Raw genomic sequence first — 115,343 nt, 5'->3', positions numbered from 1 at the left:
CCGGCACCAAGCAATCCAACGTCCCATCGTTCGCGCGCACCACCGCTTCCGAGAATCCTTTGCGATCCTCGATCTGGACGCCCCAGTCGTCGAGCGTTTCAAAGTCGTCCTGGGTGAGCAAGTCACCAACTCGAAAGTTCCCCACACCATAGCCAAGCACAACAGGCGATGGACCGCTCGCTGAAACGGCGTCCGATGACACAGTCGGGCTCGCCGATTCAGCACCCGCGACGAAATGATCGCTGCCAAAGAGTACGGCGACGACGAGGAACAGACGTGATGCAAACATAGGACGCTGCATGAAGAAGGGGTTTGAACCAGGCTTGGGATTTCGAAGGGGAAGCAAACGCTGCATGCCGTTCATTCCGTTGCCGTCGTTTCAACAGGGGACGCTGAGTCGCTGCACTGAACCCAGACATCTCGATGATACTTGTTGTCTTCCGCCGCCACTTGCGATTTCAGCACGCGAGACAAACGCTTCCAGTTCCCGCTCGTGTTTGAGGCGTTTTCGGCAGGACGTTCGGCCATGGCGTAACCCACCAAACGTTTCCATTTGCTGTGGTTGCGATCGAGAAAATAACCACGAACGCTGGCGAAATAATCTCGCTGTGGGTGCTGGCTCGGTAGATCCAGATCCAGCGATTGATTTTCGACAAAGAAATAGGGATCGGTAGTTAGAACATTTTGACCGGTTTCGGCGTGTTCGATTTCAAACACTGGCAGCGATCCGGGGACCGGTTTTGCAAACAACTGCATCGACACACCGTCTCGAACAACCGTCGTCATGGGGCACTGGTCCGCGTCAAAGTCCAGCAACCCATAGTCGACGTGGTCGACCAGTGATTGAGCACGCTGCATGGTTTGTGCTTTCTCGCCGACCACGAGATAACTGCGAAACCAAATGGTGGACCCAGGAACGATGCGAAGCTTCGGAATGATCTCGCAGACGTCGTAGTTGCGGAAACTGTTTTCCGGTCGAGTGGCCCAGTCTTTCCATTCCGTTTTATAGAGCGGTTCGTTCGCTCGCCAATCGCGATACAACGAGTGTTTGAATTGACAATACGTTTCGCCATTGGCTTTGCGTTCCAATTCGCGTTCCAGATGTTTGTCGCGGCCGTATACCAACGCCAGGCTCGGGCTGTCGTCCGCATCGGATTGACATGACAGATTCCAACCCGCAGTTTCGCGAACGTTGACCGTTCCGTGTTCGCTCAAGAAACCTTCTCGCTCAAGCAATTCACCTTCGGGAGAAGCGACGTACCGAAGCGGCAGACTGCTGATCCGAGTGCCGCCCCATGGTGCGTTGAGGTGATCAAAAACGACGTCCTCTCGTTGACTGAAATTGTGCACCACCCAAGTCATCTCGATCACGCCATCACCCGCGTCGCGAATTTGCGTGTAGTAGAGCAGCGGCGATCGATGCACGCTTCGGATCTGTGGAACCAAACCCCAGTTCAACATTCGAATGGCACGAGCGTCTTCGTCGATCTCGTATGCCAACAGCGGACAATACAACGACTTGAGCTCAGACGAGTTGGGAATGTACGCGCCCGAATTGTGAACAAAGAAGGTGTCACTCAGACCAAGTTCCGACAGTTGGTTTTTGACCGCCTCGACTTGCGATGAATCTTGCTCCGATTGGCGCCGGTTTGCCCGTAGCGTTTTGATGCCGTTGTACTGAGTGCACACGGCAACAAACTGCCAAACTTCATCGTTCCAAGGCGACAACTTGCCACCTGGCTTTCTCCAAGACGGAGGCAAACTTTCACCAAACGAGCCCCGCAACGAATAGATCTGCCCGCCTTTTCCCATCCGCAACTGAAACGAATCGGCGGGCGATTGCTGATGCTGCATCTCGACTTGAAAAACAGCCGCTTCATCAATCCGGTCGTCCCAAACACTTGGGCTGGGCGAATACTCGGTCTGGAAGTGTGTTTCGCCGTTGATCGAATTGACGCCAACGGTGGGAGCAGGAAACACGTCAAACCTCGGTTCAGTGGAGCGAACCGTTTGGGTTGTCCATCGCAAGTTTCGAAATTGTGGTGGCTCGCCTTTCCACCGCCGGCCGACGATTCGTGAGTGCGCCGACTCGCCCCGTCCGCTGCTGAGTCGCTCGGCGTCACTGAGTTTCAATTGCCGGATGCCGTCCCAATGAGCGAGCGACTCGCCGGCGGCATTCTCAAAATCATCAGGTGACAACGTGATCGTTTGCCAAGTCTCACCTCCTACAAGCTCGACCGCTGCTGCATGCCCATCGATCATGACCACCAACGAATTCGCTTGGTCCGATTGAACCTCCAAGACCAGCTTCGCCTCGGCGGGAGCCTTGTACTGATCAGCACTGAACTTGTTCGTCGTTCGAGCCCACTGTTCTGGCCGATAGGTGAACCATCCATGCTCCCAATCGCCCGCGAAATCTTCGATGAGTGTCGTTTGTTGCTTGGTCGCTTTGACACCCTCGGTAACCAACTGTTCCGCGTCAACCATCTGTACCACCGAAGACAGATTCACCTCGTCGGTGCGATAGGTTCGGTAGTAGTAGCCAACACCTTCCACCGATTCAGGCAGTCGGTAAGTCACGTTGGCGTAGACCCACAACGGTTTGCTCACACTGGAGATCGGCATCTTCGCGGTCCAGGCATCACCACTCTGATCGGCGGACGCATGGTGCCAAAATCGATGCACGACGTCGTCTCGATCGGCTGGCGTTTCGCCGGGCTTTCCATTTTGGGTGTAGTACACGTCGACCGACTCAATCGGCATGGACGCATCCACCTGAACCTCGGCCTTCGGAACGCCATCGGCACCGTCCCAATCCATCGTCAACTGCGGGGACTTCGGAAATTGAAAGGCGTTCTTCAGATGCTGATCGAACCAAAGCAACGTCGCCGCCTCATACGCGGGCGTGTCTTGGTGGTTGTGGTGAGGCGAGCAAGTCACCCGCCATTCGTTGCTTTGAATCTCACTGATCGAACTGGGCAGATCACCGATTCGTCCATGAAAATCATTCGCGGGACTGAGGAACATGATCGGGCATTGGATTTCTCGCAGACTCACGTCATCGCCCAGCGTCTTTCGAAACAGCTCGCTGTCGTTGTAACGATCGCTGATTCCACCGCACGACGGCGCGGCCGCTTTGACACGCGAATCCACCGCCGCCAGGACGGTCAATTTGCCGCCCATGGAATGACCGTAGACGCCCAGTCGTTCCGAGTCGACTTCCGGTTGGGATTCCAAAAACGTCAATGCTCTTCGAGCCGCCATCGCGCACAAGAACCAGCCGCTGTTTCGTGGCGATTCAACAGCGTCCAACGTCCACTCCGCTGGTTTCGCACTTGGGAACTGATTGCCACGATTTCGTGATGGAGCGTGATAGCCATCGACGACACCCCAATCCGTGGTCAGTCTGTACGCGGGATCGTCCGTTTTCTGATCCCAAAAGAGTTTCACTTCGTCAGGTGAAACCCGGTGTCCCGGTGCTGAGATCCGACCGGCCCAAGCGATTGAGATGGTTGCATAACCTCGCTTCGCATTGGCAACGCAGGCCTTGTGGTCCGCGTATTGACCACCGCCGTGGATTTGAACCAAACCCGGAAGGTTTGTGGCACCTTTGGGAGCCCCATAAACCGCCGCTAGCTTTGCTTCGTGTCCTTTGAAAACACCAATCCGAAAGCGAACGATTTTCAGGTCCACACCGTCCTCTTCCCATTCTTTCACAACCTCCACGTTCAGTGGCTCGCGTCGAGGATCAAAGCCCCGCCACATCTCCGTGAAATTCTCGGGAGCACGCCCTTCGACAACCGCCGGCAGCGTTTCTTTCGGTTGTGCCGAAGCAGGGGCAGCCCCGCACAAGACAACCATGAGAGCCAACAGCACACAACAGATTGGCACACATCGATGACGAGACCAGGACTTCATAGGATTGATGTTTGACGGGTAGAAATTTGGGGACGGAGAACAATGTTGGATCGAAAAACGTTGCTGGCGAACTATTTCGCAATCGCTCTCTTCGAATATTTCTCCGATGAATCCTTGCCGAGCCTCATGGTCGGGTAACTGACCAGGTAATCATTCTCATCAATCAGATTGAAAACGTAGTGAGTCGCACCTTCGGGCAATTCCACCTGCACACGGTCACCATCGATTTTCGCAGGCGTCCGATACCATTCCTCGTATCGTTCACCGCCGTTGTCCGTGTAGATCAGATTGGCTTTCACGACCTTCGCCCCGTGCGTTTGGAACTTCGCCCACACAATGTTTCCATCCCGTCCGTGATCCGACACCTCACAGACTTGGTCTTGACGCGGCAAGCGGCGCGAACAATTCGGGTTCAGGAATGGTGGGCTGGCGGCCGTTTCATCCAAACGCTTTTGCAGTTCCTCGTTCATGGCCGCTGCTTTCTCAGGCATTTCAGCCGCCAAGTTTTTTGCCTCCTCAATGTCCACGCGTTGGTTCCGCTCGTCATAGAGGCGGTACAACTCCAGCGGGTTGCTTCCGTCTTGCAACACATCGGACCAATTTCGAATCAGCTTGTAGCCGCCCACGCGAAGGGTGGACTGCATCGATGAGTGCGGGAAATGCCAGAACATTGAATCACGAGGCTTCCCGTCGCGATCAACGATCATGGTAGCGTCTTTCGGATCGGAAGCGAGCAACGATGACAGGTCCGCTCCATCGAGATGTTGCTGAGCCGGTTTGGATGTTCCGGTCCAGGACAAAATGGTGGGATAGAAATCCAAGCCGTTGACCATGGCGTTCGATTCCGTTCCCGGTGCGATCCCTGGGCCGCGAATGATCAATGGGACACGAACACCGCCTTCCTTGGCGTTGATTTTGCCTTTGTCGAGCGGGTAGTTGTCGGTGATGATCTCGCCCGGATGCTGCTCCATCCCACCATTGTCCGACGTGAAGATCACATACGTGTTCTCGCTCAGTCGGTGTCCCGGCCAGCGTGGGTCTTCCGTTGTCTCGAGGTAACGCAACACCTTGCCAACGTAGTGATCCAGCATCTCAACCATCGCACCGTAGAACGGATTGCGTTGTCCTTCGAGTTCCCATTTGTCTGGATCGCTCGGGAACGGAACATTCATCTTTTCGCAGTACTTCCTCAGCAACCTTTCCGATCGAGAGTGAATGGGAGCGTGCACCAGATACGTCGCGTGATACAGAAAGAATGGCTGCGACTTGGATTTGTCCATGAACTCCACCGCATTCGTAACGTTTTGGTGAAAAGGAAATCCATCCTCATCGAGTTGGTAAGGATCGTCGTCCGCTTCGCTTGCGAATCCTGACAAGCGGTCGGGACGCATTCGACGAGTCACACCACGCTCGGCAAGACTGAAATCAAACCCTTGATCCACAGGCTGCGGGAATGCAAAGTGCTCAATCGCGACGTGCCATTTTCCCGCGTGCCCGGTGCGGTACCCGTTTTCGCGAAGAGCCTCTGCGATCGTAATTTCCCTCAGCTTCATTCGGCCGCTGTACCAGGGCGATATCAGGGGCGAGTTTTTGGCGTGCGGCGACGGCGGCGCACCTCCAACCACATGCGTTTTCTGAGTCCGCGCGGGATGTTTGCCTGACAGAATCGCAGCCCTCGATGGGGCGCACGTTGGCGCCGGCGAATACGCTTGCCGGAACAAAACACCCTGCTGGCTCAGTCGATCGATGTTGGGTGTCTCATAAGGACACGGTTCATCGATGTCGTAGCAGCCGACATCTTGCCACCCCAAGTCATCCGCCAAAAGCAACACCACGTTCGGCTTCTCTGGCCGATCTTGCGAGAACGCCGGAGCAGCGAAACCAGCCGCACAGAGAAAGGTGCACGTGACCAATGCCAGAGTCGTCAGCAAGCGAGACATGAGACTTCACCGCAGATTTGAAGGAGGGGAGATGAAGGGAATACCTTATCTGATCTGAGCGACCGCATACGGTGATTCAAAGGCTCATGAACTCGACGGTCCAATGCGACGCAGCAAAAACGTTTTGCGACACCAATGTCCAGCTCACCAACCGCAATTCGCCGCAGTGGACTAGCCGACGACCATGCAGGCTGGAAAGCGGACCCATCCGCGATCTCGCCAACCGACTCATTTGGTGCAGCGACACGCTCCCGGAAAGGCAGGGTATCTTGTGGCTGCTTCACCAAAATGGAGCCTCGGCTCTAGTGCGTCAAATATCCGATGAACGATACCGCCACTGCAACGAATGATTCATGCCAACTGACAAATCACTAGGCGACGGCGTGTACTTCGATCGCGACGCTTACCCCGGCATTGTGCGTCGGTCGGTTGCAATGATGATCGATGCAGTGCTTCTGTCGTTGATTGGATTGGCCAATTGGCTTTTGCTCTTGCTCGTGTTTTATGCATTGGAGTTCACGACAACCCCAGACACACTGCACCTCGTCATGTTTCTGACCATCATTTGGTTTTACATGACGGTTGTGAAACGATCTCGATTTGGCACTGTGGGGTACTGGCTTTGCGGAATTCGGATCATCGATTTACGCGGCAACCGACCGTCGCTGACGAGGATGACCTTCCGGCTGGTGATGTGGACTTTTGGTCCGTTCAATTTCATCGTTGACTTGATCTGGCTGGGTGCCGACTCCGAACAGCAAACCTTGCGTGACTGCTATTGCGGTACATACGTCGTGCGATCCACCGCGCAACCGCAGGGCACCGCCGCGTTGCACCTGACCCGCTACTTCGCGACCGGACTCGCGCCGTCCTACCCACGCGTTGTCCGTCCCAGGAAGTTTGCATGATGTCTCTCTCAATCCGAGACCTGACCATTGAAGACGGTTCTGAGGCCGTCAAGTTGAACGAAGCGGTCGTCGCACTCACCAGTCCAATGGATGCCGTACGATACGCAACGCTCTGCTTCCACACTTCAACAGGGATCATTCCCGTCGGCACTCGACAGTTGGACAGTGGAAAAACCGTTTCCATGCAAATACGGTCGCTCGTTGAGTAACGTTTCCCAACCGAATGACCTCAGAACGCCCGACCGCCTTCGCACTCGAGAGACCGATATGCCCACCCTTCGTTTCCTTCTCGCGTTCCTCTTGACTTGCGTTTCGTGGAATCTCCTTGCAGACGTCCGACCACTCGCGGCACAGGCCCCCACCTCAATTTCGCCTGATGCTTTGAAATCCCAAATGGATCAAGCATGGGCTGTCACCTGGGACAGATTCTTCCAGGACGACGTGCAGACATTTGCTGACTACCTCAGCAGTTATGAACCCGGACAAGAACTGGCTCACTTGCCCACCGCCGAAGAAGTCCAGCGTCAGTACCCCAATCCATGCGGCTACAGCACCGGAATGGAAGACGGCATGATCCTGGGCGGTGCCATGCTCAGCATCCTTGCGGACCGATACGAGGTGACCAACCAAGAGACACTTCGTGAAAAAGCGAAGCAAGTGTTCCGCGGATTGCATCGCTGCGCCACCGTGCACGGCGTCCCCGGATTCCTTGCCCGGAATGTCTGTGGCGAAGATCGCAAAAGCATTTACATCAATTCGTCTCGAGATCAATACACGCACGGAGTGCACGGACTTTGGAAGTACTATCGAAGTCCGCTTTCAAACGAAACGACTCGATCCGAGATTCGCAAAGTCCTTGCGGCGGTCGCGGATCGCATGATCGAATTCGTGACGCCGGAAAACGACTTCGACTTCTGTCGCGCCGATGGAAAACGCTGTCCGCTGGGCATCTGCCGCATGTGGAATGTGCAGGCTCACGAAGCCGCTCGCTTGCCCATGATCTACGCCGCCGCATGGGATGTCACTCAAGACGAAAAGTATCGTCAGCTGTGGAGGCACTACGTCGCCGACGCGGTGAAGCAATCCGCCAATCCCGACAAGAACACACCTGCGTATGCGATTTTGCAGATGCAGTGTTCTCTTGAATTGCTGAATGAATTGGAGACCGATCCAGAGCTAAAAACAAGCATCCAATCCGTGATGCGTCATCTGGCAAGCATCGCAGAGGAGCGTTCGGCACACGTCGCGGTCCGGCTCTCGCACAAGACTTCCGAAGAGATGCAAATGCTCGGTCCCGATTGGCGTCAAGCGGAACATTGGATCAACCAAAACGAATACGCCAATCCACAATGGGGAAAGTACCGCGAAGTATGGCACCTAACCCGAGAAGCGGGCGAAGCAGCCTTGGTCCCGCTGATGGTCGACGCTCCGTCGCTGGACAAGGAACAAAAGCAACGACTGCAAGATTTGATTCAGAACTTCGACTACTCGCAAAATTCCAGCTGCGGCATTATCTATCACCAAGCCGCCTACTGGAAATCGCGTCTGACTGACAATCTCTGAATCAACGACCTTCGTCGGATGCCGGCCGCATCACACGCTATCACCAAATCGCCCAACCCCGTTGCTCGTTTCGCATTCGTCCGGTTATCCCGGGCTACCAAACAAGATCAGTTGTCGCGAAGGCTGGAAAACAGCTTCGAATCCGGCGACTCTGGCAGCGAGGCTTTCCAGTCGGTCAATTGTTTTGACAGCTTCGTGACGGCATCCGGTTGCGACTCTTTCAGGTCGGTCGACTCGAACGGGTCGGACACGATGTCATACAACTCGACGTAGCTTGAATCTTGGTTCGCCAAAAGCTTCCATCGTTCATTCACCACGCAGTACGAGGCCCAGTGATGAGGACGAGATTTCTGGGCCGGCCAGCGAGCACTGTACTTCCAAAACAAAGGCTTGGTGCGTCCCGTTGTTGGTTGCCCCTTCAATGCCGATACCTGGCTGATGCCGTCGGCCTGATACGCCGAGGGCAATTCGACGCCGGCGATGTCACAAAACGTCGGCAACAGATCCACCGCGCTGATCATCGCTGAATCGTCGGTCTTGCCCGCCGCAACTTTGCCCGGCCAACGCACGATGAACGGAACATTGATGCCACCTTCAAACAGCGACGCTTTGTACCCTTTGCGTCCTGCAGTGATTCCCTTCGATGCACCGATGCCAAAGCCCGCTCCCGTCGCGGTGTCGTAACTCAATTCCAACTTGGCATTGGCTGATCCGCGAGCCGGCCCGTTGTCGGAACTGAAGATGACCAACGTCTTGTTTGTCAATTCCAACCGATCCAAAGCGTCCAAGACTTCGCCAATGCGATCATCCGCGTGCGACAACACCGCAGCATAAATCTCATCGGCTTCACTCAGTCCACTGTCACGAAAACGCCAACGATACTTTGGAATCACATGAAATGGCGTGTGGGGTTCATGGACCCACAAGTTCACAAAGAACGGATCGCCTTTGGAATGAGCCTCTTCGATGAATCGGATCGTTTCATTGGCATCCTCGTGGACGGGCATCTGCTCGCCCGAACAATTGAATGCTCCATATCGATCGTATCCATACGCCGCGGGCGTGGGCGAATCCGGGATCATGTCGTTGGACAAGTGCCACTTGCCAAAGTGAGCCGTTTTGTAGCCGCCCGATTGCAACAATCGAGGCAACGTGACGGCGCTGGGATCCAACCAATCCGGCATGTTGCGTTTCGCGTTGCTGGGCACCCAAGCAAAGTGGCCGTCGATGTTGTGCCGAGCCGGAAAGTGCCCGGTCATCACGGCCGTTCGACTGGGCGAACAAACACCACTGGCAACCGTGAATCGTTCAAAGTCCGTCCCCTCACGTGCCAACCGATCAATGTTTGGGGTTCGCACATAGGGATGACCATGACAAGACAAATCTCCCCACCCCCAGTCATCAGCGAAGATGAAAAGGATATTGGGCTTTTTGCCGACCGACGATGCGACCGTGTCTTCTGCGGCGGCACAGCGAGATTCCGTCGCACCAGCCAAAACGAACAGGATCACCACTGTCGTCAGGCACACGTAACGAACGCACTGCAAAGGGAAGCTCTTTATGAAGTCCTCTGTGAAATCCTTTGGATTCGCCATTCGTATTCACTCAATCGATTGGTTTGGAATTGGTGTTTCGTTTAGCGATGAATGAGTTGTTTTGCGTACCAAGATCATTCGCCTGCCAGCACAATTTTTGATCCATCGTTTCGACGTCTAATTCGACTCGGCCTCACCCAACTCTTCGCGAGCACCTTTGCCTTTTTTCTGTTGCTCCGTCCGGTACTCGCCGGGCGACTGGCCAGTCTCACGTTTGAATACCGCGCCGAGACTCTCCTTGTGACTGTAGCCGGCCAGAGGAGCGATTTGTTCCAACGTCATGTCGGTTTCAGTCAACAACTGACGCACCCGTTCCAACTGAGTCATCGTGATTTGGTGATGCGGTGTGTGCCCCAGCACGTCACGAAAGCGTCGCTCGAGTTGTCGACGTGACAGTGAAGTGAACTCCACCACGTCACCGACGTTGATTCCGTTGCAAGCGTTCTGGCGAATGAAGCGACACACTCGAGCCAGCTCAGCGTCTTCGACCGCGACGACCTTGGTCGACAATCGCTCCGTCACCGAAATCGGCGGAATACGTTCGACTTCTTTGTCTGGCACCCAACCGTTGAGCATTTGCTGCAAAATCTCGGCGGCTCGGTATCCCGCCAATTCCGCATTTGGTCGCACGCTCGAAAGCGATGGATCACAAATCGAGCAGATCGTGTCGTCATCATCGACTCCGATCACACCCACATCATCGGGCACAGCGATGTTTGCAAACCGACAAGCGTTGAGAACTTGTTGTCCGCGAATGTCGTTGCAGACAAACAATCCGGTTGGCCGTTCCAACGTCGACAACCATTCAACCAGAGCCTCTTGCTCGACCACGCCGGCTCGCTCGAGTTCTCTCAACGTGATTCCAGGAGCACCCGGCGATTGATGCTCGGTGAATGGACAACCTGCCTTCTCGACCAATTTGCGAAACGCGATCAACCTGGCGTCAGAATAGGTCGCGAATCGAAAGCCGCAAAACGCAAAGCGTCGAAAGCCTCGCTCCCAAAGGTGCTCGAACGCCATCTCGGCGACTTGTTCGTTGTCCGCTTCGACTTGGGGCACGCCTGGAAACTTTCGGTTGCCACGAACATCCACGATCGGGACACGCAACCTTCTAAGTGGATCGATGCTGTGGTGATCCAGTCGTGCGATCACGCCGTCGACGCGTGTTCGAGAGATCCAATCGGGCACCACCGAATCGATCGTCATCTCTTCATGCAGCAACGACCAATCGCCCTTCGTCCTCGCATAAAGCGCGATGCCCCGTAGAAGCTCGCGACCATAGGCCCGAGAGACCTCCACCAGCAAAGCAATTCGGGGTCGATTGATATGAGTCACTGGCGTGATTTCTCCAAGGCCGAACACATTGTCGCAAAACGACAACCGCCTGACGCAAATCATTACCAACATGACAAGCGAGACAGAATCTATAGGCATTGCCTATCCTAACAGAACACATTGACGCCGCAATTCGCGAGTCACAGGTGAAGTCACATTTATGAGACGCTTTCAACCGAATGTCGCAAGAGCTTTGACTGGCCCGGTCGCAATCTCCACCGGCCTGGTTGAGCCGTAGGTGAACATGCATTCCAAGCTCGGTAACAAAATCGGAGGGCGGGTTGGCAAAGGATCTGCCGCTGGGTCAGAGTGAAAAGAGACCGACTCAAACCACTCACTTCCAGGACGATCCTCGTGCCTTCACTTCGACGCTCACCAAAATATCGCTTCACTTGCTTTCCACATGGCGTGCCCATCCTGGTCGCGGCGTACTTGCTGTTGACCGGTATGCCGCTCGCATCGGCGGCCGAAGGCCAATGGCCCAAGTTTCAAAACGGCGGACGATCATCGATCGACATCGCTTTACCGACGGAGTGGTCACCCGAGCAAAACATCGCTTGGACAGCGGACATCGAAGGGTACGGCCAATCGACTCCGATCGTCGCTCACGACCAAATTGTCGTGACATCAACCAGTGGCGAGAACAAAGACGAATACCACGTGTCGTCCTTCGCAATTGATACCGGCAAGCTGAATTGGAAAGTCGACGTCGCCAACCCATCGCCGTTCAAGAACTCTCCCATGGTCAGCCGCGCTGCGCCCAGCGCAGTCGCAACCGACACTGGCTTTGTCGCGTTTTTTGAAGGTGGTGTGTTGCTGGCGATCACACCTTCGGGCGAAACACAGTGGAAACGTGACTTGGTCGCCGAGTTCGGTCCCATCACCGCTCGACATGGTTTATCCGCATCCTTGGAAGCGGACTCGGCGCACGTCTTTGTGTGGGTTGAACGCGAAGAAGCTCCCTATGTTTTGGCCGTCAATCCAACGACCGGCGAAGACGTCTGGAAAGTCGATGGATTGGGTGCGACATCGTGGGCGTCACCGCGATTGGTACCTGTCGAAGATGGACAACAACTTGTGTGCAGCGCCAGTGGCAAGCTGGTTGGTTTGGATCCATCCACGGGCGAACGTCTTTGGGAATTCACTGAGCTTTCCAACAACACATCCAACACGCCAACGATCGTCAGCCAAGGACGCTTCCTGATCGGAGCATCCGACGGCCGTGGTGAAACAAACGCCGGCGCGTCGGCGGCTAGCAACGGATTGATCGAAATCAGCCGAGGCGACGCTGGCAAGTTCCAAGCGAAATTTGTATGGCAGGCCAAAAAGGCAACCTGCACATTCGGAAGCCCTGTCGTTGCAGGTGACACCGCCGCAATCGTCAATCGAACCGGAGTCCTCTATCGATTGGATTTGGAAACCGGCGAACAAGTCTCCGCGAAACGGACCGATGCGGGCGGCCTCTGGGCGACTCCATTGGTCGCCGGCGGCAACCTGTACCTGTTTGGATACAAGGGAACGACCAGCGTGATCTCACTCGCCGATGGCAAAGTAATCTCCGAAAACCGGTGCTGGCCCGAAGGCGGCGACGGAGAAAAAACGCCCGGTTTTGGCGGTGGAAACGTACTTTATGCCGGTGCACCAGCCGGCGATCGCTTGCTGATTCGTCGTGGCGACAAACTGTACGCAATCGGCGCGAAGTAGCGTCTTCTGCGGCATTGCAATCTGAAGATTCTTTTTCGCAAGCGATGTTGACGCAAATCGACGATCCGCTACCATGCTGAGAACCAGTCGCAATAAGCATCTGGTTTTCGATAGCCAGCGAGCAACGCTCGGCGGTTGTAAGTCGCATGTCGCACCCCGACATTCGCGATCCAATCGCCTTGATGCCAGCCAGCCATGACCTGTTTGCCTCGAACTTTTTGAGGCACGTAATCCGTCATCAAGGTTGGCCCCATGGCAAAAATCAATCAAGAAACTCTCGATCTCGCTTGGCACGCTCACGCAAGCAGCGATGCCGATCGAGTCATCCAGCTTCTCGCTGCTGACGACATTCTTTCGCAGTCGTACGAAGACATCGAACCTGCGGTATTGCTCGGGTTGGCACTGCATGATCGCGGTCGCGCCGTTGAAGCCGCAGACGCAATTGAAAAGGCCAGCTTGCTTGGTCCGATCCCGGACGAAGCCCGAATCACGTTGGCATCGTGCTACGCACAACTGCGTCGAATCGACTTGGCCCGCGAATTGTATTTGGAACTCGCTCTCAGCCGCCGTTTGGATGCGGATTTAATGCTGAAGGTCGCCGGCGGTTTATCGGCGATCGATTCACCTCAGCTCGCAATGAAGGTTTGCGAGTGGATCACGGAGCGGGACGACTCGGTCGCTCAAGCTTACTACGACATGGGTGTTTACTCAGCCCATTGCGGTCACGCGTTGTACATCAGCGAAGCTCTGACTCGACGAGCACTGGCACTGGATACCGGCAACGTCCACTACCGAGTCGGGCTGGTTTCATTGCTGATCCAACTGCAACGCGACGGCGAAGCCCTCCAAGTCGCACTCTCCTTCGAGGTGGATCAAATCCGAACAGCAACATGCTTTAGTTGTCTGCAACGAATCGCCGACTTATTAACCCGCCACAACCACACCGATTTAGCGATCGCCTGTCATGAACGATCCAACGCTTTGCGGGCTAAACGTGCCGCCAAGCCGATCCACTCTGCCAAACCAACGCTGTAAATCCAACATGAATGAATCACTCTCCATCGCTCACCTCGAATTTGAGGCAGGGCGTTTCGCTCACGCGATTCAGTTTGCTCAATACTCCTTGGCCCAAGATCCAGACGACGCCGACGCCCTGACATTGCTGGGAATGGCCAGTCTCTGTTTCTGCGAATTTGACGAAGGCATCGATGCACTCGAACGCGCCGCCCTGATTCAACCACTTTCGCGAGCCATCCAAATTGAACTGGCGATCGCGTACGGATCAGTTGGCCGACAAAATTTGTCCAAAGAATTGTTGATGTCGGTGGCAACGTCGGGCAAGGTTTCCAGTGCGGAACTTTTGCGGATCGCGGCCGGACTGGAAGCGATCGACGAACCTCGCTTGGCAATGGAGGCTTGCCGGCAGGCAGGCATTTTGAATCCAGAGCAACCCGAAGTTCACTACCAGATGGGTTACTACGCGCAGCAGTGCGGGCATCCATCGGAGATCTGCGAGTCGTTGATCCGGCACGCAATCGCACTCGATCCTCGCAACGTCCACTTTCGAATCGGATTGGCGTCGTTGCTGATCCGACTCGAACGCAAACCCGACGCGATCAAGGTTCTCACCCCGGTTATCCCGGACCGCCTGGAAGAGGTGCACTGCCAATGCTGTCTCAAACGCATCGCGAACCTATTCTTCGACTGCGACGACGTACAACGAGCTCGCCTTTATGCATCAAGATTGAAGACGCTGACCAAACAGTCCTTCACTGCGCAACAAAGCAACGTTGCCTGAGGCCATTCCCCGCAGTTTGACCAAACAACTCAAACAACAAACAACAAACTGAGCAAGCCAGCTAAACCAGGCAACCAATGCTCAGTGATCGTTATCGACGCTGTCTGCCGGAAGCTCGCAGTCGGTTGCTGGTAGACATCTGAGCCCTCCGAAATAAATCGTTCGATCAAAACGATTTATCGCACCGGTCCCACTTGTTGCGAACGCGAGTTTGTGGATAACGTGTCTACGTTTTGCACATCTCCCCACGGATCGGATCCTCTCGTGAGATACGCGTTTTGGCTCACTGTCGCATTGATCGCGACCTGGCTGGTCTGGTCAGGACATTTTGACAACCCATTCCTTCTTGGACTCGGTGCGTTGTCGGTGCTGGTCAGCCTCTACGTCTCATTGCGAATGAAAATCGTCGACGAGGAAGGTGCCCCGGCTCAACTCGGCATCCGCCCGTTCGTGTTCTATGCACCTTGGTTGGCCAAGGAGATCGTTGAAAGCAACTTGGCCGTTGCCAAGATCATCTTGTCTCGCAAGATGAAGCTGAAACGGAACATGATCACGATCCGGTCGCATCAAAAGTGCGAACTTGGACGAGTCATCCTGGCCAATTCCATCACGCTGACCCCCGGCACCGTGTCGGTTCAGATGGAAGGCGAAAAAATCTTGATCCACGGTTTGAATTTGGAAGAAACCGAGGAAGACATGTCCGGTGAGATGGACGAACGCATCTGCCGGTTGGAGAAATCCAAGTGATGTTTCCCTGTTGCATGATGCCACTGATGTTCGCCGCCAGCGAAGCGGCCGGTCACGTCGCCCAAACGGCGTCGGGGCGTGGGCACGCAAGCTCCGCCGACCTGCACAACATGCTGAATTATTCCGCTCACGCATTCAACTTGAGTGCAACGCATCACGTGATGATGGCCACTTCGGCGGCCGTCTTGGTCACGATGACACTGGCCTTGATTCGCGCGATGGCCGGACCAACTGTGTTCGACCGCGTGCTCGCACTCAACATGTTCGGCACCAAAACGGTGCTGTTCATTTGCGTGGTCAGTTTCGTGACCGCACGGACTGATTTTCTTGATCTCGCATTGCTCTACAGCCTGATGAACTTCATCGGCATGGTCGCTTTGTTGCGATTCACTCAGTATCGCAGCTTCGGTGAGGAACCCGCCTGATGAGAGGTGACTCATGATCGCACTAGAAATCGCAAGCTGGTTCTTCTTGATCGCAGGATCGTTCTTTTCCATTGTGGGTGGAATCGGAATCATCCGGTTGCCCGAGTTCTTCTCGCGCATGCACGGTGGCGGCATCACCGACACGATGGGTGCTGGTTTGATTTTGATCGGGCTGCTGTGTTTGGCGGGTCCCACGTTGGTCGCGGCAAAGCTGATTGCAATTCTGTTTTTCCTGACCATCACCAGCCCCAGTTCATGCCACGCGTTGGCTCACTCGGCGTTGATTCACGGTGTCAAACCAGAACTCGACGTCAAACCAAAACCGAACACCATGACGAACCCGCCATACGGCCCGCGTGACGGAGACGCCTCATGAATTGGGTCGTCTTTGCCATTTTGGCGTTGCTGGCACTCACCGCCGTGACAGTCGCGAGATTGCGACAGTTGTGGGCCGCGGTGATGTTCACCGGCATTTACAGTTTTCTGAGTGCATCTTGGATGATGATCCTGGATGCACCCGATGTTGCGTTCACGGAAGCCGCGGTTGGCGCGGGCATTTCGACCGTGCTGATGCTCAGCACATTGGCACTGACCGGTGAACAAGAGCAACCAACCAAACGATCACCAATTGTGCCGCTGCTTGTCGTTTTGGTCACCGGCGGTGCATTGATCTACGGAACGCTGGACATGCCGCACTACGGCGACCCCAACGCGGTCGTCCACCTGCATCCGGATCCTTCGTTTGTCGAGCGATCGCTCGAAGACATGCATGGATTGCCCAACGTGGTCACTGCATTGCTGGCGTCCTACCGGGGTTACGACACACTTGGTGAAACGACGGTTGTGTTGACCGCCGGCATCGCCGTGTTGTTGATCCTCAGACGGGATGAAATGGAACGTCCGGCAATCGCAAGTCGAGCCAAACGACGTCGACGGAAGGCAAACGCATGATCAAGTTCCCAATCATTCGCGTGATCACCAAGCTGCTGATCCCGTACATCTTGCTGTTCGCGTTTTATGTTCAGTTCCACGGTGACTACGGCCCGGGTGGTGGTTTTCAGGCAGGAGTGATCTTTGCATCGGCACTGATCCTGTACGGTCTGGTCTTCGGGCTCGATGCGATCAAACGTGTCGCTCCACCCATCGTGATCGAAAAGCTGATGGCGGTCGGCGTCCTGGTTTACGCCGGCACCGGCTTCGCCACGATGATGCTGGGCGGAAACTTTTTGGACTACGACGTCCTAGAACACTCCTTCAACCACAAATACTTGCCGGGTGGACAACACCTGGGGATCTTCCTCGTGGAAGTCGGCGTGGGAATCACGGTGACCTCGGTGATGACGATGATCTTTTACGCCTTCGCCAGCCGGAGTCGATTCGTATGAACAGTCCAGCCTTGGAACAAGCCGCGGGGCTCTACAACTACTGGATCGTGATCGTCTTGATGATGACCGGTTTCTACATCGTGCTGGCACGAAGGAACCTCATCAAAGCTGTGATCGGCCTGAACATCTTTCAAACGTCCGTGTTCTTGCTCTACGTCACGATGGGCAAAGTTCGCGGCGGAACCGCACCGATCATTCCTCCCGAAGTCGCCGCGGCTCAGGCCAAGGTGATGCACGATGCCGGACACGGCGAGCACTCAACCCACGCTCTCGGAACTGTATCCGAAGAGATTGTTGGATCGCACGCCGCTCACGCTGATTTGCCTGGTGCCGACATCATTTACTCCAACCCATTGCCCAGCGTCTTGATGCTGACGGCAATCGTGGTCGGCATCGCCACCACCGCATTGGCGCTCGCGTTGGTCGTTCGCATTCGAGAAGACTACGGAACGATCGAGGAAGACCGAATCTTGGAAATCGATCGAGCCGACGGCTTCCCAGATGACGACGACGAGGACCAATGGATTGATACAGACACTCATTCACTGGCCGGGAGTTCCCCCGACACCCCCACCGATTCGGAGTCAGTGAATTGACGGAACATCTTCCAATTCTTTTGATCGTGTTGCCGTTGGTCGCGGCTCCACTGTGCGTGATCGTGCATCAGCGAACTGCTGCGTACACGCTTGCGTTGGTGGTCTCCTGGATCACGTTTGCCATTTCGATCGCGTTGGTCGCGCAAGTCAGCCAAACCGGAGTCATTCGGTACAACCTGGGTGGCTGGGCTCCGCCGTACGGCATCGAATACCTGGTCGATTCGTTGTCATCCTTTGTGATGATGTTCGTGTCGGGAATCGGTGCGATCGTTCTGGTCTACGCACCCAAATCCGTTGACGACGAAATCGCTCGGTCGAAGCACTATCTGTTCTACGCGACGTATTTGTTGTGTCTGACCGGATTGATGGGCATGTGCGTGACGGGTGACCTTTTCAATGTCTTCGTGTTCCTTGAAATCTCGTCGCTATCGTCTTACGCACTGATCAGTCTCGGCCAAACACGCAGGGCACCATTGGCCGCGTTCCAGTACCTGATCATTGGCAGCATCGGTGCCACATTCATTCTGATTGGTATCGGACTGCTGTATCAGATGACCGGCACGCTCAACATGGCCGACATCGCCGCTCGAGTGCCCCACGAAAACGGGCCTCGCACCGTTCTGGTCGCGTTCGGTTTTTTGGTCATCGGATTGTGTGTGAAGATGGCGGTGTTCCCGCTGCACACTTGGCTGCCCAACGCATACACATACGCCCCGTCGGTGGTGACTTGCTTCATCGCGGCGACGGCAACGAAGGTTTCGGTGTACGCGTTCATTCGAGTGATCTTCGGAATCATCACGCCGGGATTCGCTTTCGACTACCTGCCACTGGATACTGAGCTGACCATTCTGGCGTTGGTCGGCATCTTTGTCGCTTCGACCGCGGCAATCTATCAAGCCAACGTGAAACGATTGCTGGCCTATTCCAGCGTCGCTCAGATCGGATACATGATTTTAGGAATCAGCATGTCGACGCCAGGTGGACTGACCGCCGGCATCGTGCACATGTTCAATCACGCGTTGATCAAAGGCGGCTTGTTCATGATCGTCGGTTGTTTCGCGTTGCGATTGGGCAGCGTCAAACTAGACGACTGGAAAGGCGCCGGAAAAACGATGCCTTGGACCTCGCTCGGTTGGGCGATCGGTGGGCTGGCTTTGATCGGTGTTCCCGTGACGGCGGGCTTCATCAGCAAATGGTTGCTGCTCACCGCGGCAATGGAAAAGGGAATGTGGCCGGTCGCCGTGCTGATGCTGCTGAGTTCCTTGCTGGCGGTTGTTTACGTCTGGCGAGTGGTCGAAACGCTGTACTTCAGTGAACCGACCGCCAAGGTACTGCAGGCCAAGGAGGCTCCGCTGGGCATGTTGATCCCAACCTACGTCGTCTTAGCAGGAACATTCGTGTTTGGTGTTTGGACCACTTACTCCGCCGATTTGGCCGCCGCCGCGGCTGCGGGATTGTTGGGAGCCACGCCATGACCGATTCAATGCAAATTTGGCTCTCGTTGCTGCTACCGTTGATTGCCTACGTGCTGCTAACACTGACCGGCAAATCTCCGAACGTTCGCGAAGGATGCACGCTCACCGTCGCCACCATTCTCTTCTTGCTGACCTGCCGAATGGCCAGCGGCGTGTTCGCCGGTGAGCGTCCGGAATGGATGTGGGGTGAGTGGTTGCCGGGATTCCAAATCGCGTTCAAAGTCGAACCGCTGGGCATGCTTTTCGCGCTCGTTGCCTCGGGACTTTGGATCCTGACGACGATCTACGCGGTTGGCTACATGCGGGGTCACAACGAAGATCATCAAACACGATTCTTTGGATGCTTTGCCTTCGCCATTTTCGCGGCCATCGCTGCGGCGTATGCGAAAAACTTGTTCACATTGTTTGTGGCCTACGAGGTCATGACGATCTCGACCTATCCACTGGTCACGCACCACGGCAATGAAGAGGCTCGCAACGGCGGACGTGTTTACCTCGGGATCTTGCTATCCACCTCGATCGCGTTTTTCATGCTCGCGATCGCCTGGACTTACTCACTGGCCGGCACCTTGGAATTCACGCTCGGCGGTATCCTTGCCGAACCCGTCGCCGATGAAAAAATCTCCACCGTCGGGCTGGGCCTTTTGCTGGCTTTGTTCGCATTCGGAATCGGCAAAGCCGCGCTGATGCCTTTCCATCGCTGGCTGCCAGCCGCGATGGTCGCACCAACACCCGTTAGTGCTTTGTTGCACGCGGTCGCGGTGGTCAAGGTGGGTGTTTTCTCGGTGCTGAAAGTGGTGGTCTACATCTTCGGCTTGGACTTGCTTACTGATTCGGGCGTAAACCTATGGCTGGCCTACGTTGCCGGGTTCTCGTTGGTGGTCGCGTCCTTGGTCGCGATGACAAAAGACAATTTGAAGGCACGACTGGCATATTCAACGATTGGCCAACTGGCATACATCACGCTGGGTGCCGCGCTCGCGACGCCGAACAGCATCATCGGCGGCGGCATGCACATCGCGATGCATGCGGTTGGTAAGATCACGTTGTTCTTCTGTGCCGGTGCGATCTATGTCGGTGCTCACAAGAAAAACATCAGTGACATGCGTGGGCTTGGCCGTCAAATGCCGTTCACGTTTGGCGCTTTTCTATTGGCCTCGGTCAGCATCATCGGCTTGCCGCCTGGCGGAGGTGCCTGGAGCAAATGGTTCTTGGCCGTTGGCACGGTCGAGACCCACCAATACTTGCTCACCGCGGCATTGATGGTCAGTTCGCTGCTCAACATCGCGTACTTGGTACCCATCCCCATGTTGGCTTTCATGGGAAAACCGAAAACGGATGAGTCACACGGTGCGGGCGCACATGGGCACGAAGCTGACGAGCATGACCCGCATCCTCACGGACCGACCGACGGGATTCACGAAGCCCCCATGATGTGCGTGGTTCCGCTGTGCATCACCGCGATTGGCAGTGTCGCATTGTTCTTCGCCGCCGACTGGATTTACGAAGCCCTGTTGCCGATCACGCAGACGCCAAACTCATGAGCCACACACCTCCTTCCGATCCCAGTTGGTTCGAACGACCACAAAACATCCGACGCATGATCATTGGTTTGGTCGTCGTCTGCGTGCTGCTCGTTCTTGCAGACTTGTTCTATGAGAACCCTCACCCACACTTTGGCAAAGTCGAGACATTCTTCGGCTTTCAGGCGTGGTTCGGCTTCATCGCCTTTGTTGCGGTTGTGTTCCTGGGCACATTGCTGCGTCCGCTGATCAAAAAGCCTGAGGGTTACTACGACCCTGAACCCGAAAACGAATTCCCGCGTCTGGACCGCCCCGAAGACAACACCTCAGGAGAACAAGCATGAATCTGTTGTCTGCTTTGCCTCCCGGATGGCCGATGATTGTCGGTGGCGTCTTCCTTTGGCTGTTGCCCAAACGAGCTCAGGCCGGCGGTGCACTTAGTCTCGCCATTCTCAGTGGTTTGCTGTTCTGGTTCACTCCCGTTTTAGGCGATGGAGAAACCGCGAAGACATTTTCGATGTTGGGTGCTGAACTCCAGCCCATTCGAGTTGACTCACTCAGCCGTCCGTTTGGATTGGTATTCCACATCGCTGCAATCGTCTCCGCGATTTATGCTTTGCACGTGCGAGACACCCGGCAACACATCGCTGGGATGGTCTACGCCGGTGCGGCCATCGGTGCGTGCTGCGCCGGAGACCTGATGACGCTGTTTGTGTTCTGGGAACTCACCGCGATTAGCAGTGTGTTTTTGGTTTGGGCATCGGATACACCCGCGGCGTATCGAGCCGGGATGCGGTACCTGATCGTCCAAGTCGGCTCAGGGGTGTTGCTGCTCACTGGAGCGATCATTCAGTACGTCGAAACGGGCTCGCTGAAATTCGACCTGTTCGTCAGTGAAGGACAAACCCTCTTTGGTAGTGATGCGATTTCGCCCGCTGCTTGGTGCGTCTTGTTCGCCTTCGCAATCAAGTGTGCCTTCCCGCTGCTTCACAACTGGCTGCAGGATTCCTATCCCAAAGCGACCGTGACCGGAACCGTCTTCCTCAGTGCGTTCACGACGAAGCTTGCCGTGTATTCGCTGGCCCGTGGGTTTGCCGGGTTTGATCCTTTGATCACCGTCGGCTGCGTCATGACATTGTTCCCGATCATTTTTGCCGTGATCGAAAACGACCTTCGACGAGTCCTCGCATATTCGCTGAACAACCAACTTGGGTTCATGGTCGTCGGTGTTGGCATCGGAACCGAACTGGCTATCAACGGAACCGTGGCCCACGCTTTCTGTCACATCATTTACAAATCGCTGTTGTTCATGTCAGTGGGCGCGGTGCTGTTCCGCGTTGGCACGGCGAAAGCGACTGAACTGGGCGGACTCCACAAGTCGATGCCATGGACCACCGCGTTTTGCATGATCGGTGCGGGCGCAATCTCCGGCTTTCCGCTGCTCAGCGGTTTTGTCAGCAAATCCATGATCATCTCTGCCGCCGGCGAAGAACACATGTTCGGCGTTTGGATCGTGTTGTTGATCGCCTCGGCCGGTGTGATGGAACACTCAGGAATAAAGATTCCGTTTTTCGCGTTCTTTGCCCATGACAGTGGCAAACGCGTCAAGGAAGCCCCGTGGAACATGTTGTTGGCGATGAGCATCGCGGCCTTCTCGTGTATCGCTTTGGGAATCGCCTATCCGTTGCTATACCGACTGCTTCCGTTTGACGTGGACTACCGTCCATACACCATCACCCACGTTGTCACTCAGCTTCAATTGCTGATGTTCGCGGCTCTCGCCTTCGTCGCGTTGATGAAGTCGGGCCTGTATCCCGCGGAACAACGAGCTGTGAACCTGGACACCGACTGGGTCTACCGACGCTTGATCCCCAAAGCCACACGTGGTGGTCAGGTTGCAATCGAATTGGTTGACCAAACGTTCCGTCATGACTTTATGCTGACGCTGCGAAGCGGCCTTCGGATGGTGCAGCGTTCGTTCAACGTCAATGGCTGGATCGGTCGAACTTGGTCCACCAGCACGATGGCTTTCTGGGCGGCCACACTGCTAGCGATCAGTTTGGTGCTTTACTACACCTAGTGCCGATCCAGTGCCGCACTGATGGAAATCTTGCTGCCAACCTGCATCGTGAACCTTGCGGATTCTTAGAATTCCCGCGTTTGCGAAACCCTGTGGCTGCAAAATGACTGACGCAATCGTTCTACAATGGGGTGGTCCCGCAGACACCATCCCGTTCCAAAAACGATTCTCAATCGATGCTTTCGCAAACACTCCGCTCGGCCGCCCAACTCTTCCGATGCTTTCCATCGCCGCGGCAATTCGGTTGCCTGCTATTGCTGATATTAATCAGCGGGCTGTTTAGCGGCTCAACCGAAGCCGGCATCAGCGGCGAAAACATCATTGTTGTCGTCAACGCGAATTCGCAAGATTCGCTGACCCTGGCGAACCACTATGTCCAGCTGCGTGAAATCCCACCGGGCAACATCGTTATGTTGCAGGACGTCCCCGATGGACTGCGAGTCTCGCTGAACGATTTTCGCGAAAAGATTCTGAGGCCGATTCTGAATGAGCTTAATCGTCGAGAGCTCGCCGCGCACACGCAGGTGATTGCGTATTCAGCCGGATTCCCCACCGCCGTCGACATTCGCGAACACACCAAGCGGCTGACCGACGAAAACCAAAAGAAGTACCAGCGTCCGGTCGCCTCGATCAACTCGATGACGTTTTTCTATCGCTGGGTGCTCGCCGATTCACCGGACTACCTAGGTTGGGGCAGCAACTTCTACGCTCGCGGCCAATTCGAGCGTCACTTCGCGAATCCTTTTGCGGGTGAGACAGGCGAAACATTCAAGGCAGCGAAAACCGCCACCGGCGAAGCAACTACCGCGGACGATTGGACGAAGGCTGCCGAGCTATGGTCGACCATCGCCGACGAATTCCCGACGTTGCACCCGCTGAATATTCGCGCCGCCGAAGCGTTTGCCAATGCCGGCGACATGGACGCCGCACTCGAACGTTTTACACTGGCAACCGCGTCGGGCTGGGCCAATCGTCGTTACGTCGAAGAATCAGCGTCCCTGCAAAAGCTGGACTCAACGGAGGGCTTCGCCGCCGTCGTGGAACAATTGCAAGACGTTCCGATGAAGAACCAAGGACCGGTGCCGTTCTCGGCGAGCGTGGGCTGGACAAGCACCGGGCATCTGATTCCCAGTAACAAAGGCGGCATGCCATACATGTTGTCGTGTGTCTTGGGCGTCGTGCACGAACGTGGCAGCACTCTTCAACAAGCCATCGATGTCTTGAAGCGGGCTCGCAAGGCTGACCGAACCAACCCTGATGGAACGGTCGCGTTTGCCAAGACATCCGACGTACGGGTCACGACTCGCGAACCGTTGTACGCTGACGGCTTGGCCTGGTTGATGTCACGCGATCGCGACGTTGAAATATTCTCTTCAAAATTGCCAACGTCGAACAAGCGATACATTGGATTGATGTTGGGAGCGGCCAGCTTCGATGCCAAGAATCGATCGTGGTCGATGAATCCGGGAGCCATCGCCGAAAACCTCACCAGTCTGGGCGCGGCTTTTGAAACCAACTCGCAAACCAAACTGACCGAGTTGTTGCATGCCGGCGCAGCAATCAGCAGCGGTGCTGTCGCGGAACCATACTCATTGATTCCGAAGTTCCCGACGCCGATGATGCACGCCTACTACGCGGAAGGCGTCTCGGCGATCGAAGCGTTCTATCTGACAACCACTTCGCCCTACCAATTGCTGATCGTCGGCGATCCGGCCTGCCAGCCCTTCGCGAAAGCACCGATTGACTTTGTTCGAATGGAAATTGGCGAACCGATGGACGACAACGTCCCAATCAATTTCTTTTGGCAAGCTCTTCCAGGCAATAAGAACACATCCCCAACCGCAGCGATTGAACTGTATCTGCAAGACAAACGAATCGCAGTTTCGCGTCCCGCCAAAAAGATTGAAGTCAAGCTACCGAGCACTTTGGAAGGAGCTCTTCGCTGCCGAGCGGTGCTGATCGGACGCCACACCACTCAGCCACGCATCGCTATCACCGACACCTTGGTTTTGGGCAATCCCAATGCGCTACCAACCATCGACGTTGAATCGACCGACAATGAAACACTGCAGATCAAACTGGCTTGCCCTGACGCGGAGCGAATCGAATTGAAGCACCTTGGTCGCGTCGTAGCCGAAACCAGTGGCACATCGGGAAGCGTTTCTTTGACGCCTGACAAAATTGGTCGCGGCCCGATTCAGCTCGAGGTCATCGGGCACATTGGCGAGCAAGGAATCCCGGGCAAAGTTCAGCTTATCGATTTTTAGCGGTTGCACGTTGATCTCTTGCTCTTCGACTCACTGGGCGAGTCACCGCGATACTGCCTGTCGCGGCGGCTGACTGGAAAGGGCTCGCTGGACTTCGATTACCCGAATAGCTTGTTCAGCACTCATCTCCATCAAGCGGTCGCGACCATTTTCATCGGGGTGAAATTCGGTGAAGCCTTCTTTGTCCACGACCACGCGACCAGGTTTCGAAAGATCAAAGTAGTGGTCGTCAGGCCGAACGGCGAAGAGCACACTGGTCAAATCCCACGTTGGTCGATCATGGTTGGGACCACTGTGCAAGAGATACGCTTCGCGAACGGGATGATGCGGTACATAAGAAAAATCGCGGGCGATGCTTTCGCGTGGATAAGGCACCGCGATGCCTATGCGGTAATCACTCCACACAACGGGAATGTCATCGGGTGATTGATCGGCGAATCGCCGCATGGCGTCGATCCCATTGACGACGTTCGCTTCATCATGCCTTGGTTTTCCAAGGGTTGGTCCAAAACAGCCTGCCATCACTGAAATCAACTTGCACTTCTGTTGAAGCAGTGCGGGACCATCCAAGGGACTGATCGCATCCGCTTTCGAATCCAACAAATCTGCTAGGTTTGCCGCCAGACCGACTTGGATGATCACAACGCTGGCATCTTCCGCCTCCGCCAAGGTGCGACGCAGAACTTCCACCGCTTCGGGAGCGTCCTTGCTGCTGAGCAAGTCATGCGGGTATCGCAGTGAATCTCCATCACGAGTCTTGCACAATTTCAGGTAAAGACTCGGACGATGCTGAGCGTCCCTGGTCGCACCGATTGGGATGTCGCCCCGACCATAGAACGTGTTGACCGCATCCACGAAAGGTGCGGCAAGCGGATTGACCTTCGAGATGGTGACCGCTTTGAGTTCGCATTCACCACGATCTTGCAGAGCGTGCAACATCGCTAGCGCCAGCACATCATCACAGTCTCCGGTGATGTCGGTGTCAAAGATGATCGGCGTCGGTTTGCCTTCCAACGCGTCGTCGGATTCCGCACAAACATCTGGGCAGTCGATCATGGCGAACGTGAGCAAGAGAAGGACGATTCGTTGGAACATTAAAGCGGCTTTCGAAACGAAGGACTGGCGAAAAAAAACTGCGGAAACCCCAGATTTTTAACGGGCCATTGAAACCGCTTCCAAACGGGGCATGTCGCAAAACGAACGTTGGGAGCGGTGTTTTCCGCCACTTTAATCACCGGAAAGGGGTTCACAATTCGCACTCCAAGGCTATAGATTTCATTGCGGGTGACGGCAACCCCCTCTCGCAAGAGGGGAAGGCTCATGTTCCTCATTCGATTCGCGATTCGTGGAAAGCGTCCGAGTTGAGCAACGAGCCAGGCATGCCCGCCCCGAAAATCGTTCCATCTTATTACCCGTCATGAAAGAGACGCACACGATGAAGAATTTGCTTTGGTTATTGCTGCTCGGCGGCCTGATTGGCTCGGTCGGCTGCGATGGTTCCGCGACCTCCGCACCGTCGGATGATGAATTGAGCCAGTACGTCGAAGAGAACCCACACGACTTTGACAGCAATGCATCGGTCGACGATGGAGACACCGCGAACTAGTCACGTTCGTGAAAGACTCATCTGATCTGATTCCGTTTTGATTCATACATAGGAACTACACCCATGCCACATCGAACCCAACAAAAGGGATTCACGCTGGTCGAATTGTTGGTGGTCATCGCAATCATCGGAGTCCTTGTTGGACTCTTGTTGCCTGCCGTTCAAGCTGCCCGTGAAGCGGCACGTCGAATGAGCTGCAGCAACAACTTCAAACAAATTGGTTTGGCACTGCACAACTACCACTCCGCCTACAACATGCTTCCGGCGCACTCCGCGGGAACGACCAACACGGCCAATTCTGGAAACCCCAACCCATCACGCCGTGCCGATGGCGGCGGCGGACACAACCGAAACGAACTGAGCTGGTTGCCGGGGCTGACTCCGTTCTTCGAGCAACAAGCGTTGTGGGAACAAATCAGCAATCCAATGGACTCCGACGGCGATGGCGTCATCGACTTTCAAGCGATGGGCCCCGACGCTCGCATGAATTTGAGCGACCACAATGCAGCAGGCAATCGCTATCGACCATGGTTGACCAACGTTCCAACGTTGCGATGCCCCAGTGATCCCGGCGAAGGCCTGCCTGCTCAAGGTCGAACCAACTACGCTGCGTGCCTTGGTGACTCGACCCACCACATGCACTGTGGTGCGGAACAGGACCGAGCCAACATCCCCAACGGCAACTGGGCCCAAGCCGAACGGGCCGCTTGCCGAGGAACTTTTGTTTCGAGCCGTTCAACCGGCTTCCGAGAGATCCTGGATGGACTGTCCAACACGATCGCCGCCGGTGAGATCATTACCAGCCTTGGCGACCGCGACATTCGTGCTTTGCCACCGGATGCCCCGACGAGTATCCAAGCCAACAGCGGAGACCCGACCGGTCCCGACAACGCGCTGGCATGCCGCGACATGATCGATCCTGAACGCCCATTGTTTTGGCGCAGTGGTGCACCTTTCGTCGCATCGCCAGCGGTCACCGGTCCGGCTGGCGAAATGGAACGCGGATACAAATGGGCCTACGGACGCCCACTGTTCTCCGCGATGAACACCATCCTGCCGCCGAACTCAGAAATCTGCATGCAGGGCAACCGCCACAACGAAGGCATCTTGCCACCAAGTAGCCATCACCAAGGCGGCGTGCATGTTCTGATGGCCGATGGTGCGGTGAAGTTCATCACCGAGTCAATCGATGCCGGCAATTCAGGTGCTCCACCGGTTCGCTGGGACGGATGGGCGATCAATCCCGCCGGATCCCCCAGCCCGTATGGAATTTGGGGTGCACTGGGCACACGTGCGTCCAAAGAAGTGATCGATCAGGAATTCTGATCAACCCACGTCGATTGAGACGCACGAGTTAGAAATCGAAGAGCCACCACGAACTCAGTCCGTGGTGGCTCTTTTCGTTCATCGATGAACGTATCAAAAGCGAACAACAGCACTGAACAGGCACTCGTTGGACAAATGATCCATTGAGTCGATCCGGCGAAATTCGCCGGAGGTCGCTTGATCGTGATCCCTCACTCGTGGGTTGCGGTTGCTCACTTCTTCAGGAGAGCCAAGACGGCATCGTGAAGGTGGCCGTTCGTTCCGACGCCATCTCCGCCACGCACCGTGTCGATTCCTTTCCACGATGTGAAACGCCCGCCCGCTTCGCTCATGATCGGAGCCATCGCCGCGACGTCCCATGCATTGCAGATCGGGTCAACCATCAGGTCAGCACGACCGGTCGCGACCATTGCATAGCCATAACCATCACCCCAAGTTCGTGTCAGCCAGGTGTCTCGCTGCAGTGCTTCGAAGACATCCGTGTCACCGCGAGGTCCTTCCCCGCGATCGCCAAACGACTTCGCTTCGCTGGTAACAAAAACGGCTTTCGACAAATCAGTTTGTTCCGAAACGCGAGCCTCACTCCACGTCTTCAGATCATCGCTGTGGAAGCAGCCACCGCCCAATGCGGCCACCACGATTTGATCGGTTGCGGGAAGGTAAATGACTCCGCCGATCGGGGTCTCATCGCATTCCAACGCCAGCAACGTGCTGTACAGTGGCACACCACAGATAAACGATTTCGTTCCATCGATTGGATCGACGACCCAGCGATATCGGCTCGCCCCTTCGCTGTCGGCAAACTCTTCCCCCGCGATCGCATCGTCCGGAAATTGCTCCGCGACCAGTTTGCGAACCAATTGCTCGGCTTCGCGGTCAGCGATGGTCACCGGTGAATTGTCGGATTTGCGATCCACGGAAAGGGATGGCTTTCCATAGTGAGTCAGCGTGTGCTGGCCAGCCTTCAATGCGATGTCAACCATCGCGGTCAACCGTCCGTCGTGTTCCGATTGCCACTGGGTGGGAGTCCAATCCGACATGAGAAACCAAAGTTGCGAGTGAGGTGAAGAAACGGAATCTCGAAACGGCAATGACGTCCGTGGCCCGCAGTAGCGAGACATTCGAGTTCTCGCCAACAATCTAAATGAGCGAGCGAACGACGTACTACCCGGGTGGCTTCAATTCGGCGGGGACCTGTGTATGTTTGGCCCCAATCTCTGACTCTTCGAACTCTTTTTCATTGTGCTGGCGTTCTTTTCATGGCCGAGAACATTTTCCGTGGTTGCATCCCCGCTCTGATGACCCCATGCACCGCCGATGGCGAGCCTATGTGGGATGTGCTGGTCAAAACCGGCCAGGACCTGATCGAGCGAGGCATGCAAGCGGTGGTCTATTGCGGTTCGATGGGCGATTGGCCACTGCTGAGCGATCAACAACGCCAACAAGGCGTGACGGAATTGGTCCGGGCTGGCGTTCCTGTCGTCGTTGGCACAGGAGCCCAAAATACAAAGTTGGCCGCTGAACACGCCGCCCACGCGGCCACCGTCGGCGCAGCCGGGTTGATGGTCATCCCCCGAGTGCTCTCGCGAGGGACATCGCCACAGGCGCAGGCCAACCACTTCACGCGAGTTCTTTCGGCCGGAGAAGCATTGCCCGCGGTGATCTACAACAGCCCCTACTACGGATTTGAAACCAAAGCTGATTTGTTCTTCGCCCTTCGCGAAAAACATACGAATCTGGTCGGCTTCAAAGAATTCGGCGGTGCGGAATCATTGTCGTACGCTGCGGAACACATCACCAGTGGAGATGCCAACCTGACCCTGATGGTCGGCGTCGACACGCAAGTCTTCCATGGCTTTGTTCGCTGCGGTGCGGCCGGAGCGATCACGGGCGTCGGCAACGCGTTGCCAACCGAAATCTTGAAGTTGGTCGATCTTTGCCAGCGAGCGCAAAACGGCGACGTGGAAGCTCGCCGATTCGCAGCCGAACTCGAAAGTGCGTTGGCAGTTCTTTCCAAGTTTGATGACGGCCCGGACTTGGTCCTGCACTACAAGTACTTGATGGTGCTGGAAGGCCACGCCGAGTACGAACATCACTTCAACAAGAACGATCAACTGAGTGACAGCCAACGCGAATTTCTTCATGACCAATGGCGGCTGTTCCGCACATGGTGGTCAAATTGGCCGGGCAAAGATGCTTGATTGAACCAAATTGGTAAACCCAGAATCGCACACGCGGCTGATGCTAGCGAAGTGACGCTGGATCAGCGTCCGCATTTGAAAACGCGGCAGCTTCATTGCTGGCATGCTGCGAGCCCTGCAACATTTCGTCAGTCAGATCTAACACCACGACCTGTTCCTCCACCGACAAATTGTCACGCGAACGAACAGTCAGACGAATCTGATATCGCCCGGCGTCGATCTCCGCAGGAAGATGAAATTGCAATTCGCGTTTCTGGCCGGGAGCCAACCAGCGGCCGAAGCCGTCCAACAACCGGTGAGGACGTGAACCATCGTCACGTCCCAACAGCAATTCACCTTGGATCGGTGCGTAGCTTTCGCCTTCGTTGGCGACTTCAATCACGAACGCGTTTCCGGCGGTTAGGTTTGCCCACTGCAATGGTCCGGCCGCGACGGTCAATTGGGGCCGTTGTTGATGAACCAATTCAAGAGGCAATGAGGTTGCGGACTCAACGTCGTTTGGCGATTTGAGGTTCCGGCGAATGATGTCCAACGTTCCCCACTGCGACGATTCTTTGGACACACCTCGCAACAAAGCACGGATGGTTTTGGATCGACCGGCGTCCAATACAAACTTGGTGCTCGACAACATCAGACGGCTCATCGGGTCGCCGAGATGATCGCGAGGAACCAAATGAATCAACTGGTCATCGTCGCTGTTGTTCTTCACTTCCAAAGTCACCATTCGTTGTGTCCCTTCGACACGCCCCAGTTCGATCTGTGCTGGTTCCAATGTCACACCGGGGCCTAAGTTGGCGATGCGAGTGTCCAAAGCTCGAAAGGAATTCACCAGCAACGTTTGTGGAAAAGTCCGCTCCAACATCGTTCGCCGGCCGTTGCTGACCATCAAATTCAAATCGTATTGACCGTCGATGAGCGACGTTTCGAGCGGAGCTTCCAAACGCAGTCGAGCGTTGGGCATCATGCGAACCAAATACTTCTCGTCATCGTCCAGGTTGGCTCGCGAGGGCATGAACAAAGCGACCGGATCGGCAGAACGAGATTTCGATGCGTCGGCAGAATCTCTGTGCGACAACTCCGCCCGAACGCGACATTCCAGCGCAAAGTTACTCGGGTTTTTGACGTACGCTCGGATGTACGGCATGCCTTCGTGCGAGACCACTTGTGCGTCTTCGATTTCCATCTGCTCAATACTGCTCAGGTTCGTCAAACCCGTTTCGACGTCCACTCGGAGAACGTACTGCGTGACGTAGCGAATGGCGGCTCGCGTTTGACCACCGACAGCATCGGCGTCCGTCGGTTCGTCGACCATTCCTTCATCGCGAACCAACAACCCAAACGACAAATAATTGGTCTTCGCCAGCGGGATCGTCACCTTTCCTTTCAGCTCCACCGTTTCGCCAGCGTTCAGGGTGAACCGAGTCGGCGTGGTGAACTTCACGCCTTCCATGGGTGGGCTGTGTTCATCATGCAAAATGATGCCTGACTCTTCCTGCCGCAATTGAATCGGCGACACATCGATCTGCATCGTCTTGCCGGTCGATGTGACCGTGAACGAAAAAGGAATCACCTCGCCGCGGCGTCCCTTGAACCTTTGCACGACTGGCTCAATTCGAAACGCTTGCTCGACTCGTTGTTCGATGCTCACACGACGACCATCACGTGTGTCGATGGCACCGGTCCGAACACCGGGCGTTTGACCCTGAACCAAACTCGACATCACTATCGATGCCAAACATGCAAGCATTGATGTCCGTTTGCCGCGTGACCGAACACGTGCCGCCGAAGCGTTGTCTCGTTCCACGTGACGCTGGAGGGGCATTGGATTGAAACGCATCGTTGAAACGATAGGTGCGAGTATTTTCATCGAAGAGGTTGTCCGAGAGAAGTGCGTCCACGCTGAGTCAAGATTTCACGCGGCGTCGCAATCAACACGCGAAATCATCCACCTGAGGTGATGAACGCGGTGCCGGTTGATCGAACGATTCGCGGTGAGATAAAAATCACCACTTCCGCGTCGCGTGTTTGCCGCTGGGTCGTTTGAAAAAGGTAGCCCACTCCAGGCAGTCGACTCAGTCCTGGAATGCGATTGACTCGATCGACCGTCTCTCGCTGAACCAATCCACCAATGACAATGGTTTTGCCGTCTTTGACACTGACGGTCGTCGAGACACTTCGACGGTTGATGATTGGGTACTGATTGATTGACAGAGCCGGGGTTGCATTTCGAACATCCTCACTGACTTCCGCTTTCTCGATATCGATCGTCACTTCGTCACCACGAATGTGCGGTGTGATGTCCAACATGATCCCGGCGTCGACTTTCTGAATGTTCTGTTGAAAGAACACCGAGTTGTTACCGGTCGATCCCGGTGGTTGCACACTGAAGAACGTTTCGCGATTGATCGCGATGTTGGCTTGCTCGCCATCCTTTGCCATCACGTGTGGGGTCGCGCGGATGGTCAAGTAACCTTTCTCAGAAAGCAATCGAACGAAAGCGGAGGTGTTTCCGAAATCAGAAAAGATCGCATCCAAACCTGCTTGAGAAAGCTCTCCGTTCAATGCCAGACCCGACGCACTGAGCGAGAGCTCCTTCACGCCATCCATCTCGACCGCGTGTTGCCAATCCAAACCAAATTGAAAACCCGAGTCGGGCGAGACCACGCAAATGATTGCTTCCAACACCACCTGCGGAATCGGTTGATCGATGTTTTGGAAACGTTCGACGATGTCATTGGCAATCCGCGGTGGTGCTTCAACCAACATCGTTTTGGCTTGTTCAATCACCGTCACGTATTGCAACCAAGACACCGGCACGGTTTCCAACAACGTGTTCGGATCCATGTGCAGAGGTTGATACTGCGTCTTGATCGACACCATCGCGAAAAGTGGCGATGCGGGATCGGGCGGGGCGACAATCAATTGCTTGCCACGGCGTGAAGATGCCAACCCCAACGGCAGCAAAACCTTTTCGACCGCATCATCAAGCGTCAAATCGTTGATCTGCGCATTGACGATTCCGGCGACATTATCATCCAACACCAAATCCAAGTTGGCGTCGGTGGCCAACAACGTCAGCACTTCGCGAACATCCGTCTCGATGAATTCCTCGTTGATCAAGTAGTCCTCGTCATAGCTGACGCGAGCGACGTGAGACGAGCGGACCTGCGAGATCGGGATCAGTTCCAGCGGAATGATCTCTTCCTGAGGCGTTTGACTGAATCCATCGATCTGATGTTCTTCCTCTATGATCACCGTGTCACCGTGATCAACCATCACGCCGTCCACGACGATCGTGTGATCATGACTGTTTCCAATCATGTCCGGGTCGCCGCCGTTGGCAGCGTTGGAATGATCCAACGATTGCTGAATCAATTCATCGATGGATGTTCGATGGTAATCTGGCCGGTAGGCACACCCCGCTACCGCGAAAAGAAAGCAGGTCAACCCCAGCATTCTTTTCAAACGGATGCAAATCATCCGAGGGTTCGGCTTGGGGCGAATCAAAAACAGCAACGATGCGTCTCATGTGGGCACAAAAGCGAAACGAGATGTTTCACTCACCGTTTCTGTTAGTGGTTGTACAGTAGTGTGCCCACCCCGATTCCTGAAGCGGTTGCGATTTACCACCGTAAAAAGCGTCGTCAAATCGATCGGCGATAGGCGTGACGCTTGCCAACGTTCAGTAATCCGAGACGGGAAACTACGGAGTATCAATGCAGACGGCCCGTGATTTCTCACGGGCCGTCGCATGGTCGAGTTGTTGATCAAAGAGTTGCCGCAATCGGTTCAACTTGGGCACCGTTGAACCAGGGGCAAATCATGCGGGTATCCAGATCGCGGTGACGTGGGCAAGTCACCGCTTTCAACTCGTGGGGATGGAATGACTGCGCGTGAAGCGAATCATCCAGGGGGCATCGTTACTGACGACGGATCAAAGAGCCGTGATGGTACCCGTCACGGTTGTCTCGTATGTTCCCGCCGCGAACGATCCAAACGTTCCGGTGATGAACTCGACCGACAAATCCAAGGTTGCATTCGAGACACCATCACTGACAGCGGAAACGGTTGCGATGTTGACCGAGTTGGCATAGTCCGTTTGGCCAGTGGCCTGCGAGATCGAGAACGAACCCGGACCCGTTTGGCTGTTGATGGACAATACCAATTTCGCATCTCGTTTGAAGTTGGGATCAGCTGTGTTAACAAACGGGCCATCAGTCGCGAAGGAAACGCTCACACCGTTTTGGCTGTTGCCAATCACGTTCCACGGCTGGGCTGTGAAGGTTTGATTGGCGTGAGTTTCATCGTGAGTCAGGACCGCATCGGCGGGAGCCGTCACGCTCATCGCGACCGAAACGTTCGCGGTGAATTTTTGTGAGTCCGTTGTGTCGGCGAACAAAGTCGAGACGGAACCAGCGGACAGAAGAGCAGTAAGAGCAAGGGCAATTTTTTTCATCGTTTTAAAATCATTCTTGGAGCAAAGTGGGCAATCTAGGAGCATGTCAATTCGAATCGCGAATCCAGACTTCCTTGTGCAACCCACCGTCATTCGAAACGAGTTTCTCATGTTGGCCGGGTGGGTTCGTTCCAGAGTCCGCCATTCGTTTTGACACCGAAACGTAAGCTGCGATTTTGCGTTCGGTCGCGCGGACAAATCAATTTTCATTCTCTGGCGGATAAAAATCGTTTGAAAAGTTCGGGCTAGAACCTGCTCAATGTTCAGACGCCCCAAAGATTGGTCTGGTCTTGAACGCTTTCGATGCACTATGGAAGAGGCAACACTTACAAAATTCACCTTGTGAGCACGTACCCGGCAGGGGAGTTACCGCCGTGCAGACTTTGAAAACAGCCGCCATTGTCGTACTCATGACGACGGTCCTTTACGGGGCCTGGATTTCGATGACGACGCCGCCAGATGCATTGCCGCCTGAAGTGGCGCGGGACCTCATCGTGGACGCCGATACTTTTGATATCAGCGATGGGATTCCTGAAGCCTTAGGCTCCCTCGACCCCCTCTCGGAGTTCGGGATTGATGACGGAACGGCGGCGGGTGCAGACTCATACGCTCAATCCGATGTCGGACTGAACGATCCAGCAAACGGCGGGTTCGAAGACTTGGACTCGGCCCTTGATGGCCCCGACTTCGACGCCGGACTCGACGCACCATCCGATCCGATGTCGATGGATTCCGTCAATCGAAGCTTTGCCGATATCCCATCGCAACCAGCTTCGGCGACGGACAATTTGGGCACGGAATCTAGTTCGTTCTCGATGTCTGATTTGGATTCTGCCGCCGCTGATATGCAAGCAAGCCGTTTGCCTGAGGTGACGCCTGGTTCAAGCACACCGATTCAACTGAATCCAAACCAAGAATACACGTCGACCGGAGCGACCTACCAGTCGCCAGATCCGAACACCGCGATTGCGTCGGTGAAGCCGTCCAAACAATCGACACCCGATGTGGTTGCGACTGAATCCAATGCGATCGCTTCGGCCGGTTTGAGCAACGCGATTGCGACCGCCGATCGGCAGTATCATTCCGATCGTCGACGAGAAGCATTGGCAACACTCAGCCTGTTCTACGAAACACCCAATTTGACAAGCGAGCAACGCGACGAATTGCTCAGTCGTCTTGACCCATTGGCCGCCGAAGTCATTTATTCGGCGGAGCATTTGTTGGCAGAACCGCACCGCGTGGGTCCCAACGAAACACTGATGGACATCGCGAAAAAGTATGAAGTGCCGTGGCAATTGCTGGCAAACATCAACGGCGTCGATGATCCCGTCACCATCCTGCCAGGCACCGATTTGAAAGTCGTTCGCGGCCCATTTCGTGGCGACATCGATTTGAAGTACCAAGAACTGACGCTGTTCCTGGGGGATTTGTACGCAGGACGATTCAAAATCGCCGTCGGAAACGACCCAGCACCAAAACCTGGTTCGTACACCATCCAAGAAAAGCAATCCGCGAAGACTTACTACGACATGTCGGGAACACCGATTCCGCCTGGGAACCCACGCAACCCTTACGGGTCGATGTGGATCGATTTGGGATCTGGTTTGAGCATTCACGGAAGCCCCGATGCGAACGCTCCAACCGACAAGGGATGCATCAGCCTGGCTGGCAACTATTCGCGAGACGTGTTCGGCATTCTTTCCGAAGGATCGTCGGTCACGATCCGGTAGTGGTTCGGCCGGCCTCGCTTGAAGACACTCGAATCGTCGCTCGGTCATTGTCCGAGCGACGCCAAGCCTTCAGGACGCCGAGACGTTCAGAGGACTACTTTTGCCGATTCAGCCGCATCAAAGCGGCCAGCTCGACCAAGTGACGAAGCGAATCGCAATGAGCTGTGTATCGCAATCGCGGTCGCAACTTGTCACACAGCGCTCGCCCACCGATTAGCAATGGGACATCTTCTCCCAACGAATCGGCCAACTGGTTTTGAGCCGCGACAAACATCCCCGGTTCGCTGACCGAGGAAACGCTCATCCAAACCATCTGCGGGTCGTAATCATGAGCCGCTTGGACAAAGCTTTCCATGGGAAGGTCATTGCCGAGACTGGTCGCATTCCAACCAACTTCGCGAAGTGCCAATTCGACCAGCATCGTTGGCAACTGGTACGGATCCCCTTCGGGTGCACCGCCGATCGCGATCGGAGCGGACTTGGGGGGTGATGGGATCTCAGAACGCAACTCGTAGATCAATCGCATCGCGATGTCACATCCACGGCGTTCTTGATAGACATCCAGTTCGTTGCAGTCCCAAGCTTCACCGAAACCGTGCATGGCATCGGTGATCAATGACTCAGCCGCTTCGCTTCGCGTGTTTCCCGATGCGATCTTCTGAGCCATCAACTTCCGACAGGCCGCTTCGTCACCTTGGGCCAACGAATCGCGAAAATTTTGATTCAGTGGGTCTTCGTTACCTTCTATGCGAGTCGTCCGATCCGGCGACAACTGAGGCAGCCCCAACAATTCGGGCTTCAGCAAGCAGCGGTCGTTGGCGTGAACGAACGCCTGCAACGCGTCCAGAGTGATCCGGCGATGGCCGCCCGCTGTTTTGATGACCGGGATTGTGCCGTTGTCACACCATCTCTTCACCGACGACTCGCTAACCTCCATCGCCGCGGCGACTTCTTTCGGTGAGAACTGGGGCTGACGGGCTGCCACGAGACACACTGGGATGAGAGAGAAGAACGAAGAGAACGTTTTGCGGGACAAGGTGAACGTTTTAAACACCTCAGTTGAACGTTTCCAGTGTAATCGGCTGACAATGGTGGACGTTTATCGCTCATCACTCGCTCGAGCAGTGAACGATCTCCGATCGTTTCGCCACGATTTTTGACTTTGCAAATACAAGGAATTCTTTATTCGACGGGAATTTCGCTTGCATTCGGTTTTGCAGGCCGATATACCAATGGACGTTATGAACGTTTTGGAAGACCCAAACGTTCACGCAAGTGCATCGTTCGGCACATCAATTGCGGAACTCACGACGCAATGTCCATTGGGTTGGAAGAGAACGTTGACTCGAATTCGCCGCTGGGTGACTTCCAAAGTCGGCACCTCGTTCACTGACCCTGCGATTTAGCTATCAGCCATCAAGCCAGCCATTCGAAAAGGTCGAAAAATGCCAACCCTCACCGCTTCCACAGTTCCCGCCCGCCGCCCCGCCTGGCTCAACTGTTCGGAATTGGACCAAGCGATGGCTGAGGTTCAGCCGTTGTTGACGGACATCACAAACGAGGACCACGCCACTCTGCGAAAGCTGACCAAACGCCGGCTGCGTCAAGAAATCGACTTCATCTCAAACGAAAAGTTCACATCGGTCCGAGAGGGCAAGAGGATCTTTTCGCAATCGCTCGGTTTGGCTCCTCGGGAAACCGCACTCGGAATCGCTACGATCCGCCGCAGCGGAGTTGACCTGCCGATTCACCTGGGGCGGTTGTGTGAAGCACCTCTGCTCAAGCCCGAACAAGAAAAGATGTTGTTCGAGCGAATGAACTACCTGTTGCAACAGGCGGCGATCCATCGCAGCGTCCTGAACCCTGAGCGTCCTTCGCGGCACCGATTGGAATTGATCGAGTTGTTTGTCGCCCTGGCTGACTGGCACCGCGACCGAATCGTCGAAGCCAACTTGCGTCTCGTATTCTCGATCGTCAAGAAGTTCGTCAACCCAAACAACACCTTTGATGATCTGCTCAGCGACGGCATTGTTGCTCTGATTCGCGCGGTTGAAAAATTCGACTTCGATCGCGGTTTCCGATTCAGCACCTACGCAACCCAGGTTGTCCGTCGAAACTCATACCGAACCGTTGTGTTGAAGCAACAAGAACGCCAAAAGGTCCAAGGGGGGCTGCAGGACATGGATATCGATGTCAGTGAAGAAGAACGCTCTTCCGCGATCAGTGAAAAACGATGGCACGAATTGCGAAGTCGACTCAGCGTGATGCTGGGCGATTTGGATCGTCGCGAAAAATTCATCATTCGCGCTCGGTTCTCACTCGGGCCTCACCGCAAAGTTCACACACTGCAATCGCTGGCCGATCGTTTGGGTGTCTCAAAGGAACGAGTCCGTCAGCTCGAACGCCGCGCAATGGACAAACTCCGTGCGATGGCTGGTGACGTCCAGTTGGCAGAGTTGGAAGCGTAGTATCCGGTGGCATCAAACTCCGACCACTCGAATCATTCTTCTAGTAAAGTTTCATCCACGGACAGATCCGCATTGTCCCGGTGGTGGCGAAAGCTCCCAGCAACCCGAAGAGTGTCAACCTCAAGCAGGAACCGAACACTACGCCGCTACGGTTCAATTGCCCGTCAGTCTCGATGACGCGTTTGCTTACCATGAACGCCCCGGTTGTCTGAATCGGCTGACTCCGCCTTGGGAAAGCGTTCAAGTCGAACATTCGGATCAGTCACTGGCACCAGGAAGCCGTGTCGTCCTGAAGACAAAGATCGCGGGCATCCCCGTTCGCTGGAAAGCCCGCCATGTGTGGTACGATCCACCTCATGGCTTTGCCGATGTACAAGACTCCGGTCCGTTCGCTCGTTGGGCTCACCGGCATTTGTTCGAGTCGCTCGGCTCAGACCGTTCCCAGCTTACCGATGCGATCGAGTACAAATTGCCTGCGGGAGTTGCCGGCAAGGTGTTTGGTAGCGGCAAGGCTCGTCGAACCATCGAAGCGATGTTCGCCTATCGCCACCGCGTCACTCAGGATGATTTGCAGATGATGGCTGACTACCCAATGAGTCCCAAGACGATCGCAGTGTCCGGTTCGAGCGGTTTGGTGGGCAACGCTCTTTGCACGACACTGACCTTGCTCGGGCACAAAGTTTTGACGATCACGCGCGATGATCACGGTGACGAAGAATCGGTTGCTGCCTGGGGTGATCCGCCTGAGTTTGAAAAGTTTGAATCGGTCGATGTGGTTGTGCATCTGGCCGGCAAAAGCATCGCGGGCAAACGGTGGACGCCGGAGTTCAAAAAACAAATTCGCGAAAGTCGCGTTGAGAAGACTCAGGCCCTTTGCGAGGGATTGGCCAAGCTGCAACAGAAACCGCCGGTGCTGATCTGTGCATCGGCAACAGGGATCTATGGTGATCGTGGTGAAGAAATCCTGACCGAGACTTCCGCTGATGGCGACGACTTCTTGGCCGATGTCGCTCGGCAGTGGGAAGATGCGTGCCAACCCGCACGAGAGGCTGGCATCCGAGTTGTGAACACGCGGTTTGGAATCGTTTTGTCACCAAAGGGCGGTGCACTCCAACAGATGTTGCTGCCAGCGAAAATGATGGGCGGAAAATTGGGTAGCGGGCGGCAGTGGTGGTCTTGGATCGCTTTGGATGACGTTGTCGGCGCGATCGTCCATTGCATTCACAACGAACAAATCAACGGTCCGGTCAACTTCGTTTCACCCGATCCCATCCAGAACCGCGAATTCGCGAAGGTGTTGGGTGAGGTACTCAACCGACCGGCTCTGTTCCCGGCCCCCGCCTTTGCTCTTCGTCTCGCGTTGGGCGAAATGGCTGACTCGCTGCTGCTGGCTAGTTCGCGGGTGGTGCCTGAACAATTGCAACAGACGGGATACAAGTTTCGCTTCACTGATTTGAAGGATTGCTTGCGCACGCTTCTGGGCAAAGAACTTAAACCGGCGACGCAGGCGACCGCATGAACGCGAATCTTCTGTTGCTGCTCAATGCACTGTCGACCTGGTACATGGTCGGATTGATTTGGATGGTACAGATCGTCCACTACAAGATGTTCGACCGCGTTGGAGAAGATGTCTTTGCTCGTTACGCCTCTGATCACGCTCGGTTGATCACTCCGATCGTCGCCGTGCCGATGCTGATTGAAATCGCGACGGCCGCCGGATTGTTGATGACTCGCCCGGGGAATGTCCCACTGACCTGGGCCGTGGCAGGAATTGTTTTGCTGATTGTGATTTGGACCAGCACCGCCGCCTTGCAAGTACCGGCACACGGAAAGCTTGCCTCGGGGTTTCAGCCGGACGTCTATTCGACGCTGGTGACAACCAATTGGATTCGAACAATCGCGTGGTCCATTCGTGGAATATTGGTCGGTTGGGCGTTATGGACCCTGCTGCCGGCCAAGGTTTAACCTCGGTTGAGTTCTCCGCAGGACCAGTCTTCGATCGCTGGAAATGCCGCCGTCGCATCAGCGTCGATCGTTCCGGCGAACCAGCGTGTTGCGTCCATGGGTTTGGGTTAAGATACGCCTCCGTGTTTCGCATGCCGAAACGCTTCGATGATTCCCTCCCCATTCCCACCTCCCGCATCCCATGTCCCAAAAAACATTTGGATCGCTCGCGCTTGCGATCACATTCTGCTTCGGCCTGCTCAGTTCCCCTGCGATGCTTCGTGCCGACCAACCCGTTCAACTGATCTTTGATACGGACCTCGGCAACGACGTTGACGACGCACTTGCCATGGGAGTCATCCATGCTTTGCAATCACGCGGTGAATGTGAGTTGTTGGCTGTCACCATCACCAAGGACCACGAACTGGCCGCTCCGTTCGCAGACGTGATCAACACGTTTTATGGTCGCGGCGACATTCCGATTGGCGTTTGCCGCAGCGATGTCACCAACGGCGAAGGTCGCTTCAATGGATTGGCCGCGATCCAGGACAATGGCAAGGACCGTTATCCACACGATTTGCGAAGTGGCAAAGATGCGCCCAATGCTGTCGAGGTGTTGCGTCGTACTCTAGCAAAGGCCGAAGACAGCAGCGTCGTGATCGCTCAGGTTGGATTTTCAACCAACTTGGTCAATCTACTGGACTCATCCGCCGACAACATCAGCCCGCTGACAGGCTTGGAATTGGTCAAGAAGAAGGTTGCCAAACTGAGCGTGATGGCGGGTGCTTTCACTCAGATCATGAACAACAAAGGTCAGCCCTATGACCACAAAGAGTACAACGTTGTCAAAGACATTCCCGCCGCGCAGAAGTTGGCGAAGGAATGGCCGACGCCGATTTTGTGGAGTGGCTACGAAATTGGAATCGCACTGCGTTACCCGCACGAAAGCATCGAGCAGGACTACGGTTACGTGGAGCACCATCCTTTGGCCGAGGCGTATATCGCTTACAACCCGCCGCCGCACGACCGCCCGACTTGGGACCTGACATGTGTGCTGCAATTGGTGCGGCCGACCCGCAATTACTTTGGACTGACTTCGGTCGGCAAAGTCACCGTCGCCGACGATGGACTGACCACGTTTGAGGAAAACGCAGACGGTCGGGATCAGTACTTCACATTGAACAACGAACAAATCGCAAGAACGTTGGAAGCGTTGCAGTTGCTGTCCAGCGAACCACCGCATCCGGTGCATTGAACCAGAAAGGATTCTGACATCCATGAGTGCCCGTCTGATCTCTCTTCGTTGCGACCATTGTGGTGCGCCCATCGATGTGAAGGCGAAAGCCAAGTTCGTCACCTGTGGTTTTTGCCACGCGAGCTTGGCGATCCATCACACCGGTTCGTCGTACTCCACTGAGTTGCTGGAGGATCTGAAGCAAACGACGGACGCTTTGGTCAAGGACGTCGCGCAAATCAAACACAACGCGGCGCTGGATCGATTGGATGAACAGTGGGAACGAAGACGCCTGAAATTGCTCGGGACGAACAAACACGGGCACCAGATCACTCAACCGCTCAACCAGGCCACAATGATCATTGTGTCTGGTTTCGTGATCGTGTTCGCGTTGATCTGGACTTGCTTGGCCGCCGTGATGTTCGCCCCCATGGCCTTGTTCGGCTTGGTATTCATGGGCATGGCGGTGGTAGGACTGATCAGTTCGTTCTCGAAGATGAACACGTACAAGACTGAGCGAGCTCGCTACATGCGAGAGCGTCAGTCGCTGATCGAACAGATCCAAAGCAGCGACTGATCGATGGACGCTTCCTCCATCGCGGCTGGGATCACCAACCCAGCACGTGAGCGAACACCAACGGAGCACAGATCGTTGCGTCGCTTTGGATCATGAACTTGGGCGAGTCGGCATCGATCTTGTACCAAGTGATCTTTTCGTTCGGCACCGCTCCGCTGTAACCACCGTAGCTGGTCGTCGCATCGCTGATTTGACAGAAGTAGCCCCACAATGGGATGTCCAGCTTCAAGTCTTGAATCAACATCGGGACGACGCAAATCGGGAAGTCGCCCGCGATTCCACCACCGATTTGGAAGAACCCGATCGGGTCCTTCATGGTCGCTTGGTACCACTGCGCCAATTGCTGCATTTGTTTGGTGCCGGTCGCATAGGCACCGTGGCCAGGAACACTGCCATCGATGACATGGGCGGTGTAAATATTGCCCAATGTTGAGTCTTCAAAGCCGGGAGTGAAGACCGGAATGCCAGCATCCTTCGCCGCGGCGACCCAACTGTTTTCGCGAGGAACTTGGTAATGCTGAACCAATCCGTCATCGTCCAACAGGTCGAACATGTACTCGACCGGCATACGAGCGGCGTTCTCACCGGCCGCCTTTTGCCACATGGGCACCAACCGGTCCTCTAAGTGACGCATGACAGTTTCGGGAATGCAAGTGTCAGTGACGCGGTTGAAACCTCGGTCTCGCAAGGCGACTTCGTCTTCGGCCGAGAGTGCTCGCCAGTTCTCTACGATTTCGTATTCGTCATGGGCGACCAAGTTGAAGATGTCTTCTTCCAGGTTGGCGGCGGTGCACGTGACGGCGTGTACCTTTCCCTTGCGAATCATTTCGGCCAGAGAAAGCCCCAATTCGCCGGTGCTCATCGCTCCCGCCAAGGTCACCATCATCCTGCCGCCACCGTCAACAAATTCGCCGTAGGCCTTGGCCGACGCCAACAGTTCACGCGCGTTGAAGTGGCGAAAATGCGTTTCCAAAAATTTCGTGACATTCATGAAAGATCGGTAACCAATACGAAGGAGTGAAGCACTGAAGTCCACGGCAGCGGTGAGCGACCGATTCAGCCCCGAATGTGCATCCAGCTGTGATTTTGCGGTACTTCGCAAAAAAATAAACACTTGGCGATGGCGCCGAATCTTACCGTTCACTCGGCTCAGTGTCGTCAGGGGATCAATAGCAGTTTTGCTTCATGAATTCCGTCCAAACCGCCGTTGCAGTCATTGGGGGCACCAACCAATTTAGGTGCAAATTCTGAAACTCGAGCGAAACATTTTGCATCCCTTGATGTTGGATCCACTATGAACAAGCTGCAATCCAGAAGTGCGTCTCTGAAGCCCACTTACCGTCGTTGGATCCGGACGGCGATGACGCTCTCGATCCTCGGGATCCTGGTCGTGTTTGCTTGGAAACCGCGATTGGTCACGGAGAATTACCTTCGTGATGCCACGCACGTGATGGTGACCGACAGCGAAGTCCCCCCCGCTGGACCGCACGTCGCTGACACGGATCGCGAAGACGCGTCCTATCCAAAAGCAGACTCGCCGCGGCACCGTTGGTATATCGGTGGATTCCCGCTGGACGCTTACCAAGCCCGCATGTCCCACAACGAAGGCGTCGACGGTTTGGACCGTTGGAGCACGTTTGGACTGGGGTTGTGGATCGACATTTGGTTTTGCATCGGCGTTCTCGCGTTGGCTGGAATCGCGGCCTACAACATTCGTCCGGGACAATCGCCTTGGAATGTCCTGTGGTCGCCCAATCAGAACGACAACACTCGATACCGTCGCGCGTTGGTCGGCATCGCATCGGTCGGTTTCATCGCCACGGTCGCTCACTTCTACGAGACTCAACGTCGGTTGCGAACGTTTGAGCGTGAAACCATGGTCACGTTGGTTCGATCGACCAACCATCCCATCGTGGCCAATTTGCCTCTCGCGTTTCGCGGTCCTTGGACCCATGCGTTCCAACTGCAATGCCATCGTGAATCGAATTTGGAATCGATCGATTGGAGCAACTACAAATCGCTCGACTTCATCGCACTCAATGGCGAGATCGATCCGGTAACGCTGCAGGCCATCCAAGAGAACCCTTGGGTTACGGGTCTTCGTTGGACCAACGTCCCCAGCGTCGAAGCCGCCAATTCGGTGTTGGCACAATTGCCGTCGCTTCGAAGCGTCTCGATGTCATTCGAATCCAGCGACGAACAAGCGGAACCATCTTCCGATGCGAAGATTCAGATTCAATCGCTCAATCGGTTGGCTTCCTTGTCGCTACGTCGCATCCAAGCATCGGCAATTTGCACCGAAGACCTGTTGGTGCCTTCGCTAACGATGCTGGAAATTCAAACCATCGGCCCAAGCCCTCGAACTTGGTTGTTCGAAGACGCCAATCGACTGCAATCACTTTCTGTTCGACATCTGCGTCCGAATCGCCGAACCAACGCGGACGAATTGAAGTTGACCGTTCGTTTGATGCCCGCATTGACGGAGCTTTCAATCGACGCGGGCATCCCCGTCGACTTGAGCCTCCTCGAGTTGCCACGTTTGACCAAACTGCATGGCATCGATTCCTATTCGATGCGGTTCAGCAACTCGGACGGAGAAGACGGCTACATCGCGCGAGTATCATCGCTGAAGATGTCCGGTCTCAGTTCGTTGACCAAGCTTGAGTTGGCTGGCGAAAACTTTGACGAATGGGAAATCGAAGAGTGTCCACGGCTGCACGATGTTCGGATCACCCGACCTGCACCAGGCGGCTACGGTCGCTTTCGTCGCAGTGCGCGAGGCTGGGAAGCTCCGCCTCAATTTGTCGGCGCTCGCTTCCTTGCCGCGGTCGCATCTGGCCCCGCTCCATTGCCGCAAAAATCGACGAAGGGGTTGATGGCTTGGTCCGCGTCGTTGCCATCACTTCGCACGCTGAATTTTGATGGCATGAACCTCACCACGTGTGACCTGGCGAAATTGAAGTCATGCTCGTTCTTGAAATCACTGACCCTCGAAAACTGTCAACTCGATCCGCGACAACTTGAAGAACTGCAAGTCGTCAGCACGCTTCGTGAATTGTCGGTTTCGGGTACTGAGATCGATCCCGAAGTCGTCCCACAATTGCTGGCGATGCACAGCAATTGGGAGGTTTTGGAACTGCCTTGGGAAGAGCTGGAAGAAATCCGGATTGTTGACCAACCACAACTCAAGCGAGCTTTCCGCACACGAACCCTGCGAGCCAAACACATCGAGCTGGTGAATCTGGAATCGCTGGTCAGCCGATTGCGTGTTGCTCCCGGTGCAGAAACTATTCGCGTGGTCAATCTGCCTCGCCTGACCGAGATCGACATTCGTCGTCCAAACACAGACCAGATCGAAGTTGAACGAGTGCCGCACTTGTTGTCGTTCACCTTGGAACGAGGCGTGTTGAATTCAGCAACGCTCAGCAGCCTGACGCAGAGTCGCCAATTGCACTCGTTGATTTTGCCGGGCACCGACTATCCCGAAGGACTGGGCAAACATTTCGCGTCCTGGCCCGGACTGCAAGAAATCAACGTGATGGGAACAACGATCGGCGATGACGATTTGCGAGATCTGCCGAGCCTGAAGAACCTTCGACGTCTGCGTTTGGACCACACCGCGCTGACCGACAAAGGTATTTCTACACTTGCACGATGTGCTCGCCTGCAAAGTGTCTCGCTGATGGGTCTGGAATTGTCCAGCACCGCGTTTGAGCCTTTGGCTGCTTTGGCATGGCTGATGGAATTGTCGGTGAACGAATCGATTTCGCTCCCCGATGCACTTCAGTCCATTCGCTTGATGCCCGATGAATGGGCCGCTGAGAGTTCTGACCCGCGTTTGGCCGAAAAGTGGTTCAACGGTATCCGCCCCGGTGCTAACCGTGCAACGGAGTTTTCCCGCCGTAGGCCGCCTCGTGGGCGGCACCCACGGTGGGTGTCCAACGAAGAAAAGGGTTCCAACGAGGCATCGGATTCGCAACGGTTGATTCCGCCGTTTGATGCAACGTGACCAAAACGCCAGCCATGGCGAACAGATACATGTGCACCATGTGAATGATACCGACTTCATGGAACATTCCATTGCACACGTAACCGCTGAGCAACCCCAGCATCAAAATGCCGATGGTTCGGCGATGATCCTCGGCGATAGGATCCCAAAGAGTTGCCCGCATCTGTGAACCTGTCGCATCGGCATGTTTCGCCGAAGCAAGCTGCCACGCCAAGCAAAACAATCCGATCAGCATCAACAAGTGCATGCTGAAACCGAAGAGTCCCAAGTCCACCAGCGTCGACAAGAAGACGTTGTGTTGCATGTAAGGCCGGGCGTTTTCCAAAGGCACACCGTGCCGCCGAATCGCGTGATAGGGCTCCGCCGCATCGAAGTAGTTGCCATACCCGTGGCCACCCAACGGTCGGTCCAGGAACATTTCGTAAGCCACCAAAGCCAGCAGGGGTCTCAACTCGACGCTTTTGGCGGCGTCCGCGGCACTCAACGCCTTGTCGCGTTTCATGCTCATCATTTGATCTTTCAATCCCATCGCCATCGCACCGCTGAATACGACCACGCCGGCCAGTGCGACGATTCGAACGCGGCGAGGGACATAGATCATTCCGATCCAACCCAAGGCGGCGATGGCGCCCAACCAAACGCTTCGCGTCAACGTCGAATAGCAGCCTGCCAACATGAGCAAAGCCAACAACGCGTACCAAGCTTTGCCGTGGCGTCCGCTATCGAGAAAGCGACTTGCACACGCGGCCAAAGCCAGCGTCAGCAAAATTCCATTTCCGGCTGGATTCAACAGGGGTCCGCGGCCTCGCCCGTAGAATTCCCAGACTTCGGGATCGTTGATAAACCGAGGGAACACCAGGGCTCGGAGATCCAGCATTTCCATCACGCCGGTGAACGCCAGGTACGCTCCCATCGCGATTAGAGCGGTGACCATTCGGTGAATGTCTTGTCGAGTGAAGGTGGCGGTACGCATCACCGCGTACAAACTGCACGGCAATGCCATGTAGAACAGCCATCTGGCGATTGGCGGCTGACCGTCACCAAACATTCCGAATCGCAAACAACTCAGCAATGTGATTGCGACCAGGCCGAGGACGACGCCATCGGTTCGAGTCACACGCGGCAGCTTGTTCTCGCCCGTCAGGACACGGAACACGGCCACTCCGATCACTGCGACCCAGAGCAAACGATCCAAGCTGATCTGGACAAAACCGTTGAACGCGAAGAACGCAGGCCCAAACACGGTCCCGAGAAACAACACCGCCATCACCAACGTCCACGTGCGAGCGTTGTGCAAGATCGGAATGGACCAAGGAATGATCGCGAACAGAATCAGAATGAGAAGCAAGGTCATGCGGAACAATAGCTCACTCGATGGTCGACACCGCATCTCCACCGGCGTTTCTGGATGAAGCGAATCATCAAGTTTGACGGTTGCAACGACCTTTCCTGTATTGAGCTTCGTGCCAATTGCATGCATCGAACTCATTCTCCCGAGCGAAACGTTCGATTCGATCAGACAGGCGATCTGCCCTCAGCGTTCGTCCGTTCCCATTTGTCCGCTCGCGTCAGGAAACCCAGTGTCGCGCCGCGAAAATCATCGTCGCTTTGCCATGACTTGGCCGCTCCGCACATACGGTGTGGTTGCGTTGGCTGTTTGTGCGTGCTGGATCGCCGGTTGCTCTCATCCGGTGCGTGCGTTGGTCGGCGGCAACATGCGAATTGATGGCGACATGGGCGTTAACGGAGACATGGGTGTCGATGGCGACATCAACATGAACGGCACGATGACCACGGTCAGCAAGACCGACAACACGGCGTCTCCGGTTCGTGCGGTCCAGATCAACGCGAAGTCGTCTGATTCTCAATCACGCATCGCGATCGTGGATGTGGACGGATTGCTGATCGATCAAAACTTCAGCGGATTTGGATCGATGGGTGAGAACCCGGTCTCGTTGTTCCGCGAAAAGATGCGACACATCGAATCCGATCCGACCATTTTGGCGGTCGTCCTGCGAATCAATTCGCCCGGCGGCGGTGTGACGGCATCGGATATGCTCGCGCATCAACTCCAGCATCTCAAATCCAATCGCAACATACCCGTCGTTGCTTGCCTGATGACGACCGGCACCGGCGGCGCTTACTACTTGGCCACCCACGCCGACGCAATCGTCGCGCATCCAACATCGGTTGTCGGTGGGATCGGCGTCATCCTGAATAACTACAACATGGAAGACACGTTGGGTCAGTTCAATATCGTTTCGTTGCCGATCAAATCAGGCGACAAGATCGATGTCGGATCACCCGAAAGAATGATGCAGCGAGAAGAACGAGACCTGCTGCAATCGATGGCCGACGAATTCCACCAGCGTTTCATCGAACAAGTGCGTTCATCACGTGGCGAGCGACTGGTGGTCACCAGTGAAGTCGACGAGTCGAACTTGGATGAATCAGACGCAGACAAGCTGGACGCTGGTGATCTGGATCGCGACGACATGGACGACGCAGAGTTGAAGCCGAGCGACTTGATCCCGTTTGATGGACGCGTGGTATCAGGCCTGCACGCTCAAACGATCGGCTTGGTCGACCAAACCGGCTACCTCGACGACGCGGTATCTCTGGCCGGCCGAATGGCGGGACTGTCTTCCTCCCCCGCGTTGGTTCTGTTGCGACGAGACAACGATCGAGCGATGTCGGAATTCGACGTCACTCCAAACGTTCCGATGACTTCCATTTTGCCGATCCAGTTGCCTGGACTGGATCGCAGCTCGATGCCGACGTTCCTGTACCTTTGGCAACCTGACCCCAGCATCGTTACCGCCAACGGTGGTTAAAAAGGCCGGGAAAGATGGGTATCAGTTATCTGACACACCTTTCCCGCTCACCTCTTACGAGGTCATGCCCCAGCTTTTGACCGTATTCTTCCAATCGGTCGTCAGAGCAGAAAACAGGTAACCGATGTTGGACATGTATCGCGGCACCAATCGCTTTGGATCGCTGAGCATTCGGTAAGCCCATTCCATGCCAATGCTTTGGAAAATCTTTGGGGCTCGCTTTGCCGTTCCGGCCAAAAAGTCAAACGAAGCACCAAGTTGAATACTGACGGGGACACCGATCCGAGCGGCGTGTTCAGCGATCCATTGCTCGCCTTTGGGTTGCCCGAAAGCGACAAACAACAAATCCGTCCCAGCGTCGCGAATTCTCGCGTCTTGAGCGGCTTGCTCCTCCGCGGTGAGTTTGCGGAACGGAGGTGATTCACAGCCGGCGATCTGCAACCCTGGATACATCGCTTTCAAACGCTTGGAAGCTTTTTCTGCGACACCTGCTTCTCCGCCCAAGAAGTACACCCGGTGACCACGTTGGGCGGCTCGTCCACACAGATGCACAATCAGTTCGCTACCGGCGACTCGTTCAGGCAACGGTCGGTCGGTCAATTTGCTGCGAGCAACGATCGGCTGACCATCGGCCAACACCAATGCCGCTCGATGGGTGATTTGCTGAAGCTGCGGCGATCGATGATGCAGCATGCAGTAATTCAAATTGGCGGTGATGACGTACTGAGGCGTCCGAGCGGCGATCAACCGGTCGATTGCGTCGACCGATCCCCACATGTCCAAACGATCAAACGGCACGTCCCAAACGCTCACGGTGTCACGCACGCATGGTGGTGCGGTGACAACCGATTGCTCGTGTTTTGTGACAACGGTCGTCTCGAACCTTGGTCCCGATTGGAATTTCTCGGTCGCCGTTCGCGAAGCCGGAGGCACAACGACCGAAGACGCCGAAGTCGAGGAAGCGGGATAAGAACTGACGGGGGAAGCCGAATTCATTGTGGGACGTATTCGATGAGTGGTTGAAAAATCGATCCAACCGCGACAATCGGAACACCCGTCATTCAGAGAGGGCCCATGCCGCGATAGACTGCACGTTCAACCCTACGTCACGTTTTTTGACTCAACGCAAATTTGGCCCAAAGCAACGCATGCTGATCTTCACGCTGGAAGGATTCACTCCTGCTGCAATCTCCGCCTATGGGTCCTCATGGAATCGAACACCGGCCATCGATCGAATGGCGGCAGAAGGAGTTACATGGAACCGTGCCATCACTCCGGTCACGGATCCTCTCGAACAATGGGACCGATGGGCCAATGCACTGGCGGACACGCCGCGGGCAAAGGAGATCGTCGTGATCACCGATGACCCTCGTTTGCTGGAACGCGAATCGGCCGCCGCGTTTGAAGAAATCGTGTTGCTGGAGAGCGACAACGAGGAGGACTCCAATCACGAAGTCGAAACCTTTGAAATTGAAGACACCTCAATCGGTCGGCTGACCGCGGTCGCGGCTGACCGACTGGCACAAGGCGACTCGGTTTGGTTGCACTCGAGATTCTTGACGCATTGCTGGGACGCGCCGCGAGAACTCAGCGATGATTCCGTCGCCGAAGAACCGGCCTACTACGCCGATGAATACGAAGACGACCTGCCGATCGAAACCGATACTGCTGATGATGAGGACGACGCCCCGGAGGAAGTGCCGTTCATGGTCCATGAAACCACGCCGCCGGATCATCGCATCACCGCCGAAGACGATCCGGATTGGATCACAACGTGGATGCGAACTTACGGTTGCCAAATCAAATTGGTCGACGCGATGCTCGATGTTTTGGACTCGGTGCTCGAGCCCGACGCGACGGTGGTGCTGGGTGGAACCAGCGGATTTGCACTTGGGCAAAATGGTGGCATCGGACATCGAACCGGTCCGTGGCGTTCGTGCCATCTGCACGTGCCGATCGTCTGCTCGGGTGGATCTGGCCTGCGATCTCGCATGGTCGCATCCGCCGATGAGGTCGCCGTTGTGATTAGCACTCGTTTATCCGACCCGAGTGGGGACCTCATGCCAACCGAACGATTCGTTCTTGAAAACGTTGAGAACGCCACAACGGAAGAATCGGAGCCCGACGAATCTTTGCGGTCGGATGCCACGTCGCCATCGCACGAAGCCCGTGTTATCACCCAACATCGCAATGTCCCGATCGCGATCACGACCAACGATTGGTTCTACGTCCTCTCCGAAGAAGCCGGAACCGACGTCCCATCGTTACCGAGTGATTCCGATGATCGATGCCATCTGTATTTGAAACCCGACGATTTCGACGATTTCAACAACGTGGTGCGTTTGCGACTCGAAGAGGCGGACCGACTTCACCAAACCCTTTTGAACGAATTCCATCGAGCAGAGTGACTCATGATTGTTGGCGTGCCCTCGGAAATTAAGACCGATGAATACCGCGTGGGAATGCTCCCCGTCGGCGTCGCTGAACTGACTCAAGCGGGGCACACCGTTTTGGTGCAAGCCGGAGCGGGTCTCGGATCGGGATTGCCCGACCACGACTACCTTCGAGCGGGTGCCGAGTTGGTCGCCTCGGCCGATGACATTTTCGCGAAAGCCGATTTGGTGGTGAAAGTGAAAGAACCACAGCGGTCGGAATACGATTTGATCCGGCCCGGTCAGTTGGTATTCACCTATTTCCACTTCGCCGCGGACGACACGCTGACCAAAGCGATGCTGGATAGCGGTGCGACCTGCCTGGCCTACGAAACGCTTCGCGATGCATCAGGGCAACTCCCGTTGTTGACACCGATGAGTGAAGTCGCTGGTCGGATGAGCATTCAAGAAGGCGCGAAGTATCTGGAACGGCCTCAGATGGGACGCGGCATTTTGCTGGGCGGTGTCCCTGGCGTTGCCCCCGCGCACATCACGATCCTGGGTGGCGGTGTGGTGGGTGCCAATGCAGCCAAAATCGCCGCGGGATTCCAAGCCGACGTGGCGATCCTGGACGTCAATCTTGATCGCTTGCGATACCTTGACGATGTGATGCCAGCCAACGTGAACACGCTTTACAGCGATCGCCACAACATCGTCGAACAACTCGAACGAGCCGACCTGGTAATCGGTTCCGTCTTGATTCCGGGTGCTCGAGCACCCAACTTGGTTCGGGCCGAAGACCTTCGCATCATGAAATCGGGTGCGGTCGTCATCGACGTCGCCGTGGATCAAGGCGGATGCATCGAAACCAGCCGCCCTACCACGCACAGTGAGCCGACTTATATCATCGATGAGGTCGTTCACTACTGCGTCGCCAACATGCCCGGTGCTGTCGGCCGGACGAGCACCTTTGCATTGTGCAACGCAACAATGCGATGGATTTCGAAAATCGCGGCGGCGGGAATGTCCGGCGTCCTACAAGACACCGGTCCTCTTCAATCCGCGATCAACATTCACGAAGGCAAAATCGTCCACGAAGCCGTCTCCTCCGCCTACCAAGGCTGAGCCTTGAAGCGTTGCCTGATGAGCTGAGCGATCACCCGAGGCGGTTGGTCGCCAAAGATACAACAGTGCACACGGAGCGGATTCGCGGTTGCAGACAATGCCTCAGCCCGATCACCCGCCTCTGTGATCCCTGTGTTCTCGGTGGCTAAAAAACAGCACGCTGCCCAGCCCGTATCACTCGCTGATTTCAGCGTCGTCCGAGTTGTCCGTTTCAGGATCAACTGTTTCAGGATCAACCGTTTCCGACTCGGCTGAATCCTGATTGCTCGGCGATGGATTTTCTTTCTCCATCTTCGAGTCCTCAGCTGGCTCCCCATAGATGAGCACCGGGTTCTCCGGATCTTTCATCCATTCAATTCGCTCTGGTGTCTCGTAGTCGTAATCATCAAACGCGACGCGGACATGTGTCTTACCCGTATCGCCTCGAACCGAAAGGACGTAACTGGTGTCCTCGATCTCGGTGTATTCGTCGGTGAGTTCCCAGTCATACGCAACATAGCTGACGTTGCCCACTTCGTTTTTGATCACTTCGTTGTCTTTGATCAACTCGTAAGTCTCGTGTGACGAAATCAGATCAAACGGCACTGGGAGTGTCTCCAGTTCGACGCGAGTGTCCAAATCGGTTTCGTCGGGAACCCAATCCACGCGGTCAAACCAAACATCTTCTTTGTCGCTGAGTTCGGCTCGAACAATTGCGTCGCCATCCGTCCCAATGACTCGGTAATAGTAGTTTTCGGTGTAGATCGCATTGTCAAGATTGTGTTCCGCCGCGAATTCGACCGATTCCATCTCACCCACCTGCTCTCGGATGGTTTCATTCTCTTTCAATGCATACATCAATGCATGAGGAGTTTCTTCGTCGTCGATCATGTAGTCGTAATTGACCGCATTGATTTCCTTCGCGAGTCGTTCGACGGCGTAGTACCCCAACCCCAACACACCGCCGCACATCAACAACATCGTTACGGAAACGATGGCGACAATGATAACGGTGTTCTTTGACGAACCACCGCCACCGGAAGGTGAATTGGGAACCGGTTGCGTGTAGGGTGAATGGGGCGCGTGAGACATGAGCGAAGCTGCTGATGGAACGAGAGCCGAGAGAAAACGAGATGGCTCGGAGTATAAACAAAAACGGACCGATGATTTCCACCGGTCCGTTTGCATTCGTTTCAATTCAGCGTTGATCGATCAATTCAGCGTCGATCGATCACTGCAGCGGCACAATCATGCGTGTGTTCCCACGGCGAATGATCAATCGCAAAGGAATGCCCTGCCGTTTCGCTTCTGTGATGATCGCTTGCAAAGCCGTGACGGAGCTGACCGCGTTGCCACCGGCACTCTCGATCACATCGCCCGCCATCAATCCCGACTCATCCGCAATGCCTCCGTCCTCCACACTGAGAACGATCAGGCCCGAATCCATCCCTGAGTATCCGTAGCGTTGTGCGGACTCGGGCGTGATGGGTTCAAGCTTTGCGCCCAAGACGCTACCACCGTTGAACATCGCCATCGCTTCGCTGGTTCGTTCCTGCAAGTTGACGGTCTTGGTCAACGTTTCGCCATCGCGGTTGATCACCATCGCAACGCTCGCCCCAGGCGGACGACTGGCGATGTAGTTGACCAATTGCGAACTGCTGCGGACTTTCTTTCCATCAACACTGACAACGACGTCACCTGGTTGCAGATTGGCGTTGGCAGCGGGCTGCTTGTCCAACACACCTTGAATCAAAGCACCGTCGTCAACCTTCAAACCCATCTCGGCGACCAACTCAGGTGTCACGTCACGAACTTGGGCACCCAAGAAACCACGACGCACTTGGCCATACTCGATGATCGATGTCAGAACGGGACGAGCCAACGAGACCGGAATCGCGAATCCAATCCCGGCACTCGCACCACTTCGTGACAGAATCGCGGTGTTGATCCCGACCAATTCACCTCGCAAATTGACCAACGGGCCGCCGGAGTTGCCCGGATTGATCGCCGCATCAGTCTGCAAGAAGTCTTCGAACCCGTTGCCGTTGTTAACAATGCGGCGGTTCCGATTCTTTCCACTGATGATGCCCGCGGTGACGGTTTGATCCAAACCGAAGGGACTGCCAATCGCCAGCACCCAATCGCCGACCTGAATGGCATCGGAATCGCCAAACGCGATCGCTCGCAGGTTGTCAGCTTCGATCTTCAAAACGGCCAAATCGGTTTCAGGATCGGTTCCAACCACTTCCGCTTCCAACCGCCGATCATCGCTCAGTTCGACGTAAACTTCGTCAGCGTCTTCGACCACATGGTTGTTGGTCAGAATGTAACCGTCTTCTCGTACGATCACGCCGCTGCCTTGGCCTTCTCGTTCAGGCATTTGACGGCCACCCTGAGACGGATCCTCAAAGTACTTCTCAAATCCTGGCGGCAACTGGCTTCGCAGTCCTGGCGGCAACCGACTTGCAACGGCCTTCGCGCTGGTCTTTGAACTGACGCTGACAACGCTGGGTCGCATCGCTTCGGCGACCGTTCGAAACGACGCAGACAAGTCTTGAGCCGTGTTCAATCCTTGGCCCGGATCGATCGCACCGGCTCGCTGGGTCGTTTGATCTGCCATCGCGTCTGATCGCAACCCATCCGGCAGGCTAACCACCACGGCGGCGGTCAGCGTGGCGACCCACAAACTTCCCAAAGCAAAACTGATTGGTTTCCATTGATTACGCATCGTGAGAGTGTTCTCCAAAGGGGGATGGGCGGGTGAGTGATATTTCGCTCGTACCGTGGCGAAGTCAACGCAATGTTTCGCGACCTCGTCCAAACAATTGCCATGAGTTGCACGCCTCCGAATCGCGGACGCACCCATGAGTTTTCGAGAAGCAGTACTACTGCGACCGGTGCCCATTTGGTTCACTTTGAACCGGAGACAAGTTGTCGAAAACGTTTCCCACGCCAGCAATCCAGCTTCCGCACGCCGCCAGTCCAGTGATCTGATCTGGTCCGAGATGTGCTGGGACTGGATCACTGATGAAACGAGTCGTCCACGTACCAGTCGTCCACGCGGAGCGCTCGGCGGCGGACCAGTTAGCTGCTGTGCAGACAACGAGAGCACCAATGTCATGATGGCCGCGGCTTTCTGTTCGCGAACCGATGATGTTGGCGAAGACGGTCGTTATGCCGGATGTCAAAATAGGGAAATTGATCCACATCGACGCATGAAACTCCCTTTCAAGCCGATGAGGGAAAACTAAATTCCGCTCGACAGTCCTCACGGGACTTTGCTAGCATGCAGCCTGAACATGTTGCGGGTGCCAACATGCCCAACGCGGTAGGAAACCACGATCCAATGATGCGACAAACAGTAACGGTGATTCTGGCCGGAGGTCGTGGTTCACGACTCGAACCACTCACACGGGATCGCGCGAAGCCAGCGGTCCCCATTGGTGGTGCCTACCGCATCATCGACTTCGTGCTGAGTAATTGCTTGAACAGCGATATGCGGCGATTGTTGCTGCTGACGCAGTACAAAGCTCAATCGCTGGACCGGCACATCAATGTGGCGTGGCGGAACTACTTCTGCCGCGAATTGGGCGAATTCATCGACGTTGTGCCGCCGCAACAACGCATCGATGACAATTGGTACCAAGGCACCGCCGACGCGGTTTACCAAAACATTTACGCAATCGAACGTGAAGCTCCCGAGTACGTGGTGATTTTGGCAGGTGACCACCTGTACAAGATGAACTACGAATCGATGGTCAATTTCCATCATCGCAAAGGTGCTGATGTCACAGTGGGCGCTTTGCGTGTCAGCCGTGAAGAAGCGAGACAGTTCGGCGTGATGCAGGTCGACACCGACAATCGGTTGGTGGAATTCCAGGAAAAACCAGAAAACCCGCGTCCAACGCTCGACGATCCCGACGTCTGTTTGGCATCGATGGGCATCTACGTCTTCAACACCCGATTCTTGTTCGAGCGTTTGTGTGACGACGCGACTCAACCGGACAGCGATCACGACTTTGGGAAAAACATCATCCCCGGTGCGATCGAAGACAGCCAAGTTTTCGCGTTCCCCTTCACCGATGAAAATCGCAAACGAGATGCGTATTGGCGTGACGTCGGTACGCTGGAAGCCTACTACGAAGCCAACATGGACTTGGTCGGCGTTGATCCACAGTTGAACCTTTACGACCGACAGTGGCCGATTCGCTCCTTCCAACCACAACTGCCACCGCCAAAGTTTGTCTTTGGAAGCGAAGGTCGATCGTCACGCCGAGGCGAAGCACTCGATTCGATCGTCTGCCAAGGTGCAATCATCAGCGGCGGCTGCGTCCGACGAAGCGTCATCGGCACCGGCTGCCGCATCAACAGCTACGCTCAAGTTGAAGACAGCATTCTTTTTGATGATGTCAACGTTGGACGACACAGTCGCATTCGACGTGCAATCATTGACAAAGGAGTTCAAATCCCACCAGAAACGGAAATTGGATATGATCTGGCACTGGATCGTGCTCGTGGGCTAACAGTGACCGATAGTGGACTCGTTGTGATTGCGCGCGGCGAGATGATCGCTTCGCCGGTGTCCACCAATGGATCGCACGATCCAACATCTAGCCTGACTTCCTAACCGTCGCTTTCGGCAAATGCCGAGGGCTTCCTCGAAACCCTCCGCTGTGCCGTGAACCCGTCATTGATCGCCGCCGGTTTCTTTTTCGCCGCGGTCTTGATTGCAATCGGTTACATCCTCGGACGTCGACGCGGCAAAGTCGCGAAGGCGATCCCACTAGGACCGATCATTCAAGAGGACGAGCGTCAACGCATGTTGGGCTTGCTCGAAGGTCTGTCACGTTGGACCAACGAGTACTCCGGCAACGTTTCGAACTATCAAAGCGAACTGGGCGAACTCAGCGACGCGATGAGGATCAGTTTGCAACAATCGCGTTCCGGCGCCACCCGCAACGGCAGGGCCAACGACAACCAACAAGCCAGCGACGCAAGGATGGTGACGTTGATCAATCAGATCATGTCAACGAACACCGAGTTGCAAACACGTTTGGAAGCCGCTGAGCAGCAACTCGAAGAACAAACCGAACAAATCCAGTCCTACCTCACGGAAGCTCGCACGGACGGTCTGACGGGTCTCTTCAATCGACGAGCCTTCGACAAAAAACTCGACGAGTTGTTTTCCGCCTACCGCGCCGGTGGCAAGTCGTTCACGCTCATCTTGATGGACATCGATCACTTCAAGATGATCAACGATACACATGGTCACCCGATCGGCGACATCGTTCTGCAACAGATTTCGCAACGACTCGGTCATGGGATGCAAGACGCCGAGATCGTTTCGCGATTCGGCGGCGAAGAATTCGCGATCTTGACGCATCTTCCAATTCGCGCCGCGGCCGACAAAATCAACAAACTGCGAGACCGCATTGCGAACGATCCGGTCGATGCGGGTTCCGCCGAATTGCAAGTCACACTGAGCGTTGGACTGAGCACGCCCCACGAAGATTTGGTCATCGGTCCGATCGTGCGTCGTGCCGACGAGGCCCTTTACTCGGCCAAGAACATGGGACGAAACCGGGTCTATTTCAACGACGGCAACGGTGCCCAATTGATCAACGCTCCCGAAGTCATTCGCTCATAAAATCGCTCGGCGAACCAAATCCCAAACCGCGATTGACAACTACTTGCCTTCCAGCAATCTCGCTGGGTTGGTTTGCGTCCATGCTCGGATGCGAGCTTCGTCAATTTTCAATTCTTGACGCAGTTTTTCAGCCATCGTTTGAACGGAAGTTGCACACCCGGCAAAGTGCGTTCGACACTCCGCCCACGCCGCACCGTCGTCATCAACATGAACGTTCTGGCCCGCCAACGCATACGTGCCCGGTCCTAAACCGGCCGCACTGATCGCGTCGCTGACAATGACGATGTTCTTGTCAGGCACACACTGCAAATAATTGCCCAGGGCCATCATCGGAATGTGAAAACCATCGGCGATAAAACTAATCGACAATCGCGACGCACGAGACAGCACTCGCTGCACTATGTTGTCGTGACGAGGAATCGATGATGGACACGCGTTGCCCAAATGTGTGAACATCGACAGCCCCGAATCAATCGCGACGTCCAGTTCATCCAAACTCGCATTGGTATGCCCCGCCGCGACGATGATTTCGCGGTCGTGCAACCAACGCGTCGTGATACCGTTGGGGTCTTGCTCCGGTGCAAGCGTGACCAAACGAACGTGACCACGTCCAGCGTCCAGCAAACGTTCCGCGTCGTCGATCGTCGCCGCACGAATCTCTGACTTTGGATGAGCCCCCGCGTAACCATCCAACGGCGACAAAAACGGTCCTTCGACATGAATTCCCGCGATAGTCGTCGCGACTTCATCGTCCGCTTCGATGGCATCAACAATTCGGCTGATGCGAGCGCACATGGCATTCATCGAATCCGTGATCACCGTCGCCAAACACCGGTCGACCTCGTGTGAACGCATCACGTCACAGGCGTGCTTGGCTTGCTCAGTCGAAAGTTCGTTCCCGTTGAAGTCCACGCCGGCATAGCCGTTGACTTGCAGATCGACGTGGTTCAACTGCCAGGCTCCATTGAATTCCGAACGTCGCGATCCAATTCGGCCGACGACGCGATATCGATGATCAGCGTCGCGTTGGGATGCAGATGAAGAGCCGATGCTGGCACCATCGGATCGTTAACGACGGCCAAGGTTTTCGCGACCGCTTCCGCTTTCTGAGCATCCGGGACCGAACAAAAGATCTGACGCGATTTCAGGATTTGCTGAACCGACATGCTGATCGCTTGCGTCGGCACTTCCTCGAGCGATGAGAACCATCCTTCGCCAACTTGTTGCTCTCGACAACGTTGATCCAAATCCACCAACAGATACGGTTCGGTCGTGGTCAAGTCGGCCGGTGGGTCGTTGAACGCGAGGTGTGCGTTCTCACCGATTCCCACCAAGGACACGTCGATCCGAGTTTGCCGCAACAAGTCGCCGACTCGTTTCATCGTTTCCACAGGATCTTCATCGCCGCGAAGGTAGTGAAACGCTCCGGGCGAAACTTTTTCGACAAAGCGTTCGCGGAGGTATTTGCAAAACGATGCGGGATGATCCGGCGATACACCAACGTATTCATCCAGATGAAAACCGGTCACCTTCGACCAATCGATGCCAGGTTGCTCGGCCAAAGAGGCTAAAACTTCGAACTGGGAAGCACCCGTTGCGACGACGATATTGGCATGACCGAACTCACTCAGAGCCATTCGGATCGAGTCGGCAGCATTTCGGCCCACCCAGAGCCCCATTTCGAAGCGGTCAGCGGCTAGGATCTTGTTCAACATTGGCGGTCGCATGTGGCGGCTAACAAATCATTCGTTCATCGACAAGGCTTCATTGTGACACAGCCGGTAGCAGTAAACGAGAGTGGTTGGAAACGATACCGTCGAATTGGCCCCGCCATCGTCGTCGCGGCCGTCGTTCTTGGGCCCGGCAGCATCGTCAGCGCCAGCCGCGTTGCCTGCGGAGAAGGCTTTGATTTGCTTTGGATTGTGCCGCTCGCGGGAATCCTGATGATCGGAATGACCGCCGCTGCGATGACAATTGGCGTCTGCAAAGAAAATACTTTGTGCGGTCTGGTTGCCGATCGTTTTGGACGCTGGGCCGCCTGGGTCGTCGGATTGTCGCTCTTGATCGCGATCACGTTGTTCCAAGCATCCAACAACAACGCGATGTGGATGGCAGTCAGCGGATTCATTGGCCACGAAACCGTGAACAAATGGTCAACGCTTGGACGTGCATCGGGATTGTTGCTTTTCAATGGAGCCATCATCGCACTCGTGTGGCTCGGCCGGCGTGATCTTTATCGCTGGATCGAACGTGCGATGGCGTTCCTCGTCGGTGCCATGGTTTTGTCGTTTGGTGCCAGTATGTTTGCGTCGTCGCCTGATTGGGTCGATGTGATCGGCGGCTTGATCCCCAGCCTTCCGGCACCGGAAGTGGACGCAACACTGGCCAGCGAATCGGAAACCATCGCGAGTTCCGACAATGCATCAATCGCGTGGCTGAGCATGGCGGCATTGGTCGCGACAACGTTCTCGGTCGCGGGAGCGTTCTACCAGTCTTATCAAGTCAAAGAGAAAGGCTGGAAACGCGAAAATCTGTCGACCGGGCTGGTGGATGTTTTTGTCGGAATCTCATCGCTGGCGCTGATCACCGGAATGATTTATGTCACCGCGGCAACCGCATTGCACGGCAACATCGCTCCTGAAGATTTAACCGATGCATCAGTCGTTGCCCTTTCGCTCGAACCTTTGTTTGGATCATGGGCTCGAATCGTTTTTTCAATCGGTATTTTTGCCGGAGCGGCCAGCTCATTTCTGGTCAACGCATTGATTGGCGGCGTCGTTTTCTGCGACGCGATTGGAACGGACTGTCGTGTCTCCTCTCGCCCGGTTCAACGAGCCACCATTGCCGCATTGCTCGCCGGATGGGCGGTCGCCAGCCTCGCCGCATTGACCGAAGTTGATTTGGTCAGCTTCATCGTCATCGCACAATCGTTGACTGTGCTTTGCTTTCCACTGCTCGCCGCCGTGATCGTTTGGCAGTTGCACACGTTGGAACGTAAAGACGTCGCTTGGCCAATTCGAGTGCTGGCATGGATCGGATTGGCGGTGGTAATCGCGCTTTCACTGAAAACACTCAGCGGGTTGATCTGAGCGTTCTCGCTTTCCACCAACGCGATCGACTGACCGATCGCGTGCAATCACTCGAAACAGATGCCCGGTTCAGCGAATCGCGATCGCGAACAATTGCGAGATCCTGGCCTGTTGATCCGGCGTGACCCATCGCAAGTCAATCGCGACGCCATCATCCGACGGTTCGGCCAAGAGACACGTGTCGCCCTTCGTCAAACGCTCGACGACCACCGCGGGGCTGGACGTGTTGACTCGCACCAAAACTTGTCGCGACGGAAGCGTGCCTGACTTGAGAGGCATCGTGGCAGAGTCCTGTGTCACGACGGCTGACGTCACGCCATCAATGCCCGACAACTGAGTCGCCAAACGTTCGGCTCGGTCCTGCAAATTGCTTTCACTAGCCGCAATCAACCGATCCACAGGCAGATTGTTATCACAAGCGAGCAGCGCCGCCGCGTTCAGCATTGCGACGATCGCATCGGGAGCCTGCAACATGGAAATTCGTGGGTCTTCGTTCCACACTTTCATCCATTCGGTGCGTCCGATGAGAATTCCCATGCCGGGAGTTCCCGTCAAAACGCCGCCGCCAATCAAAACCGCATCGGCTCCCGCACGAATCAATCCTGCCGCACTGCAGCAACCTTCGGAAGAAGCTCCGAGCAATCGAGCCGATGGCGTCACAACGATTTCAGAAACGCCGTGCTTGCGACGAGCCTCCGCATCGAGCGTGCAGCACTCCTTCGGCAAACGCACCAACGTTGTCGTTCGCTGACCACCAAACGATCGACTGGGACAACCACCCAGAGCATCGGCCAGGTCCGATTCTTTGATTCCATCGGACGTGCCGACTTCACGAACCGAACCTCCGGTCCATCGTTGCAGTTCATCCGCCAAGCAGGCTGAGCTTCCACTTCGCAGAGGCACCGCACAACATCGTGGCACCAAAATGCGTCCGGCACGTCGACCGCACTGGCCGATCAAGCTCAATCCCGCATCAAACGAATTGACAACCAACACCTGAACCTCGGTGCCACAAGGTTCCGTCAGGAAGCGTTCGACTGGCTGAGTATTGCGGTGACCTTGAGACAGACTGCAGTCGCCCATCAAGTACGGTGCCGCGGCGGCCAACACGGATGCATCAACGGCAACGCCACTGCCACGTTCGTGCGACAGTTTGCCGGACCCATTGATCAAAGATTGCGGGCCTTGGAAGGCTGACGTTCCCGCCCACGCATCGCGAAAGGGTGCGGCACTCGCTTCGGCCTGCTTTAGAATCGTATCGACCTTTTCGCGAGCTACACGAGGAAGTTCCTCGACTAACTTGCTTGCTTGGTCTTTAAGATTTTGTGCGGTCTCCGGGTCTGTCGCTTGCCGAGCCAAATCGGCCACGCCGCGTCGCAACAAATCCACCGTCCAGGGAGGCAGTGCCATCAGAAATCGTTTTCAATGAGAGAAGGAGACAAGTTCGAAGTCGTCCCTCCCATCATCCTCCACTCAATCCCGTCACGCAAGAAAGGATTTGTTTGACCGATCGATCAAGGACGCTCTAATTCAAGGAAGTCGTTGACGTTGGCAACGCGTTCTTCGGGTCCGCTCGCGGCTTGGGGAGCACCAAACATAGAACTGAAGAAACCGGGCGAATCAGATTGCGATGTCGATTTTGTTTCGGTTCCCGTACCAGCAAACATGTTCATCGGGTTCAAACGAGCCGGATTGAACGTTTCCTTGGTACGCTGCCAAGACTTGGACGCGGTGGTTTTGACATCCGTCATCAAACCATTCTTGCGTTCCACGATCCGTTCTTGATCGTCATTGGGAACCAAAAAGCTTGGCATGCGGAAAGCAGGAGCCTTCGGCATCGAAGGCATCTTCCAGTTTGCGGGATTGAGTGTCTGAGCCATCTTTGAGAAAGCTCCCGGCTCCGCCCCTTGCGCAGAGGCGGACGTGGCGGCCATGCACTGGCTGCCAACGAACAAACAAACGCAAACGGTTAGTCGACGCGAAAAAGGCGACATTTCAAAACGGGGCATTGAGAACGCTCCACGTACTACGATTCAGAAAATTCAACGTTGGATCAGCTATCGCTTTTCCGCCAGAACCGTCGCAACCCCAGTTTCTAAAAACGCATTCGAAAAGAATGACAAAAGGGGTGTCAGTAAGGCACGTCGACGGCATCACATAAGAACCGCATCAACGGACGTGCATCGCGAATCAGTTGAGTGATACGAGCCACCGCGTCATTGGCGATCACCTCTTTCCGATCCAATTCCGCGATTCCGACAAAGTCGATCCGGCGCAGGTCTTCGATCATCGGATGATCACGATCATAGTCTCGCGGGGACGTCTTCAACTGCTCGCCGCCCATCCCATAGGACGTGCGAAATGACTTGGCATTGCGAGCCCGCAGCCAAACCTTGGGTTCTTCCGCGATGGCCGCTCGAATTGCTGCGAGCGACTCCCGTTGCGGTCGCCAAACGCCCATCCCCACAAAACACTCCTCCGGGGACAAATGCACATATCCACCCGGCGTGTAGATGTCTTCTGACAACGTGCCGGTGAAGCACGCATCGTGCCGCATCGAAATGCCCACGTTCGTCTTGTAGGGCGTTTTGTCTTTGCTGAACCGCGTGTCCCGGTAGATCCGCATCAGCGAACCACCTTGCGTCTTGTCGATCACGCGAAGCATCGGCGCGGATCGTTTCAGTGGCACGGCGAGCTGTCGAATTAGCTCCAATGCCGGCTGCCGAACGTCGGACTCATAGCGAGGTTTGTTCTCCGCGAACCACTCTCGATTGTTGTTGTCCGAGAGGTCTTCGAGGAAGTGAAAGAATTCAGGTTGGATCGGAGAAGTCATTAGGTTCAGGCTGCGGTTGCTTGCGGAACTTTCTTACCTTGCATTTGATAGACGTAACGCAAGATTTCCGCCACCGCTTGGTACTGCTCCGCCGGGACTTCTTGTCCCACGTCGACCAATTTGTACAACGCCTGGGCCAGCTCTTTTCGCTCCACCACAGGAATGCCATTTTCCAGTGCCAAGCGTCGAATGCGCTGGGCGATCATGCCCGCGCCTTTTGCCACCACGATCGGAGCCGGCATCGTCAACGGATCGTACTTGATCGCAATCGCAAGTTCGGTCGGGTTGCTGGCCACCACATCGGCTTTGGGAACTTCGGATCCGAGTTGTCCCATCGCCAATTGGCGTGCGACCTGACGCCGACGAGCCGCCACCTGCGGGTCGGCCTCGGTGTCTTTCATTTCGTCACGAACTTCCTGGTCCGTCATCATCAAGTCTTGTTCCGTTTTCCACCACTGATACACGTATTCGAGCAGTGCCAACACAAACAAACCGACGCCGATCCACAACGACACACCAAACAAGGTGTCAAACATCGACTTGGCCAATTGTGGCACCGACAACGAAGCCATCGAGATCACATCACCGTGGTGAGCCCGAAGTGCTAAGTACGCGATCCCGCCGATGATGCCGACTTTGAACATTCCGAACACCAATCGCATCACGCCTTGAAGCGACAGAATTCGCTTGGCCCCAGACATTGGGCTGATGTTGCTCAACTTTGGCATCAACTTGTCGGTCGAAAGCAACAATCCAGACTGAAACACATTGATCAACACGCCACCGATGAACATCAGGATCATCATCGGCACGGCTGCCATCGCCAATCGTTGCGAGATTTGCAACATGTACTGCGTGGCATCTTGATTGGTCATCGGTGCCAGCTTCGTTTCGCCGAGGGCCTGTTCAATGCCTCCTGACAAATAGGCCGCCATGTTTCCACCGATGGCGTAAAGAGCTCCGATCGCGGCCAGCAGCAGAGTCGCAGATGTCAGGTCCTGGCTTTTCGCGATCTGGCCTTTTTCGCGAGCCTGCCTGCGTTTGCGTTCTGACGCTGAGTGTTTCTTATCTCCACCGGAATCAGACATCAGGCGTTGTCCAAATCGAGGACAATCGCTCGACGTTCGCCGTCAAGTCTTCTTGAAACAACCACGCAACGGAACCGATCGTCAACGCGGTGACCACCAACATTGCCAACGCGTTGATCGACAATCCGATTGCCAACACATTGATTTGAGGCAACGTGCGACTGATCAAACCCGTCACCAAATTTGCCAGCAACAACGCGGCAATCACCGGGCCCGCGACACGCACGCCGCTGGCCATGGAATTGCCCATCACCACGATGACGGCGTCCATCATCGAATCCGTGAACTGAACGTTGCCAGGCGGAATGTGCTGAAAACTTTCGACCAACAAACGCAGCACCACCCTGTGGGCTCCCGTGATCAACATCACCGTCGTGACCAACATGCCGACCATCCGAGCCAGCGCGGGCATGCTGCTGGACGTGGTCGGATCAATCGAATCGCCCAGTTGCATCCCGCCGGTGCTGGTGATTGCTTCACCGGCCAATTGCAAACCGGTGATGACCATCTGAGTCGTCGCACCGATCAACATACCAATCAACGCTTCACGCCCGATCGCGACCGCTAATTCAGGCAGATTGTCGATCGTCGGCATCGATGGATGATCGCACTGCGCGGCCAAGGTTGGCATCAAGATCGCCGTCAAAACCAGTGCCAACAAAGCCCGGATGCGTTTGGGGACTCCCACACCGATCGCCGGCATGGCCATCAGCAACATGCCCAGACGAGTCAGCACGAGCGTGCCGAGCACCAAGTGATTGAAGATCCAATCGACGAAGGCTTGCATCGCTACAAACCACCCGCGTCTTCAAAGACATGCCGAGTGAATTCGACCATCCGAGACATCAACCACGGAAGACAGGCGATCAAAACCGCAGCCATCGCCATGATCTTGGGAACAAACGAGACCGTTTGATCCTGAATTTGGGTGAGTGCTTGGATCAAGCCGATCACCAAACCAGCCAGCATGCCGACCGCCAACATCGGCAACGCCAAGACAACGGCGGCCAACAAGGCTTCGCGAACCAAATCGATTGCGTCAGAGGCTTCAAACACGGCGCGCTATCCCATTGTCCCAAAGCTGTTCATCAACATTTCGACCACCAAACGCCATCCATCCACCAACACAAAAAGCAGCAGTTTGAATGGCAACGCGATCACGGCGGGAGGCAACATCAGCATCCCCATCGAAATCGTGACGCTGGCGACGACAAGGTCGACGATCAAGAACGGCAAGTAAATTTGAAAGCCCATCAGGAACGACGTTTTCAGTTCGCTCAAGATGAACGCGGGCAGGAGGACTCGCAGAGGAACGTCATCAAACGTGCTGGGTACGACGGCGTCGGGATCCATGTATCCATAGAACAACACCACGTCGTCTTCATTGCGAGCTTCGCGAATTTGCCACGCCATGAATTCGCGAATTGGAATGGCACCCTTTTCGAATGCTTCTTCCAAAGTCATTTCGACTTCAGGATCGGTGTATGGCTTGATCGCATCGTCGTAGACGCGAGTCCAGACCGGTGTCATCACGAACAATGTCATGAACAACGCGACGCTCGTCATCACTTGGCTGGGCGGCAACGATTGCAACCCGATGGCTTGTCGCAGCAAACCAAGCACGATGATGATGCGGACATAACAAGTCGTCATCAACAAAATGGCGGGTGCCAACGACAGCACCGTGAGCAGCAGCATGACTTGCAAACTGCCGGCCAAACCCTCGGGGCTGGTCCACTCATCAGGGCCGCCGGCGATGAAGTCGAGCGGTTTGCGGTCGGTTGGTTCGGGTGCGTCGAGGTTCTCCGGGCCGCCAAAGGCTTGAACCGGCGTTCGGTCAAGCACTTCAGGGTTGGAAACGGTCGCTTTGCTGGGCAGCGGATCATTCGGGCGAACGATGCTGGGCTCGGCTTGCTGTGCGAACGCTTCTGAGCCAAATCCAGCGGCGAAGAGAAACGTGCAAACGCCGGCTAGCAACCATCGCACCATGACGGCCCGATCGCATTCGTTCACTCGAGGACAATTCAGTCGGGCAAACACAGCCAAAGCCACGGGAAGATGGAAAGCACCCACGTCAGGCCGAGCACCACGCTCGACCGTTCCGAGTTGCGACTTTAGGAGAATTTGTCATTTCGCCGAAAGTCGGATTCGCAGCTCGATCTGTCTCAGCCTGAGATTTCGCGAAGTGGCTGGAGAAAGGGCATGTCTTCGAGGTTGTGCAGTTTTACTTCACCCTCACAAAGGTAGGGTGATGATAAAGGCTTGACAGTACAGCACATAGAAACTGCATGTCCTGTTTCCTTGACGAGAACGGAGGATTCCGGGCCTCGAACGGGTTTCCATCCAAAATTCACGTCAGGAACAGCCACCCGAGGCCGGAATCGAAACTTTTGTGGTGCCAAAGGGTTGAAACGATGTAGGCTAAAACCCGACCAATTCGCCCGGCGAGTTGAGTTCTCTCGGCCAATGCCTCTCTTTTCACGCTTCCACTCGTCATTTTTGACTTTGCCATGTTCACGAGCCCATTCTCAATCCGATTGCTGCTCATCCCCGCTCTTGCCCTTTTGATGTCGCTGCCGGCCGCGGCTCAGCCTCCGGGCCGAGGTGGATTTGGCGGAGGCGGATTCGGCGGAGGTGAGGGCGGCGATCGAGGCGGCCGCGGTGGTGATCGCGGCGGCGGAGGAGGAGGCGACCGTGGCGGTCGTGGTGGCGGCGAACGCGGCGGTGGTGACCGTGGAGGCGGCGGTGGCGATCGAGGTGGACGTGGCGGCCCCGGTGGTGGATTTGACCCGGCCAGCATGCTGCAACGATTGGATCGCAACGGAAACGGCACGCTGGATCCCGATGAACAAGAAGGCCCCGCCGGATTCCTGATCCGTCGACTCGAAGCAACTGACTCCAGCATCAAGGCCGGCACACCAATTCCGCTGTCGAAATTCAGCAGTGCGTTTGAAAAAATGCGTCAAGAACGCGAGGGCGGTGGTGACTCTCGCGGCGACAGTGATCGCCGCAGCAGTCGCGACACGGACGACATGGAACTGGAAATGCTTGTCCCGGGATTTGGCTTGGAAGCGGAACCCGTATTGGTTCCCGGTTTTGGCCCAGCCGCCGAAATGATGTCCACACCCACCACCGAGGAAGATCGCAAATCCGCACGTGAAGTCTTGTCTCGCTACGATCGCGACAAAGACGGCCAGCTCGGCAAAGATGAGATCTCCAGCCGTTTCTGGGGGAATCCCATGGACTTTGACCGCAATGGCGATGGCAAGCTCTCCGAAATGGAGCTGGCAACCCGCCAAGCCGTCCGTCGTGGCAACGAGGAAGAACGTCGAGACGATCGTCGTGATGACCGCCGCCGAGGCGACGACGACGATCGCGAAATTGTGGAAGTCGATTTTGGTGGACGAAAGTCCTACCGTGTGCAGGGACCGAGTATGGCCGAAGGCATGCCCAGTTTCTTTGCTCAACGCGACCTCAACCGCGACGGACAAGTTTCGATGAACGAGTACACCAGCGATTGGACACCGGCTCGGGTGGAAGAGTACTACCGTTGGGACCAAAACCAGGACGGTGTCATCACGCAAACCGAAGTTCGCCAAGGCGTGAATGATGGCGCCGTGGCAACTGACGCCCCAACCGGCCGTGCCGCACCAGGTTCTTCTGCCACCGCGCGTTCAGCCAGCTCGGGATCAAGCTCCGGGCGTTCAAGCAGTTCCCCCGCCGCTGATGGCCCGCCGCCAACGGAAAAAGAACTGAAATACGCCGCGACCATCATTGGTCGATACGACGGCAACAAGGACGGAGCTCTAACGGCGACCGAATGGAAGTCGATGTTGCTCAGCCCTGCTGGTGCAGATTTCAACGGCGATGGTCGCGTCACGATCCAGGAGTACGCTCAGCACATGGCTAATCGATCCAAACGTTGATCGCGGTCAAACCAAGATTTGGTTCAGCTCGTCGTTGATGGCACGAGCGGAGCGGAGATTTTGGAAGACACATCCGCATTCGCAGCGATCATCCTCGGTGCGTCGAAGCCAAATCACGGTCACAGTGCCGCTGACGCCCGATGGGGTGCTGATCAACAATCGCTCGGACGGATCGACTTGTCCGAGCAATGTGATTCGCATTCCCGACGCCGAGCAATCTTCTAGAACGACATCGTTGACTTCTGATTTGCCGTGTGCCCGACGGACTTGAACAGGCATTCCAACCTGCATCCGTTCTTCTTCCCGGCGCGTGATCAAGCCTTCGTCCACCATCTGATCGATCAAATCCAAATCGATAGGGCGGCGGAAACGGAATCCGAAGGTGTTCGATCCCACCGACGTTTGCTGATTCCAACAAAGCCGGCCGGCCACTTCCAGTTCGATCCCCAGCGTCGGTGCATTGATTCGAAGCACGGCGATGGTGACGTTGGAATCCTCACCCAACTTGGCCCGAATCGCGCAACCACCTTGGCTCAGGTCCGCTAACTGGCAATCGTATTCCTTCACTATGTCGTCGCGAAGAATCACCACGACAGCCTTCAAACGGTCACGATGCTTCGCATAAAAACGATCGCTCGTTCGGTTTTGGCCGTTCACGTCACGCGTCATGAGGTTTCGAAGAGAGTTAGAGAATCAGGGGCGGAACCATCTGTGAAACCCTACGTCATGAAACCCCCCGTGCCTCGGAAATCCGAAGTCTTCGTGAACTTGTAACGGTTTTGCCGCTTGTCCCACCGCTGCAACTGTTGGGACTCGTTCGGAAGGCAAAATCATCACAATCGGACCAGGGAAGACCCGATGACCAGTGTGTCGAACATCATCCCGCTGTTGATCGAGTCCTATGTTGCGTCCCCACCGCCATTCAGTTGCCTCTGCCAGTTGCCGTGCCCGCGGTCGGCAGCGACGGCGATCTCGGATGCTCATGATCTTCGGTTTGGCACCACTGACGTTGCTGGCTCAACCCTCGTTTGCACAAACGACTCGGACCAATCAATTCGTCACCGGAACTTCGGATGCCACCGAGATCACCGCGGCCCCCGGTGTCGCCACCGCTCGGCTGATGCTGCCCCAATCGAGCTCGACGATCGTCAAACAGCCCACCTTGCAAGCCCCGCCTGAATGGTCGACGCCGCTCGCCGCGTCCCATGATGCAGAACCGGCCGGATTCTCGGGACAGATCCCGGTCGGCCCTCATCAAAACAGCTTTGAATCGTTTCAACCCGTTGCGGTCGGCGAAGAACCTCAACCGACCGAGGCCCCTCGTATCGCGATGCGTCCGCAAGAACGGACCAGCGATACGCTCCGCACGCCTCTTCAAAGCCAGCCGAACAAGCCCGCTGCAGATGCGAGACCTCAACGTTTGCCGATGGCTGAACCATCACCACAAACCTCGACGGAAATCACCGTTTCCAAATCGACCGCTCAACGATTTGCCGAAGTGATCGCCGAGCGGCGTGCAACGGAACAAGCCAAATCGCCCGTCACACCACCGGCCGCCGCATCGGGCATGTTCCTGGCGACTCAAACGGCCAAGTCAAAACTCGATCAAGCTTGGAAGCATTTTCAACAAGCCGAGCTGGAATACAGTTCCGCGGCTTACGCATCGGCTGAAACATCTGCTTGGCAAACGTTGCACTTGGCCGCCGAAGCGATCGATCTACACGACCAACACACCCGTTCGCGTACCGCAATCGAATCAGGACAGGCCGTCGCGGCGGCTCCTTCGCGTTCGGCCGTTCGACATTTGCAATCCGGTCGAGACGCACTCAACGAAGCACAAGATTTTGTCGGCCCGTACGCGACGGATGATCCCGAATCGATCGCACGTTTGGCTCGATCGCACCGCACTCCTGTCGTCCGACAAGGTCTTCCACGTCGCGGTCGAGCGGCATCGGCTTCGCATCCCGATTATCAATCCGCTCCCAAAGATGAGCTTGGTTGGTACACCGAGATGCAGGTCGAAAGCACCGATGGTGCAACGCAAACGATTCCAACCGCCAACGAGGCCATCGATCGCTACCTTGATTTGGCTCGGATGGAACTCAGCGAAGTCGCGGCTCAAAGCTTACTCGCCGCACAAGCCATGGATTTGCTCGCAGCGATTCGACTCGGTCGAGGTGAAGCCACCCAATTGCCTGGCCCTTCCGCCATTTGTCTAAGACGAGCGGCTGTGCAAGGTCAGAGCAACAACCCAGACTTGGTTGCCAAACTTGGGTATCACTTGGCTGACGTTGGTTTGATCGAAGAAGCCACCTGGGCGTTGCAACATTCACTGACACTTCGATACGACGTCCACGTTCTGCAAAAGCTTAACCAAATCGAATCCTTGTCGCCCGCCGCCACCACGGTCTTGAAGGGTGCTCCGATTCGGTCGCAAGCACAAACTCGACGCACACCCGACGTGGTCACGATGTCGCCTGAACAATTCGCATCAGTCTCGCGCAGCATCATCCCAGCACAAACCGGCGACGTACAGAACAACACTGGATCAGTGAACGCGAAGAACGTTTCGACAAACGTACCGGTTCACACTCAACCGGCCAGCTACCGCTTGATGAACACTCCGCCCGCAACGGCGGCGTTGGGACAATCACTCGCTGTCCCTGAATCAAACTCGAATGAGACGCCTGAGCCAACTCAACAACCGACTCGAAACAGTTCACGTTTCTTGCCTCAACTCAAAAAGTGGTGGTAAGACCATGCGATTGATTTCTCGTCTCTCATCGATCTGTCCGCAATCGATCAATATCATTGCCGCTCTCGTCGTGGCTGGGCTTTGTTTATTGCAAGTCCAAACCGCAAATGCGCAATTGAGATCGGGTCAGCTTGTACCGGCTTCCCATTCGCAACGTGTTCCCGTTCCGTCGCACACGGTCAACACACATTCAAACGTCGCGCACGCACCAGCCTGGAATGGTCCAGGTTCGCAAAGTGCATGTGGGCCATGCGGATCGTGTGGAACGCACATGGTTTTGACCGCCGAAGGTTACGGTTGCCCCAAATGCATGCTGGGCGTTGACTGTGCAACCGCCTGCGGCAGCGAAGCTCGTTGGCAGGACATGAAGCCAATGGACTTCGACAAATACGGACCGGGCGGCTACACCGGTCCAGCCCGGATGCGACATCTGGCGAAATACCATGTTCGTCCCGGCGATCAGCTTCAAATGGTTTACTTGGTCACTCGTCGACAAGACGCGGGTCAGTATCGTCTGATGCCTGGCGACCAAGTCTCGATTGAATCCATCGCCGATGAAGACTTGGATCGCGGAACCCTGGAAAGCGGCTTGCTGATTCAACCCGATGGTTCGATCACGGTGCGTTTGCTCGGGCAAGTCCAAGCGGCCGGCCTGACGGTTCCGGGCCTGCGAGACTTATTGGAACGCGAATACAAAGCGTTTTACGATGATCCGGCAATCGACGTCACGCCGGTTCGCACCAATACATTGGCAGAAGACATCCGCGCCGCTGTCGGTGGACTCGGTGGATTCACCGCGCAAGCCATCACGACGACGGTCATGCCCGACGGTCACGTTCGATTGCCAGGCATCGGCCAAGTCAGCGTGCAAGGGTTCACTTTGGAACAACTCAAACGCGAAATCAATTTGCGATACGCGGAAGTTGTGGTTGGACTGGAAGTCGAACCGATCCTGACACAACAAGCACCACACTTCGTTTATGTGCTCGGACAAGTCGGACTGCCTGGACGTCAAGAAATCACCACGCCGACGACCGTGCTCGGTGCCATCGCAGCCTCGGGTGGTCACCTGCCCGATGGCAACCTACGTCAGGTCATCGTGTTCCGACGTGCGGAAGATTGGCGAATGATCAGCACCATGCTGGACCTCAACGGAGCGATCCGCGGGAAACGCCCGACCCCTGCCGATGAAATTTGGGTTCGCGATGGCGACGTGATCGTCATCCCCGATCGCCCGATCACCGTGTTCGGCGACTTCGTCCGCCAAGTCTTCACCGAAGGCGTCTACGGCATCGTTCCCTTCGGCGGATTCTCATTCACCAGTGACACAGCAAACTAGCACTCAGCTCTGTTGACGCTGAAGATGGCGTAGCCGTACGACGGGCTTCCAAGCCGTCGCTACGAAAAACCGGGCCGCTAGAGAATGCTTGCTCTCACTCCCTGCGTCACTCCGGCGGTGTATCGATCAACGGATCAAACCGTCGCCAACATCGCACCAACACCCAACCCGCAAACGCTGCGGTGCTCCAAACGGCGAGCAACGTTCCGCCAAACGCCGCGGGACCAACCCAAATAGCCGGCAGCACTCGTTCGCAGAACATCACGTAGGTGATCAACCCGATCGGTGCGATAGCGAGCATCAACCCTTTCCACAGGAACGTGATCTTCGCGCGGATCACCATGGCAATTCCCTGTGCGTGCACGTGGTGAGGGAATGCGAGGAACAGTGCGTTCTCGACCGCAAATGTCACCACGGCGAGCGACGGCAACGCGAGGAACAACCAAACGGTTTGCCACGTCGATGGCGTTGCAAACCACGCTCCCAGTGCCAACGTGCTCCACTGGAACAACACCGTGATCGCGACGGGAACACTCAACATTCCCACACACATCGCGACGTTCCCGAGAGGCAACGAGCGGACCAAGAACATCCGTTTCAAATCGCGACGAAAATCGATCTGCAAAGCCGGCGGTGCCAGCAACAACGAACTCAGTGCGATTCCGCCAATCACGAACACCCACTGCTTGGTCGTTTGGTCCGTGAGTAAAGGCGAAAGAGACAGCGCCATCGGAATCGCGAAACTGACGATCACGTTGGGCAAGTATCGACGAACGCATTGCAATTGCCGCACGACCAACCCCGACATCCCACGGTGTCGTTCGGGCAAGCATTTAGCCAACCAATCACCAAAACGCTGAATCCGCGTGACTTGTGTCGGACGCGTTAAAAACTCAACCGTCAACGAGCGAACGCTTGCAACGTTGCTTTCCATCAGTCTCAATCGACGGCGTTCGGTTTCGATCCGCCGTTTCGCCGACCATGCATCGACGCGGACCAGCGTCTCCGCCAGAACGCAAATGACCGCAATCGCAACCATGGTCATGAATGCGAGCGATACGACCGGTGGCAGTGAACCAAAAACGCTCCACGGTTCAGCGGACGCGACCGATGCGGCTGGTAACAAAGCGAATGCCACCGTTTGAATCGCCGTGGATCCGGCGTAGTTTCCGACCTCGGACATCGCTGAGAGGACGTAGATCACCGGATCACTTCCGGGCGGTGTGGATTGCCAAATTTGGATGCCGAGCTGAACCACCATCGCCAAGCCGACAACCAAACTCATCGCGCAACCAAGTCGCCGTTCGCGCGGTCGCAAGGCATCGATGCCATGGGTGATAACGCGACGAATCAACTCCAATGCAATCAATGCCAGGCAAACTCCTGCCAACAACAATGGCAAAAATTCAGCGTCCCGCCATAGCACCACGCCGAGCAAAGCGGTCTTGGCCAGTGACGATGGGATCGATGACATCGCTTCACGCAACACCATCGTGCGCCGCGAAACAGGACCACCGCCCAACCACAAACGGTCGGCATCGGTCCATGTGACGGCATCGGGTTCCGGCGATGGTTTGGACCAAAGATGTTTGACGGTGTGATACAGCGCGTAGAGCACCATCCCGCCGGACAACCACAAACGCAGTTGCTCGGGGTCGTTGGCTTCCCGGCGCGAAAGCAGCGTGAGGCCGGCCACCAAGTACAACGCCATGAACGCGATCGAAAGGATCGATGCGATGGCTTGGCGGGGTGAGAACATCCGCTTCCAAAACCGCGTCACACGGAATCGGAGCTGAGCACGCGACAGATATCGCAGCCCAGCAAGCGATTCGTCGGGAACCAACCAATCAATCAGGCGGTTTCGTTGGCCGCCACGAACGGATGTGAATCCTGACGTGGTCATGAGATGTTGGTCACGGTCGATGCAACCGAATTCGCGGTCACTTGATCGAGTGGGGCTCCCATCGATGTCGGTTCCAAATTCGGAACGCCAGGCATGACCACGGTGCTTTCATCGATGCCCGCGTCGCTTTTAACGACAGGTTTCATCGCGGCAAAGAACGCTTCTTCCAAGGAATTAGTTTCCGGGAATTCCTGACGCAAACCGGTCGTCGTCCCGTGGTATCGCACCAACCCGTTTTGCAGCAACCAAACTTGATCGCATACGTCCCCGATCATCGCCAACAAGTGACTGCTGACAATCGCGGTGCGTCCAGACCGAACGAACTCACGGACGGACTGCAAAAGAACTCGGATGCCGGGAGGATCCAGACCGGTCAATGGCTCGTCCAACAACAAGACCTGAGGCTGAATCAGATACGCGCAGGCCACCGCCAATTTCTGCCGCATTCCTCGCGATAAAGACGTCACCATCGCGTCGTATTTTCCGAGCAATTCAAATCGCTCGAGCAAATCGATGGCGGTGCGTCGGTGATCTTCGATTTGGTACAACCGAGCAACGAAATCCAGGTGCTCGCCGACGGTCAAGTCGTCAAACAGTGGCGGATCATCCGGCACGTACGCAATTGTTCTTTTGTGGCGTACAGGATCCGAATCAGGCGAAAAACCATTGATTCGAATTTCGCCAGCAGTGGCGGGCAACAACCCCGCCATGCAACGCAAGGTCGTCGTTTTCCCCGCACCGTTGGGACCGACCAACCCGCAGATCACCCCAGCAGGGATCGACACCGTCACGTCCTTGACGGCGATCGTATCGTCATAAAGCTTTTGTAAGTGAGTCAGCTCGATCATCGGCCGGTGCCATGTCAGGGAAGAACGCCTCTGAAGGACGCTACCCCACGGTGGCTGTCACGGTGGCGAACCTTCGTTTCGGATCCGGCCTCGTTCCCTTAAACGGGACCGGCTATGCGTTTTGGCGCGGTTACCACCGGTGGCATCGCCGGTACAGCGATCCGCGCCGCGTCGTCGCCGCCGTGATGAACGAGCTCGCCGCCTCTTCCAAAATCGTCTCCCTCGTTAGTTTTGCATGTCCCTGAATTCATCCCGACCGATCGCCTCGCCCTACGCTTCCGTCGTTGTTGACGCCGGTCAGCGATCACCGACGGCTGGCCGATCCGCCTGGGAACCACTGCGTCAACCGATGTTCCGTTTGTTCTGGATCGCATCTTTGGCGTCCAACCTGGGGACATGGATCCACGAGGTCGGTGCCGGATGGTTGATGACCACGCTGGACGCGACACCGGAAATGGTTGCCGCCGTTCGAACATCAATGGCATTGCCGATTGTTTTCCTGGCCATCCCCGCAGGCGTGCTGGCCGACCGAATCGACAAGCGTCATCTGCTGATCGGAACGCAGTCGATCCTGTTGTTCGTCACCGCGATGCTCGCGGTCAGTACCGCCACCGGAGTCATCACGGCTTGGGGGCTACTCGCGATGACGTTCATCATCGGTTTGGGCATGGTCGTTCACGTTCCCACTTGGCAATCCGCCATCCCGGAATTGGTTCCGCGATGGCAAATCAGTCGAGCGGTTGGCTTGGGCAGCATCAGCTTCAATTTGGCCCGCGCCGTCGGTCCAGCCATCGGAGGTGTTCTGATCGCCTTGTTGGGAATCTGGAGCACCTTCGCCATCAATGCGATCTCCTTCGCGGGTGTTCTTACTGTATTGATTCGTTGGCAACGCGATACGACCGAAACCAGCCGCGGCCGATCCTTCTTTTCCTCGATGAGACAAGGCATCCGCTACGTCGCGTTGAAACGAACGATGCGGCACGTGATGCTGGGAGTGGTCTTGTTCGTTCTGCCCGGCAGTGCCTTGTGGTCATTGATGCCGTTGTACGCCAAGACCGCGTTGGGCTGGGGTGCCCAGGGATTCGGCATTTTGGTCGCGATGATCGGAGTCGGTGCCGTCGTCGGCGCATCGATGCTGCCTCGCGTTCGTTCGCGTTTGGGTTCCGATCGAACGATCGCCGCAGCGATGACGCTTTACGCGATTGGTATGTTGACGCTGAGTTCCGAGCCCGCCTGGCCAATCTTGCTCGCCGCGACGCTATTGATGGGTTGCGGATGGATGGCGACGCTGACGACACTCAACGCCACCGCACAAATCACGTTGCCCAGCCGACTGCGAGCTCGCGGCATGGGTTGTTACCTGACGATGATGGCCGGATCCATGTCGCTGGGATCTTTCGTCTGGGGCCAAACCGCTGGCGCCATTGGAATGTCCGGAGCAATGCTCGTCTCAGGGATTGCCATGATCGTGACCGCCATGATCAGCCTGCTCTTCCCCCTCGCCGCAACACTCGACGACGCCTAACGCCGAAGCCGTAGGCCATGTTTCACATGGCATTGGGTGAAATGCCTCGACCACCGACCCTCGCGAACGAACGCCGGTTGGTGTGAACGCCTCGCTTCTTGCGAAGCATCGGCGTGGTCGCCAGGTACAACCTGGCCTACATCATTCCTCCAACCGATCCGCTCACGGATCGGTTCAGCTCACAATCGACCAAACGCGAATCACTCGGGCGGTTGTGGATACGTCTTCTTCGCCCAGGCTGCCGCCCCCAACACTCCGGCGTCGTCGCCGAGTTTGGCGGGTTTGACTTCGAAGCGATCTTTGTAGACCGGCATCACGTTTTCGCGTGCCGTTTTGCGAACGGTGCCCACGATCAAATCTTCCATCGCTTCGACCAAACCGCCGCCCAAGATGATTGTGTCAGGGCACAACAAGTTCACGATGTTGGCCACGCCATAACCGACCGTGACGCTGGCAGATTCCACCAATGCCTTGATCGCCTTGTCACCGTTCTTGATCGAATCCGCCAGCGCTCCACTGCGTATTTCCGCCAAATCCGTGCCGGCGTCCTCAAGCAACGCGGGGGCCTCGCCCCGGTACGCGGCTTTCGCGGCTTCCGATGCGATCGTCAGTCGACTGGCTTCCGCTTCCAGGGTTCCCGACATGCTGCTACCGCTCGCACGCGTTCCGCTGCTGATTCGCGTATGACCGATCTCCATGCAAGAGATCCCGTCGCCGTGCAAGATTTGACCTTCGTAAACGCAGCCACCACCGATGCCGGTTCCGGGGAAAACCCCCACTGCGCATCGACTGCCCTTAGCCGCACCGAACAAAAACTCGCCGTACACGCCCGCATCAACATCGTTCAGAACGGTGGCTGGACAATCGAACTTCTTTTCCAAGAACGATTGAATATCCACATCGTCCCAACCCAGGTTCGGAGTCATCAAGATCCGCCCCTTCTTCAAATCGATCGGCCCCGGACATCCAATTCCGATGCCAGCGATGCGGTCGACATCCAGCTCGTTTTCATCAAGCAAACGCTGGATCGTCGATCCGATCCGAGCAATCCCACTGTCAGAGCCTTCGCGTCCGCGAGTCTTGCGACGGCGACGACCGAGTTCTTTGAATTCATGATCGTAAGCGACAGCGAGCATTTTGGTGCCGCCGAGATCAAAACCGATCCAGATGTCTTTCAAGGGAATTTCCGTGGGTTGATTGAGTGAAGCGACAGGCGGTAGAGCGTCGCCGAATTCCCGATACCGCGAAGCATCATCGATCGGCGACCGACCTCATCTCCCCTGCGTTACTTTTTCGACTGCAGTTTCAAAATGTCTTGGGCGACCGCTTCCAGCTGCGTTTGCAAACCTGCCAACGACTCGCGTTCCTTTTGCACGATATCGGCCGGAGCCCGGCTGACAAAGCTTTCGTTGGAAAGTTTGTTCTGTTTGCCGGTGATTTGGCCGGTCAGCTGCCCTTGCAGCTTTTCAAGGCGAGCCAGCTCGGCTTCAACATCGATGAATTTTTCCAGGTCGACGTGAACGTCAACGTCCACATCGGGCAACGCCAAGTGGGCATCGGTTTCAAATGCCGTCGTGTCCGGACCAAGCGACTGAACTTCCGCACCGGCCAACGCCTCGAAATACGCCGTCATCGGTTGCAGCAACTCTTGTGAAGACGCACTGCAACGAATCGCGGCGGGCACGGTTTCCTTCGGAGCGATGTTCTGGCTCGCACGGATCTGACGAATCGCGGCCACGATCTGTTGGAACTCGCTGAACTGACGTTCGATTTTCGAATCATGATGCGACTCGTCGGCCACCGGGAAGCTCGCCGTCATCACAAAGGGGCCGACTTCGGCCGGTTCCGGCACACCACGTTTCGGTGCGATCTGCCCCAGGTGGTTCCACACCGATTCGGTCACAAACGGCATGATCGGATGCAACAACCGCAGCAGTTGATCCAAACCATGGGCGATCACGTTTTGAGCGATCTGGCGCTGCGAATCATCCGACAGCCGAGGTTTGGCGATCTCAACGTAGAAACTGCAGAACTCGTCCCATGCAAAATCGTACAGCACGCGAGCGGCTTCGCCGAACTGATAACGTTCAATCGCATCACCAACGGTTTGAGTCACCGTCGACAAACGTGAAAGCAACCAACGGTCTTCGATTGGCAGCGAAGCCACATCGAGCGACGTTGGTTCGAAACCGTCCAGGTTCATCATCACAAACCGTGATGCGTTCCAAAGTTTGTTGACAAAGTTGCGAGCCGTCTCGAATCGCTCGCTCACCACGGCGGCCTTCGGCAGCGATTTGTCGGCCTCGGTTTCCGCCCACTGAGTTGAAAACGGTTTGCCGCATGCGGGGCAATCCATCGACGGCAACGCGCGGTTCTTCTTCGTTTGATCAATCAGCTTTTCGCACGAAGGACACTCGTACTGAACCGGCATCCGTACGTCTTGCGTTTCGGTGGCCAAACGTGCCAACCCAAATCGCAACGCGTCCGGCCCGAACTTGTCGATCACGTCGATCGGGTCCACGCCGTTGCCTTTGGACTTGCTCATCGTTTCACCAAGACCATCCAAAATCTTGGGGTGAATGAACACTTCGCTGAACGGGACTTCGCCGACGTTGTTCAAACCCATCAACACCATCCGAGCGACCCACAACGTCAGAATGTCGCGGGAAGTTATCAGCGTCGCAGTCGGATAGAACTTGGCCAGTTCCGGTGTTTGGGCAGGCCAACCGAGTGTGCTGTGCGGCCACAACGCGGAACTGAACCAGGTATCCAGCACGTCCGGATCCTGCTGCAATCCCAACGCTTCCACGTCAGCTTCCACCGTTTCGTCTTCACTGCGAATGCAAACGAAGACAGCCTTGGTGGGCTCGCCCGCCGCGTCCACTCCGTCGGAATCAATCCGCTGTGCGATTTGATCGGGATGCCGTTCGGCCAGTTTTTCAAGCTCACTCGACAACTCGTTCGCTTCTTGCTGCGATAGCCCACCGACCGACCAAATCGGAATTCGGTGGCCCCACCACAATTGCCGGCTGACCGGCCAATCGCGTTTCTCACTTAGCCAATCCAAATAACCCTTGCGATAACGAGCCGGGAAAATCTGCACGCGTTCATCGCTGACCGCATCCATGGCCGACTGAGCCAACTCATCCATCGCCACGAACCACTGATCGGCCAAGTAAGGCTCGATGGGAGTCTTGCTGCGATCGCTGTGAGGCAACTCGATTTCGCGATCTTCGATGTCGCCCATCAACCCCAGCTCTTCGAGTGCCGCGACGACGGCTTTGCGAGCTTTTGGAATCGTCAATCCAGCGAACTGGCCGCCTTCGCCGTTCAGCGTTCCATCCGAGTTCAGGATGTTGATCATCGGCAGGTCTTGCCGGATCCCCACTTCGTAATCGTTTGGATCGTGTGCCGGCGTGATCTTCACGCAGCCGCTTCCCATCTCAGGCTTGGCCCACTCATCCGCCACCAAATCAATTTCGCGATCAACCAGCGGCAACATCAGCTTGCGACCATCCGCCGCCATGTCTCGCAGCTGGATCAACTCCGGCAATCGCTCTTCACGCCGCTTCTGCAACGCTTCGATTTGCTTGTTCAAGTCAACGGCTTCTTTTTCATTCGCGTCACTCAGCTTTTCGCGAAGGCCGGCTTCTACCGCATCGAGCGCAGCGGCTGGATCCGGGTGCACCGCCACCGCGGTATCGCCCAACATCGTTTCGGGACGCGTCGTCGCGATCGTCACGAACTCAGGTTCGCCCGGCTTCGGATCGATCACTGGATAACGGAAGTGGTAGAAGTGCCCTTTCTTGGTCTCGTTGAACACCTCGTCGTCACTGACCGCGGTCTGCAAAAACGTGTCCCAGTTCACCAACCGCTTGCCGCGATAAATCCGACGTTTGCCGAACAAATCAAAGAACGTCGCGCGAACGGCGGCGGCACAAATGGGATCGAGCGTGAATCGCAATCGTTCCCAATCACAACTGGTGCCCATCCGTTTGAGCTGGCCGATAATGCGTTCTTCGTATTGGTCTTTCCACTGCCAAATCCGATCCACCAACGCCTCGCGGCCCAGGTCGTGCCGCGTCTTGTCTTCCTGTTCCTTCAGTCGTCGTTCCACCACCGCTTGCGTTGCGATCCCGGCGTGGTCAGTTCCCGGCATCCAAAGCGTTTCAAACCCCTGCATGCGTTTGCGACGAACCACAATGTCTTGCAACGTGTTGTTCAGCCCATGCCCCAGGTGCAACGCACCGGTCACGTTCGGCGGCGGGATCACGACCGAAAACGGTGGCTTGCTGGATTCCGGATCAGCGTGTGAACACTTGGCATCGGTCCACGCCTGAGCAATCTTGTCGGCTTCTTCGGCGTGTTCGAATCGAGTTGGAATTTCGGACATGAAAACAAACGTCAACGGAGGTGATTTGAATTGGCGGCGAACATCCTGGTCACGCCGCTGGAATCATGACTGTCTAATGACTTGGTCGGTTCGGCGAATCAAGCTTCGCTTCGGTGCAGTTTGTACTCAACGCTATCAACCAAGGCTTGCCAACTGGCTTCGATGATGTTGTCACTGACACCGATCGTTCCCCATGTCTCTTTGCCATCGGTGCTTTCGATGTTGACCCGAATGGACGCGGCCGTTCCGCTACCGGAATCGACCACGCGAACTTTGTAGTCAATCAGTGAGATTTCGCTGAGCACGGGATAGGCACCCGCCAAAGCCTTCCGCAATCCCGCGTCGAGCGCGTTGACCGGACCGTGACCTTCGGCGGCGTCAAACCACAATGTGTCACCGACCTGCAGCTTGATGATCGCCTCGGCGAAAGCAACCTGGCTCTTCACGTCACGATCGCCCGCGACGACCCGGTACTTGATCGTTTCAAAGTGCGGTCGAAACTTGCCCGACACACGTCGAATCAACAAGTCGAACGATGCTGTGGCGGACTCGAACTGGTAACCCTGATTCTCGAGCCGCACGACCTCCGCCAAAATCTTGTTCTGCAATTCTTTGTCGTCGCCGACGTCGTACTTACCCGCGATCGCTTCAATGTTGCTGCGGCCGGACAACTCGCTGACCAAAATACGTCGTTCGTTGCCAACCAAGGTCGGATCGATGTGCTCGTAAGTGCTGGCCGCTTTGTTAATCGCGTGAACGTGCATGCCACCTTTGTGAGCAAACGCACTCTGACCAACAAACGGCTGATTGTTTCGCCACTGCAAGTTGGCGGTCTCATAAACGAACCGCGACAACTCGGTCAGTTGCTGCAAAGGTCGCCCGCCGAGAACCGTCGTGTTCTCTTTCTTGAGTGCCAGGTTCGCGATCACCGCGATCAGATCCACGTTGCCGCATCGTTCACCGATCCCATTGATCGTCCCTTGAACCTGAGTCGCACCAACGTCGACGGCGGCCAATGAGTTCGCAACGGCGAGTTCACAATCGTTGTGACAGTGAATCCCAATGCCAACGTCGTACGACGCCATCGCTTCTTTCGCGATTCGGGTCACCTCCGCCACACGTTCAGGCAGCGTGCCGCCATTGGTATCGCAAAGAGCCAACCATTTGGCACCCGACGCTGCCGCGGCTTGCAGCGTCTTGATCGCGTACTCAGGATTCGCGTTGTACCCATCGAAGAAGTGTTCGGCGTCGTAAATCAGCTCGCTGTGTCCGGCCAAGAACTCAGCGGACTCACCGATCATGGCGAGGTTTTCATCCAGCGTCGCTCGCAAAACTTCCGTGACGTGAAAATCCCACGTCTTGCCGACCAAGGTGCAGCAAGGCGTCTTGGCCGCAACCAAAGCCTTCATCCCCGGATCGTCCTCCGCCTTCATCGAACGTCGCCGAGTCATGCCGAAAGCACAGACCTTGGATTTGCCCAAATCGTGTTTGCGAATTTGTTCAAAGAACGCAACGTCTTTCTCGTTGCTCAGCGGGTAGCCGCCTTCGATGAACTCGATGCCAATCTCAGCCAACCGAATCGCAATGTTGAGTTTGTCTTGCAGCGAAAAACTAACGCCTTCGCCCTGCGAGCCATCTCGCAAGGTCGTGTCGTAGATCAAGACCGGTTGGGCCGACGAAGTGGCACTCATGTAGCTGATTCAGGTGGGGGATGAAATCAAGGAACGTGGGGAATTCAATGAGGCGAAAGCTGACGCTTGAGAAGTCACAGAGGCGAATCTCGGCTAACGCGTCTCCGTTGAATTTTCAATCACACGAGGTGACTGGTAAGGATTCGCGGGAGTGGATGTCGTGGTGGAGACAGGATCGGACTCCGTCGTGGCAGAAACCGATGCATCGGGAACGGCCAACGCCTGGTCGTCGTCGGGCTGCGGTGCCGATTCATCGCTCGCCTGATCCAGGTTCAACTGTTGGCTCAGTCGTTCTCGCCTTTTGCGAACCCAAACCATTGCCATCAATGCAAAGATCAAACACACAATTGTCATCGCGACAACCAAACGGAACGACAACGGATTGATGATCTCACCGGACGCCCGATCGATCATCAAAACAACGAACCGAATCGCACCGCACGCAAATCCGAGCAACCCGAGCGTCAACGCGACGATGGTCGCACTCATTCGGCGATGCGGGTTCAACCCCACCACACCCAGGAACAACAGCGGAATGCCAAACATCATCGGAACAAACTGCGTGTAGCTCTTGGCCGTCGTCACGCTGAGCGCCGCCACCGTCAGTCCACACAGGACCAGTCCGAAGAAAATTCCGATTCTGGCCATGGTTGTTTTAGGTGCCCGTCGCGATTGGACAAACGTGTTCCGCCGAAGAAACCTGAGGTCGGTTTCCAGGGCCTTGTTGTATCGTTTTGAACCCAATTTCTGTAGGGCCAGTGTTTTCGCAGCCCGGGCCAACCAGAAAGAAACTCGCGAACAGTCGCAAATGCCCGGTTTTGCCGGTCAATCGGCTTGAAAAAGCTCGCGATCGCGAAAAAACACCGATGTGATCCACCAAATCACGGGCTGGCACAGCAACGATCCGGCCGCCGCCGCAAGTGCGATCAACAGCCAATCCTTGTCCGTCGCCACCGCCACCACGCCCCCCACGATCGCCGCCGCAATCAACGAAGGCAGCAGGGCCAGCATCAACACGAACATATAGAGCATCGTCCGGCCGCCCTGCAGCACATCGGGAGTCCCGGTGGGCATCGCTCTCAGCACCGTCGCCGCAGTCACCAAATTGATCGCCGATCCATACGCGATGTCCAAACTCACCCCGGCGACGAAAATCCCGAATCCCTCGGCCAAGCCACGCGTTGTGAGGAACGCGGCGATCACCGCAAAGGCGATCCGGATGGAAACCAACACCACCACGTGCCCCGCCAACATGCCGACAACGATCGCGATCGGGCGACACGGCAACATCCGAAACCAAGTCAATGACTTCGGCGTCATCGCCAATCCAATCGGCTGGCTCATCGTCAGCAGGAAACCCAAATAGCTCGATGCCGCCATCGCGATCGGCATCGAGTATTCGCGAAAGTTGGCATGGATCGATCCCGGGCGAAAGAACTGAAAAATCATCAGCCCCAAACCGCTTGCCACCGCGACGCCCCACAATCCAACCAACAAAGTTCCATTGCGTCGAATGGCAAAGGTGACTTGGTGCCACGCCACCGGTCCAATCCCGCCCCACCAAGGAAAATCAAACAGCTTCCACGCGGAACGATGCTCCTTCTTTTTGATCCGGCCAAATTGGCCCGAACGCATTCGCTGAATCCGAACCTGTTTTCGCGAGACTCCCTCGACGGCTAGCTCCGCGAATCCGACGTTGAGCGAATAACACAACGCAAAGGCGATCACCAAAATCGCGACGCACAGACTCAGCCAACCCAGCATCGAAAGCCCGATCGGTGATTGCATCAAGTTCGCAAACGGCACGAACGGCAGCGTCATGATCGATCCGATCGGCGACGCCTGACACGACAGCAACCACGTTTGCCACGAAAACCCGTTGTCGGACATTCCAAGAGGCAACGATGAGATCAACAACAACGCGACCGCTCCCAACAAAGCCGACGCGATCAACGTTCGCACCCAAGACGCCAACAAGGGTTTGCTAAACGCGTGCAATGTCGTCAATGCCGTGACCGTCATTCCACCGGTGTAGATCGCCAACACCGCGGACAGATAACTTCCTGCACTGGGCAGTGCAAAGATCGCCATCAAACTGCTGCTGACCACCCACGTCAGAGCCAGCGTCATCAGGCGATACGAAAGAATTTGATGGTTGGTGAATGGCCCCGCCAAAACAAACTGCAACTCCGGCGGACGAAGCTCAGTGATCTGTTGTCCGATGTCAAAGTAGATCGCCATGGCAACGATCACCAGCATCATCAACGGGATCGTGGACGTCACCGTCGAGTACATCTGGATTTGGTCCAGCGATCCGGTGTAGGTCGCCACAATCATCGGCATCAATCCCATGCCGACCGTTCCCAGCACCAACAACCCGACAAAGGCCCCCGAGGGACTCTTTAAATGCCGGAACAGTTGCCGAAATGCGGTCTTCAGAAGCACCCCGGTCAATCGCGTCAACGCGGGATCGATGATCGAAGGCCGCCCGCTCATCCAGCGGACTCCTCTTCCGAGGTCGACTCTTCTGACGTCGGATCATCCGACGTCAAACGGAAAAAGACTTCCTCCAGCGAGTGTGAGTCGCCACCAAATTCTTCGCGAGCCTGTTCCAGCGGCCCATGAAACAACACCTCGCCGCGACGCATCAGCACCAAGTGATCGCAGATGTCATCGACCAACGACAACAAGTGTGAACTGACTAAGACCGTCGCGCCCCGGTCGGCTTGTTCACGAACCGTCTGTTTGAAACGGCGAATGCTCGGCGGGTCCAATCCCGTCATCGGTTCGTCCAGCAACAGCACGCTGGGTTGACGCAGATAAGCACAAACGATCGCAACCTTCTGCCTCATTCCGCGAGACAAACCCGAAGCGATCGTTTCGCGTTTCTCGGTCAACTCGAACTGGCGGCAAAGCTCTTCGGCCAGCGGTTCCCACTGGGTCAATCGATACGCCGAAGCAATGAATCGAAAATGATCATCAACCGTCATCGAATCAAACAGCGGCGGGTCGTCCGGCACGTAAGCGGTCCGTCGCTTCACCGCCAATGGGTCGTCGTTCAAAGACGCACCCGCCACGTTCAGATCACCGGCCGTCGGCGACAGGATGCCGCACAATGTTCGAATCGTCGTTGTTTTGCCAGCTCCGTTGGGCCCCACCAATGCCGCGACTCGCCCAGCGGGAACATCAAATGAAATGGAATCCACCGCAGTGAAATCGTCGTAGCACTTCGTGAACTGGCTGACTTCGATCATACCGGCGACGACTCAGCAACCAAGTTTTGATCGACCTCGTTGCTGACAATGACTCCGTAATTGATCGCTCCCAACCAACCACTCATGATGATGCCGACGCTCCCCGCGTGATACATGCCCTTGATTTGCTGCGGCAACGCTCGACTGACGCCGAGACCTTCGAACTTCGTCCCAAAGCTTGCGCCCATTTCATGTTGAGTGTAATGATTGAACGTCTTGGGCGTCGCCGCTTCGGCACGATCGATCTTGTCCCGCACTCCGGGAATGTACTTCTCGAGCGCGTCGATGGTCGTTTCGACCAAGTCCGCCTTGCTGGCTTGGTACTCCTCTTCGCTCAAATTCGCCCAGTCCGACCAATTCGCGTTGGTGCTGCTGACGATCGCGAATCGCTCTTTCTTTTTGTGTGGCCGTGTTCGAGGGTAATAAAAACTGAAGGTTCGCGAAGTGATGTCACGGCTGAGCAACAGATCCGTTCGGAATTCCTTCGCCGTGCTGGTGAAGAACAAATCCCCGCTGGACTCATCGATCTCTTCGCCGGGTTTCAATGCCATGTACACCTGCGTGCTGCTGTTGTTCAGTCGCACCGCCTCGGTCTCTTCCACGAACTTCTTATCGAGTTTCTCCGGGCCCAGCATCTTCAGCACGGTCGTTCGCAAATTCGCATTGCTGACCACCGCCCGGCACTTGATCGACCGACCACGCACCTTCACGCCTGATACCCGAGTGCCTTGGATTGGTGAATCGGCAACTTCAATTTCATCGACGGGACAATTGATGCGAATGTCGACGCCGTTGGATTCCAATTCCTTCTTCATCCGGGCGACCAAATCATCGGTGCCACCTTCATAGATGAAGACGCCTTTGCTCATGAAGTTGCTGAACACAATCCCGTACGTGATCGCGGGATCTTCCAAGGTCGATCCGTTGGCATACGTTATCGGCTCCATCAGCAACCGCACCACGTCGTCGCGACCGGGAAAGAAACGATCGAACAATTGACGCGTTGTCGTCGCCTGATCGTCGTAGAAATTCATTCCTCGAGCGGTGTCGAAAAACTCGTTGACCGTTCCGTGTTCGATGCCGAACTTGGTGGTCAACAACTTGGTGAAGTCCTCTCGATTGAACGTGGTCGTCAACGAGAACTGCGGGTTGTCGAATCGAATGTTCTTCAGCTGAACGATCCGGTCGGCAATGTCGCGACTCCAGTATCGTCGGCACGATTTGATCATGCCGTGCGGGAACCCGTGCAGAGAGACGTCAAACGTGTGCCCGCCTGGACGCAAGAACCACGTTGCCAAACCGCCGAGTTTGTAGTGCTGTTCGAGCAGCAACACTCGGTGCCCAGCGCGGCCCAGAATGTTGGCCGAGGTCATGCCAGCCAATCCGCTTCCGATCACGACCACGTCGTACTCGTCGGCGGCTCCCTTCAAAAAATCCTTTGCCATGGCTGGGGTCTTTGGTCTCGCGAAAAGCTTGGGGGTGTCGAAAAAGATTTGTGTCGCAGCAATCAACGTGCGATGGGCTGCAGTTCGGCGTAGACGCCGATTTGGTCTGTGTTGACGGGTTTGTCACCGGACAGCAACAGTGATTCGTCGCCGACCAACCATCGATCGTCCAGTATCCGCAAGGGGCGGCCCGACGGCAATGTGACCATGGAACCCGCCACGCCGGTCGAAATGACATCGTGCGACGCTCGGAAGATCGCCGTGTGAGCCTCGGGCAAAGTGGTGCCCATCCGCCGCACTCCGCCGGAATCTCGCACCAGTGTAGAGATTTTCCAACGTTCGTCGCGGGGATCTTCCGCAATCCGAACGGTGACCAGCGATTCACCGGGCCGAACCGCGATCATCGAGTACCAATCGGGCTGCGTTTTCCCCTTCGGCAGCCAGGTGCTGTAGGCCAACCGATAGTCGAATGGCGTGCCTTCGGGAACGCGAATACGAAAAACGTAATTCAGCGGAATCTCGGAAGGAGCCCGAATGGCCGCGACGGAATCGTCCTCGGTGGGAGACAAATACCCCGATTCGGATCGCAGTGCCGCCAAAGCCGACTCCGCCTTTCGCAACCGCAGAATTGACATCACATTCCCCAGCACCAAAGCGATCATCGTGATCGCAAGCAACAACTGCCCGAGAGAAAATCGCCCGCGACGGCTTGGCAACGGACGCGAGTCGGAATTCTCATTCATCAGCGTTGGTGATCGCAGCGGGTTGGAGGGCGAAGAACTGACCGTCAGACCGGTTCCAACAGAGTAGTGTTTCGCAAACCCGCCATCAGCCACTTCCGAACTGAGTGCCATTCAAAACTGGATCATTCCCAGGCGATCGTCGCAGGAGATAAAGCAAGCCGATCATCAAGACGAGCCCGTACCCCAGCATCGCAATTGCAAATCCGGTTTCTCGCGAAATGGCGTTCCTAAAATGACGCACGTTGTCATCGTTCATAGCAACACCTGAAGAACGTCTGAAACCGCGATCGCCGGAGAGCGGCGGCAGCAACAGGGGCATGCGACCGATCAAAGATTCATTCAAAACCCACACGCTTTGCGGTTCAGGCTATCCGCCTTCAGATAGTGGAAGGATCGCTTCAAGACCGGAAGCATCAATGTCGTTGAACCCGCCTGAGAGAGACACGAGTGTATCGTTCGCGTTTGTGTCCAGAATCGTGTGATTGACTGTCCCCGTTTGTTGAACAACGACAATTGTTTTCCCAGGTATTTCAACATATTTGGTGCCGTCAACCATAACGGCAGCGTCATCACTGCTGGACTCCGTGACAAATCCTACGTTGGGCGAATCAAGGGCTTTCGCGATGATCAACCATGGGGTGCTGTCTTCTCGAAGGACCATTGTTGCATAGTAGCCGGCCTCAGTCCGATCGCCTCGTGTGCGATCGATGCAGCCAGTGATGTACGAGAACTGTGTAGCTTGTGCTCGCGGTTGATATCTGGACGAGATGTCTTCTCTACAGCCGATTGACGTCAAAATCGCCGCGGCAACGAGGATTCGGGCTGACCGCATCGATCGTGATATCAACGCGCGTCTTCTTTCAGTTGGAAAACGGACAGAATCACCTGGTCGCGATGGGAGATTGCCCATGATCAAAACACCTGATTTCGCAACTCGGATGAAGTTCTTGAGTATCACGCGCATGGGGCTGGTTGGATGGCCTAGATGAAAAGCAGCTCACGCAATCGTTCTACGGAAACGTCTCGAATGGTTTCGACATGGCCATCCACAAATACGGAGACCATTCTACCATGATCGACGAAGTCGCTCGACACTTCATCAACGTCGGGGTCTACAGGTTGCATCCAATTCGTATTCAATTTGTTTGCCCATACGGCGGCGATTGTGAATCACGTGCCTGATGTGATTTCGGTCCATCTGCGGCGGTGCGATGTCGGCCAAATCGTTTTGGAGCCGACAACTGCTACGACTTGCGTTCGTGGTGGATCGCAATCAGCCGAAAAGTAAACTGACGGTTGATGGTCCCAGACTTTCTTATTTGCGTCGGAATTCCACGGTTGATCAAAATCGATCATGTTGAAGACGCCATCTTCGTCAAGAAACGGAAGAATGAGGGACCGCCAGCTATGAAGCAGCTTGCCTGACGCATCGACGTTTGCATGTGGTGGAAAGCAACCGTGGTTGTGGTGGTAATCAAGAATCGCAAGTCCAACTTTGCGAAGGTTCGCCATCTCTCGTCGGGTGCTGTCATCGGCGTCCGGCTCATGAAGTCGAAGCGGAGATTCGTGTTCGTCGAAATGGCGAATCGAATCGCAATGAGAGCAGTACGATTCCTCGGACGCGTAGAAACAACCACATTCCTTTTCGCATTGCCAGAGAGTTAGGTGTGTTGTTGATCCGTTTGCGATGGAACAGATTTCGTCGGCGCGAAGGATGAAATCCCAAGTGTGGCTATCGGTACGGAAGTAACGAAAACCATATTGCCGGTTGGCGATATCAATGAGCCCACCGTAGACACATTCACACTGCAGGAGGTCGTCAGATTCGATGGAGGTTGCCGCCTCGTCGCCATCGTCAATTCGTTGATGCACATCCCGCATGAACTCGGCAAAAACTTCCGGCAACTCGACGCTGACGCTGTGTTTCGGCTGTCGCATTCGAAAGCTCCATCCCAATAGCATTTGGCATCACCGAGGCACCGCGGTTGACGCTCCATTTTAAAAACACGTTGTCGACAGCTTCGTTCTCATGCCTTTGTCATACCGCTGTCGGATGCACCAAACCCCATCAAATGCCGGATCCGTTCAGCATTCTGCCGCGACGTCAGTCGTTCGACCAGACGCAAGATGACTTCAATCGCGGTCGCCGGGGTAGTGGACGTGATCTTGTTGTCATCCGTCACGATCGCGGCAACAACAGCGTCAACTCGCGTCCTCCGCTGCACCCTGTGGCCTGTCGCATTTGCATGGAACAAATCGATGACTAACGAAGACTTGGTTCAAGTCCGCTGTAGGATGAATTCTCATCACGCAATGCAAAAGACCGGGCGAATGGGTCCTCCACGGAGCGACGCACCAAGAGCATTTCAGGCGATTCAATCTTGCTCTCAGAAAAACTAATCTCGCTCATGCTTTTCACAAGTTTCCGGGTGACCGAGAAAGGAAAAGTTGGCCCGGGTGCGAGCGTCAGTGACTCACCATGAAGCTTCATCACCAAGAAGGAATCCGTATGGAACGTGAGATTTACCTTCGATGCTGGTCGTAACCGTATCTCGTCATCGCCGATTTTGGGGAGCGTTTCAACAATCGCGTCGACGAGCTTGAATTTGGCACCACTCGTGATTTGGACAACATACGGCGATTGATCAGCGTGTGCGTCGGGTCGCTGAACAACGGTGACCCAAGTCGCGTCGTCCTTCGATGCGGTTTCATCCGCGGCAACATTGACGCAAAGAATGGTAGCCAAGCAGACGCACAAAACGGAGACGGTTCGAGCGGTCATGAGATTCCCCAGTGGTTGATAAGAGTAGACGCTACCATTCCAAGAACATTGACGATCACCTCGAAGATCATCCATCATCGAAACACCCAATTCGGCGACTCGGATGCGTGGATGTCGATGAGGCAATTAGATGCTCGAAAGAGCGGATCTCTGAGATCATTGCAAGACGACCGATCGACTTTGCTCGATGGACAAGACGCGATCGAAATGGCCCCAAACACATCTCAAAAACCCTTCGTTTTGTTGTACCCGCTAATCGACCGGCAAGCAAAACAATTCACCATTTCTCTAAAGTGACGAAGAAAGGATATTCATCACCGACGGCATGTCTCGCCCCAGCCGGAACGGTGTGCCAAGTTCCTCATCAAACTCAATGAGAAGGCAACCGCGAAAGATATCCGACTGACAGTGCTTCACCGATTGAGTGAAGGCATCGCGACACGCTCATGATGGGCCCCGATGAAGGAACGTATCGAGGTGCAAACGAAAAGACTGTTGTCGCGAACAAACTTACGGATCGAGGCGAGTGTGATTTCGCGAATGAAGATGGTGTCGCAAGCGGAATAATCTTGGTCAGGGAACACCACGCATCAGCGGGCGTCGGCAACAAACAATCCACCTGAACACGCCCTGACACCGCCGCTCGGTTGACTGCAAAGGTCAACCGCTGTTTTGGACAAAGTAGCCAACAGGTCCAACGCCGACCGCCTCGAATGTCCGACCAGTGGGATCGTCTGGGTCTTGACTCGCGTCTGGCACAACAGGTCGCCAGAGGCTCAGTTGCAGCTTCGGAAAGATATATGTGTAGCCGGGTTCGGGGCCATTCGGGTCGAACGATGCCAATTTTTTGACATGGGCAACAGCGGAATCGGCATCCAGTTCGTGAAGGCATTCGCCGTCTAGCAACGCACGGAAGTTCTCCGATCCTGCGAGTTCAATGAATGCAACCTTTCCATCCGCATTGAAATCGATTGCGAGATCTTCAAGGTACCATTCACGTTCCTCGTCTCCGTCACCATCGTGTGGGCCAATCAATTCACGGACGTCGTCGCGTGTCATTCCGAACCGAATTGGTCCAACTCCAAGCGTCGGTCGTATGTCGAACGTTTGCATCGTAATTTTCCAGTCTGGAAACGACTGCCGTAAACGGGTGGAGACAAAAGATTTTTCATTTCAAAGCCGCGCGACTTCGACGCTCCGGCTCACGGCACGATTATCCGCCGGATGCAAGTTGCGACTCGATAAATTCCGCAATTGAATCCCTCCCGATCTCTCGCGCGTAGTCAGGATACGTAAATCCGTCATCGGCAACAGCATCAAGTGTTGCGTCATTTTTAATCAAGAGTGAAAGCATTTCGACGTCTTCCATAATGATTGCAGACATTATCGGAGTTTGCCAGTTCGCATTGTCATCATGATCCAGATCGGCCCCGAATTCGATGAGCAGTCTCGCCATGTCATGGTTTTTGCGAAGTATCGCCTCATGGATACAAGTGCACGGCGATCGCATCAAAATTCGGAAGAAGTATTCGATTGCCGGTTGTCTTGGTGAAGACCTGTTGCGAAGGATTGCGTGAACTCGTTTGAATCATGCCCTGCTATGGAGACGGCAATGCTTTCGCAAATTGATGTGTTTCATGACTGCTTTGATCAAGTCGAAGACCCTCGCGTTCCCGGACGAACCACGCATCCGTTGAACTCCATTTTGTTCCTAGTGGTTGCTGCGACGATCGCCGATGCCGACGGTCCCGAAGAGATCGAGTGCTTTGGAAATGAACGACTCGATTGGCTCAGTCGCTTTGCAGATTTCCCTCACGGCATCCCCTCGCACGACACCATCGGTCGAGTCCTGTCACTGATCAAACCAGAGCAGTTTCAGCAAGCATTGCTAGACTGGCACACACAACTTTGTCAGCAATATCGCGACGCCGAAGACAAGCTTGATCGTGATGAAGAGCAGTCTCTGCCCATTCATGTTGCGATTGATGGCAAGACCGCACGCGGCTCTTACACCAACGCTGAGAAATCAAACGCGATTCACTTTGTATCCGCTTGGGCTTCCAAACATGGAGTCACTCTTGGCCAAACCGAAGTGGATTCAAAAACCAACGAAATCACAGCGATTGATGAGCTTTTGGACTTCATTGATGTCCGCGGCACCATCATTACGCTCGATGCAATCGGCGCCCAGAAGTCGATTGCCGAGAAGATTCATCGCAATGGCGGCGACTACATTTTCGCGATCAAAGACAACCATCCCAAGTTGGCCAATGCCATCCGTGAATACTTCGAATTGGTTCACGAAGAAGGGCTGAAAGCCAATGGAGTGAAGTCGAAGAAGACGGTGGGAAAAAGGAGTGGCCGACAGGAAGAACGATTCTACGCTGTTTGCCCGATACCACCTGAGATGAAAGCCATGACAGATCTTTGGGCAGGTGCGACGAGCATCGGCCAAGCCATCACGCAAACGGAGCGAAATGGAGAGTGCCATGTCGAGGTTCGTTACTTCCTGCTCAGTCGACCTGCCCGGGTAGGAGAGTTCGCCATCAGCGTCCGGAGTCACTGGAGCGTGGAGTCCATGCACTGGGTATTGGATGTCGTGTTCCACGACGATGCCAGCCGCATTCGGACAAAGAACGCGACGGCGAATTTCACATTCATCCGTCGTTATGTGACGACGCTTCTCAAGCAGGACACTACCAAGCGAAGTCTCAAGCAGAAGCGAAAAAAAGCGGGCTGGAACACCGACTTCCTCGAGAAACTCATGTTCTCAGCATGATTTTGATGCGATCGCCGTGGATACAAGTGCAACCAGACACCAAGAAGCGTCGATTTGGGTCCGCGCCCTCTCTTAGAAGTCTTCTCATCGCCGTGAGGTCTCCCGCTTGAGCAGCCCAGAGCAGCTCCGTCGACATCGCGAGTTGAGATCGAGCCATTGTTAGTTTCGTTCAGTCGGGTAAAGAATCGACATAAGTCCGAGGCTCGATGGGTGGGAGCCATTTGTAAAAATGAATGTCGACTCGGAAGAGAAAGTAACTCAACCGCCGGAGCCACGCGAAGTCAAACCCCCGGTTCAGCCCCATTCTTCTTCCGTGTTCCCAGCGGAGACCAGAAGGAAGACAAATCGACAATTGAGATTCCAGGAAACCGAGCCTTCAGGCGTTCGATCGCATCCGAATCCGGATTGCCGCCTATGATTTCTAGCGACTTTAGGTTCGAGAGTTTGTGAAGGTGATCAAGTGCACTCGAGTCACAGAGGTTACAGTCGAGCCGAACAGAAGTGATGCTAGCAAAGCAATACGACTGAATGACTTGCGGCAGGAACCTCAACGGTTTGGGCGTTACGTTTCTGCGCCAAGCGGAACCCGCAACATTCTCTGGGAAGCGACCGTAAATGAGAATGTGGTAACCGCCAGAATGCTTCGGTGCCGTGGAAGCCTCGGCGATCGCTATGACAACAGCATTGTCTGATTCGATTTCATGAATAACGATGTCTTCTTGCGTTACTCGACGATGCAGCGAAACGGGAACAGCAAAAATGATCGCGAAAACCCCAACGATTGCCAACGAGCGTCGAGTAGTCAATTTTATTCTATTCGCTCGGGCAACGATCACGTGGCGGCCGTGAACGACACACCATTTCAATAAACTCAACTCGACAACTCTTGTGCATCGTCCGGTTCGCCGCAATCCTGCACGTTCCAATTCGAGCTGCCACGTGCAGCCAAGCGGCGTTCCATTTCTGGATCCCATTTTCCCGGCAAGTCGAGTAGTTCCAACTCGTAAACGAGCAAGGCGTCGGCCGGAAGGTCAGGGTATCTCTTGCGTTCATCATAGGTCAAGTTAGGTGGCACAATGACCGTCCGACGTCCGCCAATCCGCATGCCAAGCAAGCCGTATTCGATCCCAGCATGGCAGTCCCGTCCGCCAACACGTATTTGGTAAGGAGTGTCCGCATCCGAGGCAAACAGCATGTCACCCTTGCGCCGTGAACAAACACAATTGCAGGTGGCGAGGTCACCTGGCACGCACGGCCGCCCTGAACCAATTTCATGATCGAGAATTTTGAGACTGCGTGGCGGTTTCATCGTTCAGCCGGGAAACGCTAGCATTAACCTGGTCGCGGTGAGAAAGCTTTTCATTGCAAAAACGCGTGACAAGCCACTCCGGCTCACTGCATTGTTATCCGTTCTCATCATGTCACTTAGTCAACGGAAATACGCGACAAGCCATTTTTGGCGAGGATAGCCATAGCTTCCGATCGCGTGACCGGTGTGTCCACCAGCTGGACACGCTGAACTCCGCGAATCAGTCGCAAATCGGGAAGGGTATCCCGAAATCCATTTGCGTCGAATTGACTGCCAGTGAAAACGATCAGTTCGAGGTCATCAACTGCGGCTCGACCAAGAAACATGGCGAGAAGGTTCTCGTGCCACGAATCAAAAGGCTCCGTTGAGCCTAGATACGGAGTACTGATTCCGTCGCAGGTCCGGATATAGAGCGGGTTCGCCCCGTTGTTCTGGAGATTAGCGAGAGCAGCATTGCTCCGTAATTGCGAGCAGAGCGGCACTAACGCAACCGCGAGAACGCCCGCAAAAACCAGTAAGGTTCGCAGTGAGAATCGAATGCAATTCATGTGAGTCCTTTCTGATTGAATCGGCGAACTTGTTTCTCAGCAGTTAACGCGGCTGGAATAAGTTTTCATGGGTGTCTTTGTCGGCTTGGTAGTGAAAACGAGTCGAGCGTCTTGACTCCGCGGGGACTTGCTCTCAGTGGGCCGGCCCCCATTCGGAGTCGTCTAGTTTGCGAGGTCCGTGGGGGCGATGCAAGCAAATTTCCGTGAAGCTGCTGGGGAGGAACCAAGGCGTTCACCAAAGGTCCGTGTCGACCAGGAGCACCATCTCACGAAGCACAAAGCACGAGGTGGACGCATGCTCCCGGTGCCTCATGGCCTTTGACCAGGCGATTGATGGAGATCCGGCGATTCAGTCGCCGACGGAGGGACTCCGTCGGTTACGGCGCTGGTGAGCTCTATGCCTGCAAGGCTTTCTTCAACTCGTTGAGCTGCTTTCGCTCGTCGCGTTTTTTGTAGAAGGGGTCCAACGGATAGCAACCGCTGATGATTCCGTTTCGTGGTGCGGTCGTGCAATCGCTGAATGTGCGGCAAACCTTCTTGCGTTGCCACACGGTGCCGGCGGTCACATCCGCGGGCAAATCGGGATACGACAACACCATGCGTCCCAAACCAATCGAGTCGGCCATCTCGGCCTTCACAACCGCTTGTGCGACGTTGGGCAAGTAATCTTGCAGATACGTGTAACCCGAGCCAATGAAGATCATCTCGGGATGTTGCTTTTTCATTTCGGCGACGGCCTCGATCTGTCGAGCGACACCTGCCAACGGATCCTCCGGCGGTGTGTATCCGTCGCTCGGCGGAAAATAAGCAGGACGTTGAATGTGAGGGTTCGTGTAAGGGCTACCCGCCGTGGTGCAGATCATCCGAATGCCGATCTCATGCATCAACTCAACTAATTTTGACGTCTCGGTCATGTCGATCGTCAATCCGTCTTCGCCTCCACCAAATACCTTGTTGGGTTCGCCGCCGGGCTCAGGCTCACCGACGCGGTCGGGGCCGGGATGATACGGCAAGAAATCGAACAAGCTCAAACGCACGCCGATCTTCAGATCGTTTGTGGCCGCTTCGATTCCTGAAACGATATCACGCAAGAAACGCGTTCGGTTTTCAAAGCTGCCGCCGAACTTGCCCGTCCGTTCTCGCCCTGCCAGCAACTCATGTCCCAAGTAGCCATGGCAGTGTTTGACATCGACGAAACGGTACCCGGCCTTTTCCGCTCGGACGGCGGCCGCGATGAAGTCATCGATTAACGTTGACAATTCATCATCACTGAAGATCGCTGAGTCGTCCGTGATTTTGACCCGTCGATCCAAGACCACGTTTCGCTGAACCGTCCGGGGTTCGGTCAATGATTTGATGTTCGGTCGAGAGAACCGGCCCGAGTGAGTCAGTTGCAAGCCGACTAACAAGTCATCACTGCGGCTGAAATGCGACTCGTGCTCGTCGACCAATTCTTGCCGCAAGGACGCGATCGCAGAGAGATTCTTTTCCGTCAGCAGCAATTGATTCGGATTGGCCCGTCCATCGTGCCGGACCGCGACCGCTTCACCGCCCCAGATCAACTTGGCTCCGCTCAGCCCAAAGTTACGCCAGCGACGGCGTGTCAGATCCGTGGGCAACCCATCGGTGGTTCCGTCCCAACCTTCCATCGGCAAGATGCTCCACCGATTCCCAACGGTTTGCCCGTGGACCTCGAATGACTGAGCCAATGGCGAGGCGTCGCCCGATTCGACTTCGGCATCGGATGGCATGTCGATTTGGCTGTCTCGCAAATGCGAGACAAAGTCATCGTGGGTCTTCAACGACGCGACGCGTGGATAGGCCATGGCAATGAATCAATCTGGGGAAAAGGATGATGGAGAAAGTGTCGGCCGTCCGTGCGTTCGCTTCGATAGACAACGGGCGATTGGTCGAATCAGCCGCACGGTATCAGCCGCGGTATTCGCCGCTTCCGAAACGAGTGTCGATTGCAATTCAGTGTTCGAGAAATTCGGAACCGTCTGCCCGAGGCATCTGGCAACGCCTACAAGTACGCAGCCAAATCTTGCGAGATCAAATCCAAGATTGCTTGGTCACTGGCCGGACGCTCGGGGCTGCCGGGGAAAGTTTGATCGCTGGCGATCTTGCCACGCGAATGCAAGAACATCGCGGCCGAATGCTTGTAGGCGGGGACCGGATCACGAAACGCAAACGCACCGAGGTACTGCAACAAATCGTTCAAACCATAAAACCGCGGGTCATCCTTTTCCCACATGGAATCACGCAGCGCGAATTCGGCTGGGCAAAACGTTGACAATCCCAACAAGTAATCGCTGCCGTACATCACCATGTCGATTGCCAAGTCGTTTCCCGTCAGAACCTTGAAGTCCGGGCGGACTCGATTTCGAAGTTCTAAACGCTGCCATTCCAGGATGCGATCGAGCGATGAATGCTTCGCCCCCAGACAGTTGCCGATTCCCATCAATCGCTCGTACAACGACAGCGAGTAGATCTTTCCAAAGGGAGCAAACATCGTCCCGAGTTCAAACGCGTAGAACTGTTCGCATTCGGAGGCGAGCTGCGAATAGGCGCTGAAAATGGAATCGTCATCGCCGCTGGTCAAACCAAACGACTGGAACAAAATCGGTGTTCCATCGTGACCTTGGACTTGGTTGATGCCACGACGATAGGCGTCGCTGTTGAAGTCATCGCCGGATCGATCGCCGACGAACACGCCGCCGAGATAAGCTCGGTCCTTCGCGATCGCCGAGGTCCGAACCAGAGCTTCTTCGCGAATCTCATCCGAGATCAAATTCGCGTAGCCGGTGTCCATGTTGATGGCCGGCGTCAGTCCCGCGTCGAGCGTCGCCACGACGTGGGATTCAAAACCGTTCCAGTCAATTTCGCCGGTGGAGGTCATCGGCAGCAAGATCGCCGACATGCCGGTGATCTTGCGGTTGCGGATGGGTTGAGGAGCGGATGTCAATTCGGGCAGAGTGGTGGTGTTCATGCCCGAATCGTAACGACCCCGAACCACCGCGTCTTGGAGATTCGGGTGAAATCGCGACTATGCAATTCGGGCAGAACGCCCCGAATCACTCTTTGATTTCGAAAATCGCTTCGATTTCGACTGCGATGCCGCCTGGCAACGCGTTGGTTCCCAGGGCACTGCGAGCGGCCACGCCGGCATCTTCGCCAAAAACGTCGCGGAAAAGTTCGCTGCATCCGTTGATCACGGCGGGCTGAGCGTCAAAGGATTCGGTGCACCGCACCAACCCCAACAATTTCACTAAACGAGAAACCTTGTCCAGCGATCCGAGGTGATTGCGAAGCGTGGCAAGCATGCCCAAACCGGTTTGGCGAGCGGCGTCGTAGCCGACTTCCACATCCATGTCCAAACCGAGACGACCGGTGATCAAGGTCTTGTCGCTTTTCAGCGGACCGTGACCCGACAAATACACCATGTTCCCAACCTGCACGATCGGTTTGTAAACACCCATGGGTTTCGGGGCCGGTGGCAATTCCAGTTTCAGTTCGTCGATGCGTGCGTCGTAGGACATGGGTGCGTCGTTGGGTCAGAGGGCAGAGGATTCAAAATTCAGGAGCGAACATCAAGCATTCGCGTCTCTAAGATGACGAGTCTTCCGCGCCCTTCCAAGATGACGTGCAGGCAACAAAATCGTACAAAATCCGAGATACCCGCACCCGCCAATAAGAAAAGCCCCCACGTAGGCCAGGTTCCACCTGGCGGGGTGACTGGACGTCTATTATTGACCTCGGGTGAGCACTCAAACAACACGACTCGCTTTGTTCCAAAGCATCGGCGAGGATGCCATGTGGAACATGGCCTACGACCCAATCAACGCAGCCAACCACGTAGGCCAGGTTCTACCTGGCGGGGTGACTGGACGACCATCATCGACCTTGCTTGAGCACTCAAATAACACGACTCGCTTTATTTCAAAGCATCGGCGTGGACGCCATGTGGAACATGACCTACGACCCAATCAACGCAGCCAACCACGTAGGCCAGGTTCTACCTGGCGGGGTGACTGGACGACCATCATCGACCTCGCGTGAGCACTCAAATAACACGACTCGCTTTGTTCCAAAGCATCGGCGTGGATGCCATGTGGAACATGGCCTACGACCCAATCAACGCAGCCAACCACGTAGGCCAGGTTCTACCTGGCGGGGTGACTGGACGACCATCATCGACCTCGCGTGAGCACTCAAATAACACGACTCGTTTTGTTCCAAAGCATCGGCGCGGTCGCCATGTGGAACATGGCCTACGCCCCAATCAACGCGGCGAACCACGTAGGCCAGGTTCCACCTGGCGGGGTGATTGGATGCTCTTCATTGACTTTGCGTGAGCACTCAAATAGCACGACTCGCTTTGTCCCAAAGCATCGGCGAGGATGCCATGTGGAACATGGCCTACGGGCAATCATTGCCTATCAAAAACTGGCTCAACACTCCTCTTGCGAACCGTGCAATTCGCGGGGCACATTCTGGCCCGGTCCGTCGGCCGAGTAATGCTGTTCCAGTGCCGCTTCGAATTCCTCGCGAGTTCGCAAACGCGTGAACGCCATTCGAACTTCACGATAATCTGGATGGCTTTGCGAATACTTGATGCAGAACTTTCGCATCAGCAACGGGGCACGCTCGACCGTGTAAGTCTCTTCGCACAACGCAAAGTGTTCCCGCATCACCGCGGCTTGCTCGGCAATCGTCGGCGGTGGTGGCAAGGGTTCGCCGGCCGCGAGTGCTCTCGATTGTTGGAAGATCCAAGGGTTGCCGATGGCTCCGCGAGCGATCGTGACACCGTCGATTCCGGTTTGACGCATCATCTCCAAACCATCGACGGCCGCGAACAGATCGCCGCTGCCGAGGATCTTCAACCGATCGCCAACGTGCTGCTTGACCTCTTTCAAAAACGCCCAGCGACTCGGGCCGATGTAACGCTGCATCACCGTTCGGCCATGCACGGTCACGCCAGCCAACCCGGCGTCGATCGCACCATCAAGAATCTCGAAAAACTGTTCGCGTGATTCGGGAGTGTCATCCATCCCGCGTCGCATCTTGACCGTCACTGGAATGTGGTCCGGCACCACGTCTCGCGTCCGACGGAGAATCTCGATCGCCACAGCGGGCTGAGACAAGTGGAATCCGCCGCGGCATCGTCCCAACACCTTTTTGACCGGGCATCCAAAGTTCACATCGATGACGTCAAATCCGGCCTCGACCAGCTTCAACGCTCCGGCGGAAAACTGCTCCGGCTCCGCCCCCATCAACTGCCCGCCGACGGGATGCTCTTCGTCCGCGATGTCCAGAAAGTGCCGCGTCTTTTCGCGTTTGGTCAGCGACAGAAGGAATTGATCCAGCATCACTTCGCAAATTGTGTAGCTGGCGCTGTGCCGCCGCGCGATCACACGCATCGGCAAATCGCTGTACCCCGAAAGAGCGGCTTGGACGACAGGAAAACCGATCCGCACATTGCCCAGGGACAATTCGTTCCATTCGTATGGAGTGGTCGAGATGGGAGCGGCAGGAGTTTCGCTGCAAACGGTCGTTTCAGAGGCTGGGGAGTTCATGCGAGCAGTTTAGCCCCCCGATGCAAAATCGACGATGGGAAATTGAGCGTCTTCCCTGGCGGTTCTCGCCAGTGGGCAAACCGTTCCACTTCCGTGACAATGTCCGGGCTATGCGCTATGTCGAACTTCACTGCCGGAGCAACTTCAGTTTTCTCGATGGGGCATCTCATCCCGACGAATTGGTTCAGCGTGCCGCGGAACTGGGCTACGAAGGCTTGGCGATCACGGATCGAGAATCGATCGCGGGAGTCGTCCGTGGTTTTTCGCCGGCGCAAGAACTGGGCCTGCAGTACATCGTCGGAACCGAGGTTCATCCGACCGATGCGCCACCAATGGTGCTTTGGCCCACCGACCGTGCCGCGTACGGACGCATGTGTCGGATGCTTTCAACCGGCCGAATGCGATGCGAAAAGGGTCGCTGCGAATTGTCCTTTGAAGACATTGCCGAACACGCACAAGGCATCTTGGCGGGCGTGATCGCCACCGACGAATCGCGTTCGATCGAGGACCAACACGCTCACGTCAATGACTCGCGACAATTCCTCCGGGGCCCCTTTCGAGATGTATTCGATGACCGTGGGTATTTGCTGGCGTCATTCCATCGTGGCGTCGACGATGCGGCCAAAGCAACTTGGTTGCGAAACCTATCGCTCGCCACCGACGTTCCGTTGTTGGCATGCGGCGACGTGCGTTATCACTCCGCCGAACGAATGGCACTTCACGACTGCGTCGTTGCGATCTCGCAAGGCAAATCGGTCGAGCAAATTCAATCTGATCGCCTGGTCAACAGCCAACATCACCTGCGGTCACTGGAAGAAATCGCCGAACTCTATCGCGACGTTCCCGACGCAGTGGCCCGCACGATTGAGGTCGCCCAGCGATGCACGTTCACGCTGGACCAATTGAAGTACGAGTACCCGGTTGAACTCGCCCCCGAAGGCATGACGCCGATCGAACATCTGAAGCGTTTGACATGGGAGGGAGCCCGCGGCCGTTGGCCAAACGGTGTGCCGGAGAAAGTGATTGAGACGCTTCGTCACGAGGTCACTCTGATCGAGGACCTGCAATACGAAGCCTATTTTTTGACCGTGTGGGATCTGGTTCGTTTTGCTCGTTCGCAAGAAATCCTTTGCCAAGGCCGTGGGTCGGCGGCAAACTCCGTCGTCTGTTATTGCCTTGGCATCACCTCCGTCGATCCCACTCACACTGATTTGCTTTTCGAGCGTTTCATCAGTCGCGAACGCGGTGAAGCGCCTGATATCGACGTCGATTTCGAACACCAGCGTCGCGAAGAGGTTTTGCAATACCTCTACGAAAAATACGGTCGCGATCGAGCGGGCATGACCGCGGTTGTGACGTGTTACCGAGCCAAAAGTGCGATTCGAGAAGTCGGCAAAGCCCTCGCGATCTCGCCCGACATCATCGATGCGGTGGCGAAATTGGCGGGCAGCTACAGCCGCAATCCAGAACTACCCGAACGCTGCCGTGACGCGGGGCTGGATCCCGACACTCCGCTGGGACGCCGATTCCTCTACCTGACCGAAACGCTGATCGGGTTCCCACGTCATCTCTCCCAACACGTCGGTGGGATGGTGATGACGGCCGGCAGTTTATGTGAACTGTGCGTGACAGAGAATGCGGCCATGCCAGGCCGCAGCGTGATCCAGTGGAACAAAGATGACCTCGACGACATCGGCATTCTGAAAGTCGACATCCTGGCACTTGGCATGCTTTCCGCGATTCGGCGTTGTTTTGAATTGGTGAAAGATCATCACAACCGCGAGTTGTCACTGTCGACCATCCCGCCGGATGACACACCGACCTACGACATGATTTGCGCCGCCGACACGATGGGCGTGTTCCAAATTGAAAGTCGGGCACAGATGAGCATGCTGCCGCGACTGAAACCTCGCTGCTATTACGACTTGGTGATCGAAGTCGCGATTGTTCGTCCGGGCCCCATCCAAGGCAACATGGTGCATCCGTTCTTGGCCGCTCGCGAAAATCCGGCGGCGGCGAAGTATCCCAACGATGCCATTCGCAAGGTGCTCGAGAAGACGCTCGGTGTTCCGATCTTCCAAGAACAGGCGATGAAGCTGGCTGTCGTTGCCGCGGGTTTCACTCCCGGTGAAGCGGATCAATTGCGGCGAGCTATGGCGGCTTGGCGACGCCCCGGCGTCATCGATCGCTTCCGAACCAAGTTGCTGGAGGGAATGAAAGCGAACGGATTGAACGGTGAGTTCGCTGAAAACGTGTTTCGACAAATTCGCGGCTTTGGCGAGTACGGTTTTCCGGAATCCCACGCCGCGTCGTTTGCTTTGTTGGTCTACGCATCGTGTTATTTAAAACGGCACTATCCGACCGCATTCTGCGCCGCGTTGCTGGACAGCCAACCGATGGGTTTCTACGCACCGGCACAACTCATTCGTGACGCTCAACAACATGGTGTCCAAGTCCTTCCGGTGGACATCAACGACAGCAACATTCGATCCAAGCTGATCCCAGACCTCAACCGGCCGCATCCCAAACTGCGGTTGGGCTTGCAGATGGTTCGAGGGCTCCCCTCAGCGGTCGCCCAAAAGATCATCGTCGCTCGAGACGCAAACGGTCCATTCGCGAATCTGCACGACCTCACCACGCGAGCCAAACTTTCGCGGTCCAATATTGCGACGCTTGCCGATGCGGACGCGTTGGCATCGATCGCGCAGGACCGTCGTGCCGCGGTTTGGCAATCGCTCGCCCAAGACGATTCGGGCGACTCGATGCCTTTGCTGGCGGACCTGGAACCTGATTGCAGTGTTCCAGAGGAATTGGTGCCGATGTCGCCGGCCGAAGAGGTCAAGAACGATTACGCGACGACGGGGCTGAGCCTGAAAGCCCACCCGGTTTCATTCTGGCGAGATGACCTGAATGCCCTGCGATGCAAGCGAGCGTCCGACCTGCCCAAACTGCGCGACGGCGTTCACGTTCGCGTCGCTGGTTTGGTGCTGATGCGTCAGCGTCCCGGGACCGCGAAGGGAATCACGTTCGTGACGATGGAAGACGAAACCGGATCAATGAACTTGGTTCTGTTCGCACAAGTTTGGAAGCGGTTCTTTAAGATTGCACGAGGCAGTGACGCATGGATCGTCGACGGAAAACTCGAGAACAAAAAGGGCGTCATCCACGTCATCGTCGGTCGCGTTGAAGACCTCAGCGAAAAAGCAAGCGGTTTGAAAGTTCCCCGACGCGACTTCCGCTGATCTCATCGCGAGCAAACCGTTGATCGACCGTGTGCCCGTCGATCGTTCTGAAAAGTACAGTTCGCCCGCGTCACTTCCGTATGACGACTTGCAAGCCGCAATGCCGCGACGAAACATCCGCCGGGCATGACGCAAGCAACGTCGCTTCGAATCAGTCTTTTAGACCATCGATCGCGACGACCGACCCGACGGGTTTGTCAAATTCTTCCCCCAATTGCGACACATACAAACGATCGTCAGGACCGAACGCGCAAGAGACAGGACCGTTGAGCGAAACTCCGGTTTCTTCGACCTCAGCTTCGCCTTCGTCGCCAAGTGTCGCAACCAAAACACGACCAGCGTTGGTTTGCTCCAACGACCAATTGTTTTCGACAACAGCGAATTGGTTACCTTCGATATGTGCCAATCCCATCGGGTTGATCACGCCGGGCAATGTCCACTGGGCGGTCGGCTTTTTGGTTGCCACATCCCAACGCACGATCAAACCATCCGCTTCACCACCTTTGCCGGAATACAAAACGAACAATGAGTTCCCTTCCCCGACAACGGTTTGCATGGGTGAGTTGGTTTCGATTCCGTTCTCATCTGCCGAGAGCAACGGCTTCAGCTCTTTCGAGTTCACATCGGCGCTGAGCACCCATGATTTTCCGTCGAAGCCTTGTCCGCAAACGTAGACCGTCGAACCATCTTTGCTCAGACTCATTCCGGTCAGGTTTCCTTCCCCTTTGTCAGCAGGATCGTCTGAGGTAGGAGGAACCGAATTGGTCTTTGTTCCCGAGTCCGCTTTTCCTTTGGCGTCGAAGAACAACAACGTCTCTTCGCCATCGACTTTGCCAGCATCGGTCACGATCAAAGTCGAGTCTGACCAAATCGCGGACAGCGGTCCAACGGCGTACCACTTTTTGCCTTCTTCGTTGGACTTCCAGTGCTCGGTATCGAAACCGGTGACATGGTTGACCGGCTGATCGCCTTTCAAAACGACCACCAAACCGCGAGCGTCACACACGGTCAGTTCACCGTCAGGACTGAAGCTGACGCTGGATGGGTTCACCAATCCACGCAAAACGGTGTCCACTTTGTTCTCAGCGGACGCGGATGAAACCATCGCTCCGGCACATAGCAACGCAGCGGCACAACGACGAATCAATTTGGAAGAAGATTGAAGGCGGGCAAAACGTGGGCGGGAAGTCATTCAGGAAGCTCATTCGATCGAGGCAAGAAAATCGTTTGACAGTGACAGGCAGGTGACAAAGCTCGGCCCATCAAAACCCGTCAGCGGGCATTTGTCTGGAACCATTGCAACCGACAACGGGCGAAGAATGAAGCCCCCTTCGCACTAGAACGATCGATCCAAACAGGGCACCAAAATAGCTGGGCAACCAACAACGCAGCAAAATTGATGCCGCGATGAGCACGAGCTGCAAAACAAAAATCCAATGCAAACTTGTTGAAGAACCGTATTTGATATTCAGCTTCGAACGATCAGGCCCTCGTCTCGTCGGGCATAGGGTTCAACCACTGTCTCGGTCATTCACTATTGAAGTCGAAGAACAGCAGACTCCGTGGCTGTACATTTTTTCACGGCCGTTCTGCAAAACACAGGACAGAATGCTTTCAATGCATTGCGACACATCAGACTGTTAAAAATTGCGGGTTGCTTCCCACCTCCCTCTCCCACCGGATCGCTCCATGAACTTCCATCGATGGAGTCAATCGCTCGCTGCTGCGATGTGCTTGACGCTAGTCTCCTCTGGACTGAATGCCCAAGACGACGCCCCCGCAGGTGTCCTGCATCAACAATTCATTTACGACGAGGCCCCATTCCCGTCCTGTCACGCATCCACCATCTGCCAAACATCCAATGGTTTGGCGGCAGCTTGGTTTGGTGGTGAACGAGAAGGAGCGAAGGATGTTTCGATCTGGGTCAGTGACCACGACGGAAACTCATGGTCGGCGCCTCGGATGGTCGCCGACGGCGTTCAACCCGATGGTTCACGTCACCCGTGTTGGAACCCGGTTCTTTTCCACGCCCCATCCGGCGCCACATGGTTATTCATCAAGGTCGGCCCGAGTCCAAAGGATTGGTGGGGCGAAGTTTTGTTCAGCGACGATAGTGGCAAAACATTCCGCGACCGTACGCGACTTCCTGAGGGAGTCCTGGGCCCGATCCGATGCAAACCCGAATTGGTTGACCATGGCAAGACGTTGTTGTGCGGCAGTTCCACCGAACACGATGGATGGCGAGTTCACTTCGAACGACTGACGCTAACCGGCAAAGCCGACTCTGACGCAGTTTCGGCATCGCACTGGGACCGCGGCGAAGCCATTCACGACGGAAAAGAATTTGCCGCGATCCAACCGACCATCTTAAGATTGGCGGACGGTCGCTTGCGGGCTCTTTGCCGAACCATGCAAAGCGTGATCGTTCAAACGGACTCGAATGACAACGGGCGGACTTGGACCAAGCCAATCGCAACGGACATGCCCAACCCGAATTCGGGCATTGATGTTGTCACGGCGAAGGACGGCCGGCATTGGCTGATTAGCAACCCGCTGCCATCCAAAGAAAATGGCTGGGGCGGACGCAGTCGACTCACGCTGTCGGTCAGTACCGACGGAAAGACCTATCGTGAGGTCGCGGTCTTGGAAAACGAACCCAAGGGCGAGTTCAGCTACCCCGCGATCATCCAAGCGGACGACGGCAAGTTGCACATGACCTACACCTGGAAACGAAAGAAGATCAAACACGTGATCTTCGATCCAAACGCGATCTAAAGTGGATCTCAAGTAGGCCGGACCGGAGCGATAGCGGAGTTCCGGCAGGCACAGACAGACCGCCGTAACTCCCGTTGGTCGGTACGGCCTACATGATGAACACGTCGCTTCCAGGTCACGGCAGAGACCGCCGTGCTACAGTTTTCGTAGGCCGGACCGAAGCGATAGCGGAGTTCCGGCAGTCACAAACAGACCGCCGTAGCTCCCGTTGGTCCGTATGGCCTACGTGATGAACACGTCGCTTCCAGATCACGGTAGGGACCGCCGTGCTACAGTTTTCGTAGGCCGGACCGGAGCGGTAGCGGAGTTCCGGCAGTTACAAACAGACCGCCGTAACTCCCGTTGGTCGGTACGGCCTACGTGACAATCCGTCACTTCCGGGTCACGGCGGGGACCGCCGTGCTACAGCCCACGTAGGCCGGACCGGAGCGATAGCGGAGTTCTGGCAGACACAAGCAGACCGCCGTAGCTCCCTTTGGTCGGTACGGCCTACGTGGCGAACACATCACTTCCGGCTCACGGCGGGGACCGCCGTGCTACAGCCCTCGTAGGCCGGACCGGAGCGATAGCGGAGTTCCGGCAGTTTCAAACAGACCGCCGTAACTCCCGTTGGTCGGTACGGCCTACGGGAAGAACATGTCACGGCGGGGACCGCCGTGCTACGGGTTGGGGCGTCTGCTGATAACGATCGCTTAATTGCCGAAACCAGCTGGCAATTGCATTCCCGGTGGCATGCCTCCGGGAGGGCCAGCGGGAGCTGCATCATTGGCACCTGGTTCCACGAACAATTCGTCGCGGTTGATACGCAACTGACGGTAGGTGGCTTCGGGAATGATATAGTACCAATCGGCGAAACGAGCGTTCAAGTCAGCGACACGTCGCTTGGCAGCGTTCAGTCGATCTTTGCGTTCGTCCAACAAACGAGTGTTGGCTTTCAAGATCTTCTCCTGCTCCGCTTCCAAACGCTCTTGCTTTTCTTCTTCGGTCAGTTCGTCGAAAGTCAGCTCGTCGTCTTCTTCAGCAGGTGCTTCGGTCGCGTCCTCACCAGCAGGCTGGAGAGCCATCTCTTCATCCGCTGCGGCTTCGTCGTCGGCTTCTTCAGCGGGAGTCTCTTTGGATTCATCATCCTGAACCTCGGCTTCACCGGATGGTTCATCCGTCGACTCGTCTTCGTCCTGCGTGATCGCACCCTGGCCTTCACCAGATGCTTCGCCTTCGCCTGTCACCTCCACTTCTTCGGTCACTTCGACTTCTTCTGTGGCTGGTTCAGCTTCTTCCGTCGTTTCCGCGGATGCATCATCCGACTCAGCGGGTTCCGTTTCTTTCATCTCTTCTTCAGCCGCTTCGGTGCTTTCCGGTTTCGCTGGTTCTTCGGTTGTTTCTTCCGTCGCCTCTTCCTTCATCTCGGCTTCGGTATCAGCAGGTGCCTCCGCTTCTTCTTTGCCCACGCCCAACATGGCAGACAGCTCATCGATGGTCTGCGGAACCGGCTGCAAATTCGGAGCGGGGAATTGGTCTTCGTTGACACGAGCGGTGACCAACAGGTAACGGTTCACGCCACCCGCGTCGCCCTCTTCATCGCTGTCACCTTCCTCGGACAAACCTTGGACGTCACCAAACCGCAGCACGTATTCGACGCCTTGATCCACCGTGACATTCAACTCACCGTTGGCCGATAGGACTTCGAATTCGCCTTCGGCGCCCGATCCGACGGGAAAGAACCCGCGAGTGTAAAGCGACTGAACCGCTTCGTTGTCAGAGATCAAATCCTTGTCCGCACGCAGGTTCGCACTCATGCCTTCCGGCTTGCGAACGACATCGACGATTTTCAGATCGTCGAGTGCATTTTTCATTTCGTTCAGCTTGTCTTTGTTGAGCTCCTTGTCAGCTGGCATCTCCACCACCTTGGGCTCAGCCATCGCGTTTTCAGAGTTGTATTCCAACAATTCGTTCAACGCCCAGTCCGCACCATCCATCGCGAATTTCGCGGTGTAGCTTCGTTCCAGAGCAACACTTCGTCCGGAGATCGACGCGGAGTAGTCTTTGACGACGGCTTCCTTGATGTCGATGCTGCTCATCTGCAGCAAGTCATCTTCGATCCAGTCTTGGAACTTGGTCGACAAAACTGTGTCGTCCATCTTCACGACGTACACCGGATCTTGACCGGGTTTGCGAACGTAGATCTTGCCATCTTCGTTTTTGACCGGGTTGCCGATGATCAACGAAGCGAGCGTTTGCTGCGACTCATCTTTGAACGTGACCAAGCGTCCCACACCGGTGTCGCCGACCTGCAAATCTTCCAGCTTGGGTTCAACCACACCCAGCGCCGCATGGTCGCCTTGGTTTTCGGTTTGAACATCCAAGATGTTCAGCCCCACCAACGCATTGGCGGCGTCTCGCATCTGCTCTACCGCGTCGGCTGGATAGCCTTTTCGCGACGGGATCGTCCATTGGCCTGATTCAGAATCACGGCGAACTTCGAACGTTCCGAGTTGCCCCTGTTCCTCATCAAACGTGATGATTTTCAGGTTCGCTGCGGTCAACGGATCCTTGAACTTTTCAAAGAGCGGTTTGCCAGGCGAATAAGGCGATTCGTTTTCAGTCGATGCGGGCCACGCCACAAACAACCCCACGGCGAGCATGACAGCCGCGGCAGCCCAAAACGCTCCGGTCTTCTTTCCTTCGTTCACGATTGCAGTCTCTATGAAATTGTTTGAATGATGGAGGGGTTATTTCAGGCGGCTCTTGCTGATGTTTTCGCGTTCACGCAGACGACGTGAAGCAAACACCATGATGCCGACAATCAACGGCGGGATGCAGGGCAGAACCACCGCGGCCGTTTTGACTTGATTCTGAATCGCGGTGACTTCTTGTTCCGCTTCGCGACGAACGTCTTGGATCTTTTGCTCGCGTTCGTTCTGCAACTTGGCTTGCTGAACTTCTAAGATCCGTTGCTGGTTCGCTTGCTTGATCTGGAACGCGGTCAGCTTTTCACGCAGCACTCCTGGTGAAACCGATCCAGTCTCGCGATCCTTCTGCAGCTCATCGATCTCTTCACGCAACGCCTGCACTTCTTGATCGCTCTTTTCCTGAGCCTCACGAATCGTTTCGTCGTACTGCGTTTGGAATTCACGGCTTCGTTTGCGAACCAAGCTGGCCGCTTCTTCTTTGACCGAATCGATCATTCGCAAGCTGGCGTAGATCGGCTCGTGATTACGAACATCAATGAAGCTGGTGTCGCCAGTCAACCAATCGATCACGTTCAAAGCGAACGTCACGTTTTGGAATTGGAAACGCATGTCCGAGATTTGGTCGGGGTCAGCCCGAATGAGCAAGAACTCAGGCAGGATTATGTCCATGTCCGCGATGTAGACGGCTTTGATTCCGGCGGTTTCTGATTCACTGCCTTCAGCCGACTTGTCCGACTCGATCGCCATCGCGATCGGCACGCTTGGATTGACGCCTTGGATCTCTTGAGCCAACGTCGTTTGTCCCGTCATGACTTGTCCGACGGTTTGCGAAGGCAAGGTTCCCGACAGAGGACCGGTCGAAAGAAGTGCGGTGTGCTTGAGCGTCGCATCCTTCTTTGCATAGACCGCACCGCCGAGAATAGCCAGGACCTGACGCAAGCCGCTGGTGATCGGGCTGTCGTCGCTGAGTGCTTCGCCGGGCTGAACCCCGCGAGCTTGCTCATCGATGAACAACCAAAGTTCGTTGGCTGTTTCGAGGTTGGGGTAAGGATTGTGTTGTTGCCAAACCAACTCGGGGCTGAACAATCCTTGCATACCAGGCTGGCCAGGAACATTCAGTTCCAAAACGTCCCACAGTTGGCGAATGTCGCCTTTGGGTGAAGCACCACCGCCACCGAACATGCCGCCTTGTGCTTGCTTGGCGTCACCGGTTGCGGTCACGTATTGAGCACCAATCGGACGCGGGTCTTCGAAGATCGCCGTTGGAACGCCAGACTGAATCGCAGCGGTCAAACGATCGAATTGTTGAGGGGCCAGCGAAGAAGGCTGAACTGCCACCAAGGCGTCATAGACACCTGGCGTGATCGGGCCAGACAGATCCACTTCTTCGACGTCGTATTGTTTGGCAAGTTCGTCAATCAACGGGTGCTTCTCGACTCGTTGCATCGACATGCCGTTCATAACCGTGCCGCCCATCAAACGAGCGTCGGTGGCGACAATCCCCAATCGCTTTCGCGAACCGCGAGCGACGGTGTTGATGCTGCGAACGAGTTCGTATTCGACAGGAATACCGTATTCAAAAATCGGCACGGTGACTTTCTCGAGCCCCGAACGGAACGCAGCACCCAGGATCAACTGCTTCTGAGTGTACGCCCCTTTTTCGCGGAACATTCGCGTGACTGGCTCAATACCAAAGCGGTCCGCCGCGAGTGCAGCGTCTTCGCTGAACAAGTCAATTCCATCGTACAGATTGACTTCGATCGTGCGTCCGTTCTTGGCCGCTTCGCTGCGGAATTCCTTCAGCAAGTTGACCAGCTCATAACGAGTCTTGGCGTACAGTTCGGGGACTTCTTTACTGATGAACGCGTCGATCACGATCGGTCGATCGTCGTCGAGTTCGCGAATCAGTGTCTTGGTGGCATCGGCCAGCGAGCTGACTTTGCCTTCGGTCATGTCGGCTCGGACAACGTCTTTGCTGCGGAACAACATGACGGCACCGACGGTGAATAGCACCAACGCCAACGCGCGAGCGACGTAGTGCCAAGCCATCGAGTTGCCGTCTTTGCCACCAGTCCAGTGCCGGCGTCCGATCAAAACCATGCAGACGTACAAGGCGACTGCAGCGACCAAAATGAAGTAAATGATCGACGAAGAACTGATCACGCCGCGGCCGAAGTCATCAAACGGACGAGCGATGCCGCTGTCGCGAACCCATTCCGCCACGCGTTGGCTGGGGCTGACCGAATCGGCCAAAGAAGCGAACGCGAGAGGAGCGTTGAACAATGCACCGAGGATGAAGCCCACCGTCAAGTTGCCGGTCAAGAACGAGGCGATCATGCCGATCGCGATCATCGCCAAACCGACGAACCAATAGCCCAGGTAAGTCGTGAAGATCAGCCCCGTGTCCAGGCTGCCTTCGGTGAGGATGGCGAGCGTGGTGAAGGTGCTGAGTTGGCTGAACAACAACGAGGCCGTGAAAATTGCCGCGGCCGACATGTATTTCCCGATCACGATGTCAAAGTCATCCGCGGGCAACGTCAGCAACAACTCGTCGGTGCCTTGTCGTTTTTCTTCCGCCCAAATGCTCATCGTGATGGCTGGGATGAAGACCAGCATGATCACGGGGAACCAGTAATTCAGTTGATCCAGCGTGGCCAAGTTCGAGTTGAAGAACTCGTAAGGCCAAAACGCGGCAACCGAAGTCAGGAACACGAAGATACAAAGGAAGACGTATCCCGTTGGGTTGCTGAAGTAACCAATGAAGTTTCGCTTCATCACCGCAAAGGCGGCTTGCTTGGTGCGGGCCAATGCGGACACGACCATCAGCAAGATCAACAGAAAGACGGCGTCTTTCGTGAGCAAGCTGATCAAGGCCATCGAGACGTTGTTGAGCGCCATGGTGGTACTGGAGAACAGAGGTTGGAGTACTGGATTCAGGAGCGAACGAATCAGAGACGCGAAGAAGGGTCTCGGGTGCCGGGCGTGTGGGTCGGGCCTATCACGCTTGGTCACCAATCCGATCGCGGAAGATCATCGTCAGGGTGTGTCGTTGTTCGGCATTCGACTCGGCCGAGAGACCGAATGGAAAATCAAACAGAGTTTGAATTCAAACTCAAAGCCGAGGCTCAAGCCTTCTCGTCGGGCTCGGATTCGGCTTGTCCGGTCAAGTGATGGAACGCTTCGTCCAAGTCACCTTTACCGGTGGTCCGCAAGCCTTCGACCGAACCGTCGTAGACCATTCGGCCTTCGTTGATCATCACAACGCGATCAGCCATCGCCTCGACTTCTTGCAGAATGTGCGTGCTGAGCAAGATCGTTTTGGTCTCGCTGAGACGTCGCATCGTTTTGCGGACGCCGCGAATTTGGTTAGGGTCCAAACCAGCGGTGGGTTCGTCCATGATCAACACATCGGGCTCGTGCAGCAGAGCTTGGCTCATGCCGACCCGTTGTTTGAAACCTTTGGACAGCTTGCTGATTGGTTTGTACATGACCGACGACAGGTCACAAATGTCGACCACCGCCTCGATCCGATCGCGTTTGATGCGAGGAGACAAACCACGGGCGTCGGCAAAGAATTCCAACATGCCCTTGGGCGTCATCTCGGGGTACAGCGGCCCATTTTCGGGCAAGTAACCCAGACGACGACTGCCTGCGATGCGATCGTCCATCATGTTGTGACCGGCGATCCGAGCGAAACCTTCGCTGGGAGCGATGTAGCCGGTCAGCATCTTCATCGTTGTACTTTTTCCGGCACCGTTGGGTCCCAGAAAGGCCACCAGTTCACCTTCGCCTACACTGAAGGTGACTTCGCGAGCAGCCGCGAAGGGGCCATAGAATTTACTCAGCCCCACCGCTTCGATCATGGGTTTTCGACCGCCCGTTGTGGATTCGGGGGAGGTCGTCGTGTCCGCCGTTGTGGCTGTTGCCATCAGTGTCGTACCCGTCTTCTATCGTGGAAGAAATGGTTCAAGAGCGCTTGCTACGCGGCGGGGCTGCGACCGGTTCGCAATATTTGCCCCGCTCACAATGATTTACCCGCTCGC

At 55.7% G+C, this 115,343-nt stretch carries 91 protein-coding genes and 1 pseudogene (1 of these 92 only partly in view); 41 read left to right on the top strand and 51 right to left on the bottom strand.

Translation table 11 applies throughout. The annotated features are described in order from the left end of the window. From RB_RS02935 to RB_RS02925, 3 genes are all read right to left on the bottom strand, one after another. Positions 1-364: the 5' portion of a DUF6250 domain-containing protein gene (locus tag RB_RS02935; RefSeq protein WP_011118383.1), read on the bottom strand. It extends 1,994 nt beyond the left edge of the window; only the first 364 of its 2,358 coding nucleotides appear in the window; its start codon is at positions 362-364; its stop codon lies beyond the left edge, outside the window. After that, the gene (locus RB_RS02930; RefSeq protein ID WP_011118382.1) at positions 361-3,918 is read right to left on the bottom strand and encodes a dienelactone hydrolase family protein; all 3,558 of its coding nucleotides are present in this window, start codon (positions 3,916-3,918) and stop codon (positions 361-363) included. The genes RB_RS02935 and RB_RS02930 overlap by 4 nt, the downstream gene beginning before the upstream one ends. A gap of 71 nt (positions 3,919-3,989) precedes the next feature. Beyond that, positions 3,990-5,858: a sulfatase gene (locus tag RB_RS02925; RefSeq protein ID WP_011118381.1), complete on the bottom strand. Its 1,869-nt coding sequence runs from the start codon at positions 5,856-5,858 to the stop codon at positions 3,990-3,992. 353 nt (positions 5,859-6,211) lie between these two features. On the opposite strand from RB_RS02925, the gene RB_RS02920 reads away from it, so the two are divergent. The 3 genes from RB_RS02920 (at position 6,212) to RB_RS02910 (ending at position 8,329) form a co-directional block, all read left to right on the top strand. Next, positions 6,212-6,766: an RDD family protein gene (locus RB_RS02920; protein WP_007335808.1), complete on the top strand. Its 555-nt coding sequence runs from the start codon at positions 6,212-6,214 to the stop codon at positions 6,764-6,766. Continuing rightward, positions 6,763-6,975: a hypothetical protein gene (locus RB_RS02915; RefSeq protein ID WP_164921416.1), complete on the top strand. Its 213-nt coding sequence runs from the start codon at positions 6,763-6,765 to the stop codon at positions 6,973-6,975. Before RB_RS02920 ends, RB_RS02915 begins: the two co-directional genes overlap by 4 nt. Before the next feature lie 184 nt (positions 6,976-7,159). Continuing rightward, positions 7,160-8,329, top strand: a complete 1,170-nt coding sequence (locus RB_RS02910) for a hypothetical protein (protein WP_231846153.1) — start codon at positions 7,160-7,162, stop codon at positions 8,327-8,329. A 107-nt stretch (positions 8,330-8,436) separates the two neighbouring features. Here RB_RS02910 and RB_RS02905 read toward each other — a convergent pair whose 3' ends face one another. Together RB_RS02905 and RB_RS02900 are read right to left on the bottom strand one after the other, a co-directional pair. Then, positions 8,437-9,924: a sulfatase family protein gene (locus RB_RS02905; protein ID WP_011118376.1), complete on the bottom strand. Its 1,488-nt coding sequence runs from the start codon at positions 9,922-9,924 to the stop codon at positions 8,437-8,439. A gap of 117 nt (positions 9,925-10,041) precedes the next feature. Next, positions 10,042-11,322, bottom strand: a complete 1,281-nt coding sequence (locus tag RB_RS02900; RefSeq protein ID WP_164922679.1) for an AraC family transcriptional regulator — start codon at positions 11,320-11,322, stop codon at positions 10,042-10,044. A 384-nt stretch (positions 11,323-11,706) separates the two neighbouring features. On the opposite strand from RB_RS02900, the gene RB_RS02895 reads away from it, so the two are divergent. Next, positions 11,707-12,963 carry an outer membrane protein assembly factor BamB family protein gene (locus RB_RS02895; RefSeq protein ID WP_164922678.1) on the top strand — a complete coding sequence of 419 codons (1,257 nt, stop codon included), beginning with the start codon at positions 11,707-11,709 and terminating at the stop codon, positions 12,961-12,963. 68 nt (positions 12,964-13,031) lie between these two features. Here RB_RS02895 and RB_RS02890 read toward each other — a convergent pair whose 3' ends face one another. Continuing rightward, a complete protein-coding gene (locus tag RB_RS02890) occupies positions 13,032-13,217 on the bottom strand; it encodes a hypothetical protein (RefSeq protein ID WP_164921415.1) in 186 nt (61 codons plus the stop codon). Between RB_RS02890 and RB_RS02885 the strand changes: the two genes are divergently transcribed. The 13 genes from RB_RS02885 to RB_RS02825 all read left to right on the top strand — a co-directional run bounded on the left by RB_RS02885 (position 13,216) and on the right by RB_RS02825 (position 25,259). Continuing rightward, entirely contained in the window at positions 13,216-13,998 is a 783-nt protein-coding gene (locus tag RB_RS02885; RefSeq protein ID WP_011118371.1) for a hypothetical protein, read from the top strand. The genes RB_RS02890 and RB_RS02885 overlap by 2 nt on opposite strands. Before the next feature lie 7 nt (positions 13,999-14,005). Further along, positions 14,006-14,761, top strand: coding sequence for a tetratricopeptide repeat protein (locus RB_RS02880; protein WP_164921414.1), 756 nt, complete (start codon positions 14,006-14,008; stop codon positions 14,759-14,761). Positions 14,762-15,025: 264 nt separating this feature from the next. Continuing rightward, positions 15,026-15,508: a Na+/H+ antiporter subunit E gene (locus tag RB_RS02875; protein ID WP_007335817.1), complete on the top strand. Its 483-nt coding sequence runs from the start codon at positions 15,026-15,028 to the stop codon at positions 15,506-15,508. After that, positions 15,508-15,933, top strand: coding sequence for a monovalent cation/H+ antiporter complex subunit F (locus RB_RS02870; RefSeq protein WP_231846533.1), 426 nt, complete (start codon positions 15,508-15,510; stop codon positions 15,931-15,933). Before RB_RS02875 ends, RB_RS02870 begins: the two co-directional genes overlap by 1 nt. A gap of 13 nt (positions 15,934-15,946) precedes the next feature. Further along, positions 15,947-16,309 carry a monovalent cation/H(+) antiporter subunit G gene (gene mnhG / locus RB_RS02865; protein ID WP_011118366.1) on the top strand — a complete coding sequence of 121 codons (363 nt, stop codon included), beginning with the start codon at positions 15,947-15,949 and terminating at the stop codon, positions 16,307-16,309. Then, positions 16,306-16,884 (top strand): DUF4040 domain-containing protein, encoded by a 579-nt coding sequence (locus RB_RS02860; RefSeq protein WP_007328224.1) that lies wholly within the window; start codon positions 16,306-16,308, stop codon positions 16,882-16,884. The genes mnhG and RB_RS02860 overlap by 4 nt, the downstream gene beginning before the upstream one ends. Then, positions 16,881-17,318, top strand: a complete 438-nt coding sequence (locus RB_RS02855; protein ID WP_007328225.1) for a Na(+)/H(+) antiporter subunit B — start codon at positions 16,881-16,883, stop codon at positions 17,316-17,318. Before RB_RS02860 ends, RB_RS02855 begins: the two co-directional genes overlap by 4 nt. Next, positions 17,315-17,914, top strand: coding sequence for a sodium:proton antiporter (locus RB_RS02850; RefSeq protein WP_007335819.1), 600 nt, complete (start codon positions 17,315-17,317; stop codon positions 17,912-17,914). The genes RB_RS02855 and RB_RS02850 overlap by 4 nt, the downstream gene beginning before the upstream one ends. Next, on the top strand, positions 17,911-19,389 hold the full coding sequence (locus tag RB_RS02845) for a monovalent cation/H+ antiporter subunit D family protein (RefSeq protein ID WP_007328227.1): 1,479 nt from the start codon (positions 17,911-17,913) through the stop codon (positions 19,387-19,389). The genes RB_RS02850 and RB_RS02845 overlap by 4 nt, the downstream gene beginning before the upstream one ends. After that, positions 19,386-20,933 (top strand): proton-conducting transporter transmembrane domain-containing protein, encoded by a 1,548-nt coding sequence (locus RB_RS02840; RefSeq protein WP_164921413.1) that lies wholly within the window; start codon positions 19,386-19,388, stop codon positions 20,931-20,933. Before RB_RS02845 ends, RB_RS02840 begins: the two co-directional genes overlap by 4 nt. Further along, positions 20,930-21,256 (top strand): hypothetical protein, encoded by a 327-nt coding sequence (locus tag RB_RS02835; RefSeq protein ID WP_007328229.1) that lies wholly within the window; start codon positions 20,930-20,932, stop codon positions 21,254-21,256. The genes RB_RS02840 and RB_RS02835 overlap by 4 nt, the downstream gene beginning before the upstream one ends. Continuing rightward, the gene (locus tag RB_RS02830; protein WP_011118364.1) at positions 21,253-22,992 is read left to right on the top strand and encodes a Na(+)/H(+) antiporter subunit D; all 1,740 of its coding nucleotides are present in this window, start codon (positions 21,253-21,255) and stop codon (positions 22,990-22,992) included. Before RB_RS02835 ends, RB_RS02830 begins: the two co-directional genes overlap by 4 nt. Positions 22,993-23,168: 176 nt before the next feature. Continuing rightward, a complete protein-coding gene (locus RB_RS02825; protein WP_011118363.1) occupies positions 23,169-25,259 on the top strand; it encodes a hypothetical protein in 2,091 nt (696 codons plus the stop codon). A gap of 42 nt (positions 25,260-25,301) precedes the next feature. Here RB_RS02825 and RB_RS02820 read toward each other — a convergent pair whose 3' ends face one another. Further along, positions 25,302-26,354 carry a nucleoside hydrolase gene (locus tag RB_RS02820; RefSeq protein WP_011118362.1) on the bottom strand — a complete coding sequence of 351 codons (1,053 nt, stop codon included), beginning with the start codon at positions 26,352-26,354 and terminating at the stop codon, positions 25,302-25,304. A gap of 340 nt (positions 26,355-26,694) precedes the next feature. Between RB_RS02820 and RB_RS27700 the strand changes: the two genes are divergently transcribed. Both RB_RS27700 and RB_RS02815 read left to right on the top strand, forming a co-directional pair. Further along, positions 26,695-26,865, top strand: a complete 171-nt coding sequence (locus RB_RS27700) for a hypothetical protein (RefSeq protein WP_165447203.1) — start codon at positions 26,695-26,697, stop codon at positions 26,863-26,865. A gap of 63 nt (positions 26,866-26,928) precedes the next feature. Then, positions 26,929-28,191, top strand: coding sequence for a DUF1559 domain-containing protein (locus tag RB_RS02815; protein WP_011118360.1), 1,263 nt, complete (start codon positions 26,929-26,931; stop codon positions 28,189-28,191). A 212-nt stretch (positions 28,192-28,403) separates the two neighbouring features. Here the strand turns inward: RB_RS02815 and hisN are convergent, their stop codons facing one another. Beyond that, positions 28,404-29,231, bottom strand: coding sequence for a histidinol-phosphatase (gene hisN, locus RB_RS02810; protein ID WP_164921412.1), 828 nt, complete (start codon positions 29,229-29,231; stop codon positions 28,404-28,406). Between the two features lie 219 nt (positions 29,232-29,450). Between hisN and RB_RS02805 the strand changes: the two genes are divergently transcribed. Next, the gene (locus tag RB_RS02805) at positions 29,451-30,392 is read left to right on the top strand and encodes a dihydrodipicolinate synthase family protein (RefSeq protein ID WP_007329070.1); all 942 of its coding nucleotides are present in this window, start codon (positions 29,451-29,453) and stop codon (positions 30,390-30,392) included. A gap of 43 nt (positions 30,393-30,435) precedes the next feature. Here RB_RS02805 and RB_RS02800 read toward each other — a convergent pair whose 3' ends face one another. The 3 genes from RB_RS02800 to RB_RS02790 form a co-directional block, all read right to left on the bottom strand. Then, complete coding sequence (locus RB_RS02800) at positions 30,436-32,259, bottom strand: hypothetical protein (protein ID WP_011118356.1); 1,824 nt, start codon at positions 32,257-32,259, stop codon at positions 30,436-30,438. Between the two features lie 74 nt (positions 32,260-32,333). Beyond that, positions 32,334-33,872 carry a type II secretion system protein GspD gene (locus RB_RS02795; RefSeq protein WP_231846150.1) on the bottom strand — a complete coding sequence of 513 codons (1,539 nt, stop codon included), beginning with the start codon at positions 33,870-33,872 and terminating at the stop codon, positions 32,334-32,336. 454 nt (positions 33,873-34,326) lie between these two features. Then, positions 34,327-34,848: a hypothetical protein gene (locus RB_RS02790; RefSeq protein ID WP_164921410.1), complete on the bottom strand. Its 522-nt coding sequence runs from the start codon at positions 34,846-34,848 to the stop codon at positions 34,327-34,329. 443 nt (positions 34,849-35,291) lie between these two features. On the opposite strand from RB_RS02790, the gene RB_RS02785 reads away from it, so the two are divergent. Beyond that, positions 35,292-36,578: a L,D-transpeptidase family protein gene (locus tag RB_RS02785; RefSeq protein ID WP_011118352.1), complete on the top strand. Its 1,287-nt coding sequence runs from the start codon at positions 35,292-35,294 to the stop codon at positions 36,576-36,578. Positions 36,579-36,672: 94 nt separating this feature from the next. On the opposite strand, the gene RB_RS02780 is transcribed toward RB_RS02785, so the two are convergent. Next, a complete protein-coding gene (locus RB_RS02780) occupies positions 36,673-37,563 on the bottom strand; it encodes a helix-turn-helix domain-containing protein (RefSeq protein WP_007335835.1) in 891 nt (296 codons plus the stop codon). Positions 37,564-38,023: 460 nt separating this feature from the next. Between RB_RS02780 and RB_RS02775 the strand changes: the two genes are divergently transcribed. The 5 genes from RB_RS02775 (at position 38,024) to RB_RS02755 (ending at position 42,801) form a co-directional block, all read left to right on the top strand. Continuing rightward, the gene (locus RB_RS02775; protein WP_011118349.1) at positions 38,024-39,046 is read left to right on the top strand and encodes a sigma-70 family RNA polymerase sigma factor; all 1,023 of its coding nucleotides are present in this window, start codon (positions 38,024-38,026) and stop codon (positions 39,044-39,046) included. 34 nt (positions 39,047-39,080) lie between these two features. Further along, complete coding sequence (locus RB_RS02770) at positions 39,081-40,565, top strand: TIGR01777 family oxidoreductase (protein WP_164922676.1); 1,485 nt, start codon at positions 39,081-39,083, stop codon at positions 40,563-40,565. Continuing rightward, positions 40,562-41,011, top strand: coding sequence for a hypothetical protein (locus tag RB_RS02765; protein ID WP_011118347.1), 450 nt, complete (start codon positions 40,562-40,564; stop codon positions 41,009-41,011). Before RB_RS02770 ends, RB_RS02765 begins: the two co-directional genes overlap by 4 nt. A 181-nt stretch (positions 41,012-41,192) precedes the next feature. After that, positions 41,193-42,245, top strand: a complete 1,053-nt coding sequence (locus RB_RS02760) for a nucleoside hydrolase (protein ID WP_011118345.1) — start codon at positions 41,193-41,195, stop codon at positions 42,243-42,245. A 76-nt stretch (positions 42,246-42,321) separates the two neighbouring features. After that, positions 42,322-42,801, top strand: coding sequence for a hypothetical protein (locus RB_RS02755; RefSeq protein ID WP_164922675.1), 480 nt, complete (start codon positions 42,322-42,324; stop codon positions 42,799-42,801). Positions 42,802-42,832: 31 nt separating this feature from the next. Here RB_RS02755 and RB_RS02750 read toward each other — a convergent pair whose 3' ends face one another. Then, complete coding sequence (locus tag RB_RS02750; protein ID WP_164921409.1) at positions 42,833-43,792, bottom strand: deoxyhypusine synthase family protein; 960 nt, start codon at positions 43,790-43,792, stop codon at positions 42,833-42,835. A 303-nt stretch (positions 43,793-44,095) separates the two neighbouring features. Between RB_RS02750 and RB_RS02745 the strand changes: the two genes are divergently transcribed. Next, positions 44,096-46,810: an adenylate cyclase gene (locus RB_RS02745; protein ID WP_164921408.1), complete on the top strand. Its 2,715-nt coding sequence runs from the start codon at positions 44,096-44,098 to the stop codon at positions 46,808-46,810. Positions 46,811-47,114: 304 nt separating this feature from the next. Here RB_RS02745 and RB_RS27980 read toward each other — a convergent pair. Beyond that, positions 47,115-47,486: pseudogene (locus tag RB_RS27980) on the bottom strand (O-antigen ligase family protein); the annotation flags it as partial. Between the two features lie 937 nt (positions 47,487-48,423). On the opposite strand from RB_RS27980, the gene RB_RS02735 reads away from it, so the two are divergent. Then, a complete protein-coding gene (locus RB_RS02735; protein WP_164922674.1) occupies positions 48,424-49,644 on the top strand; it encodes a S49 family peptidase in 1,221 nt (406 codons plus the stop codon). A gap of 54 nt (positions 49,645-49,698) precedes the next feature. Here the strand turns inward: RB_RS02735 and RB_RS02730 are convergent, their stop codons facing one another. Continuing rightward, positions 49,699-50,640, bottom strand: coding sequence for a WecB/TagA/CpsF family glycosyltransferase (locus RB_RS02730; protein WP_007335847.1), 942 nt, complete (start codon positions 50,638-50,640; stop codon positions 49,699-49,701). Between the two features lie 152 nt (positions 50,641-50,792). On the opposite strand from RB_RS02730, the gene RB_RS02725 reads away from it, so the two are divergent. Further along, on the top strand, positions 50,793-52,052 hold the full coding sequence (locus RB_RS02725) for a sulfatase (RefSeq protein WP_231846148.1): 1,260 nt from the start codon (positions 50,793-50,795) through the stop codon (positions 52,050-52,052). A gap of 3 nt (positions 52,053-52,055) precedes the next feature. Further along, positions 52,056-53,141 carry an alanine dehydrogenase gene (gene ald / locus RB_RS02720; protein WP_011118338.1) on the top strand — a complete coding sequence of 362 codons (1,086 nt, stop codon included), beginning with the start codon at positions 52,056-52,058 and terminating at the stop codon, positions 53,139-53,141. A 174-nt stretch (positions 53,142-53,315) separates the two neighbouring features. On the opposite strand, the gene RB_RS02715 is transcribed toward ald, so the two are convergent. Then, complete coding sequence (locus tag RB_RS02715; RefSeq protein WP_164921405.1) at positions 53,316-54,212, bottom strand: hypothetical protein; 897 nt, start codon at positions 54,210-54,212, stop codon at positions 53,316-53,318. A 139-nt stretch (positions 54,213-54,351) separates the two neighbouring features. Continuing rightward, positions 54,352-55,986 (bottom strand): Do family serine endopeptidase, encoded by a 1,635-nt coding sequence (locus tag RB_RS02710; protein ID WP_164921404.1) that lies wholly within the window; start codon positions 55,984-55,986, stop codon positions 54,352-54,354. Between the two features lie 420 nt (positions 55,987-56,406). Here RB_RS02710 and glgC point away from each other — a divergent pair, with 420 nt between their 5' ends. After that, entirely contained in the window at positions 56,407-57,747 is a 1,341-nt protein-coding gene (gene glgC / locus RB_RS02705; RefSeq protein WP_007329623.1) for a glucose-1-phosphate adenylyltransferase, read from the top strand. A 51-nt stretch (positions 57,748-57,798) separates the two neighbouring features. Beyond that, positions 57,799-58,767 carry a GGDEF domain-containing protein gene (locus tag RB_RS02700; RefSeq protein WP_011118334.1) on the top strand — a complete coding sequence of 323 codons (969 nt, stop codon included), beginning with the start codon at positions 57,799-57,801 and terminating at the stop codon, positions 58,765-58,767. Between the two features lie 39 nt (positions 58,768-58,806). Here the strand turns inward: RB_RS02700 and RB_RS02695 are convergent, their stop codons facing one another. After that, on the bottom strand, positions 58,807-59,718 hold the full coding sequence (locus tag RB_RS02695) for an N-acetylglucosamine-6-phosphate deacetylase (protein WP_011118333.1): 912 nt from the start codon (positions 59,716-59,718) through the stop codon (positions 58,807-58,809). After that, the gene (locus tag RB_RS02690) at positions 59,715-60,482 is read right to left on the bottom strand and encodes a glucosamine-6-phosphate deaminase (protein WP_007335855.1); all 768 of its coding nucleotides are present in this window, start codon (positions 60,480-60,482) and stop codon (positions 59,715-59,717) included. The genes RB_RS02695 and RB_RS02690 overlap by 4 nt, the downstream gene beginning before the upstream one ends. A 54-nt stretch (positions 60,483-60,536) precedes the next feature. On the opposite strand from RB_RS02690, the gene RB_RS02685 reads away from it, so the two are divergent. After that, on the top strand, positions 60,537-61,856 hold the full coding sequence (locus RB_RS02685) for an NRAMP family divalent metal transporter (protein WP_231846146.1): 1,320 nt from the start codon (positions 60,537-60,539) through the stop codon (positions 61,854-61,856). A gap of 69 nt (positions 61,857-61,925) precedes the next feature. On the opposite strand, the gene RB_RS02680 is transcribed toward RB_RS02685, so the two are convergent. From RB_RS02680 to fliP, 7 genes are all read right to left on the bottom strand, one after another. Continuing rightward, positions 61,926-63,266, bottom strand: coding sequence for a PLP-dependent aminotransferase family protein (locus RB_RS02680; protein ID WP_011118331.1), 1,341 nt, complete (start codon positions 63,264-63,266; stop codon positions 61,926-61,928). A 104-nt stretch (positions 63,267-63,370) separates the two neighbouring features. Continuing rightward, complete coding sequence (locus RB_RS02675) at positions 63,371-63,865, bottom strand: hypothetical protein (protein WP_007335858.1); 495 nt, start codon at positions 63,863-63,865, stop codon at positions 63,371-63,373. Between the two features lie 122 nt (positions 63,866-63,987). Beyond that, a complete protein-coding gene (locus RB_RS02670; RefSeq protein ID WP_011118330.1) occupies positions 63,988-64,689 on the bottom strand; it encodes a DUF2461 domain-containing protein in 702 nt (233 codons plus the stop codon). 5 nt (positions 64,690-64,694) lie between these two features. Then, positions 64,695-65,777, bottom strand: a complete 1,083-nt coding sequence (locus RB_RS02665; RefSeq protein WP_007329631.1) for an EscU/YscU/HrcU family type III secretion system export apparatus switch protein — start codon at positions 65,775-65,777, stop codon at positions 64,695-64,697. Next, entirely contained in the window at positions 65,770-66,564 is a 795-nt protein-coding gene (locus RB_RS02660; RefSeq protein ID WP_007332783.1) for a flagellar biosynthetic protein FliR, read from the bottom strand. Before RB_RS02660 ends, RB_RS02665 begins: the two co-directional genes overlap by 8 nt. Before the next feature lie 2 nt (positions 66,565-66,566). Next, the gene (gene fliQ, locus RB_RS02655; RefSeq protein WP_007329633.1) at positions 66,567-66,833 is read right to left on the bottom strand and encodes a flagellar biosynthesis protein FliQ; all 267 of its coding nucleotides are present in this window, start codon (positions 66,831-66,833) and stop codon (positions 66,567-66,569) included. A 6-nt stretch (positions 66,834-66,839) separates the two neighbouring features. Continuing rightward, positions 66,840-67,850, bottom strand: coding sequence for a flagellar type III secretion system pore protein FliP (fliP, locus tag RB_RS02650; RefSeq protein ID WP_011118329.1), 1,011 nt, complete (start codon positions 67,848-67,850; stop codon positions 66,840-66,842). Between the two features lie 437 nt (positions 67,851-68,287). Here fliP and RB_RS02645 point away from each other — a divergent pair, with 437 nt between their 5' ends. Further along, positions 68,288-69,703: an EF-hand domain-containing protein gene (locus tag RB_RS02645; RefSeq protein WP_011118326.1), complete on the top strand. Its 1,416-nt coding sequence runs from the start codon at positions 68,288-68,290 to the stop codon at positions 69,701-69,703. Between the two features lie 6 nt (positions 69,704-69,709). Here the strand turns inward: RB_RS02645 and RB_RS02640 are convergent, their stop codons facing one another. After that, entirely contained in the window at positions 69,710-70,372 is a 663-nt protein-coding gene (locus RB_RS02640; RefSeq protein WP_007329636.1) for a PilZ domain-containing protein, read from the bottom strand. 313 nt (positions 70,373-70,685) lie between these two features. Between RB_RS02640 and RB_RS02630 the strand changes: the two genes are divergently transcribed. Both RB_RS02630 and RB_RS02625 read left to right on the top strand, forming a co-directional pair. Beyond that, entirely contained in the window at positions 70,686-72,458 is a 1,773-nt protein-coding gene (locus RB_RS02630; protein ID WP_164921403.1) for a hypothetical protein, read from the top strand. A gap of 271 nt (positions 72,459-72,729) precedes the next feature. Further along, positions 72,730-73,797 carry a polysaccharide biosynthesis/export family protein gene (locus RB_RS02625; RefSeq protein ID WP_007329639.1) on the top strand — a complete coding sequence of 356 codons (1,068 nt, stop codon included), beginning with the start codon at positions 72,730-72,732 and terminating at the stop codon, positions 73,795-73,797. Between the two features lie 106 nt (positions 73,798-73,903). Here the strand turns inward: RB_RS02625 and RB_RS02620 are convergent, their stop codons facing one another. Beyond that, a complete protein-coding gene (locus RB_RS02620; RefSeq protein ID WP_011118322.1) occupies positions 73,904-75,700 on the bottom strand; it encodes a hypothetical protein in 1,797 nt (598 codons plus the stop codon). Then, complete coding sequence (locus RB_RS02615; protein ID WP_011118321.1) at positions 75,697-76,548, bottom strand: ABC transporter ATP-binding protein; 852 nt, start codon at positions 76,546-76,548, stop codon at positions 75,697-75,699. Before RB_RS02615 ends, RB_RS02620 begins: the two co-directional genes overlap by 4 nt. A 235-nt stretch (positions 76,549-76,783) precedes the next feature. Between RB_RS02615 and RB_RS02610 the strand changes: the two genes are divergently transcribed. After that, positions 76,784-78,073 carry an MFS transporter gene (locus tag RB_RS02610; protein ID WP_007332790.1) on the top strand — a complete coding sequence of 430 codons (1,290 nt, stop codon included), beginning with the start codon at positions 76,784-76,786 and terminating at the stop codon, positions 78,071-78,073. 200 nt (positions 78,074-78,273) lie between these two features. Here the strand turns inward: RB_RS02610 and RB_RS02605 are convergent, their stop codons facing one another. The 9 genes from RB_RS02605 to RB_RS02565 all read right to left on the bottom strand — a co-directional run bounded on the left by RB_RS02605 (position 78,274) and on the right by RB_RS02565 (position 91,537). Next, entirely contained in the window at positions 78,274-79,251 is a 978-nt protein-coding gene (locus tag RB_RS02605; RefSeq protein WP_007329644.1) for an ROK family protein, read from the bottom strand. Positions 79,252-79,358: 107 nt separating this feature from the next. Further along, positions 79,359-82,466 (bottom strand): valine--tRNA ligase, encoded by a 3,108-nt coding sequence (locus RB_RS02600; RefSeq protein WP_193427762.1) that lies wholly within the window; start codon positions 82,464-82,466, stop codon positions 79,359-79,361. A 98-nt stretch (positions 82,467-82,564) separates the two neighbouring features. Beyond that, positions 82,565-84,157: a citramalate synthase gene (gene cimA, locus RB_RS02595; RefSeq protein ID WP_007332450.1), complete on the bottom strand. Its 1,593-nt coding sequence runs from the start codon at positions 84,155-84,157 to the stop codon at positions 82,565-82,567. Positions 84,158-84,250: 93 nt separating this feature from the next. Next, positions 84,251-84,805, bottom strand: a complete 555-nt coding sequence (locus RB_RS02590; RefSeq protein WP_007329647.1) for a hypothetical protein — start codon at positions 84,803-84,805, stop codon at positions 84,251-84,253. Between the two features lie 177 nt (positions 84,806-84,982). Further along, a complete protein-coding gene (locus RB_RS02585) occupies positions 84,983-86,653 on the bottom strand; it encodes a putative ABC exporter domain-containing protein (RefSeq protein ID WP_011118317.1) in 1,671 nt (556 codons plus the stop codon). Then, a complete protein-coding gene (locus RB_RS02580; RefSeq protein WP_011118316.1) occupies positions 86,650-87,411 on the bottom strand; it encodes an ABC transporter ATP-binding protein in 762 nt (253 codons plus the stop codon). The genes RB_RS02585 and RB_RS02580 overlap by 4 nt, the downstream gene beginning before the upstream one ends. Next, positions 87,408-88,856: a phytoene desaturase family protein gene (locus tag RB_RS02575; RefSeq protein WP_164921402.1), complete on the bottom strand. Its 1,449-nt coding sequence runs from the start codon at positions 88,854-88,856 to the stop codon at positions 87,408-87,410. Before RB_RS02575 ends, RB_RS02580 begins: the two co-directional genes overlap by 4 nt. A gap of 62 nt (positions 88,857-88,918) precedes the next feature. Further along, positions 88,919-89,710: a hypothetical protein gene (locus RB_RS02570; protein WP_011118314.1), complete on the bottom strand. Its 792-nt coding sequence runs from the start codon at positions 89,708-89,710 to the stop codon at positions 88,919-88,921. Between the two features lie 1,059 nt (positions 89,711-90,769). Next, complete coding sequence (locus tag RB_RS02565; protein WP_231846145.1) at positions 90,770-91,537, bottom strand: DUF1559 family PulG-like putative transporter; 768 nt, start codon at positions 91,535-91,537, stop codon at positions 90,770-90,772. Positions 91,538-91,671: 134 nt separating this feature from the next. Between RB_RS02565 and RB_RS02560 the strand changes: the two genes are divergently transcribed. After that, positions 91,672-91,866, top strand: coding sequence for a hypothetical protein (locus RB_RS02560; RefSeq protein WP_164921401.1), 195 nt, complete (start codon positions 91,672-91,674; stop codon positions 91,864-91,866). On the opposite strand, the gene RB_RS02555 is transcribed toward RB_RS02560, so the two are convergent. From RB_RS02555 to RB_RS02545, 3 genes are all read right to left on the bottom strand, one after another. Further along, positions 91,863-92,381 (bottom strand): hypothetical protein, encoded by a 519-nt coding sequence (locus tag RB_RS02555; RefSeq protein WP_011118308.1) that lies wholly within the window; start codon positions 92,379-92,381, stop codon positions 91,863-91,865. The genes RB_RS02560 and RB_RS02555 overlap by 4 nt on opposite strands. Before the next feature lie 660 nt (positions 92,382-93,041). Further along, positions 93,042-93,440, bottom strand: a complete 399-nt coding sequence (locus tag RB_RS02550; RefSeq protein WP_164921400.1) for a hypothetical protein — start codon at positions 93,438-93,440, stop codon at positions 93,042-93,044. A 154-nt stretch (positions 93,441-93,594) separates the two neighbouring features. Further along, positions 93,595-93,891: an ankyrin repeat domain-containing protein gene (locus tag RB_RS02545; protein ID WP_231846144.1), complete on the bottom strand. Its 297-nt coding sequence runs from the start codon at positions 93,889-93,891 to the stop codon at positions 93,595-93,597. Between the two features lie 90 nt (positions 93,892-93,981). Here RB_RS02545 and RB_RS02540 point away from each other — a divergent pair, with 90 nt between their 5' ends. Further along, the gene (locus RB_RS02540; RefSeq protein ID WP_164922672.1) at positions 93,982-95,160 is read left to right on the top strand and encodes an ISAs1-like element ISRba7 family transposase; all 1,179 of its coding nucleotides are present in this window, start codon (positions 93,982-93,984) and stop codon (positions 95,158-95,160) included. On the opposite strand, the gene RB_RS28475 is transcribed toward RB_RS02540, so the two are convergent. The 6 genes from RB_RS28475 to RB_RS02515 form a co-directional block, all read right to left on the bottom strand. Then, entirely contained in the window at positions 95,144-95,296 is a 153-nt protein-coding gene (locus RB_RS28475; protein ID WP_390175340.1) for a hypothetical protein, read from the bottom strand. The two genes, RB_RS02540 and RB_RS28475, sit on opposite strands and share 17 nt — an antisense overlap. Positions 95,297-96,031: 735 nt before the next feature. Further along, positions 96,032-96,469, bottom strand: coding sequence for an FKBP-type peptidyl-prolyl cis-trans isomerase (locus tag RB_RS02535; protein WP_011118300.1), 438 nt, complete (start codon positions 96,467-96,469; stop codon positions 96,032-96,034). 943 nt (positions 96,470-97,412) lie between these two features. Beyond that, positions 97,413-98,843, bottom strand: a complete 1,431-nt coding sequence (locus RB_RS02530) for an NADH:flavin oxidoreductase (RefSeq protein ID WP_011118296.1) — start codon at positions 98,841-98,843, stop codon at positions 97,413-97,415. A gap of 197 nt (positions 98,844-99,040) precedes the next feature. Further along, entirely contained in the window at positions 99,041-100,006 is a 966-nt protein-coding gene (locus RB_RS02525; RefSeq protein ID WP_164921398.1) for a dihydrodipicolinate synthase family protein, read from the bottom strand. Between the two features lie 85 nt (positions 100,007-100,091). Beyond that, complete coding sequence (locus tag RB_RS02520) at positions 100,092-100,556, bottom strand: RidA family protein (RefSeq protein ID WP_007332434.1); 465 nt, start codon at positions 100,554-100,556, stop codon at positions 100,092-100,094. 912 nt (positions 100,557-101,468) lie between these two features. Further along, entirely contained in the window at positions 101,469-102,593 is a 1,125-nt protein-coding gene (locus RB_RS02515) for a tRNA dihydrouridine synthase (protein WP_011118292.1), read from the bottom strand. A 71-nt stretch (positions 102,594-102,664) separates the two neighbouring features. Between RB_RS02515 and RB_RS02510 the strand changes: the two genes are divergently transcribed. Then, a complete protein-coding gene (locus RB_RS02510) occupies positions 102,665-105,835 on the top strand; it encodes an error-prone DNA polymerase (protein ID WP_164922671.1) in 3,171 nt (1,056 codons plus the stop codon). 151 nt (positions 105,836-105,986) lie between these two features. On the opposite strand, the gene RB_RS02505 is transcribed toward RB_RS02510, so the two are convergent. Beyond that, positions 105,987-107,027 (bottom strand): hypothetical protein, encoded by a 1,041-nt coding sequence (locus RB_RS02505; protein WP_007340050.1) that lies wholly within the window; start codon positions 107,025-107,027, stop codon positions 105,987-105,989. 497 nt (positions 107,028-107,524) lie between these two features. On the opposite strand from RB_RS02505, the gene RB_RS02495 reads away from it, so the two are divergent. Beyond that, entirely contained in the window at positions 107,525-108,610 is a 1,086-nt protein-coding gene (locus tag RB_RS02495) for a sialidase family protein (RefSeq protein ID WP_164921397.1), read from the top strand. Positions 108,611-109,302: 692 nt separating this feature from the next. Here the strand turns inward: RB_RS02495 and RB_RS02490 are convergent. The 3 genes from RB_RS02490 to RB_RS02480 form a co-directional block, all read right to left on the bottom strand. After that, entirely contained in the window at positions 109,303-111,300 is a 1,998-nt protein-coding gene (locus RB_RS02490; protein ID WP_011118285.1) for a DUF4340 domain-containing protein, read from the bottom strand. Positions 111,301-111,339: 39 nt separating this feature from the next. After that, positions 111,340-114,198 (bottom strand): Gldg family protein, encoded by a 2,859-nt coding sequence (locus RB_RS02485; RefSeq protein WP_164921396.1) that lies wholly within the window; start codon positions 114,196-114,198, stop codon positions 111,340-111,342. Positions 114,199-114,425: 227 nt separating this feature from the next. Then, positions 114,426-115,229: an ABC transporter ATP-binding protein gene (locus RB_RS02480; RefSeq protein ID WP_007329136.1), complete on the bottom strand. Its 804-nt coding sequence runs from the start codon at positions 115,227-115,229 to the stop codon at positions 114,426-114,428. Between the last annotated feature and the right edge of the window lie 114 nt (positions 115,230-115,343).

Source organism: Rhodopirellula baltica SH 1 (assembly GCF_000196115.1).
Taxonomy (GTDB): Bacteria; Planctomycetota; Planctomycetia; order Pirellulales; family Pirellulaceae; genus Rhodopirellula; species Rhodopirellula baltica.
The sequence above is the reverse complement of the archived record's forward strand: the minus strand, read 5'-3'. Positions and strand labels throughout refer to the sequence as shown.

Excerpts from the sequence above, each read along its gene's own strand:
- RB_RS02815 (WP_011118360.1), top strand. The coding sequence starts at position 26,929 with ATGCCACATCGAACCCAACAAAAGGGATTCACGCTGGTCGAATTGTTG.
- RB_RS02710 (WP_164921404.1), bottom strand. The coding sequence starts at position 55,986 with ATGGGTGCGTCCGCGATTCGGAGGCGTGCAACTCATGGCAATTGTTTG.
- RB_RS02800 (WP_011118356.1), bottom strand. The coding sequence starts at position 32,259 with ATGAAAATACTCGCACCTATCGTTTCAACGATGCGTTTCAATCCAATG.
- RB_RS02480 (WP_007329136.1), bottom strand. The coding sequence starts at position 115,229 with ATGGCAACAGCCACAACGGCGGACACGACGACCTCCCCCGAATCCACA.
- RB_RS02505 (WP_007340050.1), bottom strand. The coding sequence starts at position 107,027 with ATGACTTCCCGCCCACGTTTTGCCCGCCTTCAATCTTCTTCCAAATTG.
- RB_RS02915 (WP_164921416.1), top strand. The coding sequence starts at position 6,763 with ATGATGTCTCTCTCAATCCGAGACCTGACCATTGAAGACGGTTCTGAG.
- RB_RS02620 (WP_011118322.1), bottom strand. The coding sequence starts at position 75,700 with ATGACCACGTCAGGATTCACATCCGTTCGTGGCGGCCAACGAAACCGC.
- RB_RS02760 (WP_011118345.1), top strand. The coding sequence starts at position 41,193 with ATGTCCCAAAAAACATTTGGATCGCTCGCGCTTGCGATCACATTCTGC.
- RB_RS02570 (WP_011118314.1), bottom strand. The coding sequence starts at position 89,710 with ATGGCACTCAGTTCGGAAGTGGCTGATGGCGGGTTTGCGAAACACTAC.
- RB_RS28475 (WP_390175340.1), bottom strand. The coding sequence starts at position 95,296 with ATGTCGACGGAGCTGCTCTGGGCTGCTCAAGCGGGAGACCTCACGGCG.
- RB_RS02560 (WP_164921401.1), top strand. The coding sequence starts at position 91,672 with ATGCCGGATCCGTTCAGCATTCTGCCGCGACGTCAGTCGTTCGACCAG.
- RB_RS02600 (WP_193427762.1), bottom strand. The coding sequence starts at position 82,466 with ATGTCCGAAATTCCAACTCGATTCGAACACGCCGAAGAAGCCGACAAG.
- RB_RS02630 (WP_164921403.1), top strand. The coding sequence starts at position 70,686 with ATGATCTTCGGTTTGGCACCACTGACGTTGCTGGCTCAACCCTCGTTT.
- RB_RS02850 (WP_007335819.1), top strand. The coding sequence starts at position 17,315 with ATGAACAGTCCAGCCTTGGAACAAGCCGCGGGGCTCTACAACTACTGG.
- RB_RS02735 (WP_164922674.1), top strand. The coding sequence starts at position 48,424 with ATGACTTGGCCGCTCCGCACATACGGTGTGGTTGCGTTGGCTGTTTGT.
- RB_RS02930 (WP_011118382.1), bottom strand. The coding sequence starts at position 3,918 with ATGAAGTCCTGGTCTCGTCATCGATGTGTGCCAATCTGTTGTGTGCTG.
- RB_RS02565 (WP_231846145.1), bottom strand. The coding sequence starts at position 91,537 with ATGCGACAGCCGAAACACAGCGTCAGCGTCGAGTTGCCGGAAGTTTTT.
- RB_RS02515 (WP_011118292.1), bottom strand. The coding sequence starts at position 102,593 with ATGAACTCCCCAGCCTCTGAAACGACCGTTTGCAGCGAAACTCCTGCC.
- RB_RS02750 (WP_164921409.1), bottom strand. The coding sequence starts at position 43,792 with ATGAATGTCACGAAATTTTTGGAAACGCATTTTCGCCACTTCAACGCG.
- RB_RS02665 (WP_007329631.1), bottom strand. The coding sequence starts at position 65,777 with ATGTCTGATTCCGGTGGAGATAAGAAACACTCAGCGTCAGAACGCAAA.
- RB_RS02625 (WP_007329639.1), top strand. The coding sequence starts at position 72,730 with ATGGTTTTGACCGCCGAAGGTTACGGTTGCCCCAAATGCATGCTGGGC.
- RB_RS02900 (WP_164922679.1), bottom strand. The coding sequence starts at position 11,322 with ATGATTTGCGTCAGGCGGTTGTCGTTTTGCGACAATGTGTTCGGCCTT.
- RB_RS02835 (WP_007328229.1), top strand. The coding sequence starts at position 20,930 with ATGAGCCACACACCTCCTTCCGATCCCAGTTGGTTCGAACGACCACAA.
- RB_RS02520 (WP_007332434.1), bottom strand. The coding sequence starts at position 100,556 with ATGTCCTACGACGCACGCATCGACGAACTGAAACTGGAATTGCCACCG.
- RB_RS02910 (WP_231846153.1), top strand. The coding sequence starts at position 7,160 with ATGGATCAAGCATGGGCTGTCACCTGGGACAGATTCTTCCAGGACGAC.
- RB_RS02830 (WP_011118364.1), top strand. The coding sequence starts at position 21,253 with ATGAATCTGTTGTCTGCTTTGCCTCCCGGATGGCCGATGATTGTCGGT.
- RB_RS02640 (WP_007329636.1), bottom strand. The coding sequence starts at position 70,372 with ATGACGCGTGACGTGAACGGCCAAAACCGAACGAGCGATCGTTTTTAT.
- RB_RS02895 (WP_164922678.1), top strand. The coding sequence starts at position 11,707 with ATGCCGCTCGCATCGGCGGCCGAAGGCCAATGGCCCAAGTTTCAAAAC.
- ald (WP_011118338.1), top strand. The coding sequence starts at position 52,056 with ATGATTGTTGGCGTGCCCTCGGAAATTAAGACCGATGAATACCGCGTG.
- mnhG (WP_011118366.1), top strand. The coding sequence starts at position 15,947 with ATGATCGCACTAGAAATCGCAAGCTGGTTCTTCTTGATCGCAGGATCG.
- RB_RS02925 (WP_011118381.1), bottom strand. The coding sequence starts at position 5,858 with ATGTCTCGCTTGCTGACGACTCTGGCATTGGTCACGTGCACCTTTCTC.
- RB_RS02790 (WP_164921410.1), bottom strand. The coding sequence starts at position 34,848 with ATGAAAAAAATTGCCCTTGCTCTTACTGCTCTTCTGTCCGCTGGTTCC.
- RB_RS02775 (WP_011118349.1), top strand. The coding sequence starts at position 38,024 with ATGCCAACCCTCACCGCTTCCACAGTTCCCGCCCGCCGCCCCGCCTGG.
- RB_RS02525 (WP_164921398.1), bottom strand. The coding sequence starts at position 100,006 with ATGAACACCACCACTCTGCCCGAATTGACATCCGCTCCTCAACCCATC.
- RB_RS02580 (WP_011118316.1), bottom strand. The coding sequence starts at position 87,411 with ATGATCGAAGTCAGCCAGTTCACGAAGTGCTACGACGATTTCACTGCG.
- RB_RS02715 (WP_164921405.1), bottom strand. The coding sequence starts at position 54,212 with ATGTCTCACGCGCCCCATTCACCCTACACGCAACCGGTTCCCAATTCA.
- RB_RS02885 (WP_011118371.1), top strand. The coding sequence starts at position 13,216 with ATGGCAAAAATCAATCAAGAAACTCTCGATCTCGCTTGGCACGCTCAC.
- RB_RS02585 (WP_011118317.1), bottom strand. The coding sequence starts at position 86,653 with ATGAGCGGGCGGCCTTCGATCATCGATCCCGCGTTGACGCGATTGACC.
- RB_RS02765 (WP_011118347.1), top strand. The coding sequence starts at position 40,562 with ATGAACGCGAATCTTCTGTTGCTGCTCAATGCACTGTCGACCTGGTAC.
- RB_RS02645 (WP_011118326.1), top strand. The coding sequence starts at position 68,288 with ATGTTCACGAGCCCATTCTCAATCCGATTGCTGCTCATCCCCGCTCTT.
- RB_RS02920 (WP_007335808.1), top strand. The coding sequence starts at position 6,212 with ATGCCAACTGACAAATCACTAGGCGACGGCGTGTACTTCGATCGCGAC.
- RB_RS02495 (WP_164921397.1), top strand. The coding sequence starts at position 107,525 with ATGAACTTCCATCGATGGAGTCAATCGCTCGCTGCTGCGATGTGCTTG.
- RB_RS02855 (WP_007328225.1), top strand. The coding sequence starts at position 16,881 with ATGATCAAGTTCCCAATCATTCGCGTGATCACCAAGCTGCTGATCCCG.
- RB_RS02555 (WP_011118308.1), bottom strand. The coding sequence starts at position 92,381 with ATGACCGCTCGAACCGTCTCCGTTTTGTGCGTCTGCTTGGCTACCATT.
- RB_RS02535 (WP_011118300.1), bottom strand. The coding sequence starts at position 96,469 with ATGAAACCGCCACGCAGTCTCAAAATTCTCGATCATGAAATTGGTTCA.
- RB_RS02725 (WP_231846148.1), top strand. The coding sequence starts at position 50,793 with ATGCTGATCTTCACGCTGGAAGGATTCACTCCTGCTGCAATCTCCGCC.
- RB_RS02575 (WP_164921402.1), bottom strand. The coding sequence starts at position 88,856 with ATGGCAAAGGATTTTTTGAAGGGAGCCGCCGACGAGTACGACGTGGTC.
- RB_RS02905 (WP_011118376.1), bottom strand. The coding sequence starts at position 9,924 with ATGGCGAATCCAAAGGATTTCACAGAGGACTTCATAAAGAGCTTCCCT.
- RB_RS02530 (WP_011118296.1), bottom strand. The coding sequence starts at position 98,843 with ATGGCCTATCCACGCGTCGCGTCGTTGAAGACCCACGATGACTTTGTC.
- RB_RS02545 (WP_231846144.1), bottom strand. The coding sequence starts at position 93,891 with ATGCGATCGCCGTGCACTTGTATCCATGAGGCGATACTTCGCAAAAAC.
- RB_RS02485 (WP_164921396.1), bottom strand. The coding sequence starts at position 114,198 with ATGGCGCTCAACAACGTCTCGATGGCCTTGATCAGCTTGCTCACGAAA.
- hisN (WP_164921412.1), bottom strand. The coding sequence starts at position 29,231 with ATGTCGGATTGGACTCCCACCCAGTGGCAATCGGAACACGACGGACGG.
- RB_RS02745 (WP_164921408.1), top strand. The coding sequence starts at position 44,096 with ATGAACAAGCTGCAATCCAGAAGTGCGTCTCTGAAGCCCACTTACCGT.
- glgC (WP_007329623.1), top strand. The coding sequence starts at position 56,407 with ATGCAGCCTGAACATGTTGCGGGTGCCAACATGCCCAACGCGGTAGGA.
- RB_RS02880 (WP_164921414.1), top strand. The coding sequence starts at position 14,006 with ATGAATGAATCACTCTCCATCGCTCACCTCGAATTTGAGGCAGGGCGT.
- cimA (WP_007332450.1), bottom strand. The coding sequence starts at position 84,157 with ATGAGTGCCACTTCGTCGGCCCAACCGGTCTTGATCTACGACACGACC.
- RB_RS02795 (WP_231846150.1), bottom strand. The coding sequence starts at position 33,872 with ATGATTTGCATCCGTTTGAAAAGAATGCTGGGGTTGACCTGCTTTCTT.
- RB_RS02670 (WP_011118330.1), bottom strand. The coding sequence starts at position 64,689 with ATGACTTCTCCGATCCAACCTGAATTCTTTCACTTCCTCGAAGACCTC.
- RB_RS02730 (WP_007335847.1), bottom strand. The coding sequence starts at position 50,640 with ATGAATTCGGCTTCCCCCGTCAGTTCTTATCCCGCTTCCTCGACTTCG.
- RB_RS02785 (WP_011118352.1), top strand. The coding sequence starts at position 35,292 with ATGACGACGCCGCCAGATGCATTGCCGCCTGAAGTGGCGCGGGACCTC.
- RB_RS02825 (WP_011118363.1), top strand. The coding sequence starts at position 23,169 with ATGCTTTCGCAAACACTCCGCTCGGCCGCCCAACTCTTCCGATGCTTT.
- RB_RS02540 (WP_164922672.1), top strand. The coding sequence starts at position 93,982 with ATGGAGACGGCAATGCTTTCGCAAATTGATGTGTTTCATGACTGCTTT.
- RB_RS02890 (WP_164921415.1), bottom strand. The coding sequence starts at position 13,217 with ATGGGGCCAACCTTGATGACGGATTACGTGCCTCAAAAAGTTCGAGGC.
- RB_RS02610 (WP_007332790.1), top strand. The coding sequence starts at position 76,784 with ATGTCCCTGAATTCATCCCGACCGATCGCCTCGCCCTACGCTTCCGTC.
- RB_RS02615 (WP_011118321.1), bottom strand. The coding sequence starts at position 76,548 with ATGATCGAGCTGACTCACTTACAAAAGCTTTATGACGATACGATCGCC.
- RB_RS02690 (WP_007335855.1), bottom strand. The coding sequence starts at position 60,482 with ATGTTGAACAAGATCCTAGCCGCTGACCGCTTCGAAATGGGGCTCTGG.
- RB_RS02820 (WP_011118362.1), bottom strand. The coding sequence starts at position 26,354 with ATGTTCCAACGAATCGTCCTTCTCTTGCTCACGTTCGCCATGATCGAC.
- RB_RS02870 (WP_231846533.1), top strand. The coding sequence starts at position 15,508 with ATGTTTCCCTGTTGCATGATGCCACTGATGTTCGCCGCCAGCGAAGCG.
- RB_RS02860 (WP_007328224.1), top strand. The coding sequence starts at position 16,306 with ATGAATTGGGTCGTCTTTGCCATTTTGGCGTTGCTGGCACTCACCGCC.
- RB_RS02675 (WP_007335858.1), bottom strand. The coding sequence starts at position 63,865 with ATGCCCCGTTTTGAAATGTCGCCTTTTTCGCGTCGACTAACCGTTTGC.
- RB_RS02660 (WP_007332783.1), bottom strand. The coding sequence starts at position 66,564 with ATGCAAGCCTTCGTCGATTGGATCTTCAATCACTTGGTGCTCGGCACG.
- RB_RS02550 (WP_164921400.1), bottom strand. The coding sequence starts at position 93,440 with ATGACACGCGACGACGTCCGTGAATTGATTGGCCCACACGATGGTGAC.
- RB_RS02590 (WP_007329647.1), bottom strand. The coding sequence starts at position 84,805 with ATGGCCAGAATCGGAATTTTCTTCGGACTGGTCCTGTGTGGACTGACG.
- RB_RS02680 (WP_011118331.1), bottom strand. The coding sequence starts at position 63,266 with ATGGCACTGCCTCCCTGGACGGTGGATTTGTTGCGACGCGGCGTGGCC.
- RB_RS02805 (WP_007329070.1), top strand. The coding sequence starts at position 29,451 with ATGGCCGAGAACATTTTCCGTGGTTGCATCCCCGCTCTGATGACCCCA.
- RB_RS27700 (WP_165447203.1), top strand. The coding sequence starts at position 26,695 with ATGAAGAATTTGCTTTGGTTATTGCTGCTCGGCGGCCTGATTGGCTCG.
- RB_RS02840 (WP_164921413.1), top strand. The coding sequence starts at position 19,386 with ATGACCGATTCAATGCAAATTTGGCTCTCGTTGCTGCTACCGTTGATT.